This is a genomic window from Faecalibacillus sp. H12 (assembly GCF_013361255.1).
GTDB lineage: Bacteria > Bacillota_I > Bacilli_A > Erysipelotrichales > Coprobacillaceae > Faecalibacillus > Faecalibacillus intestinalis.
On record NZ_JABWDK010000001.1, the window covers coordinates 57,093 to 172,435 of the forward strand.

The window sequence follows — 115,343 nt, forward strand, 5'->3', positions numbered from 1 at the left end:
AATGTTTTATTAGTAATTTCTTTCAAATCCTAAATAGATTTCATCATTCCACCATGAATTTAGAAGTTGATTGATAAAGTTTTCAAATAAAGTGAGATTGTCTTTAATACTTGCTACAGATTGATTAGTTCCTAGATAAACTGAATTACCAGTAACAGGATCATGCCAGTTTGTTTGGTAGAGAGTTCTATCAATGTGATGTATGAGTTTGTGAAAGGATCTTTCCACGTCATACCAGTATTTTGATTTATACAAAGCTTCTTGCATGTTTATGACACTTGCATTTATTCTTGCAATCATTTGATTTTTAGCAGTTAATTTTTCTTTATTTTTAAAACTTGATTTTTTTATGGTGATTCTAGAAAAATATTTAATTTGATGCTTCCAATAATCACGATCTTTTAAAAGCTTTACGTATTCAATTATCTTAACTAGGCGATTTCTTAAATTTTTAATTGTACGATATTTGAATACCTTTTCCTCAACAGGGGAAACATAGAATGTTTCTTTCAACGCATTTCCATCATTGTCTTTTTTTACATCACCTTTTTTATGAAGTAGTACTGCATCAATATCATCCTTTTTAGAAATCTTTTTTGTGTTTGGATTCCAATAGAAATCTCTGTTGTATTTCAATTTCTTTTCCTGCTTACGTTTGAAATATTTTCTAGTAAAGCAAAGAACTTGAATATAGTTGCCTTTACCTTGTTTGGTAAACTTATAACAATAGAGAAAACTTTTAAGTTTATAACACGGATGTAAAGAAGACATATAATTCTTAATGAATGTATGTTTTTCATCATCTTTGAGATCAGGAATCATGATTTCCAAGAAATGCCCATAGATGTTTGAATAGCATTTTTTATCTTCCTTTTGACCATAGGAATAACTATGTTTCTCTTTGTAATCGCATAGATGATTGATTACAGTTACATAATCATCTTGATTGCTATAGATTGTTTCATTTGATTTCAGCCACTCAAAGATTGATTTTCTATCGGTGAATGTATCGTAGGCAACGTATTCAGATGATGTGATCACGGCTAACTCCTCCTTGTCCTCTAAATAGACATTAAAGCTTTGCTTTAATGTTTTTTTACTTACATCACCTGCGGAAGCCATGCGCTGGGATGTAATATTTAGTTTTTGATAAAGCAAAAAATCACCTCTATTAAAGAAGTGATTTTAGTATAATTTATTGTTTTTTTAGCTTTGATACTGGGATATTTAGAGAAACTAACAGTAAATTCTGTATTTGGAACTATCCCCATCACCCGCTCCATGAAGGAGCTAACACACTTACTATGTAAGTGTGTTTTTTATCTATTAAGAATTTGAATGCGTCAAGAAAGATAGCATATAAAAATTCATACTAAAATACCATGACATATTTGTGTGATTTGGTATAAATTTTTTTATCCTGCAATCATACAGTGGTTATTTGATTCTTCTCCTAGGACCATTGCATACAGGACATTCTATTTCAACTTCACCATGTTTACCGGACATTCTATATTCTTCCGCAAATTCACCAATGATCCAGTCAGGAACATTGTCAATATGACCACAAGCAGTACACTTCATTTCGATAAGTGTATCTTCTGCAATCATTGATGCATTTTTCACTGTAGAGTCTGTCATTAGGGGTACCTATGTATATTCACATTTCATAAGATTGCCACATGAACATAAAATTTTAGTTGATCAAGTTTGTTTTTTAAATCTTTTTTCTTTCTTTCAGATTTCTGATATGCTTTTTCTTTTTTATTTCATAAAGTTCATATACTTTTTCAAGCAACTTTTTATTCCTGTTTGAATAGAAGTCATAGTATCTGATCATTTTAAAGTTTTCATCAGGACAGTGAAGGATAAGATTGTTTATAAAGTTTTCAGCATTTTCATATACTTCGATATATTTTTCATCCTCATGACGGTTGTACCACCATCTGATCATCTTTTTGTCATCTTCATATTTGATGATGCGGTTTTCAGCCATGGGAGGTCTGGAAGTGTATCTGGTAATGTAGTTGACGCAATCATCAACATTATTGTCACCATTGTCTTTTTCTTTCTTTTTGGCGTAGACATAAAAGCCGTTTACAAGTTCTTTATAGAAACGTTGTTTGAGATAATTAAAATTCTCAAGTTCTTGTTTTGAAAGAAGATCAAGGACCTTATACATCCAAGTCTTTCTGAGTTTTTCATAGGAAATAAAAGAATAGTTCTTCATTTTATTTTTTTTGGTATCAAAAGCTTCTTCACAAACAAGGCGGTGGATATGAGGATTCCATTTCAAATCTCTGCCAAAAGTATGTAAAGTCAAAACAGAACCGAATACGATCTTGTTTCTGTCGTTTTTATAGGAGTAGGGGCATTTGGATTTTTTAAGATAGATCTTTTTCTTTTTGATTTTTCTGTACTTTGCCTCATTAAAAACACAGGCAAGGGCGTTTCTGGCAGCGATAAAAAGAAGATTCAAAAGGGATCTGTCTTTAATAAAATAACCTCTTAGATGTTTTGGAATGGTAAAGACGATATGACGATGCTTGGCATCGAGGGCGATAGAGGAAATATGTGCAGCACGCAATTTAGCCTCTTTGGTACCACAAGAAGTACAGAGCTTAAAGTGACATTTGTGAGGAACGATAGATTCGTTACCGCAATGAGGTCAGACAAAAAGATCATAACCAAGATAGATGAAACCACAAAGAATAGTTTTCTGGATGGTATCATAGGTAATGTTTCTGATCTTACCTCTATTATAAAGAGAGCAGATATAGTTGATATTGTCATTAAAGATATAGGAAAAAGATTTCTTGCCTTTGATCTTATCGACATGATTAAAATTGTATAAAGCAAGGCAGTCAGCATAGTTAGTATCATCAATCATAAAATCACCAACTAACATTTTAAAAAAAGGTAATAATCTTCAAAGATTATTACCATGTGGACAAAATTTATTTTGTCCCTTTTTTATCCATTTAAGAGGTGGGATTTGAATATATTTTTGAAGGAGAAGAATGAGATAATACAATTTTTTATTATATTTTATTAATCTTCTCCTTTTTTTGGTTAAAGAATCTTCTTGGAAATGTACAAGACACATTTGAGGAAAAAGCGCATAACATAAAAGAATTTGTAGATCTTTTGAAGTGAGATTATATTCATTGATTATCTGTTCTAATTGATTGATTGTGATTGTATTGTTTAGATATAAATAGAAAATATCATGAATGTATAAATTGAGGTTTATATTCTCTATAAGATAAACATCTTCATATGAATGAATATTTTTATGTTGATAGGAGAGGTTAATGGCTGTTGTGGACAAGAAATAATGATTTAAAAGTTCGATAGAAAGCTGACAAAGAGTAAATAGAGAATAATAGATGATCTGATATTCTAGGGAATTTAAAGGTGTATAGATAAGAATAGATTCATAATATTGAATCCATTCTTTTTTTATTTCTTTTATTGTTTTTGTTTCTTGAGAGATGAGTGATAGGGAAATGATTTTTTGGATATCTAGAGGAATGCTTTGTACTTGATAAAGGATGTATCCTTGAGAGTTTTTTTGTTGGTAAATATTATTAATGATTTTAAAGGGATTGATTTGAAGTAAAGAAATGTATTTTTGATAATATAAAGGAAAAGGTTTATTTGTTAAATAATAATGTTCATCTTCATAAGTAAATGAAAATTGATCTTCTAAAGGAAGACGATAATATGTTTTTAAAATACTTAATTTTGATACCATGAGGGAACCTCACCTTCAATGACTTCATAAACAAGAGGAATCGTATAATTTTCTTTAAAATGTTCATGATATAAGGGAACAAGAATTTGTAAAACAATTGTAACATTTAAATCAATAGAGATAGCAAGATGATTGATCCCATAATTTTTAATTTTTTTATCAATATTTGAAGAAGTTAAAGAGAGTGTTTTATATTTAATGGAAAAAGATGGACCTCGATCTTGTAAGAAAATATTATTGGTAAGAGAACCGATAGTTATACGTGCAACAATACCTTTTTGTTGATTGATTTTTAAGAGTTTTTTATTGTATGGAGAATGATTGTTTTCTTGGTAAGAGCCTTCTTCAAGTTTTAAAAGAGTTTCTTCAAGATTATGGATGTAATTAGAGGCAATATCATTGATATAATTCATTTGAAAACTGATGGAATTATTTTCTTTTTTATAGAGTTTATGTGTATCTATTTTTTGAGTAAATGAAGTATGATTGATAAGTATCTGAATAAATTGATTTATTTCTTTACTGGCAATATTTTCAATTCTAGGGGTCATACGATTTGAAAAAAGATAAGCACATATAAAAAGTGAAAGCATAATTAAAATATATTTTCCTTTTTTCATCATATCACCATTATAAAATATGTAAAAAAAAAGAAAGTAGAACAAATCTACTTTCTTTGATTTTAATAACCAGGTTTACCTAATAATTTGAACATATTTTTCTTATAAACTTCAACACCAGGTTGGTTGAATGGGTTTACTCCTAAGAAGTAAACTGACATTGCACATGACATTTCGAAGAAATAAACCATGTAACCAAATCCATAAGCATCCATTTTATCTAATGAAATAATGATGTTTGGTACATTACCAGTATTAACATGAGCATCGATTGTACCTTCACAAGCTCTTTTGTTAACATAATCAACTGATTTTCCAGCTAAGTAATTTAAACCATCTAAATCATCTGGATCACTTGGGATAATCATATCATTTTGTGGATTTTTAACTTCGAAGATTGTTTCATATAAAACTTTAGAACCTTCTTGGATGAATTGTCCTAATGAATGTAAATCTGTAGAGAATACAGCGCTATGAGGTAAGATACCTTTATTTTCTTTACCTTCTGATTCCCCATATAATTGTTTCCACCATTCAGCAACGTTATTTAATTGTAATTCATAAGTTACAAACATTTCTGCTGAATATCCAGCTTTATTTAATAATTGTCTTGCTACACCATAACGATAAGCATCATTTGTTTCGATGTTTGCATCGTTATATTTAACCATTGCATCTTTAGCACCTTTTAACATTTCATCAATGTCGATACCAGCCATAGCGATAGGGAATAAACCTACAGCAGTTAATACTGAATAACGTCCACCGATATCATCAGGTACAACGAATGTTACATAACCTTCATCAGTAGCTAATTTTTTAAGAGCACCTTTTTCTCTATCAGTAGTAGCTACGATTCTTTCACGAGCTCCTTCTTTACCATATTTCTTTTCACACATTTCTTTGAAGATTCTGAAAGAAATAGATGTTTCAGTTGTTGTTCCTGATTTAGAAATAACATTGATAGCGAAATCTTTGTCTTCAATATATTTAGCAACTTGATGAATATAATTTGAAGAGAAAGTATTTCCTACATAGATGATTTCAACTTTATCATCTGAATATAAACCATTGATTGCTTCAATAGCAGCACGTGCTCCTAAATAAGATCCCCCGATACCGCATACTAATAATACGTCTACTTTTTCTCTTAATTTAGCAGCAGTTTCTTTCATTAATTGAACTTCTTCTTTGTCATAGTTTTCTGGTAATTCAACCCAACCAAGGAAATCGTTACCAGCACCTGTTTTGTTTCGAATCATATCATGAATTTCTGCTACTTTTTCTTTGTATGATCCTAAATCTTCAGCTAATTTTGCTTTTGATAAATCTAATGTGATCATTTAGTTTTCCTCCATTACACCTTGTTTTAACCATTCTTCCATTGCTTGAGCTAAAGGTAAAAAACCTTTAGGTGTTTCTACAATTGGTTTTCGTGGATTTTTATAGACGAGTTTCTTGTCTTTTCTTCGAAAACGATTGTCAACAGCTTTCAAGCTTAATTTGGCGTGATTGCTAGAATGATCAAAATCAATGACTTTTACTTTCACAATATCATTAATATGCACATAACTGGCAATACTTTTAACGAATTTATCTGATATTTCTGAGATATGAATCAATCCTGTTGAATTATCAGGTAAAAGAGCAAAAGCACCATAAGGTTGAATACCGGTTATTTTAACATCAATGATATCCCCTCGTTTGATGAGTTTTGTCATTTGATTTCACTCCTTGCGGCACTATTATAGCACAATTTAAGCATATGTGTTGTATTTAATAAGGAAAAAATATAAAATATGGTAGGATTTATATGATATACTTAATAAGTAAAAAAGGAGTTTGCAAAAATGGAAAATATTGAAGAACAAATAAAAAATGTCATTCATAAATTAAGACCTTATTTACAAAGAGATGGTGGAGATATTGAATACGTAGATTTTAAAGATGGTATTGTTTATGTAAGAATGCTTGGAGCATGTGCTGGATGTACCATGATTGATGACACTTTAAAAGATGGTGTTGAACAAATCTTAATGGAAGAAGTTCCTGGTGTTTTAGAAGTACAAAATATTTCTAGTGCATTATAGTATAAATTTCTTGCATTTATAGAGAGTTTGTAATATTATGTTTTAGTCATTGGAGATATCATAAATTTTATTCGATTTCACAAACTTATTTTAGGTGATGAAAGTGAATGAAAGAAAACAACAACAAATCAAAATTGCTCATATTTTGAAAGATCTTGGTTTGGAAGATGATCTCATAGAGAAAATGACATCATTAAAAAAAGAAGAATATCAATAAAATAAAAAGGACTCTTATTAAGAACCATGAGATGAAGATCGATGAAGTGGTGGCAACCCTATATGTTAGAAGGTGCCTTTACTGAGCAAGTTTATTCTTGAACAATAAGAGAAAGCTTCCTAACGGCTTTCTCTTTAGGAAGCTTTTTTATTTGTTATTTAAGGAGGAAGAAAATGAAAGAAAGAATTTTATTTACGTCAGAATCTGTATCAGAAGGACATCCTGATAAAGTATGTGATCAAATCAGTGATGCCATCTTAGATGAATGTTTTAAACAAGATCCTAACTCACGTGTTGCTTGTGAATGTTTTGCGACAACAAACTTAGTTGTCATTGGTGGAGAAATTACTACAAATGCGAAAGTAGATTATGAAGCTGTGGCAAGAAATGTTTTAAAAGAAATCGGCTATGATGATGAAGCTAAAGGAATGGATTATAAAACATGTAAGATTGAAGTTGTCATGGATAGTCAATCAAGTGATATTGCTCTTGGAACAAATGAAGAAGTTGGTGGAGCAGGAGATCAAGGTATTATGTTTGGTTATGCGACAAAAGAAACAGAAGGGTATATGCCCCTTGCTATTTCAATTGCTCATCATTTAGTTCGTTACGCTTCAACTTTAAGACATGATGGAACCTTTAAATGGGCTAGACCTGATATGAAAGCACAAGTGACAATTGATTATACAGATGAAAAACCAGTAATTGATACTATTTTAATGTCCATTCAACATGATGATGATTTTGATGAAGCAGAATTTAAAAAATTCGTTAAAGAAAACATTATGGATGCCGTTGTTAAAAAATATGATATGAATACAGATTATCGTGTTTTAATCAATCCTACAGGACGTTTTGTTATTGGTGGTCCTCATGGAGATACAGGTCTTACTGGAAGAAAGATCATTGTTGATACATATGGTGGATATGCACGTCATGGAGGAGGAGCTTTCTCTGGAAAAGATCCAACAAAAGTAGACCGTTCTGCTGCTTATATGGCACGTTATATTGCTAAAAACGTCGTTGCGGCCAATATGTGTGATGAACTTGAAATCCAATTATCTTATGCAATTGGTGTAAAAGAACCAACATCTATTTATATTGATACAAAAGGAACTGAAAAAGTACCTCATGATGTGATTCTTGAAGCAATTAAACAAGAATTTGATTTAACACCAGCAGGAATTATTCATACCTTAAATTTAAGAACACCAATTTATAAAAAGACAGCTTCTTATGGACACTTTGGTAGACCTGAAGCAAATTTACCTTGGGAACAATTAGATAAGGTAGAAAATTTAAAAAAATATATGTAGAAAAAGGCTCATGAATTGAGCTTTTTTTATTATGTGTATTTTTTAAGCAGGATAAAAAAGCATATTAAAGTAGGAATTTAGAAAAGTTTATAGTATAATATAGTTATCAAAAAGGAGGAATTAATTATGAAAATTACATTAAGAGGAAAGAACATTGAAATTACTGAAGCAATTGAAGAAAAAGTCAGTGAAAAATTATCAAAATTAGACAAATACTTCATTGTAAGTGAAAATGTTGAAGCCAAAGTACTTGTAAGAACTTATCCTTACGGACAAAAAATTGAAGTGACAATTCCTACTGAATATGTACTTTTAAGAGCAGAAGTTGTGGATCAAGATTTATACAATGCAATTGACTTAGTTATCGACAAATTAGAAGGTCAAATTAGAAAGTATAAAACTAGATTAAACAGAAAATCTAAAGATAATAAACTTGCATTCAATTTAGCATCAATTGAACCTTTAGAAGAGGAAGAAGAAGACGTATTAGTAAAAACAAAAACAATTACTCCAAAACCAATGGATATGGAAGAAGCAATTATGCAAATGGAATTAATTGGACATTCATTCTTCGTATATCGTGATACTGAAACAGATGCTATTAGTATTGTATACCGTCGTAATGATGGAGATTACGGGCTTATCGAAACTGAATAGGTATGATGTAAAAACACTAACCAACTATAATAGGTTAGTGTTTTTTGAGACAAATTTGAAACAAATTTGAGACAAAATAGCTCAAGAAATGATGTATAATAATAGTGTAAAAAAATAGTCCAGAAAAACTGGGCTATTTTTTATATAGATCACCTTGATAAACATCAAGTTCTTTCATTTTTTTATCAATATCATTTAAAATAGTTACCTTTTTAATGGACCATAAAGGAGCAATTAAATCATCGATTTTACCATCACCAGTCAATCTTTCGATAACGATTTCAGGTTTAATGTAACGAAGTTGTTCTACTACGATATCAATATATTCTTGACGAGAGAGCATGTTAAATTCATGATTTTCATACATTTGTTGAAGTTTTGTGTTTTTGACAACGAATAACATATGTATTTTAAGTGCTTGAATATCTAATTGACCTAAGGTTTTAGCTGTTTCAATCATCATTTCTTTTGTTTCAAAAGGAAGACCATTGATGATATGGACACATACTTCAAGGTTATATTTTCTACATAATGCTAAACCATCCAAGAATTCTTGAAAAGTATGGCCACGATTAATAAGTTTACTTGTTTGTTCATGGATTGTTTGTAAACCTAGTTCAATATAGACATCTTTTTGTTTATTGATGGTACTTAAATATTGAACGATTTCTTCATTTAAACAATCAGGTCTTGTAGCAAGGGCAATTCCCTTAACATCTTCTTTGTTTAAAAAAGGGGCAATCATTTTTTTTATTTTATCTAATGGACCATAGGTATTTGTATTGGCTTGAAAATAAGCAATATAAGCACATTCAGGCCATTTTCTTTTCATAACTTGAGAGATTGTTTGAAATTGTTTTTCTAAATGATCATGAACATTTCCAGCATAATCTCCAGATCCTGATGAACTACAGAAAATACAACCACCATAGCCTTTTGTTCCATCACGATTAGGACAGGTAAAATCAGCATTTAGTGCAACTTTAGCGACTTTTTGATGGTATTTGTTTTTTAAATAATAGTTATAAGTATGATAACGTTTGTTATCTAAAGAGTATTTAAATTGATTCATTTTATCACCGAAGCAATTATAACATAAGGAGTAAGAAAATGGGATTAGAGTTAAAGAATGTCACAAAAAAATTTAAAACAATTGAAGGAGAAAGAGTTATTTTTGAAAATTTGAATATTCATTTTCCTGATTATGGTTTGATTGCTATTACAGGAGAAAGTGGATGTGGAAAATCAACACTTTTACAATTAATAGCAGGATTGGATCAAGACTATGAGGGAAAGATTCTTTTTAATCAAGTAAAAATAGAAGATATTAAAGATTATCGACAACTTGTTATTAGTTTTGTTTATCAAAATTATCAGTTAATTGATTATTTGAGTGTTAAAGATAACTGTTTATTTTATTGTCACTTAAAAGGAATAAAGGTTGTAGAAAAACAGTTACAAGAATTATTAGAAATCTTTGAATTAAATGAACTAGTAAATCAAAAGGTAAAGAATTTATCGGGTGGGCAAAAACAACGCGTGGCCCTTATTCGTGCTTTATTATGTTCAAGTCCTATTATTTTATGTGATGAACCGACAGGAGCTTTAGATGAAATAAATCGTCAAAAAGTTTATCGTTTTTTAAAAAAAGCGAGTCAAAGACGCCTTATTCTTATTGTTTCTCATGATCAAAAAATTTCAAAATATACACCTTATCATTTGAATTTTGAATGTTTAAAACATCATTATGATTGGAACCATCAATTATATTCACGTTATGAAATAAGAAAAACAAAATGTGGATTATTGTTTAAAGAAATGATCCAAATGATTTTAAAAGATAAAAAGAAATGGGTGATGATGTTTGTTTCACAAATTTATATGGTACTAGCAATGACGCTCATTATTACTGGTTTAGAAGGATTTAATGGTTATTATCAAAAACAATATAATCAAGCAATAAATAATAATTTAGTTATGATTCAAAAGAAAAATCAAGAACCTTTTAAAGAAAAAGAAATAACAAAACTGAAAGGAAAATATCAATATCATTTAGATATAGGAAAGATTGAAGGTCTTAAAAACTTTCAATCTTTTTCAATTAACAAAAAAACAAAGCAAAATGAAGTTTATGTCAATCATGCTTTAATTACCAAAATAAAACAAAATAAACTTATTTATAAACTTAATCATCATCAATATACATTAAAAATCAAAGGAGTAATTCAAGATGATTATCAAGAACCTGTTCTTTATTATCATTCATTATCCAATGAAATAGCCCTTCAATGCATTGATGTTTCAACGTGTATTGTCTATGTTAAAAATCATAAATATATGAAAGATTATTTAACGCATTTATCAGTTCAATATCAAGGTATAGCACCTATTTATGAAGAATATGAAAGTTATTTTAAAGTTATTGATCTTTTTAAAAAGGTTAGTCTTGTTTTTATTTTTTTAAGTTTTATGATTGCAATCGTTTTAATGGGATATATGGTTTTATCGATGTTTTATGAAAATCAAAAAATATTTGCCATCATGCTTGCTAATGGTTATCAAAATAATCATTTAGCATTTTTTATTTTAAAAAAAATAAGCTTAATGATGATTTCAATTGGAATAGTTTCTTGTTTGGTTTCTAGTGGAGTTTTAAAAATTATTTCATTTTTTGATATTTCTAAAAAGATCTGGGGCATAAGTCATTTGTTTGTTTTACCAAGAGAGTTTCAATGGCCATTTACGTTATATCTCTTTTATCTTTTGGGATATATCGTGCAAGGAATTTTGTTAAGTCTATTTATAGTTTTAAAGATGAAAAAAATAAAAATGTATGAGTGTTTAAGGGAGGAATAGGATGTTAGAAATTAAGAATGTAACGAAGTCTTTTGATCGACCTTTATTCAAGGAGATGTCTATGACATTTCAAGAAACAGGGATGTATGTCATTGTTGGTAAAAGCGGTAGTGGTAAATCGACACTTTTAAATATTTTAGGAGGTTTGGATAATGAGTATCAAGGTGTGATTGAAATTGATGGACAAGATATTCGACAAATACCACATTATATTAGAAAATACATTGGTTTTGTTTTTCAACAGTTTTATTTAATAGAAGAAATGAATGTTAAAGAAAATGTAAATCTCATTTCGTATTTTAAAAGAATAATGATTTCTAAAAAAGAATATTATTTAGAACGTTTAAAAATAAAAGACTTACAACGTTATAAAACAGCAATTTTATCTGGAGGTCAAAAACAACGAGTTGCTATTTATCGAGGATTTATTGCTAAGCATCCCATTATTTTATGTGATGAACCAACAGGTGCTTTAGATGCAAAAAATAGTGAAGAAATTTTTAAAATATTAAAACAACTGTCTAAAGAAAAATTAGTGATTGTTATTAGTCATGATGAAATACTTGCTAAAAAATACCATGATTATCTCTATAAAATAGAAGATTATCAATTAAAATTAATTCATCAAAATCCAATAACTCAAAGAAAAAAACAAGAAGAAAAAACAAGTAAAAGATCTTTTTTACAATTTATATTGAAAGAATTGAAAATGACGTGGAAGAGTTCTTTTATTGTTGTACAAGTTTTATTTTTAGCACTTTTAAGTATTTTATTGACCCTCTCATTGACTCAATCAACACAAAAACAAATTCATCGGCAATTAGAACAAATTATTCCTTCAACAACCATTATGTTAAAAAAGAAAAATAATCAAATGATCAAGATGGATGATTTGAAACAAATTCAACATCCAGCAATTCAATACCGTTTTTTACAAAATGATCAGGTGGATTTTTTAGGAATCTCTTTTTCTGAAAAATATCAAACGAAAAAAACACTTTATATTTCTGATTATATTCAGCAACCACAAAAGAAAATTCAAGGAAGAAAGATAAAAAATGCTCAAGAAATCATTTTATCTAAATCTACTTATGAACAACTTTTATATTTATCGCATCAGAAGAATTTAATAAATAAAGATGTATATTTGTTTTTTGAATATCAAAATAGAATTTGTTTTTATAAAGTTAAAATTGTAGGGATTGAAAATAAAAAGACTTTAATGGAGACCGTTTATTTTAATGAATATGCAATGAGTCAAATGTTAAAAGAACTTTATCAAATAGAAGTAGGGCAAACTGCTTTTTTGCAAGTAAAAGATAAAAATATTTTAAAAGATTTAAAAAATAAATATCCTTTATATCAATTTAAACTTGCAAATAGTTCATTATCTTCAAGCATCGATGAAAAATTTCAACAAATTGAATGGATCCTTTATTGTTTTAGTTCTTTATCAGTTGTAACAGCCTGCTTTTTATTAGGTGTTGTTTTATATTTGATGGTCATTAAAAGAAAAAAATATTTTGCTATTTTACAAACATTGGGGGCTTCATTATGGCAGATGATAACTCTTGTTTTGTGTCAAGGTCTAGGTATTTCCTGCACAGCATTTATAGAAGCAATGATTGTTTTAAAAGAGTTATTTATTTTTGCTAATCAGTTGATTCAAAAAAGTATTTCAGATTTGATGGATGAATTTTTTGTTATACAAAATAATGTGCTTTTAGGTGTTTTTATAGGAGTACTTATTTTAACATTATTATGTTGTTTGATCCCAATTAAAAAAGTAAAACAGATAGAAATTATAGAAGCTTTAAAGAGTTAGGAAGTTTTTTATTGCATAAAGTATGTGATGTGGTATAATAGAAAAGCAAAATCAATGAATAGGAGTACTAGCAAATCCCCTATATTTAGAGAGTCAGTGGTTGGTGAAAACTGATTATAGTATTTGTGAACTCGCCTAGGAGATGTATTTTTGAATAAAGTAAAAAATATCGTAGAACTGCGTTAAAGTTTTGAGGTGCTAGAATTTTATTCTAGAACTAAGGTGGTATCGCGTTAAAATTGGCGTCCTTAGATAAGGACGCTTTTTTATATTTAAGGAGGAAAAATTATGCCGTTCGATCACACAAAAATAGAGCCAAAATGGCAAAAATATTGGGACGAAAACAAAACATTTAAAACAGATTGTTATGATGATTCAAAACCTAAATATTATTGTATGGATATGTTCCCATATCCATCTGGAAATGGTTTACATGTAGGACATCCTGAAGGATATACTGCAACAGATATCGTATCAAGAATGAAAAGAATGCAAGGATATAATGTATTACATCCAATGGGATTTGATTCATTTGGATTACCTGCTGAACAATTTGCGATTCAAACAGGTCATCATCCTGCTGAATTTACTAAAAAGAATATTGATGTTTTTAGAAAACAAATTAAATCATTAGGATTTTCTTATGATTGGGATCGTGAAATTGCAACAAGTGATCCAGAGTATTATAAATGGACACAATGGATCTTTACAAAATTATATGATCAAGGATTAGCATATATTGATGAAATTCCAGTTAACTGGTGTCCAGAATTAAAAGCTGTTCTTGCTAATGAAGAAGTTATTGATGGTAAAAGTGAACGTGGTGGATATCCTGTTATCCGTAAACCAATGCGTCAATGGGTTTTAAAAATTACTGAATATGCTGAAAGATTACTAGCTGATTTAGATGACTTAGATTGGCCAGAAGCAACAAAACAAATGCAACGTAATTGGATTGGAAAATCTATTGGTGCAAATGTTGATTTTAAAATTGATGGAACAAATAAAGTGTTTACTGTTTTTACAACACGTTGTGATACATTATTTGGAGCAACATACTGTGTTATGGCACCAGAACATCCATATGTTGAAGAAATTACAACAGATGCGCAAAAAGCAGATGTTGAAGCTTATAAAGAAAGCTGTGCAAGTAAATCTGACTTAGAAAGAACAGAACTTAATAAAGATAAAACAGGTGTCTTTACTGGAGCTTATGCTATCAATCCTGTAAATGGTAAAAAAATTCCAATTTGGATTTCTGATTATGTGCTTGCAAGTTATGGTACAGGAGCTATCATGGCTGTTCCAGCACATGATGATCGTGACTATGAATTTGCTAAAAAATTTGGTATTGAAATCATTCCAGTATTAGAAGGTGGAAATATCGAAGAAGAAGCTTATACAGAAGATGGTGTTCATATCAATTCTGAATGGTTAAATGGCCTTGGAAAACAAGAAGCTATTGATAAAATGGTAGATTGGTTACAAGAACATCATTGTGGACAAAAGAAAGTATCTTATAAATTAAGAGATTGGTTATTTTCAAGACAACGTTATTGGGGTGAACCAATTCCTATCGTTCATATGGAAGATGGTACAATGCGTACAGTTCCTGTAGAAGAACTTCCACTAGAATTACCAGCAACTAAAAATTTCCAACCTCATGATAGTGGTGAATCACCACTTGCTAACTGTGAAGATTGGTTAGAAGTAGAAATCGATGGACAAAAAGGGCGTCGTGAAACAAATACAATGCCTCAATGGGCTGGATCATGTTGGTATTATATTCGTTATATTGATCCACATAATAGTGAACAAATTTGTGATCCAAAATTATTAGATAAATGGTTACCAGTTGATTTATATGTAGGTGGAGCAGAACATGCGGTATTACACTTATTATATTCTCGTTTCTGGCATAAAGTTCTTTATGATTGTGGTGTTGTTAAATGTAAAGAACCATGGCAACGTTTAGTACACCAAGGTATGATTTTAGGAGATAACAACGAAAAAATGTCTAAATCAAGAGGTAACGTTGTTAACCCTGATGATATCGTTGCTAGTCATGGTGCAGATTCACTTCGTTTATACGAAATGTTCATGGGACCACTTGAAGCATCACTTCCTTGGTCAACAAATGGATTAGATGGTTCTCGTAAATGGTTAGACCGTGTTTATCGTTTAATGATTGAAACTGGTAAATTATCTGATGAAAATGATCATAGTTTAGATCGTGTATATCATCAAACAGTTAAAAAAGTTACTGATGATTTTGAAAAATTAGGTTTCAATACAGCTATTTCACAAATGATGATTTTCATTAATGAATGTTATAAAGCTGAACATGTTTATAAAGAATATGCTGAAAACTTTATTAAAATGCTTTCATGTATTGCACCTCATATCTGTGAAGAAATGTGGCAACAATTAGGACACAATGATTCAATTGCTTATGAACCATGGCCAACATATGATGAAAAAATGTTAGTTAGTGATACTGTTCAAATGGGTATCCAAGTTAATGGTAAATTAAGAGCTAAAATTGAAGTTGCTAAAGATGCAGATGATGAAGCTGTTAAAGAATTAGCATTCCAACAAGAAAACGTTAAAGCACATACTGACGGTAAAAATATCGTTAAAGTAATTGTGGTTAAAAATAAAATTGTAAACATTGTCGTTAAATAAAATATTACAAATGTTTAAGTAGAGATACGTCTCAAAAGCCTTGTAAAATCAAGCTTTTTGAAAAAAGTGTCTCTACTTTTTTATTTGCACATATTTCTATTTTTAGGGACGATTGGTACAAAATTGGTACAGTAAAAGGGTCATTTTGTACCAATTGGTATTACGACATTTGTGCAACATTGTTGTGAATCCATTTTGTAGGTTTGCAACCTATATAAAAAACGCCTCTGACTGCTTGGCTTTTTAAGCAGTTTTCTTTATGTAAAAAAAGGAGGTAATTATGGATAACGATAAAAGTATTAAAACATTAACAAGGTCAAAATTAAGACCGTTTCGATATCATCCTTATAAGGTAAAGGAAGATGAAGACATGGCAAATTTGGTGAACAGTATTAAAGAAGAGGGTGTCATTAGTCCAATCATTGTAAGAAAGGTTGGAAAGGATCTAGAAAAAATTAATGAAAAATATATTTATCAGAATACATGTTTTGAAAATAAACTCATCAAATATACAATGCTTTGAAAAAAGAAAGAACTGTTTTTAAGAAACTGTAAGATTGAAGCAACAAGTCTGTCGAGTTTAGATATTAAAGAAAGAATAGTCTTTCATAACTGTATATTTGACAATGTTAAAATTTCCAAATGTAATTTTAAAAATGTAGTCTTTTATAACTGCAGGTTTAATAATTCAATAATTGTAAATTCAATACTGGCAAACAGTTATTTTATTAACTGTAAAGGAATTGAGACAGTTGATTTTATGGAAAATAATATGCAGGGTGTCTCAGTAATTGGTAGCAAAGTTAATTTAAATGAGCTGGTAGAAAAACAAAACAGATTTGAAGATATTTTAATTCAAGAAGAAATGCTTGAAGTTCAACATGGCAATGTTGCCGTGTTGGAAGAAAAAAAGGAAGATGATCAGGAAATGAAAGAAGAAAATGAAAGACAAATTATAAAAAATGAAATCTATAGCAGTCAGGAATTGTCACAAGATTTTTTAAATAATAAGCTTTTTTATAAATGCCATTTTGTAGATTGTTCTGTAAGTGATAATGTAAAATTGAATGCTACAACAGACTTTAAAGAGTGTACTTTTTTAAACAATGATCTTCATTTTGATGATGTTGACAAAACATCGTTTGATGACTATATCTTTGAAAAAGTTTCTCTTAAAGGAAATTTTATACATGTATCCTTTGCTGGATCAAAGTTTAGCAATGTATCTTTTATTAGAAATTCTACATTTATTGCCTGTTTGTTTGATCATACAAATGCAATTGAATATTTTGATAATAATTTGATAAAGCTAAGCAATATTGAACTTGTTAAAAAGTCAAATGATAACGCTGAAATAATGAAAAAAGTAAATGAACTTTATGAGATATTAAAATCAGAAGATAAGGTATTGCAGCAGGAACTGATTGCAAAAACAAAAGTTGATGAGGAAGATGTTCTTGACTATATTTTACATTTGGATGATATGGAATACCTAAAATTGATTGCAAAAACGAGTAATCGAGTAGTTGAAGAAAAGATGGTTTAGATGTCAAAAAAATTAGATGAATTATTTGAAACATATGCCTATGATGCAAGACAGAAGACACAGCTTCGTTTGGCTGATGAAAAAGGACTTGATATTTCTAAAATGAAAGATCCAAGATTCAACTGGGAACAGATGCGAGAAATTTCATTAGCAATGGAATATGGACTGAATCCTGATACTTTATGTGATCCTGAAATCAATGCTGAATCTATGGAGAAGATTCGATATAGTCTGATGGATCAGCAAAGTGTTTTTGAAGATGCAAAAGAAGAAGTTAAAAAGAAACGTACTAAAAGAATTTCTTTAATCATTTTCACAATAGTATGTTCTTCTATTACATGTATTGTTTATTTAATGAACAAAGACACAGTTGATAAGTACATTGAACCAGTACCGTTAGAATTAACAACAGATAGAGTAACTGTTGAATATGGCGAAGATATTCATTTCATGGATTATGTAAAGTATTATGATAAATCTCAGCAATTAACAATACCTTTGAATCAAAAGCTAAATAAGATAAAGGATTATAAATTTGTTTATTCTGTTACGAATGGTGTTAAAACAAAAGAAAAAACATTGATAGTTAGCGTTGTTGATACAGCAAAACCAATAATTGAATTGACACAAAGTGAAATTACTCTTGATAGTGGGGAACAGTTTACACCAAAAGATTATATTAAAAAAGTAGAGGATAATTATGATCAGTTATCAGCTGATAATGTTGTAATTAAAAATACTGTTGATACAAATAAAGATGGTGATTATGAAGTCGAATATCAATTAAAAGATCAACACGGCAATGTTGCCATATCTACTTTAATAGTTCACATTAGAACAGTACCTCAAACCGAAGATAATACTGCTGTTAGAAATAAAGAAGATTCAACGGTTAAAAAGAATCAGGAACAGAGGGATAAATCAAACAAAGTAGAAACACCTAAGACAATAAATGTTGAACCGAAGATATTTTATATAAAAGATTACAACTATGATTTATCAGCCTGTAATCAAGCGGCAAGCAATTATATGAATCAAGTATTGAATAGTAGCAATATTAATATAAATGGTTATATAGAACCGTATCAGGAAAATGGTGGAATTGTTGGATATACTGTCTTATTTAAGTAAAATTTTAATGATTTTTTGATTATTTAATCTTAATAGTATGCCTTATCTTTCATAATATGTAATTGGTATATTTAAATTAAAAATGTATGAAAAAATGCATGATAGTACTCATTTGATTAAACATATTTTATAAAAAATGTTATTATATTTATATAATTTATTTTTTAATTATCTTATCACAAATCATAAATTATATTGATTAAATCAACAGAAAAGTATTGTTATGACAAATTAATAGTAGTATTATATAGGTAAGGAAATAGCATTTAATTAATTGAAAAAAGTAATATAGTTTTTATGATATTACATTTAAATGATATCTTATCTGAATAACACTAAAGAAACTGCTAGGAAAATTGATTTAGAAGAACTAAAAGAATTATCTGTAGTTGGTGGGGATGATAATGGTGGAAATGTTTCCCCATATTCAATAAAGACTAGCTTAATTACTCTTACAGTTATTACGATTTCAATTACAAGTACATTCTCAGTTGGTGAAGCTTGCAGTTGGCCATGATAAGTTAGACATGTAATAAACAATAAAACATGTGATTTGATTTTTTATAAATAGAAGGGAGACTTCTATGTGGCATATATCTTTTATGGGTAATAAAAAAAATCAAGAATTCAAAAATGACGTTTTACCCAAAAATTCAAAAAAAATAACAAATAATTCTTTTTGGATCAATGGGAAATTTTTTTCTTTTATTCTAATAGCAACTATAATTTATAGAGACATTTTATAATTTTTTTACCCACCCAATTAAAAACCATTCTATAATAGAACTAATATTATGCATTATAATAGGTATTATATTTTTGATTCCTATATTTTTAGTACACGAAATATTGCATGCAATTTGGTTTCCAAAAAAAGCAAAAAAAGAGTTATGGTATGAAATTAATAGAAATTCACTATTTTTATTTTCTTTTCAAATATATTCGAATTGCCCATTAAAAAGAAATAGATTTTTATTAATGCTTCTATTTCCAAATATCATATTAGCATTAATACCATTATTTCTTTGGTATTGTGGTATCGTATTTATTTCACCATTTATATCAAGAATTATAGGTAGTCTTTTAACGATATTATTTACTTGTGGAGCATCTGATTATTCATTATTTTTTGATACTGTTTTATGCACAAAAAAAGAAGATAATATAATAATTTTTAAAAATGAATTTTATTCAAGTAATACTACTTGAATAAAATTCCATATCTAGTAACTTTCTTGCAATACGATTTTTATTATCTTCTTATTTATTGTATTGAGGCTGTAACGGGTAAATAACTCATTATAGTTTCATAAACAGTAAAAGGCGGACCGAAGTCCGCCTTTTATGGTACATTAATTCTACCATGAAAACATACCAACAAGATTATACGGCATATCAGACATATGCGCTACTAGATTTTAATATTTCTTTTGAAAAAGATGTAACTGCTGATGATATTTCAAGAACTGTGATTAAAGTTACGGAAAGGATAGATATAAACAAGTTTGTTGCCTTCACTCATAGAAATTCTCACGGGTATGATGGTCTCATGATGCTCAGACTGCTTCTGCTTGCTTTTGCGGATAATGGTTATGCATCTACAAGAAAGCTTGCAGAACTATGCAGAACTGACATCAGATATATGTTCATCGCACAGAATCAGAAGCCTTCTCATCAGGCATTTCAGAGATTCATCCATGATGCTCTCATTATGTCTGTTGAAGAAATTTTCTATGAAATGAACAGAATCATGGATGATGAGCTTCCTATCGATACAGATGTATTATGCATTGACGGTACTAAGTATGAAGCCAATGCCAACAAGAACACATTCATATGGAGAAAAAATACTGTCAGACATAGGGAAATTTGAAACAGTATGGAATTAAAGAACTAAAAGAATTAAGAAATGTATTTAATGAAGAAATGGAAAGTAAAATAAAAAGCAGACTGATCTATATGCGAAATCTTAAAGAATTAAATGAAAGACTTCAGGAAAGTGAAAAGCTTGGCGAAGTAGTCAAACGAAGAGGAAATCAATATATAAAAGAAGACTGGAATGGATTTATAATTCAAGGATTGGTTGAAGAGTTATAAATGGAGTTTCTTGTAATATCACTAAAAGAACTTGTATTTAAAAGTTTTGCTTCACCGTCCATTGCTCGCATCGATACTTGATGGTATGTCCAATTTTCAACGTGCAAGAAACAGAATCCTATATTCTCAAAACAAATATGAAACTTACACAATGAATGAACATACAGACAGAATAAAACGTATAGGAAATCCTAGAGGAGCCTACAAAAAATAAAATAAAAATAGAAAACAAATAAAAGGAGGAAAACCAGGACCAGACATCATCCTAATTTTCCTCTTAAAAAAGCACTGAATATTTTAGAGGGGATACTGATTCCACATCAATATCACCCCCTAATAATTTAGAGCGAATTTCGCTAAAGCACTCGATTATTTAGAGCGTCAAAAAAACTTCATTTTTTTAAAATATAAATCTTATTATCTTCTTGATAAAAAAGTTCGTTATTTCTCATTTTTAACAATATAACAATAAAAAAATATATATCACTTGCCGACATTGCTAAGCTTGAAAAGCCAAAAAAAATAAGAAAAGTCATTAGAATCAACTTTTTTATAATGAATGATAAAAAAATAGGAATAATTGCCAAGACAAGCGTCGGAGATATTAACATTATTAGAGTTCTACACTTACTCATCTTCGCATCACTTTCAACAGATATTATCGGTTGTAAGTTCTTCATTTTGAATATTATTTTTTTTCTACTTTTTTTCGGATATGATAGCAAATGTATATATTCATGTACAATACTAAAAGGGAAAACAGAAATAAGCACGGCTCCAAATGCAGAAAAAAACAAGCCTATATCATTAATATAAAATCTTTTAATCTTTAAAAAAAATACCAATAGTAGCAATGTACATAACACAATGATCAACATACTAATATTTTCTGTTTTTTTGTTTATTTTAAGTATTTTAAAATTTCTATTATCATAAAACTTTTCTACCATACACATAAATCCTTTCTATTCATCTATACGAACTTGGAGTAGCGATTCGAATAGACGCGGGAATACGTCCAATTAACTAGCACTGCTCTGGACTAGTAGTAAAATATGAAATAGACACTAATGATACTAAAACAGTCGTAATGATAACGTTAGAAATAGAACATCTGGGTTCTGGATTTCCATCATTACCACCAACAATTGATAATTCATTCAATTCTTCAACGCTAACTTTTATCTTTGTATTCTATTCCATGGTTTTTTCCTTGGTTTCATCATGAACCTATTCCCTAGTACTATTATACAATTCTATGAGTATTTAATCTATCTAAAGACATAAATTATGTCGTAATTTTGCAAATTTGTAAACGTTCATCTTTTTTGTTCCGATTATATGTGTAAAATGTATTTTTTTTGCAAAATTTCCCTAAAAAAGCAAAAGAAGGCAAATTGGAAGAAACCAATCATTGTGTATGCTGTTTACAAGGATGTTTTGGAGAAGCGATGAAGGGCAACTTCACTTGTTTAGTAAATCCTAGATGTACAAGAGAATTTGAACATGATTTATCAAAAGCTGATAATACAAAAAATATTATGATTATTGGTGCTGATCCAGGTGGATTGCTGGCAGCTCGTATTGCAGCTCAAAGAGGTCATAATGTAACGGTTTATGATAAAGATACACATTTTGGTGGAGTATTTAGAAGTGCTGCTTATCCAATGGGAAAAGGAGAACTTTCTACTGTAATTTCTGCTTATAGAAAACAATGTGAAGTATTAGGTGTCACATTTAAAATGGGTCAAGAAGTATCTGAAGATACAATTAAAGAAGCTAGACCAGATACGATTGTTGTAGCAACTGGTTCAGTACCATTAACGCCACCAATTGAAGGAATCAATTCAGAAAACGTTGTAACTGCTTAAGATGTTCTTTATGGTAAAATAGATGTCAACCAAGAACCAGTTGTTGTTTGTGGTGGTGGAGAAGTAGGTGGAGAAACTGCTGAATTCATTGCACAAACAAATCATGATGTCACTATTTTAGAAATGAAACCAGCTATTATAACTGATATTGAAACTGATTGCAAAAACAAGCAGTCGTGTAGTTGAAGAAAAGATGGTTTAGATGTCAAAAACATTAGATAAATTATTTGAAACATATGCATACGATTCAAGACAAAAGACACAGCTCCGTTTAGCTGATGAAAAAGGACTTGATATTTCTAAAATGAAAGATCCTAAGTTTAATTGGGAGCAGATGCGAGAAATCTCATAAGCAATGGAATATGGCTTAACCCCAGATACTTTATGTGATCCTGAAATTAGTGCAGAATCTATGGAGAAGATTCGATACAGCCTAATGGATCAGCAGAGTGTTTTTGAAGATGCAAAAGAGGAGATAAAAAAGAAACGTACTCAAAGAATCTCTTTAACTATTTTTATAATGGTATTTGCTTTTATTGTAAGTGTCGTTTATTTAATGAACAAAGATACAATTGATAAATACATTGAACCTGTTCTTCTAGAATTAACAACTGATAGAGTAACTGTTGAATACGGTGAAGGTATTCATTTTATGGACTACGTAAAGTATTATGATAAATCTCAGCAATTGACAATACCATTGAATGAAAAATTGAAAAAAGTAAATGATTATAAATTTGTTTATTCAGTTACGAATGGTATTAAAACAAAAGAAAAAGCACTTATAGTTAGTGTTGTTGATAATATAAAACCAACAATTGAATTGATACAAAGTGAAATTACTCTTAATAATGGAGAACAGTTTAATCCAAAAGATTATATTAAAAAAGTAGAGGATAATTATGATCAGTTATCAGCTGATAATGTTGTAATAAATAATTCTGTTGATTCTAATAAAGATGGTGATTATGAAGTTGAATATCAGTTAGAAGATCAACAAGGCAATGTTGCCATATCTACTTTAATAGTTCACATTAGAACAGTATCTCAAAACGAAGATAATACTGCTGTTGGAAATAAAGAAGATTCAGCAGTTATAAAGAATCAGGAACAGAATAATAAATCAAACAAAGTAGAAACACCTAAAGCAATAAATGTTGAACCTAAGATATTTTATATAAGAGATTACAACTATGATTTATCTTCTTGCAGTCAAGCAGCAAACAACTACATGAATCAAGTTTTGAGTAGTAGCAATATTAATTTAAGTTGCTATATAGAGCCGTATCAAGAAAATGGCGGAGTCGTTGGATATAAGGTTGTTTTTGATTGAAATATAAAAGATTAAAAAATAAGAACTAGCTAGAAATAGTGTATATATAGTATAATCTTTTTTGGTGATAAGTATGAACAAAAAAGATATTATTTTAAAAAATGCATTGGAAATATTTAATGAAAATGGATATGTAGGTACATCAATAAATGATGTTGCAAAAAAATCAGGTATAGCTAAATCCACAATTTTTCATTATTTTGAAAATAAAGAAGATCTTTTTAATCAGGTATTTGTAAAAAGTAAAATAGCTTTTTCAAAAACAAACAATCCTTTTTTGTTTGGGGCAAGTAATGATGAATTAATAGAATTATTAGAATTTCAACGTAATCATATTGAAGAATTAAAATTTTTTAATCAGTTTGAATATTCTAAGTATATATCAGATGATTCAAAAAAATTAGCACAAGAAATACACGAAGATACGATTAACTATATAAAAAATGAACAAAAAAATAATAGAATGGTTGATTTAGATCCTATATTCATTTGTATGTTTATAACAAATACTTTTGTTAGCAATTATAATCGGATTTTTATTAATGGGAAAATAGATCTTGACTATGCTCTAAAGATAAAAAGATTCATCGAAAAAGCACTTGTGATATAATTCACTTGAATAAACCGACCGTTCGGTCTATAATAAGTTTAGGAGGAATTTATTATGGAAATTAAAGAATTATTTGGTTTTGAAGGAAAGAATGTAGTTATTACTGGTGCGGCAAGTGGTATGGGAAAAGCTGCTTGTGAATTGCTGATTGAATTAGGCGCTAATGTTTATGCTGCTGATTTAAATCCTATTGATTTACCTGTCAAAAAAGCATTTCAAGCTAATTTAGGAGAAAAAGAAGAAATCGAAAAATTAGTTGATCAATTGCCAAATGACATTGTTGCTTTTTATTCATGTCAAGGTATTTCTCATTTTCCTGGTAGAGAATATTTAGTTTCAAAAGTTAATTTCTTAGGGCAAAAGTATATGACGGAATTACTTTTACCAAAAATTTCTGATTATGGAAGTATTACTTATATTTCATCTGTTGGTGGTTTTGGATGGGAAAGAAACTATCAAAACTGTTTAGATTTAATTAATCAAAAAACATGGGATGAATCAATGGAATGGTATAAAAACCATGAAGAGTTATTTATTGCGAAAGATAATAATGCTTTAGATTATACTTTTGCAAAACAATGTTTATTATCATATGTTAATGCAAAATGTATGGATAAACAATTTATTGGAAGATACATTAGAATTAATGCAATATGTCCTGGTGATACTACAACAGGATTGACAGATGATTTTAATAAATCAACTGGTAACGGTAATGCTGAAGCAGGTGCAAAAGCTATTGAACAAATTTTCTTATCAAGTTGGAATGGTTTTGCTGCTGAACCTAAGGATCAAGGCTATCCTTTAGTTGCATTGGGGAGTAAACTTTGTTCATACATATCTGGACAAAAACTTTATATCGATTATGGTTTAACATCATCCTGGACACATATGGGATTATGTGGTACATCAATGGGTTCAGCTCAAGAAGCGTCACAAAAAACAACAGAAAATAAATAATTTTGAGAGATTGTTTTAAAAATATAGTAGGATAATAAAGAAAAATCTAGCAAATAAATAGAAAAAGAATAATGAGACAGTATAACTGAAGCATTGTTCTTTTTTTTGTTAGACTTATATATGGAAAAATTCTATAGCAAAATAATTTAAAACATGAAAACTGTCTTTACAAGAAGATTTGGGTATGAAAATTACTATAAATTGAAGCATTAAAAAAGTATTAGAAAATTAGTAAAAATGATGCACGAAATTTAAGAGTTTTATCAGTATAGTGAAGGGATTGAAATAACCCTAGAGAGAACCTTGAAAATTGAATAAAGGCAATATCAATACATACCTGATTATTAAATCGAAAATAATGATACTCATGATTAGCCTTAATTCGAGCGTTAAAAGCGTCGCAAATATAGGAATCGTACAGGATAAAACAAATTGAAACCTGTTTGTTATTAAACAAGTGCTCTGTTAAAAAAGGTTATACAGAGATTGATATTTATAATTTGTACAGTTGAATATTTCAAATAATTCGTTCAACATTTTTTGAAATATCGCAATTTTGTACATTACTAATTTCTTGAATTTTTTCTTATGATTTAAACGAAGGAGGAAATTAATATGGATAACAATAAAGATGAAAAAATACTACTAACATTAAAGGAAGCAGCAAATTATTTTGGTATTGGAATTAATACATTAAGGAGACTTACTAATAAACATACCAATTTATGTATTTTTAATGGAAATAGAAGAATGATCAAGAGACCAACCATGGAAAAGTGGTTACTTAATCATAATGTTTTTGATTGTTAGGTGAAATGTTATGGGAAAAGATTTAAGGAATAAAGAATTAGGACTAGGCATAAGTCAAAGAAAAGATGGAGTATATGTAGCTCGTTTTACTAATAGAGCAGGAAAACGTATCTTTTTTTGTGATACAAACTTAAGTTTGTTGAGAAGAAAGTTTGAAAAGGCTAAAGTTGAAGATTATGAAAACAGAAGTGTTGCTAGTGGATCTTATACCTTAAAAGAATGGTACAACTTTTGGATAAAAAATTATAAAATACCGAATGAAGTTACACCTCAATATATAGAACATTTGAATGCGACATTTAATAAATATATTCTATTAAAAGATAGGGGAAATATTGATTTACGTGATCTGAGAAATATCGATATTCAATTAATGGTTAATGAAGCAAAAGAAAATTCAATTAGTGCATCTAGAAATTTATTATCTATATTAAAACAAATGTTGGAGTTGGCTTATGAAAATGATTTAATTGTAAAAAATCCAGCCAAAAGTGTACACATAAAAAAGCCTAAAAGGAAAAGTACTGAATCTATGTCTAGAAAAGATGAAAAAATGCTTTTAAAGCATATAAGTTCTCAACAAGTCAGGGATATGGTTTTGATGATGTTAAATACTGGACTAAGAATTAGTGAATTATTAGGTTTATCTTTTGATGAAGTAAATTTAGAAGAAAGGTATATTGAAATTGGTCATCAATTATCTTACAAAAGAAATGAAGAACGTGAATATATTTTTACGCAAACTAAAAATAAAAAGAAAAGGATAATTCCAATTAATGATGTAACATTTGAAATATTAAATAGAGTTATAAAAAAAAGAGAAAAACAATTAGGAAAAACATATAGAGGTAAGGGTGCCATAAGTGATCAATTAGTATTTGTTACAGTTTATGGTGATGCATATTGCCGATCTGGATTTAATAGTACTCTTAATTATTCAATAAATAAAACTTTAAAATCAGGGTATGAGTTTGAATGTCCAAGATTATCTCCACACATATTCAGACATACTTTTGCAACAAGATGTTTGGAGGCAGGTATGTCACCAAATACAGTAAGCTCATTGTTAGGACATGGAACAATTAGAATGACACTTTCTTATGTACACAATAGTCCTGAAAAATTCAAAGAAGATACGTCTTTATTGAATAGAATTTAACTGTTTTTGCTGGCATTGAGTTGGTATTGAGAAAATTTAATCTTAAAAAGCATTGATTTTATGGGTGTTTTTTTGATGATTCACCACATTCTTGTAAACATTGTCGTTAAATAAAATATTACAAATGTTTAAGTAGAGATACGTCTCAAAAACCTTGAAAATCAAGTTTTTTGAAAAAGTGTCTCTACTTTTTTGTGAATATATGTATTTTTTTTGGTGACAAATAAAATCTTTATAAGAATGTCATGAAATAATGATTAAAGCTTGGAAATTGTTAAATTTTTATTGTTTAAACTAACGATAGGTAGCAATATAACTAACATAAGGAAGTGAATGGATATGGAGAGGAAAGAAGAAATTATTCAGGCGACATTTATGTTAGCGTCTAAAAATGGAATAGACAATGTTTCAATGTCACAAATAGCGACGCAATTAGGGATAAAGGAACCATCATTGTATAATCATTTCCGTTCGAAGGATGAAATTGCAAAGGCAATGTATGATTATTTAAGAACACAAGCAAAAGAAAAACTAAAAATAACGGATCTTGATTATGGAAAACTTGTCAAAGATAAAAGTCTAGAAGAAGTTTTAAAATTAGCGGTTCATAATTATTGTAAGATGAGTACACAAAGTGAAATGTTTTCATTTTATAAAATCATTTATTCAACACGTGCTACAAATTGTATGGCTGCCCAAATTATGTGTGAGGAAACAGAAAAAATGCTTTTAGAAACAAAAAATCTTTTTTATGCATTACAAGTTCATCAAAAAATATTTGTAAAAGACATTGATCAGGCAGCTATCTCTTTTACAATGACAATACATTCTTTGATTGATTATCAATTAGATAGGAAAAGTTGCAGGAACTGGACTAGGAATGTCTATTGTCAAAAAGCTTGTAGATGTAATGAATGGAAGTATTGAGGTTGAAACAGAACTAGGTAAGGGAACGAAATTTACCCTGATTTTACAACACAAGGTTGCTGATAATAATTTATTTTTGACAAAGATAGATATGTCTTTAGTTGATGAACAACAAATTTTACAAGGGAAACACGTTTTATTGGCTGAAGATAATGATTTGAATGCAGAAATAGCGATAATGATTTTAGAAGCTATGGGATTAATAGTTGAATGTATTGAAGATGGGATTCAATGTGTGGCTAAAATGGAACAAATGCCTGCTAAAAACTATGATTTGATTTTAATGGATGTTCAAATGCCTCATATGGATGGCTATAAAGCAACGGAAACAATTAGAGAATTATCTGATGAAGGAAAGGCTCATATTCCAATTGTTGCTTTAACTGCTAATGCTTTTGAAGAAGATAGAAAAATGGCAATTTCAAAAGGAATGAATGATCATATCGCTAAACCAATTGATGTAAAAAAGGTTGAGGAAGTTATTATTTCTGTTTTAAAATAATATTTTCAATAAAAAGAAAAAGGGTGTTATTTATCTAAAATCACATATTCTTCTCTTTTTTAGATATATTCATTGAATTTTTCTGCTTCTTTTTTTAAAATAAAACCATATCGAGGGGAAAACATGCAAAATAGTAAAATAACAATGAAAGAACTTTTATATAAAATGGCTTGTTATCAAGAACTATATCCAAATGTACATCTTTTTGAAAAAACAGATTTAAATCAAATGAACTCTAATTTTTTAAGCAGTACAATAGAAGCATTTCGTTTAAAAAAAGATTGTACAAAATTAGAATATTGCAAAGATAAACTTTATCATGTCATTTCTAAATACTATGTTGTAGATCAAAAAGAATATGTAATGGAAATTATTTGTTGTTTAGACGAACAACTAGAGTTATCGCGACAAGAAAATAGCAATCTTATTTTAAAGTATTTGGGTAAACACGATGATTTTTATTTAGATGTATTAACAGGTGCTTATAATAGACGTTTTTATGAAGAAAAAATAAAACATCAAACAACTCCTGCAGGAATTGTTATGCTCGATGTGGATGATTTTAAGATTTATAATGATACATTTGGTCATGATTTCGGAGATAGGGTTCTTAAAATGATTGTTGAACATATTAAGAATTCACTTAGAAATCAAGACAAACTTATTCGCTATGGTGGAGATGAATTCATTATTTATTTGCCAAATATTGAAAAAGAAGATCTTTATTTAATTATGCAAAATATTTTAAAAAATATTCATCATGCAACAATCAAAGGGTATGAAAGTGTTCAATTTTCTATGAGTGCAGGGATTACAATGTATCAAACAGGGACAATTGAAGAAGCAGTTTCTTTGGCAGATCATTTATTATACCACGCTAAAAGAAAAAAGAATTGTATATTTACAGAATTAGATCATCAGTATTATTCTGATAGAAATGATACTAAACAAACAATTCTTATTGTTGATGATTCTGAGTTAAATCGTGCAATTCTTTATGAAGTATTAAAAGATGATTTTTATTTATTGGAAGCTACAAATGGGCAAGAATGTATTGACTATATTAAACAATATGGTTCGGGAATTTCTTTGATTTTATTAGATATTATTATGCCTGAAATTGATGGCTTTGATGTTTTACAATGGATGGAACAAGAAAAATGGTTAGATGATATACCTGTTATTTTAATTTCAAGTGAAGATTCAGCAAATATCATTAATAAGGGTTTTGTGATGGGAGCATCTGATTACATTAAAAGACCTTTTGATTATCGAATTGTTTATCGACGTGTTTATAATATAATTAAACTCTACGCTAAACAAAAAAGATTAATGGATTTATTAAAAAAACAAGTAGAAAAGAACTAAACGTTATTAATGATTTTATCGTATTGAATTTGGAAAATATATTTGATTTTTATCATAATGTTTTTATGGACAGGATAAACATCACAGTGGTCAAACTTTAAGGTTTATCCTTTTTTCTGTAAATTATTTTGATTTTAAGAAGATGATATAACATTTGTGAAAATAATAGAATAGTTAAAAAAGTTGATAACCAACAGAAAAAGCCAAAAGTTGATTTCCTGAGTTATTTGTAGCTCAAGAAATCCTCAAGTTTTTCAATTAATTGAATTATAGCGATGCTATAATTTTTTTTATTAAAATCTTTGTTTAAATATGGTAAAATATTTTAAAGGAAGTTGGTGACGATATGAAAAGAAAAGCAATTTATAAACTTTCTTTTAAAGAATATTTAAAAGCAATGATGATTTTTATTGTTTTTATAATGATTTGTTCTATTTCGTTTTTCTTTTATATAAAAAAAGATATAGAAAATGAATCTGTTAATAAAGTGGTTGTTAAGACAGAAAAACAAACTGAAAGTTTAAAACAGTATATAGATATTCAATATCGATATCTTGAAGGTATTGGTAATCATATAAGTCAGCAAGATTTATTTTGCGAAGATAATATAAATTTAATTCATTCCATTAAAGAATATACAAAATTAGAAAATGTTGGAATTATTGATAAAAATGGAGAAAGTCATTATGATAATGGTGCCGTAAAGAATGTAAGTCATCGTGAATATTTTCAAGAAGCACTAAAGGGAAATAGAGTCTTAAGTGCTCCACTTGAAAGTGTTATTGCAGGGAAGACACGTGTTATTATAGCGGTACCTATTTATGATCAACAAAAAGAAATTGTAGGAGTTATAGGTGGTAGCTATGATATCGGGGATCTAAATAAAATTGTTTTTAGAGGTATTTATGATGGAAAAGGATCGGCCTTTCTTGTTTCTAAAGAAGGGCAGTTGATTACTTATGATAATGCTGTTAAAAATAAAGATTTTTTAGCTTCTGAAAGTATTTATAGTTATTTTGCTGAATACAATGTTTTATCTCCGGATGATCTTCAAAGTTTAAAACAAAAATTTATTAAACAAGAAAAAGGTTATATGACTTTAAATCATAATAATAAAACATCTTATATGGCTTATTATCCATTAAAAATCAATGATTGGATCATGTGTTATAGCATTGATGTAGATGTAGCACAGGAATCTTATACATTTATCATTTATGCTGAATATTTACTTTTTGCTTTATTTGTTTTTGCGTTAGTGATTTTGTTATTTACAATTTATAAAGTAAACAATAAACATCAAAAAAGATTATTAGAATTTACACGTATCGATGCATTAACAGGTATAAAAAATAAGGAAACATTGCAAAATGAAATTAGTACATATTTAAAAAATGACTCTTCTCAACAATTAGGGGCACTTTTTATGATCGATGTTGATAATTTTAAAACAGTAAATGATTTAAATGTCCATGTTATTGGTGATGAAGTTTTAAAAAACTTTGGCTCAATTTTAAAAGAGTCTTTTACAATAGAGGATATTGTAGGGCGTGCAGGTGGTGATGAATTTATTGTTTTTGTTAAAGATATTCAAGAGCATGGAAATGCGATAAATAAAGCCCAAGAAATATGTCAAAAGATAAGAAATATTGAAATTGACAATTTTAAAGGAACAATTTCTTGTAGTATTGGGATTGCCTTTTATCCTGAACATGGAACAACATTTAAAGGCTTGTATAATTTAGCTGATCAGGCTTTGTATCAAACAAAGAATCAAGGTAGAAATGGTTATACATGTTATACAAAATAATAAATTATAGATAAAAACTATCAAATTGATAATTTTTATCTATTTTTATTTATATAAATAGAAATGTATACTGTAGAACTAAGGGAGAGAAGAAAATGAAAAAATCTTATGTATATTTATTGACAACATTTATGTTATGGGGAAGTTTATATGTTGTCAGCCAATTTGTTTTAGGAAAGATTCCTACGTTTACAGTAGCAATGTTTCGCTATTTAATTGCTTTTATAGCACTAAGTTTAATCTCGTTAAAAAGTGAAAAAGAAAAAATAGAAAAAAGTGATTATAAATATTTCTTTATTATGGGATTTATTGGTTATTTTATTTCTGTTGATTGTCAACTTTTAGGAACTAAGATTGCCGGTGGATCAATGGCTTCACTTATTAATTCATTAAATCCAGTGATTATTAGTGTGATGGCAATGATTATTTTAAATGAAAAATTAGAAATGAATAAAATTGTTGGTATTGTATTATCGTTGGCTGGGGTTTATATGATTATAGGTACAGGAGCTAATATTCAGTTTTTAGGAGTTCTTATTTCTTTTATTGCAGTTATTGGTTGGGCTTTTATGTCTGTTATTTCAAGAAAGATTTCTAATAAATATAGTGCATTAACACTTACAAAAGTATCAATGTTGATTGCAACAATTTGTAATATCCCCGTGTCATTTTTAGAAGTACAAATGACACATCCTCTTATTCAAGTAGATTTAGGTGCTGTTTTAGGACTTGTTTATATGGGAGTTATTTGTACGGCATTTACGAATATTTTATGGAATAAAAGTTTATCATTATTGCCTGCTAATACTTGTAGTGCTTTTTATCCAATTCAAACATTAACTTCTTCATTTTTAGGAGTTGTTGTTTTTCATGAGGTTTTGACAACTTCATTTGTATTGGGATCAGCTTTTATTATCGTTGGTGTTTTAATTAGCTTATTATTTAAAAAACGTACTCGAAAAGGAAAAGAAGTCCTAGTATAATCATATTAGGTGATACACATGAATTTATATCAATTACGTTATTTTACAACATTAGCACAAGAAGAACATTATACAAAGGCAGCTTTAAAATTACATATTACTCAACCGAGTTTAACGCATGCCATTCATTTATTGGAAGATGAACTAGATGTTGTGTTGTTTGAAAAAAAGGGAAGAAATGTTGTTCTAACAAAGTATGGAAAACTTTTTTTAAAAGAAATCGAGCCAATTCTTAATCGTTTAAATGATTCTATAGAAAATATTAAACAAATTTCAAAAGGAAAAGAAACTTTAAATATTGGTTTTGTAAGAAGACTAGGGATGAGCTATATTCCCCAACTGATTTCTTCTTTTCAAAATGAAAATGTGACCTTTCAATGCCATAGTGGTTTTTCTTATGATCTTATTCATGATTTAAAGAAAAATGATTTAGATATTGTTTTTTGTTCCTATGTAGATGATCAAGATATATTTTTTAAACCTGTTATAACACAAGAGTTTTATGTAATCGTCAGTCTTAATCATCCACTTGCTAAAAATGATGAAATTGATTTAAAACAAATAGAAGATCTACCTTTTATTACTTTTACTAAAAATAGTGGAATTCGTCCAATGATCGATCATCTTTTAGAAAAGGCAAAAATACATCCTCATATATCAATGGAATTAGAGGAAGATGAAGTCGTTGGTGGTTTTGTAGGTCATGATTTAGGGGTAGCGATTGTTCCTGATATGGCAGTTTATGATTTGTTGCCAATCAAAAAAATAAAAATTAAAGATATAGATGAAAAACAAACATTTTATATGGCTTATTTAAAGAATACGCAAAAATCAAAAGCATTTCTTGAATTTATTGAGCATGTAAATTGTGATGTATTGTAGAAAAACAAGTCTTTTTTCTAAAATGGAAAGAGATTTTTTTTAATTGATTAAAAATGATACACTATCATTTGTAGTAGAGAAAGTCGTATGGAATATAAACTAATAGCTTTTGATATGGATGGAACATTATTAAATTCTAATAAACAAATTTCAAAGAAAACCCAAGAAGCAATTGCTAGAGCAGTTGCGCATAATAAAATTATGATTTTAAATATAGGAAGAAACCCTGCAGAGCTTGAAGAATTTTATGATATTTTACCAGGTGTTCGTTATTTAAATTGTATCTCAGGCGCACTTGTTTATGATTTAAAAGAAAAGAAAGCCTTATATCAAAAAAGTTTTGATGAAGATATTTTGAAAAATATTTATTAAAAGAGTAACGGAAGTTACTTTTTTTATGCTAGGATAAAAACAAAGGAAGTGTTTAAGATGTTTAAAAAACAAAATAACATGACGGTCATGGATTTTACAGGAATTTATGAAAATGAAAAGTTTTATAAACATAAAAATATTAGATGGCTTGATTTACATGAATTACAAGGTGTTTATGGTTATTGTAGTCAAGAAGCAAGAAGAACAATAGAAGCTAAAATAAGTAATCTATCTCCTGAAGGTATACATTTTATAGATTCTGGTAATTTTCATTATGTTAGTGAGTTTTGGATAGAAAAAATGAAACATGATTTTATTTTAGTTGTTTTTGATCATCATAGTGATATGATGCAACCGATGTTTGATGATATTTTAAGCTGTGGATCTTGGATTTTAAATAGTTTAGAAAATAATAAATATTTAAAAAAAGTGATTTTAATAGGTATTGATGAAAAACAGGTTTCATTGATTAAACGTCAAGATAAGGTTCTCTATTTAACAGATGATGATTTAGAAAATAGAGAAGTGTGGAAAAAAGTTGATGATTTATTACGTCAATATCCTTTATATATTTCAATTGATAAAGATGTTTTGAGTCAAAATGTTATTCAAACAGATTGGGATCAAGGTTCTATGCAACTCATGGAATTTAAAATATTACTCGCTTATTTATTTAAAAACAGTCAAACAATTGGAATTGATATTTGTGGAGAATGTGCTAATGAAGTAGGACAATTAAATGAAATTAAAGAAGATGATGCTTTTAATGAAAAAATACTTTCCTTTTTAAAAAAAGAAGAGGATTAAGTAAAAAGTCTTAATCCTCTTTTAAAGTATTATGAAACATATTTAAAAGTAATTCTACAAAGATTATAACAATCGATTGTAAATCAACAATTGATTGTTTTGATAAAGTATATCCTGGAAGAATAAGTGTATTTTCAATCAATAATTTAGGCTTTGGATTTAAAGTAATCATATATGTATTTTTAGAGGCGTTTGTAAGGTCAAAAAAACGAGAAACATTATTTTGATTACCTTCAATAGAAAAATAAATCAAAAGGTCATCTTCATGAATTGTATTATAAAGATGACTTGCTTGCATATAATCATAAGCAAAATAAGTATTAATACCTAAATCTTGTAATCCTAAAACTAAATGCTTTGCTGGTAAAGATGAATAATGAACACCAATGATATAGATGTTTTTGGTGTTTTTTATTTGTTTAATAAGTTGGTTGAGCTTATTTTGATCAATGTTATTGAATTGACGAATGACTGATAAATATTTAGATGTTAATTCATCAAATAGATTTTCAGAATTTACTTCAACATGTTCTTGATGCAAATAATGAAGCATGTCAAAACGAAAATCTTTATAACCTTTATAACCTAAAACTTGACAAAATCTTAAAATTCCAGAAGTTGAAACTTGACATAGTTCAGCAATTTTAGTAATCGTCGCTGTTTCAATAGCTGTAGGTTTTTGAACAATATAATCGTAAACTTTACGTTCTGTTTTAGAAAAATCATTTTTATGTAAGTGGATGGTTTCCATTAAGTTCATAGTCTCACCTCATGTTTATTTTATATAAAAATGATAAAATTGTCAAAATAATATGTAACTATTGACAAAAGAAAATAATAAGATTATGATTTGCTTGTAAAAATTATCAAAATAAAACGTAAAAAGTTACAAGGAGACTATTATGAAACAATTACCAGAAGGATTTTTATGGGGTGGCGCAACTGCTGATTTCCAATATGAAGGAGGATTCAATGAAGGAGGAAGAGGACTTTTATCACATGACTTTGAAACAGATGGATCAATGGAAAATCCAAGACATCATACATTTCAAATGCCTGATGGAACAATTTTAAAACCAAGAAGTTCATTTTTCTATGCTGATCCTGTTCCTAATGAAGCAAAGCCAGTTTTTTTAGATGATGAATATTATCCAAGTCATCAAGCGGTTGATTTTTATCATCATTATAAAGAAGATATTGCTCTAATGGCAGAAATGGGATTTAATGTTTTCCGTTTTAGTATTTGTTGGAGTCGTATTTATCCTTTGGGAGACGAAGAAACACCTAATGAAGAAGGATTAAAATTTTATGATGAAGTTATTTCGGAACTTGAAAAACATCATATGGAACCACTTATTACTATTTGTCATGATGAAATGCCAATGCACTTAGCTTTAAAATATGGTGGATGGTCAAATCGTTTTGTTATTGATTGTTATGTAAAATATTGTAAAACACTCTTTGAAAGATATGGAAAACGATGTAAATATTGGTTGACATTTAATGAAATCAATGCTGTTAGAGGATTTGGACCATGTGGAACAAAAGAAAGTGATGGAAAAGTGAGATATCAAGCAGATCATCATATGTTTGTTGCTAGTGCTAAAGCTGTTATTTTAGGACATCAAATGATGCCAGGTAGCATGTTTGGAACAATGTATGCAATGAGTGAACTTTATCCAGCAACGTGTAAACCAGAAGATATGTTTAAACGTCTTCAAGCAAGAAGAGAAAACTGGTATTTTATTGATACGATGGCAAGAGGTTATTATCATCCTTATGCTAAAAGTGTGTGGAAACATCATGGCTTTGATTCATTAGAAATCACAGAAGAAGATAAAGAAATTTTAAAAGAAGGACAATTAGACTTTGTTTCATTTTCTTATTATCGTTCAAATACAGTAAAAAAAGATGATCCATGGTTTAATGTTGGAGGTTCTTCAAATCCTTATTTAGAAAATACACCTTGGGGATGGCCTGTTGATCCACTTGGGCTTAGACATTGTATGAATGAAATTTATGATCGTATTCAAAAACCAATTTTTATCGTAGAAAATGGTATGGGAGCTATTGATCAAGCAGATGAAAATGGATATGTTGAAGATGATTATCGTATTGATTACTTACAAAAACATTTATCAGCTATGGCTGATGCGATTAATGAAGATGGTGTTGAATGTTTAGGATATACGATGTGGGCACCAATTGATCTTGTTTCTTTATCAACTGGAGAAATGAAAAAACGTTATGGATTTATTTATGTTGATATGGATGATAAAGGAAATGGAACTTTAAAACGTACAAAGAAAAAATCATTTAATTGGATGAAACATATTATTGAAACAAATGGGGAAGCCCTTGATGAAAAACTCTAGCAATCAGCTAGAGTTCTTTTCATTATTGACACTTCTTTATAATTCCTATAATATTAGTAGGAAAAGAGAGGTACCTTATGATTTATTTAGACTATGCAGCCAATACACCAATAGAAAAAGAAGTACTTGATACGTATTATCAAGCAACCATGAAATATTTTGCTAATCCTAATGCAAGTCATACACTAGGATTACAAGCAAAAGAAGTTATTGATCAAACAACAAAGCACATTGCTGAACAATTACATGTCTTACCTGAAGAAATCATTTATACATCAGGAGCTAGTGAAGCCAATAACCTTGCAATCAAAGGTATTTTAGAAAGATATAAACATCGAGGTAAACATGTTTTAATTTCACCTTTAGAACATAATTCAATTTTATCAAGTCTTACAAAAATGCAAGAAAATGGTTTTATTGTTGAAATGATTCCTTTAAAAGAAGATGGACAAGTCAATGTTGAAAAAATGAAATCAATGATTCAAGAAGATACGATTTTAGTAAGCGTTTGTAGTGTGGATAGTGAACTTGGAATTAGACAACCGATTGAAGAAATTGGAGAAGTTTTAAAAGATTATAAATATTGTTTTTTTCATAGTGATGCTTCTCAAGCAATTGGTAAAGTAGCTATTGATTATCAAAATGTTGATTTGATTACTATTGCACCTCATAAGTTTTATGGTATGTTGGGAACTGGTATGTTAATTAAAAAGAAAAAAGTTGGTTTAAAAACACAAATTGATGGGGGAAAGTCAACAACTGTTTTTAGAAGTGGAACGCCTGAACTGGCACATATTGTATCGATTGAAAAAGCTTTAAAGATTGCTCTTTCCAAACAACAAGAACGAGAAATTTATGTAAAATCAATCAATCATCAAATGCTTGAACAATTAAAACAATATGATCAAGTATTAATAAATCGTACAAAATATTCTTTACCTCATGTTATTAATATTTCCTTAAAAGGAATGAAAGCTACAAAATTTGCACAAATGCTCGATCAACAAGGTATCTATATTTCTACTAAAACTTCATGTTGTCCTGTAGAAACACCTTCTAAAATGGTTTATGCGCTTTATCAAGATCGTCAAAGAGCGATGTCTTCTTTTAGAATTAGTTTATCGCATTTAACAACAGAAAAAGAAGTTCAAGATTTTCTAAAAATCTTTGATCAATGTTACAAGGAGTGCTTTGGAAATGGAAAAATATAAAGAAATAGAAAGAAGTATCATAAAAACATATCGTAAAGAAATTTGGTCTAAATTTATAAAAGCTGTTAAAAATTATCAACTTATCCAAGAAAATGATAAAATTATGGTTTGTATTAGCGGTGGAAAAGATTCTTTTTTAATGGCTAAGTGTATTCAAGAATTACAAAGACATGGGCGTGTTCCTTTTGAAGCTCATTATGTTGTGATGGATCCAGGATATAACAGTTATAATCGTGATTTTATTGAAGATAATGCAGATTTATTGAATGTACCTATTAAAATCTTTGAAAGTAATATTTTTGATGTGGTTTCAACAGTTGATAAAAGTCCATGTTATTTATGTGCAAAGATGAGAAGGGGCTATCTTTATAGTAAAGCACAAGAGTTAGGATGTAATAAAATTGCTTTAGGACATCACTTTGATGATGTGATTGAAACAATACTTCTTTCGATGTTTTATGGTTCTGAAATCAAAACGATGATGCCTAAATTACATAGTGAAAACTTTGAGGGATTAGAGCTTATTCGCCCTTTATATTTAGTAAAAGAAGAAAGTATTATTTCTTGGCGTAAACATAATGATTTGACTTTTATCAATTGTGCATGTCGTTTTACTGAAGGATGTTTTTTAATTAATGATGGAACAAGTAAAAGAAAAGAAGTCAAAGAACTCATTAAAACAATGAAACAAGTAAACCCAAATGTTGATCAAAATATTTTTAAAGCTTTAGATAATGTTAATTTAGATTGTATTTTAGGAACGAAAAAGGATAAAGTTAACCATAGCTTTTTAGAGGATTATGAAAAATAAAGAAATTATAAAAAAAGCTTTTGAAAAATCGATACCTATTATGTGTAGTTATCTTTTTGTATCGATTGCTTATGGAGTGATGATGAACGAAGCGGGCTTTTCTTGGTATGTAGCATTACTTGTGAGTTTTTTGATTTATACGGGTGCTTTTCAATTTCTTTTGATTACTTTATTAAGTGGGAGAACTTCTTTACTTACAATTGGTGTTACAGCTCTTTTAATGAATAGCCGACAACTTTTTTATAGTTTATCTTTTATAGATGTTTTTAATAAAATGAAGCAAAAATGGTATATGATTTTTACCATGACTGATGAAACTTATGCGGTTAATTGTAATCTAGAAGATCAAGATAAAGAACAAGTTATGTTTTATGTCGCACTTTTTTCAAGATGTTATTGGCTTATTGGAACTGTTTTAGGAGCGGTACTTGGTAATTTGATTCCGTTTGATTTAACAGGAATTGATTTTTGTATGACAGCCTTGTTTATTATTATTTTTATGGATCAATTAGAGAAAAATAAAGATCATTTTCCTGCTGTTGTAGGAATTGTTATCGCTATTATTTGTTTGATTGTTTTTGGCAGTCAAAACTTTATGTTACCTTCATTGATTATTTCTTCAATGATTTTACTTGTTAAACAAGGAGGAACATCTTATGAATAGTTATGTACTTTCAGCAATTATTCTTTCTGCTTTAATTACTTTTTTATTAAGAGCTTTTCCTTTTCTTTTATTTAAAGAAAAAGAACTTCCTAAATGGTTAGAAAAACTAGAAAAGCATTTACCAATGACTATTATGGCAGTTCTTATTGTTTATTGTCTAAAAGATTTAAAAACGCAATTAACAACACTTTTTATTCCTTATCTTTTAGCGTGTTTAACAGTTGTTTTTACTTATAAATGGAAAAAGAATACTTTTTTAAGTATTATTTTATCAACTCTTGTTTACATGATTTTTATCCGTCTATAGTTTGTTAAAAATATCACAAGCTATAGATTTTTTATTTTGGTAGTGCTATAATTATATTAACACTTAAAAATTGTATTTAAGGAGGAAATATAAATGGGATTTTTAACAGGTAAAACAGCAATTATTACAGGAGCAGGACGTGCTGTCTTAGAAGATGGAAGTTGTGGTTCTATTGGTTATGGAATTGCGACAGCTTATGCTAAAGAAGGAGCTAATCTTGTCATTACAGGACGTAATGTTAAAAAATTAGAAGCTGCTAAAGAAGAATTAGAAAGATTATATGGTATCAAAGTTTTAACAGTTCAAGCAGATGTCAATGCTGGTGCTGATAATGAAGCCGTTGTTAACAATGTTGTTAAACAAGCAATGGATACTTATGGAAGAATCGATGTTTTGATCAATAATGCGCAAGCATCAGCATCAGGAGTAACATTAGCTGATCATACAACAGAACAATTTGATCTAGCAATGTATTCAGGACTCTATGCAGCCTTCTATTATATGAAAGCATGTTATCCATATTTAAAAGAAACAAAAGGATCAGTTGTCAACTTTGCTTCAGGAGCAGGATTATTTGGAAACTATGGACAATGTTCATATGCTGCTGCCAAAGAAGGAATCCGTGGATTAACACGTGTAGCTGCTAATGAATGGGCAAAAGATGGAATCAATGTCAATGTGGTATGTCCTTTAGCTTGGACGGCACAATTAGAACAATTTGAAAAAGCATATCCAGAAGCCTTCAAAGCAAATGTTAAAACACCACCAATGGGACATTTTGGAAATAATGAATTAGAAATTGGGCGTGTCTGTGTACAACTTGCTAATCCTGATTTTAAATATATGACAGGAGAAACACTTACATTAGAAGGTGGACTTGGTTTAAGACCTTAATAATTAATCACTCTTAGGAGTGATTTTTTTATGTATTCTTTTATAATGAATATATAGGAAAGAAGGAATGGTTATGAAGTATGCATTAATTAATGGAAAAATTTTAAATGGTCATCAGGATATGGAAGTAGAAACAGGGAAAGCAATTTTTATTGAAAATGAAAAAATTGTGGCTATTGAACCTTATCGTAATTTAGATAAATCTTATCAAATTATTGATTTACAAGGAAAATATATTTTACCAGGACTCATCAACATGCATGTTCATCTTGCAGGAAATGGAAAACCACAAAAGAAACAAAAAGATAATGAAAAGACAGTTAAAATGTTGATGTCTAATCCATTGTCACGAAAAATTACGTATAAAGTGGTTTCTAATTTCGCTAAGATCGAATTAATGAGTGGGGTAACAACAATTCGTACAGTTGGAGGAATTGCTCATTATGATTCTAAATTAAGAGATGAAATTTTAAAGAGAAAAGTTATTGGTCCAAGAATTGTTGCCAGCAATGAGGGAATTTCTGTTCCTCATGGTCATATGGCAGGATCAGTCGCCATTGCTGCCCATAATAATGAAGAAGCTCTAGCTTTAGTGGATAAAGCAAAAAGTCAAAATGTTGATTTGATTAAACTTATGATTACTGGTGGGGTTTTAGATGCAAAAGAAAAAGGTGTGCCTGGCGAATTAAAAATGCCTCCTGAAATGGTAAAAGCTGTTTGTGATAGAGCGCATCAACTTGGTTATAAAGTAGCTGCTCATGTTGAATCATCTGAAGGGGTACGAGTAGCTTTAGAAAATGGTGTTGATTCGATTGAACATGGAGCAAAATTAGATGATGAAATGATTGCTTTATTTAAAGAAAAGAAGGCTTTTTTATGTACGACGATTTCACCAGCACTTCCGTTTGCGTTGTTTGATCCAAGTATTTCCAATGTTTCAGAAATAGAAAAATACAATGGTGAACTCGTTTTCAATGGTATTATTGATTGTGCAAAGCAAGCATTAGAAAATGATATACCTGTTGTTTTAGGAAATGATGTAGGATGTCCATGGGTGAGTCAATATGACTTTTGGCGAGAACTTTATTATTTCCATAAATATATTGGTGTTTCTAATCGTTTTGCTTTATATACAGCAACTTCACTTGCTTCTAAATACGCTGGTCTTGAAAATATTACAGGAAGTATTGATGTTGGTAAGGATGCAGATATGATCGTTGTAAGTGAAAATCCTTTAGATGATTTAAAAGCTTTAAGATATGTTGAAAAAGTATTTACACGTGGTAAATTAATTGATTATCCAAAGGTAAAAATCAATAAAACAGTAGAAACAGAATTAGATAAGTATTTATAAGGAGTTAGTTATGAACAGAAAATTTTTCTTTTTTGACATTGATGGAACATTAGCAGTAGGAACACCAGGAAGACAATACATTCCTGAATCAACAAAAAAAGCAATTCGCATGTTAAAAGAACAAGGTCATTTTGTGGCTATTGCGACAGGAAGAAGTTATGCAATGGCAGTTGATCATATGAGAAGTCTAGGTTTTGAAAATATGGTGAGTGATGGTGGTAATGGAATTACAATTGATAATGAACTTATTACCATTAAACCATTAGACTATCAAAAATGTTTAAATCTCATAGATGAATGTAAAGAAAAAGGATTTATTTGGGCTATTTCACCAGATAATAAAACAAGAAGATTAGCTCCAGATTCTCGCTTTTATGACTTTACACACGATGTTTATATGGATACAGAAGTTGTAGAGGGGTTAGATCCTAGAAATTATGATCAAATCTTTAAAGTCTATGTAGCTTGTTTTGCACCTGAGGAACAAAAATTAGAAACACTAAAAGAATTACCTTGGTGTCGTTTCCATAAAGAATATTTATTTGTAGAACCAGGTGATAAATCAGTTGGTATTAAAATGATGGTTGATCATTTTAAAGGTGATTATAAAGATGTCGTTGTTTTTGGTGATGAAAAAAATGATTTAAGTATGTTTAGAGATGAATGGACAAGTATTGCGATGGGAAATGCTATTGATGAATTAAAAGAAAAAGCAACTTATGTAACTACACCATGTGATCAAGATGGTATTTACAATGCATGTGTACATTTTGGGTGGATCCAAGAATAATTTCATTTTTTCTAAAAAAGTTGAAAAACTTCAAGAGTTTGTGACACATTTATTTATGGGACCTTTTGAAAAGTTAGAAAAGATATTTAATTTAAATAGAAGTTTTGATATGTGGCTCATTGATAAAGTTTTTCATATTGTTGGTCATAAAGATCGAAAACAATATCTTCAATATCCTGCAACTTTTTGTAATGTATCAAAGCCTTATGATAAAGAAAATCACGTGGCAAGGTATCATTTTTTACAATGTCCTAATGCCGAGTTTGCGAAGAAATATAATTTAATGCATGTACTTCCACTATTTTGTAATGCTGATTATTGGGGAATCAGCCAACTTCATGGAACACTTATTCGTCAAGGAACTTGTGGAAACTGTGATAAGTGTGATTATTGTATTGTTGGTAGTAAAAATCCAATGGCAAAGAAATACGAAATAGTAAAAGATGAAAACGGATTTTTAGTGAGTCAAAAGATTTAATGATATGTTGGAGGAAAATCATGGAAAAATTATTTTTTGATACAGAAAAAGATGGTTTCTATGGGACTTATTATATAAACCCCAAGGAATCTCATTGTGCAATGATTGGAATGTTTGGGGATGATCCTAATGATTATATGGCAAAATGTGGTGCTAAATGGCTTCATAAAAATGGTGTCAATGTTCTTTGTATGTCACCGGGTAAGAAAGATTATAGTCATGTCAATTATCCGTTAGAAAGAATAGAAACAGCGATTCAATGGTTAAAAAATAACGGAAATAAAAAAATTGGTATTGTAGGAATGAGTACAACGGGGATGGATGCACTTGTGGCTGCTTCATTTTTTTCGGATATTACTTTGACCTTTGCACTTACACCAAGTGATTTTATATGGCAAGGATTTGAACAAGGGAATAAAGATGGTTGTAAAGAATGGCCAATTCCCGGTGCATCAACACTTTCTTGGAAAGGGCAACCTTTAGCGTATATGCCATTTGTGTATGAACATCCAATTTATTGGCAAAAGGTTGAAGAAGAAACAAAAGGTTCTGGAGATATTGAACGAAGCACATGTTTATTCATTGATTCTGAAAAAGCAAGAGAACATACAGAGGAAGAAATGATTAAAGTTGAAAATATAAAAGGAAGTTTATTTCTTGTTGGGGCAGATGATGATTCTTTCTGGGAAACAGGAAAATATATTCGACGTATGGATCAACGTTTAAAAACACATCTTCACAGTTGTGAGTATACAACGCTTGTTTATGAACACGGAACATATTTTGTTTTACCAGAATCTTTACTTCGTAAAGCTTTACCGATAGGGCTTAAATTTGTTTTACGTTTTATTTTTAAAGCGGCTAAAGATTATCCTAATGAATGTGAAGCAACAAGAAAAGATATTGATGAAAAACTTTCAAATGCTTTAGAAAAATGGTGTAAAGAATAAAATTAAATGATGAGAATACGGAGTATATAGCTCCGTATTTTTTAAACTATGAAATTTAATAGTTACTAAAAAAAAGAATACCTTTAATTTATAATTTAAAAAAAGAGATTGAAGGTGATTTTTAGATGGCAAAATATAAGAAAAAATTAGATGATGATATACGTTGTCCTCTTGAATATGGACTTACCTTATTTGGTGGAAAATGGCGTTCACGTATTATCTGTGTATTATTCGCTCATAAAAAATTACGATATAGTGAAATTCGCAAAGAAATGTATAATATTCCAGATGCAGTACTGGCATCAACGTTAAAAGATTTAATAGAAGATGGTCTTATTGGTTGAAAATCTTATGATGAAATTCCACTAAGGGTCGAGTATTCTTTAACGGAAAAGGAGGTATCTGTTGTTCCAATTCTACAAAGTATTTGTAAGTGGTTAGGAATTTTTTATAAAGAAGATAATGAAAATGAAATGGTTCAATGTCAAAAATGTGATCACCATGGATAGGAGAAAGTATGTTAAAATATACAGAAGAAAAAATATTTACACAAGAACAAGTACAACAATTATTTTTATCAATTAACTGGGTTTCTGGAAATTATCCTAAACGCTTATGAATTCTTCAACGGTACTTACTGTATGGGATGGTGATTTTCTTGTTGGGCTTATAAGAGTGTTGGATGATACGGAAATGTTAGCGCAGATCCATTATGTTCTTGTTCATCCTGACTATCAACGAAAGGAAATTGCAAGTAAAATGATTGGCTATATTAAGGAAAAATATAAAGATTTTATGTATCTTGAAGTGATGCCAGAAGATAAAAATAATATGTTGTTTTATAAGAAAAATGGCTTTACGTTAATGGAAAATGAAATAGCAATGCAAATATGCAATGATATTCATGAATAGAATTAATAATGAAGAGAAAATACTTTTTAAAGTAGAGTACTCTTCATGTTTTTTGTTTATAATTAAAAGTATAGAAAAGGTTGACTCTCCCCTTAGGGGATAATCTATCATATAAAATAGAAAGGAATGTAACAATGTTAAAAATTGGTGAATTTTCAAAACTATCATATTTAACAATCAAAGCATTGCGCTTTTATGAAAAAGAGGGGCTTTTAATTCCTCAAAAAGTAGATCAGAAAACAGGTTATCGTTTTTATAAGACAAGTCAATTAACCGATGCAGCAATGATTAAGTCCTATAGACAATTAGGACTAACGATTGAAGAAATTAAAGAAATCTACAGAGGGGCAGATAAAAAGAAAATACTTATTTCTAAAGCAAAGATGTTAGAAAATCAAAAAAAAGACATTGAAGCATGTCTTTCTATCATTAATCATATTTTGGAAAGTGATGAAATGAGCTATCAAGTAACTGTAAAAGAAATACCTGAAACAATTGTTTATTATAGTGAAGTGAAAGTGAAAAAATACTCAGATATGATGAAAGTTATTCCAAGTCTAAAAAAAGAATGTCTAGAACTGAATCCACAAATAAAATGTACAAAACCATCTTATGAGTTTTGTGAATATTTAGATAAAGAACATAAGGAAACAGATATCATGATTTGCCGTTATGAGGCAGTAGAAAGCATCGGAAAAGAAAGTGCTCGAATTAAATTTAAAAAACTTCCAGCGACAAAGGCATTAAGTCTTTTTTATAAAGGTGCCTATGATGAAATTGGTGAAGCATATAGTTTTCTTATGAAATGTGTAGAAGATAATGATTATCATGTAAGTGGTCTTGCTAGAGAATGTTATATTGATGGTATTTGGAATAAAAAATCGGTTGATGAATGGCTCACAGAAATTCAACTTCCAATTATTTAGGAGATTAGAAAAATGACTTTTGATTTTAAAAAAGAATATAAAGAATATTATAGACCTAAAAATAAGCCTGAAATTATTAATATTCCGCAATTTAATTTTATTGCGATAAGAGGTAAAGGAAATCCTAATGAAGAAAATGGCATGTATCAACAAGCGATTCATATACTCTATGCTGTTGCTTATACATTAAAAATGAGTTATAAGACGGAATATAAAATAAAAGGCTTTTATGAATATGTTGTTCCACCACTTGAAGGCTTTTGGTGGCAAGAAGATAAGAAAAATGTGGATTATTTACATAAAGAAAAGTTTCATTGGATTTCAGTTATTAGATTGCCTGATTTTATTTCTAAAAAAGATTTTGATTGGGCAGTAGAGAGAGCTTCTATAAAAAAGAAAATAGATTGTTCAAAAGTAGAATTTTTTACTTTTGAAGAAGGTCTATGTGTTCAAATGATGCATCAGGGTTCTTTTGATGAAGAAGAAACTACGGTAGAAATAATGAATCAATATCTTCAAGAAAAAGGCTATCGAAATGATTTTAATAAATCAAGATTACATCATGAAATTTATTTATCGGATGCTCGTAAAGTGATACCAGAAAAATGGAAAACAGTGATTAGACATCCAATATGTAAAATTGATAAAAAATATGAATAAAGGGTTATTAAGATAAATGTATTGCATCTTATGTAAGAAGAAGGTTCTTTTGATTTTGTATTTTTAGATGAAGGTATTGATATGATACAAGAATCACAACATACTTTTATAGACAGTATAAAACTATAAAAGAAGTAATTGATACAGGAACACTTATCATGATGTTGACTAAAGCAGGTGCAGTTCTTTATTTTGAAAAGAAAAATATCACAAAAAGTCAATATGAAGGAATAAGAGAAATATTTGAAAAGAATAATATACTTTGCAAAATGAAAAAAATTAATTTCTAAAGAAAAATTAGATTCAAGACTGTTGAAAAAATCAACAGTTTTTCTTTTAGAAGGCAAAAATATTATATATATGTTATGGTGATTATTGTTTTAATTATGCTAAATTTGAAGCATATATCTTATGACGAAAATTAACCACTTATGTATATATTCTTTTAATAAATACGGTAATTAAATATAATTAATTATTATAGGAGGATTTATTGATGGAAATTAAGAAAAAATATATTATAGGAATTAGTGTTTGTGTTTTACTGATAGTTTCTGTGTTCTTTATATTTAATCAGGGAAAAAGCAATGAACAAGTTATTACAGAATATTTTGAATTTTTAAAAAAGAAAGATTATAAACAAATGTATCAAATGTTAGATCAAAAAACGGTTTATACACCTACACAGAAGTACTTTGTTGAAAAATATAAAGAAATCTATGATGATATAGGTGCAAATAATATACAAGTAAAAATATTAGACGAAAAAAATGATATAGTTAAATATCAAATATCCATAGACACTGTGGCTGGAATAATTGAATATAAAAATAAAATTGGAATTAGAAACGAACAAATTCAATTCAATAACAATCTTATTATGAAAGACTATAAAGATGGTTGCAAAATCAAAGTAACAACATATAATCCTGAAAAAAGAGGACGTATTTTAGATAGAAATGGCGAAGTACTTGCAGAAGATGAAAAGGGATATTCAGTTGGTCTTGTAAAAGGAAAGCTTAACGGTGAAAATGATTATGGACAAATTGCACAATATTTAGAAACAGATGTTGAGACTATTCAAAAGAAAATGAGTGCTTCTTGGATCAATGATGATTCTTTTGTACCCATTAAAACAGTTTCTGAAATCACAAAAAATGGTTTAATCTATAATGGTATTTTAAATATCAAAGGTGTTAAAATTTCAACAGTCAGTATTCGTACTTATCCTTATGATAAAGTAGCTTCACATATTATAGGATATGTTCAAAACGTTAATTCAGAAGATTTAAAAAAACATAAAAATGAAGGTTACAATTCAACTTCAGTAATTGGTAGAAGTGGTATTGAAGCGGTTTATGAAAAACAACTAAGGGGAAGTAGTTCAGGGAAAATAGATCTTGTTAATAAAAATGATAAAGTTATTGAAAATCTTTGTGCAATAGAGATTGATGAAGGCCCTCAAGATATTACTCTAACAATTGATATTGATTTACAACAAAGTCTTTATAATGAATATCAAAATGATAAAAGTGCATCTGTTGCTATCAATCCAAAAACAGGAGAAGTGTTAGCACTTGTATCAACACCATCCTATTCAAACAATGATTTTGTTTTAGGACTATCAACAGATAAATGGGATGCTTTAAATAATGATGTCCACCAACCTTTGATGAGTCGTTATAAACAAACCTATATACCTGGTTCATCTATGAAGCCTATTACGGCAGCTATTGGTTTAGAAACAAAGATCATTGATCCTGATAAGGATTTGGGTGCTAAAGATAAATGGCAAAAGGACTCAAGTTGGGGTAATTATTATGTAACAACATTACACGCTCCTTCACCTAATAATTTAAAGAATGCAATCACATATTCAGATAATGTTTATTTTGCAAGAAGTGCTTTAAGTATTGGAAAAGAGAATTTATTCAAATACTATAAAAATTTAAAGATTGGTGAAAAGATTCCTTTTGAACTTGCTTTAAATAGAAGTCAGTATATCAATAAAAATCAAAAAGTAAATGATCAATTCATTGCTGATAGTGGTTATGGACAAGGACAAATTTTGATGAATCCTGTACAACTTGCAAGTATTTATAGTGCCTTTGTTAATAATGGTTCAATTTATAGTCCACATCTTGTAAAAAAAGGAGAGCGAATGTGGATGCAAAGAGTTTTCAGTGATAAAACAATAAAAACAATCAAAGAAGATCTCATTAATGTTATTGCAGATGAAAATGGAACAGGGCATAGCATCTTTCATGATAATGTGATTCTTGCAGGAAAAACAGGAACAGCAGAAATCAAGCAAAGCCAAAGTGATACGACAGGAAAGGAGCTTGGCTGGTTTATAGTAATGACAACAGATAGCAAACAACCTATTTTAATAACAACATTGGTAGAAGACGTTAAGGATAGAGGTGGTAGTGGTTATGTTGTTGAACATACAAAAACACCTTTAGATTTATATCTTTCTAAATAGTATTATCATATTTTGTTTTGAAATTAAATGATATTTTTAAAATAGAAGATTGATTACTTTATTCCAAACAAAATCAACTAGGGAAATAAAAGATTACATGGATATGCACTTCAAAGATTGGGCAAAAATTTATAATTTAAAAAATCTATGTATCACATTAGAAGATAGCATGGTAAGGTTAGCTAAAAAGAAAGTAAAAAAACATGAAGTCTTAAAATCAAAGTTTCTCATAAAGGGAAACTTTTTTTAATTAATAATAATTATAAGTTTGCTTCTTTATTTATAGGAATTTATAAGTTGTATAAAAATAGAGAAAAAAATAAAAATCACTCAATTTTTACAACATGTAAGTTTGAATGATTTTTATATATTATTAATAATAAAGTTTAATATTAAATGAAAATTACATACTGTTATGGTAGAAGAGATAGAATGAATTCTATAGGTAATAGCACGCTAGTTTTTAGTACTTTTTATGCTTATGCTCAAATATATTATGACAATACAGGGAAATTAAAGAATCATGCCAATATATTATTATGGATCACGTGTTATTGTTTTTTGTATTATTTTTAAAAATAATCGTTGTGATAAATTCTTGAGAATTGGTATCAAATTTAAATTGTGCAAAACCATTATATTTTTTGGCGGCTTTTTGGATGTTAGTTAATCCAAAGCCATGATTATCATTATCTTTTTTTGTTGAAATAAATGATCCATTTATTTCGGTTGCATATACACAACTGTTAGTAATTTTAATAATTTGATATTGATTATTGGTTTTTGTTTGTATTTTTATATACCTATCTTTACATTCTTCACAAGAATTTATAGCATTGTCAATAATGTTAGCATAAATGGTATTTAAGTCCATGGCGTTGATAAAACTTAAATCTAAGGGCCTGATTTCAAAATACATTTTAATATTAAAAAAATAAATTTTATGCAATCTACTTGTTAAAACTAAATCAATGAATTCATCACCACTTCTAATATCAGAAAGCTCACAAGTTTTATTGTATAAAGAATCAACAAATTTATAAGCTTCACTATATTTTTTTAAATAAAGCATACTCTTTAATGTTGAAAAGTGATGCTTTAAATCGTGACGATAAGCTTTAAAATCATAAATACTCTTTTTTAAAGAAGTATAATATTGTTCATTTTCTTTTATTCGCATTTTTTCAAAATTAAGTTCTTTTTTTATTTTATTTTTTTTAATGGTTTCTCCAAAAATATAAAAAGAGATGAGATTTGATATGATCAATAAGACTAACGAGAAAATTATTAAAGTTGAATTTTTAGAATTTATAATGATTTCACCATTGCTTACATAAATAAAAATAATTATTGATAATGGTTGAAAAGATAAGAGTAAAGAATCTTTAAGATCAATGTAATCTTCATCAATAATATATTTATATTTTTTAATTAGAAAAATAAATAAAAATAAAACAAACTTGCTAAAAAACATTTGTAAAAGTTCATTTTCATTTGCTAAAGGAAACAATTGAAAAAGATGATATGTAATTGATTCAGAAAAGATAGAAAGCCCTTCATAGATACTTAAAGAAAGTAATTTATAGATTAATTTTGAATTTGAAAATTTTAATATCAGTATTAAGTATGTAAAAAAAGAAATAGCAATATTTATTTGAATATTATTAAAGAAATTAGATAGACATTTTGTTAGAAAACATAATGTGTAGATGATGGTATATTCATGTTTATTATTGTTATTTGGTGAAAGTAGTGATTTATAGAAAAATGTAAAGATAAGTAGTTCAAGTACATTTGAAAAAAGTATCGTCGTCATCATAATGTATCTCCTAACATATTCATGAACTTTTCTTCAAATTCTTTTCTATATTTACGAGATAAATAGACAGAATTTCCATTTTTTAAAATAACACTATCTTTTTCTATAGAAGAAACATATTTTAGATTTACCAAAACACCTTTGTATGTCAAATAAAAATAATATTCATTTAATAATAACATCCATTCTTTCATTGATTTTCTGATGGTGATTGTAAATTTGTTTTTTAAATGGATTGTTGATAAGTGACCGGTCATATCGATATAGCATATGTCTAAAATATTAATAGTATACTTTTTTTGTTGGCAATCGATGAGGGTTATTTGAGCTTCTTTTTCATTTTTTCTTATTTCATCTAAATATTCAAAAAGTTTTTGTTTGTTAATAGGTTTTACTAAATATCTAAAGGCATTGACTTCAAATGCTTCAATGCTATATTCAGGATTGATAGAACAAAAAATAATTTTTACGTCTTTGTTTATATTATGTATCTCTTTAGCGAGTTGAATACCTGTTAAATCATCTAAAAGAACATCTAAAATAATATAATTAAAATCATCAATGCAGTGGAGTAGCTCTTTGTAGTCTTGATAAGTAAAAATTTCAAAAAAATAATTATTTTTTTTACAATATTCTAATACTAATTTTTTAATTTGTAATAAATCATTTTTTTCATTATCACATATGGCTAATTTCATCTATGATCACCCTTTTTCTTTGCAAACTAAATATATCTTATTATTATCAATATTTTTTGGCAATACTCAATTTATTTATTTTAAATTCTTATGATTTTATGAGAAAAAATAATGTTTGACATTGGCATAAATATATAGTATGATGACAAAGCAGTAAATGAATAGCAGCACATAGAGGATTAAAAAATGCGTTAATATCAAATGATTGCAAAGTACCTGGCTGCAATGGGAAATGCTTAATATTAACACTTATTAATTGATCTATGCAATGTTATTGCTTTATGCAAATAAAACAATACGGAGGAAAATTTATGGCACGTTATACAGGACCACAATGGAAAATCTCTCGTCGTTTAGGATTCTCAATCTTAGAAAACGGGAAAGAATTAAACAGAAGAGCTTATGCTCCAGGTCAACATGGACAAAAAAGAAAAAAACAAACTGAATATGGATTACAATTAGCAGAAAAACAAAAAGTAAGACATATGTATGGAGTTAATGAAAAACAATTCCACAACACATTTAATCAAGCAGGTAAAATGGAAGGTATCCATGGTTACAACTTCTTATGCTTATTAGAAAGAAGATTAGACAATGTTGTTTATAGATTAGGTTTTGCTTCTACAAGAAGACAAGCTAGACAATTAGTAAACCATGGTCATTTCTTAGTAAATGGTGTTAAAACTGATATCCCATCATACAGAGTAAATATTGGAGATGTTATCGAAGTAAGAGAAAAATCATTAAATTTAGCAGTTATTAAAGAAGCTTTAGAAAACAAAGTTGCAACTCCAGCTTTCGTTGAAGTTGATACTAATAAATTAACTGGTAAATTAACTCGTTTACCTGAAAGATCTGAATTAAACTCAGAAATCAATGAATCATTAATCGTTGAATACTACAACAGACTTGGTTAATAAGAAAAACAGCTTTTATAGCTGTTTTTTTGTATATAAAGGAGAATTTATGAACGCAAAGCTCATTATTTATTGTAAGGAAAAGATTCAAAATTATGAATCATTAAAACAATTATGTTTGTTGATGAACATTGAAATAATTTTATTGAATGAACAGATGACACAAAATAAAGTTAAAGATATTTTAAATAAAAAGATTAAAAAAACAAAAAAGAATAATTTAGAACCAGCGGTTGTTGTTTTTTCAAACGTTGCATCTTTACAAATGGATCAAATATTATCAAAATTAAAAAATAATTCAACACTTTGTTTAAAAGCTGTTGTAACAGCAACAAATTATAATTGGACATTTGAAAAATTAGTTTTACATTTACTAGAAGAATATCAAAAAAATAAATAAATCGTGTAGAATAGAGATAGTAATTTTGGTATAATGTTAAAAGAATAATAAGGAGGTTTTTATGAACGAAAGTAGAATTTGTATTGCTCTTGATTTTAAGACAAAAAGTGACGTTGAAAACTTCTTAAAACAATTTGAGGGAGAAAGTCTTTATGTAAAAGTAGGGATGGAATTGTTTTATGGAGAAGGAATTGAAATCATTAAAATGATTAAAGAAATGGGACATAAAATCTTTTTAGATTTAAAATTACATGATATTCCAAATACTGTAAAAAGTGCCATGAGACAACTTGCTAAGTTAGATGTCGATATGGTCAATGTTCATGCTTCAGGTGGTATTGAAATGATGAAAGCTGCTATTGAAGGATTAGAAGAAGGCAAAACAAGTGGTAAAAGACCATTATGTATTGCTGTAACATGCTTAACATCTTTAGATCAAGATGTTTTAGATAATCAGTTACTTATTCATGAACCATTAGAAAATGTTGTATTAAAATGGGCTGAAAATGCAAAAGCTGCAGGATTAGATGGGGTTGTATGTTCACCATTAGAATCAAAAATCATTCATGATCATTTAGGAAAAGAATTTTTGACAGTTACACCAGGAATCCGTCTTGCAAGTGATAATGTCAATGATCAAAAACGTGTAACAACACCAGCTATGGCAAAAGAACTTACTTCAAGCTATATTGTTGTTGGTAGAACAATTACAGGAAGTCAAGATCCTTTAGCGACATATAAAAAAGTTTATCAAGATTTTCAAGGAGAATAGAAATGAAAAAAATTATTGCTAAAGATTTATTAGATATTAAAGCTGTCTTTTTAAGACCGAATGAACCATTTACTTGGGCAAGTGGTATTAAATCACCAATTTATTGTGATAACCGTTTAACTTTATCTTATCCAAAAGTAAGAAAAGATGTTGAACAAGGACTTGCTCAACTTGTAAAAGATAATTTCCCAGATGCAGAATGTTTAATGGGAACAGCTACTGCTGGGATTGCACATGCTGCTTTAGCTGCTGATATTTTAGATTTACCAATGGGGTATGTTCGTGGAGGAGCTAAATCTCATGGACGTAATAACCGTATTGAAGGTGTTGTTAAAGAAGGAATGAAAGTTGTTGTTGTTGAAGATTTAATTTCAACTGGTGGTTCTTCTTTAGAATGTGTTGAAGCTTTAAGAGAGGCTGGATGTGAAGTTTTAGGATTAATTGCTATCTTTACTTATGGTTTAGATAAAGCAACAGTTAATTTTGAAAATGCACATTGTCCATTTGTGACTTTATCAAATTATGATACTTTAATTGAAGTAGCAAAAGAACATGACTATATTAAACATGAAGATATGGAAAAATTAAAAGCTTGGAAAGTTGATCCAAGTGATGAATCATGGATGAATAAATAAGTATTTTTAGGGAATGATGGTTATTTAAAGCCATTGTTCCTTTTTTTTGTTTTTATTTGCAAAAAATAGTGGTATGATGTAAAAGTAATAGTAGGTTTACTTTTTGGAGGTAAGTATGTTTAAAAGTATTCGATATGTATTAAAAGAAAACTTTACAAATTTGTATCGTATATATTGTATTTCAAAATATGAATTGCTTTCTGATATGCGAGATTCAAGATTAGGTGTTTTTTGGAATTTTGCTAATCCAGCAATTCAAATTATGACGTATTATTTTGTGTTTGGTTTAATTATGAATAGAAAGGCTGTAGGAAAGATTCCTTTTATTCAATGGATGTTATGTGGGATGGTGGTATGGTTTTTTATTAGTCCATGTATTACTAATGGGGCCAATGCCATTTATGCTAAACGTAATGTCATTACAAAAATGAAATTTCCGGTATCCGTTTTACCAGCTACAGTTGTTGGAAAAGAATTGTTTAATCATTTTTGTTTGATGGCTATCTTAGTTGTCTTTTTGCTTACACAAGGGATCATGCCTTCACTTTATTGGCTTGAACTTATTTATTATCTTTTTGCAGCAATTTGTTTAACAATTTCACTTGCGATGATTACATCTGTTTTAAATATGTTAGCTCGTGATACAAGAAAGCTTATTTTAGCGTGCATGCGTTTATTACTTTATTTAACACCAATTTTATGGCCAATTTCACGTTTACACAAATATGGGTGGCAAATGACAGTAAGATATATTATGAAAGCTAATCCAATTTATTATATTGTATGTGGTTATAGAGATTGTTTCTTATATCATCATGGAATCTTATTTTATTGGAAACAAATGCTTTTCTTTTGGGTGTTTGTCATTGTGATTTTTACAATTGGTAGTATGATGATGTATAAATTTAAACATAAATTTATTGATATGATTTAGGTGGTAATAATGGAAGATTATGCAATTAAATTTGAACATGTTTCAAAAATATATAAATTAAAAAAGAAAAATGATGGTAAATCAAAAAGCTCAGTTACACAAAGATTCTATGCTTTAAATGATATTACTTTTACAATTCCTAAAGGAGAAGTTGTAGGAATTTTAGGAACAAATGGTTCGGGTAAATCAACATTATCATTGATTTTAGCAGGTATTTCACAAATTGATGAAGGTACAATGGATATCAATGGAGAACAGGCTTTAATTGCAATCAATACAGGATTGGATATGCAACTTACAGGGCTTGAAAATATTAATGTTAAAGGAGCATTGCTTGGACTTTCTAGAAAAAGAATTCAAGAAATTACGGAAGGTGTTATTGAATTTGCTGAAATTGGTGATTTCTTATATCAACCCGTTAAGAAATATTCAAGTGGGATGAAATCAAGATTAGGTTTTTCAATTTCACTTTATTTAAATCCTGATATTATCATTGTCGATGAAGCTTTATCGGTTGGGGATAAAGGATTTGCTCAAAAGTGCTTAGATAAAATGAATGAACTTAAAGATCAAGGAAAAACAATTGTCTTTATTTCTCACTCTTTGCCACAAGTAAGAGGATTCTGTCAAAAGGCTATGTGGATTGAAGGTGGACGTTTAAAAGAATATGGTGACGTTGAAGAAGTATGTGATGAGTATGCCGAATATGTTGATTTTTATAATAGTTTAAAGAAAAAAGAAAAGAAAAAATTAAATGATGAAAAATTTGCAAGTCGAATTGTTCAAAATCCTAAAATTGGTTTTTGGGAAAAATTATTAGATAAAATGAAGAGATAGGAGAGATAGGATGAAGAAAGTTATCACATATGGAACATTTGATTTGTTTCATGTAGGTCATTTAAATATTTTAAAAAGAGCAAAAGCTTTAGGCGATTATTTAATTGTTGCGGTAAGTAGTGACGCTTTTAATGCCCAAAAAGGTAAAAAAGCTTATCATAGTGATCAAGATCGTATGGCTATTTTAAAAGCTATTAAATATGTAGATGGAGTTATTTTAGAAGAATCATGGGATCAAAAAATAAAAGATGTTCAAGAACATGATGTTGATGTTTTTGTTATGGGTGATGATTGGAAAGGCCAATTTGATTTCTTAAAAGATTATTGTGAAGTAGTTTATTTACCTCGTACAGAAGGTATTTCTACAACTAAAATCAAAGATGATTTAAAAGATAAATTATAATAAAGGAGAGTTGTATGAAAATTAGTGTGATTGTCCCTTATGAAGGATATTATCAATATTTAAAAGATTGTTTAGAAAGTTTAAGTGAACAAGAAAATGTTGAAATTGAAACATTATTAGTGGGAAGTCAAGATGACCAAAAATTTCAACAATTAGTAGACACATATAAAGATAAAATATCTTTGAATGTTATTCCTTGTTCAATAGAAGAAGGCGTTGCTAAAAAAAGAAATCTTGGTTTAGAAAATGCAACAGGAGATTATATTTATTTCATTGATAGTGATGATTATATTATGCCTCAAACATTATCTTGTTTGCTTCAAGATGCTATGCAAAAAGATTTAGATTTAGTTGTTGGTAGAAGATGGGTCACATGGTTTAAAAAACAAGTTTTTGAAACTATGGGTGATGAAAAAAATGAAGAATTAAATTTGAAGGATAAAGATGATGATCGTAATCATAAATTCTTAGAAAAAGATTATTCTGACATAGATGATAGTGATGAACAAAGAAGAATTGATTTATTAATTAGAGCGAAAAAAGGGATTCGAAATATTTCAGTTTTAAATATTTTAATTAAGCGTACTTTAATTGAAGAAAATCATTTACGTTTTAATGAAGATTTCATTTATTATAGTGATTTACCTTTTGTAGAAGGACTTGTTATGTATGGGCATAAGATAGATTTCAATGACAAAACACTCTATGCAAAAAGAAAACATAATGATCCAATCAATACACCAGCTTTGTCGCAAATTAAAGATGAAACTAAATTTGATGAATTTATTAATGTCTATAAGTATGCTATTTCTTTAGTAGATAAAGAAAGTAGAATTCGTTATTATTTAGATTCTAAAATGATTAAATATTATAGTAATTTCTTTGCTAAGAAAATTAGACGATCTAAAGATGATTTTTGGAGAGATGAAAGATTTGATCAAATGTCTATTTTAATGCAGGATGTAAGAGATGATTTATTGAAAAATATGTCTCATTATCAAAAAAAGATGGTGAAACTTGCTAGAAATCATGATCTACAACAAACACAAAAAGTGATTGCTAAACATCTTGCTAAAAATAAGATGAAAAAGATATTAAAAAATAAAAATGAAATTAATAAGTATTTATATCGTCATAAATATATCAATGAACCAATTGAAGAAAATTGGGTCATGTTTGAAACTTTTATGGGTAAAAGTTATGCGGATTCACCAAAGTATATTTATGAATATTTAGCTAAAAATTATCCAGGAAAATATAAATTTATTTGGGTTTTAAATGATCCTAAAGAAAAACTGCCTTATGAAGGAATCATTGTTAAAAGATTTACGAAGAAATATGCTTATTATTTAGCTAAATCTAAATATTTTGTTTTTAATATCAGACAACCTTTATGGTTTAGAAAAAGAGAAGGTCAAGTTTTCTTAGAAACATGGCATGGAACACCACTTAAACGTTTAGCTTTTGATCAAGAAGAGGTGACTGCAGCTTCTCCAACTTATAAATCTCAATTTTATCGTCAAAAACAAGAATGGGATTATTTAATTGCAGCAAATAAATTTTCAAGTGATATTTTTAAAAGTTGTTTTATGTATACCAATGGAACAATGTTAGAAATTGGATATCCTCGTAATGATTTATTGTATGCACCAAATAAAGATCAAATTGCATTAGATTTGAAAAAGAAACTTCATATTCCATTAGATAAGAAAACAATTTTATATGCACCAACATGGAGAGATGATGAATACTATGGGAAAGGGCAATATAAATTTAAGTTAAAATTAGATTTAGAAATGATGAAAGAAGAGTTAGGAGATGAATATGTCATCCTACTTAGAACACATCATTATATTGCAGATGCGTTAGATGTTACAGGAGTTGAAGATTTTGCCTATAATCTATCTAAATATGATGATATTACTGAAATTTATTTAATTTCTGATATTTGTATTACAGATTATTCAAGTGTTTTCTTTGATTATGCTAACTTAAAAAGACCAATGTTATTCTATACTTATGATATAGATAAATATCGTGATGTTTTAAGAGGTTTCTATATTGATATGGAAAAAGAACTTCCTGGTCCACTAGTTTATTCGACTAAAGAAGTAATTGATCAAATTAAACATCTTGATGAAATGAATCAAAAATATGCTCAACGTTATGAAGTATTCTATGATAAATTCTGTTCTATCGATGATGGAAATGCTTCACAAAGAGCAGTTGAAGCAGTTTTTAAATAAGGGGGTTACCCCTTATTTTTATAAGGAGGTTTAAAATGCTTAGATTAATAAAAAATATCTTAGGTAAAACAATTAAGTTTATTTATCGAATAACTTATAAGTTAATACCAACTCATAAAAAAACAATCTTGTTTATTGCTTTTCATGGTAGGGGATATAGTGATAATCCTAGAGCTATTTATGAATATATGAGACAACAAGATCAATTTAAAGATTATCGTTTTATATGGGCTATTAAGCACCATAAAAAGAAAAACATTTCTATTGAAAATGCTAAAGTGATTGAATATTTTTCAATTCCTTATTTCTTTTATCTTGCAAGAAGTCAATATTGGATTGCTAATTGTAAATTACCAATGTATGTTTTAAAAAAGAAAAATCAAATATATTTACAAACATGGCATGGAACACCGCTTAAAAAATTGGCTTTTGATATAGAAGTTCCTGAAGGAACTACTTTTTATCGAAGTGGCATGAATGAAGAAATGATGCATGAAACATACGCACAAGATGTTAAAAAGTATAACTATATGATTTCTCCAAGTGCTTTTACAACTGAGATTTTCCAAAGTGCTTTTAGAATTAATAGAGAAAGATTAATTGAAACTGGCTATCCACGAAATGATTTTTTAACAAACTATACAGAAGAAGATGTTTTAAATATTAAGAAAAAATTAGGAATTCCTCTTGATAAAAAGGTACTTCTTTATGCACCAACGTGGAGAGATAATTCTTATATAACCAAAGGGTATACTTTTAAATTAGAAGTTCACTTTGATAAATGGCAAAAAATATTAGGGGATGAATATGTTATTGTATTTAAACCTCATTATTTAATTGTTAATGATTTTGATATTGATCAATATCAAGGATTTGTTTATTTTGTAGAAGCTAATGAAGATATTTCTAATTTATATATTATTGCAGATGCTTTAGTTACTGATTATTCAAGTGTTTTCTTTGATTATGCTATTTTAAAAAGACCTATTTATTTTTATATGTATGATTTGATTCATTATCGAGATGAATTAAGAGGTTTTTATTTAGATGTTTATCATGATTTACCTGGAGATATTATTGAAGATGAAAACCAACTATTAGAAGAAATTAAAAAAGGTTACGATTATCAACGTTTAGATAAGTTTAATCAACGTTTTAATAATCATGAAGATGGTAAAGCTTCTAAACGAGTAGTTGATATTGTTTTTAAGTAGGTGCTAAGATGGGATTACAAAAATTAATATTAAATATTATTTTGGGATTTTTAAATATTTTTGTTAAGAGATTTAAAATAAAAGAAAATCAAGTTGCCTTTGTTTCTTTGGAATCTAAATATTTAGATTCTGATATGAAATTGATTTATGATGTTTTAAAACAAGATAAACAATTAAATCTCAAAAAAGTTGTTATTGAGTATGATCAACAAGGAATAAAACAAAACTTTTTATATATGCTTAATTGTATTCAACAGCTTTTTGTAATTAATACATCAAAAGTGGTTATTATAAGAGATAATAATTATGTTGTTTCGACGTTTAAAAGAGAAGGAGTTAATGTGATACAAGTATGGCATGCTTGTGGTGCGATAAAAAAATTTGGGAATGCACTTGCTAGAAAATATCCAATTAAAAATTATGATTATGTGATAGCAAATAGCTCTTATTGGAAAAAACCGTATAGTGAAGCTTTTTCTGTTAAAGAAGAAAATGTGGTTGTTACTGGTATGCCAAGGGTAGATTGTTTATTTGATGATAGTTATTTAAAAGCATCTAAAAATAAATTGTTAGCTAAGTATCCAATTTTGAAGGATAAAAAAATTATTTTATATGCTCCTACTTTTAGGGGAAATATCTACCAAGGTTTTTCAATGCTTCCATTTGATGGTGAAAAGTTAATAAATTCTTTTGATGAAAATACGTATCTCATTTATAAATTACATCCATTGTTAAAAAATGTTTGTCTTCCGCAACACCCTCGTATTATTGATATGTTTAATGAAGATACACATGAATTGTTTGCTTTAAGTGATCTCTTGATTTCAGATTTTTCATCGATTGTTTTTGATTATTCTATTTTAAATAAAACAATGTATTTTTATGTTCCAGATTTAAATGATTATTTAAAAGATGTTGGATGTTATGTAAATATAGATTTATTTCCAGGAAAGATTTGTAAAAATATTGATGAGTTGATTCAAGGAATACAAAAGAATGAAGTGGGAAATTTAGAAGCTTTTAAAAATATATTTTTTGAATATCAAGATGGTAAAAATACAAAACGTGTTGTTGAATTGATTTATGATATATTAAAAAAGTCTCTTTAATTAGAGACTTTTTAAATACGCTGTAACTTCAGTTAAATCTTTTAAAATTTTAAATGTTTTTTCTTCATATTGTTTTTCTGGATATTTCATATCAGGAATGCAAATTACTTTGATGTTTGCATCATAGCTTGCTTGAATTCCTGCTTCACTGTCTTCTAAAACAATAGCTTCATCAACATTAACGCCAAGTTTTTGACAAGATTTTAAGAAAACTTCAGGATTTGGTTTTCCTTTAGTAACTTCGTCACCACAAATAGAATCATCGAAGAATTCTGTGATTTTAGCTTGTGCTAAAATTTTATCTACACGATCACGATTACTTGAAGTAGCAACAATTGTTTTATAATTATTATCTTTTAAATAATGTAATAATTCAACAAGTCCTTTTTTTACAGGAACTCCTTCTGTTTCAAAACGTTCAGCCATTAATTGATGTACATCTTGAATCACGTTTTCAATAGGAAAATCATTTCCATAAACATCATAAAATCTTTGATAGATTCCTTTAATAGGTTTCCCTAATAATGTTTTATAAAATTCTTCATCCATTGTTAAATTCATATCTTTTAATCTTTCTTGATAACATTCAAAAGTCACTCTTTCGCTATCAATCATTAAACCATCCATATCAAATATTATTGCTTTAATCATTTTAGTATCTCCTTTTTTTATTATTCGTGATATATCATAGCATAAATCAAGGTGTTAAAGAAGCAATTATCATAATTTGAAAAACGACTCATAAAATTCAATAGGAGGTTATTTTATGATTAGTAGGGGAGATATTTATTATGCTGATCTTTCACCGGTTATAGGAAGTGAACAGGGTGGAATAAGACCTGTTTTAGTATTACAAAATAATAAAGGAAATAAATTTTCAACAACTGTTATTGTTGCCCCAATTTCGTCAAAACTCACCAAAAATCCTATTCCCACGCATGTCATTATTCGTTGTGATTCTTTAGAAAAGAAATCTGTTATTTTACTTGAACAAATAAGGACGATTGACAAAGTTCGATTTCAAGAAAAATTAGGTACTTTAGATGATTATTTTATGAAGAAAGTAAATGAGGCTATTAAAACAAGTTTGGATTTAAAATAGTTTTCATCAAATATAATATTTGTTATAATGCCTTTATAGGATGGTGAAAGAAATGAATATATATGATATCAAAAATAAAGCAAATGAAGTATTAAGACAACCTAATCAGTTATTTAAGGTTATTTTATATGTTGGTATTATTCAAGCTTTATTTTCGGCTTTATCAGGATTATTTGATGGCATTTTAGGAAGTATTATAAGTTTAATTTTAAGTATTTTAACAGTTACTTTGGGACATGGAATTATTGTAGCGTCTTTAAAGGTTGTTAATAATAATGGAAATTTAGTTGATGAAAAAGAAGATTCACTTGTAGGAATTAAACGATTTGGTCAACTTTTTCCAACATATTTTTTGTATAGAGTTGTTGTTGCCTTAGCGGGTATTGTTGTAGGGGTTATTGGAATGCTTTTGATGTATACAATGATTACAGATGCACAATTTTCAAATTTATCTCAACTTGTTTTGATGTATGTTAATAAATCAACGATTTCTCAAGATGAAATTGTTAATATTGTTGCTTCATTATCAAATGTGTTTTCATTTGTTTTTATACTCGTAATTATTATTTCGATTTTATCTGTTTATTTATCATTAAAATTTGGATTATTTAACTACATTTTACAAAAATATAATTATACTGGATTAACAGCCTTAAAAGAATCCAGTCGCTTAATGAAAGGAAATAAATGGACTTTGTTTAAATTAGAATTTTCTTTCTTTGGATGGATGATTTTAGCTGGTTTGGTTTCAGGCGTTGTGGCAATGTTTGTAGAAACGATTATGCCTATTCCTTTTTTAGCAACATTTATAACAGGGGTTGTTTCTACTTTCTTTAGTGCTTATTTTTATGATGTAAAGCTTAATACATGTTTTGCTGTTTTCTATGAAGAATTAGATTATGCAGATAAAAATAGTGTTGAGCTATAGTTGAAGGGATGTTTATGATGAATGAAAACTTTGCAGGAAAGATTAATGGAAAACAAAAAGCAATTGGATTTATTCTTTTATTTCCGTTATATTTATATGTCATACCAAGGTTTGCTAATTTTGGTATTTATCTTTTATTAAAGTATACAAATATTACAAGAGATACGACAATTTTAGGAATCTACTTAAATTTGATTTGTTCATTATTGAGTTTTGTTTTGGTTGTATGGCTTTTAAAAGATTTTTTGATAGATAATATAAAAAGATTTAAGGAACATTTTACAGATAATTTTGTTTATTCTATTACAATTGGTATTGTAATGATTTATGGAATTTCAATTGTTGCTAATATGATTATTAATTTTGTATTGGGTGGAGGATCAAATGATTCTGCCAATCAATTATTATTTGAAGATTATCTAAATAATGGTGCCTTATTGATGGCTTTTCAATCGGTTGTTTTAGCACCTATATTAGAAGAACTTTTATTTAGAGGACTTGTTTTTAGAAGTCTTAGAGATAAAAGTAAATGGTTAGCTATTTTTGCAAGTTCATTCTTATTTGGCTTTTTACACATTTATTCTGCTTTATTTGCTGGTGATCTATCGCAACTAATTTATTTGCTTTCCTATGGTGGAATGGGGTTTGCTTTTTCCTATGCTTATGAAAAAAGAAAAACAGTTTGTGTACCTATTTTAATGCATATGATCAATAATTTGGTTGCCATTATATTATTAGTTTTTATGTAAAACTCCGTATAGGAGTTTTTTATACTTTTATACCTTTTATTAGATAAGACCATGTTTTTTTACCAACGATGCCATCTACTTTTAAATTTCTATTATTTTGAAATTTCTTAACAGCTTTTTCGGTATTGATACCAAAGATACCATCAATTTTTAAGTTGAATCCTACAAAGTTAAGGCGTTCTTGAATGAGTCTTGTAATTTTTCCTTGGGCATCTCTTTTAACAGTAGGATACGTGCGAAAACCTTGTTTTTTAATTTCTTGATTTAAACGTTGCAACCAAGTATCTTCTAAAACAATATGATTTGAAGAAATAATTGTAGAAAATGGAAAATGGGTTCCTGGGCAATCTGTAGAAGCAACATCTTTATGTCTTTTAATGCTAGAAATGTGATATTTATTTTTTATATAAGAAACTAAATCAATTAAGGCATTGAGTTGTAAAGGATTCATTTCTTCTTTCATGAAATCTCCTTCAGCACAAATACCGATTGAATCATGATTTGCACCTTTAGCATGCGCTCCGATTGTATCTTCAGGTCTACCTTGATAAATCGTACCATCTTTTCTTACTAAGAAATGATATCCAATTCCACTCCAACCTTTTTTTAAATGCCACTGATGGATATCTTCTACACTACATGTTTTTGCTTGTGCATGATGCAAAATAATTTTATTTGTTTTATTTCTTTTGAACAATGGAGAAGCCCAGTTGTATTTTTTACGAATGATTTGCATAGTTCACCTCCCTATAGTACTTATATGCTTAAGATATAAGATGATATAGGTAAAATAAAAAATAGTTTATTAAAACTATTTTTGTACAAAGGTAATTACATCATTAGGTTGACAATCAAGAATCAAACATAATTTTTCAAGAGTGAGAGCTGTAATATTACTATTCTTTTTTAATCTGTCTAAAGTTTTATGATCAATACCACTTTTTAGAAGAACATATTGAGAAATCTGCTTTTCTTCCATTGTATGCCATAACGGTGAATAATCAATCATTGTTATGTCCTCCTTATATGTATAATTATATAGAATTATTCTTGCAAAAATATTGTGAACATATACACAATAACGTATAATATGATTTAGGTGATCAAAAATGGCAATGTATACTTTAAAAGGGATTGGTGAAATATCAACAGATGCTTTTGATGAAAAAATAACTTTAAGAAATCTATTACAACATTTTAGTTTTTATGATTTTATTATTGTAGATACAAAACAAAATATTCTTTTTCAATATAATTCAAATGATGATTGGTTTCATAATCTAATTAGTTTAAAGAAGTTTTATAATCAAGAAGTTATTACAGTATATAAAAAAGAAAATCATTTTTATATTTCAATAGATTTTTAAGAAATTTAATGATTTTCCTTGATTTTAAAAATAGATTGTATTAGAATATCATTGTTATCTCTCCGTAGCTCAGTTGGTAGAGCATCTGACTCTTAATCAGAGGGTCCACGGTTCGAGACCGTGCGGGGAGACCAATTGATAAAATGGCTTAAACACTAGGTTTTACTAGAGGTTTGAGCTTTTTTTATATCTTGTTTTAGAAACTTTGCTTGGTTAAACTAGGGCATATTAGGTTGAACTAAAAGTGTGCAAAAAAATGAAATATAATCTTATAACAAAATATTTAATGAAAAAAATGTAATTCTAAGTGAAAGTTCTACATTTTTTTATCATATATTTAATAAAATGTATGCTATAATTACAAAAGAGAGGGTGATTTTATGTTTTATAGTCAAACATGTGAAAATATAAAATTGATTATTTTTACGTTAGATGGTGGCTTATTAGATCTCAATAGACTAAGATATAATTATTATCGAAGTACATGTGAAACCTATCATAAAGTTGCTACTCGTGAAGATTTTTCTAAAATGCTTGGAAATATGAATACGATGTATGATCATTCTTTACTGTCTGATTATATTTCTGCTAAAGATTTTAATAGAATGGTTGAAAAGGATTTATTTGAATATATTAAATTAAAACCTAATATTAAAAGAGAAGGCGTTGATGAGTTGATTCAATATTGTAAACAAAAAGATATCAAGATTGCAGTATATACGACTCATAAAACAAAAAGAGCTATTCAATATTTACAACTTGCAAAGATCTATGAAAAAATTGATTTTTTAATTGGTGGAGATTCACGACTTAAACCTTTACCTGAAGTGGATGTTTTAGAGGTGACATGTCAACAAATGAACATTGATCCTTCTCATACAATGGTGGTTGCTAATTTTGAATCAATGGTTGAAGCGGCTAATCATTTACTTGCAAATGTTATTTACATGCCAGATTTAGTACCAGCCAGTGATAAGATAAAGGCCAGTGTTTATAAAACGACTAAAAATCATTTAGAAATTATGAATATGTTTTTATTTTCTAAGTATGATTCTGTGGAATTGTTTTCACCGCTTCTTGGAATGAATGCACAAATGGATTTAGAAACTTTGACACATACTCGAAATCAATTATTGGATAAATATAAAGATGATGAGCAATTAATTGCATTGGTTAATAGAACATATGATTATTTTAATGAAATCTTATCAAAACAATTTTTAATTAATGAGTTAGAAAAACAAGAAACAAAGAGATTTTCATTTGATGATGAACAAAATGATAATGTTCAAGGGGTTCATGATAAATTTAATGATGTTGTTTTAGAACAAGAGCAAGAAGATGAAATTTTACCTGATGAACAGGATGATACGTTTCTATTTTCTAAGGCATCTTCTTTGGATCCCCAAAGAATGAGTGAATTAATGGATATTATAAATGGAGATGCCGTAGATGAAAAAAGTCATGAAGAGAATAAAACAAATGAAGAAAATAAAAATAATACGATAGAACAAGAACATTGGTTAAATAAAGTAATTGATGTTGTTTATAATTTATTGATTTCGGTTATTATTGTATTTTTTGCTTTAATTGTACAAATTTTATTTCAAGGAAATTCTTCTAAACTTTCACAAATTATCAATATGATAATCGATGGTTATGTAGGAATTATAAATTTTATTTTTGGTGTGTTGTTTGATATTTTACATAGTTTTATAAGTGTAATACCATCATATAAAATGTTTGTTTATCATAATTCATCGCTATCATCAATGGCAGTAATTGCGTTATTGGCTATTATTTCAAATTTTATTTTAATAACTTTAATTAAGAAAATTGTTCAAATGTTGAAAAAAGACTAAAAATTAGTCTTTTTTTTAAAAAACTATTTACAAATGTAAAATTAGATGATATTATAAATGGGCACTGATGTGATGGAGACATACTCAAGAGGCTGAAGAGGCGCCCCTGCTAAGGGTGTAGGTCGGGAAACTGGCGCGAGGGTTCAAATCCCTCTGTCTCCGCCATTTTATTTGGTCTGGTAGTTCAGTTGGTTAGAATGCCGCCCTGTCACGGCGGAGGTCGCGGGTTCGAGTCCCGTCCAGACCGCCAAATAAAAAATAAACTGCTTATACAGCAGTTTTTATTTTATATATTTATCATTGTATGCTTTCATAATAGCGATGATTGTTTTAGAATCATGGATTTCATTATTCATGATTTTTTTATAGGCTTCATCTATTGGCATAGAGATAACGTCTATAAATTCATCTTCATCTCCTTCAAGGGGATTTTCAACTTTAAATAGACCTTTTGCTTCATATAAATGAATAACTTCATCACAATATCCTGTTGTTGGATATATTTCATTAATAAGTTCCATGGATTTACAACTATAACCAGTTTCTTCTTCCAATTCTCTTTTACCGGCAGGTCCAGCTTCTTCACCTAATTCTAATTTACCAGCAGGAATTTCTAAAGTATCTTTATTGTAGGCATATCTAAATTGTTTGACGAGCAAGATACAATCATCGACGACTGCTAAAATACCTACACCGCCATGATGTCTTATGATTTCTCTTGTTGCGAGCCTTTTGTTAGGACATTCTACCTGATCTTTATAGACTTTGATGATTTTTCCATCGTAGATTATTTCACTTTTAACTTTTTTTTCCATCTTTTTTACCTCGTTTATATTTTATAATTCTATTATACGTTATTTTGAAATGAATAAAATAAAAAAAGTATGCGGGGGTGCATACTTTTTTTTCATCTATTATTTACGTAAGGATGATAATAGGGGGATGTTAGAGTGAATGCGTTTCACTTAACAAATATATTATAACACGTTTATTTTTAATGTAAAGGGTTTCATAAAAATAAAAGATAACTTTAGCTTAGTCTATGTTATAATGACGTTGGTGATAGAAATGAAAAAAATAGTAATTAAAGAAAATGATGCAAATCAAAGAATCGATAAATATTTAAAAAAATTATTATGTAATGCACCTAGTAATTTTATATATAAGATGTTTAGAAAAAAAGATATTAAAATTAATGGTAAAAAAGTAAATGAAAAATATATTCTACAAAAAGATGATATTTTAGAAATGTTCCTTTATGATGATAAATTTAATGAATTTACAAAAGAAAAAGATATTTATGATTTAAAAAGAGAATTTAAAGTATTATATGAAGATCAAAATATTTTAATTGTTGATAAACCAGTAGGTTTATTAGTTCATGGGGATGCTAAAGAAAATGTAAATACGCTTTCTCATCAAGTTTTAAGTTATTTAAAAGAAAAAGGTGAATTGGATGTAGGCAGAGAGAGTACCTTTACTCCAGGACCAGTCCATCGTTTAGATCGTAATACAAGTGGGATCGTTATTTTTGGAAAGACTTTAGCTGCTTTGCAGGATTTAAATGAAATGATGAAAAAACGACATCATATTGAAAAATCATATATGACGATTTGTAAAGGAAAGCTTACTAAACAACAAGAACTCGTAGGATATGTTAAAAAGATAGATAATGAAGATCGTGTACGTTTTGTTAAAAAAGATGATAAAGATGCTCTAATGATGAAAACAATTGTAAAGCCAATAAGAACTACAAATGATTTTTCTTTAGTTGAAGTTAAAATTATTACAGGAAGAATGCATCAAATAAGAATACATTTATCAAGTATTGATCATCCAGTTATAGGTGATCGTAAATATGGTGATTTTGCTTTAAATAAACAAATGAAACAACAATTTGGATTAAATAATCAACTTTTACATGCCTATAAAATTAATTTTGTTGATCCGTTTGGTTCACTTAGTTATCTAAAAGGGAAAAAAATTATTTGTCCTAAGCCAACACAATTTAAAAAAATTGAAAAAAGTTTATTTGAAAGCGTTCTCTAAATACATATTTTATTGTATAATTTAGCTATAGTTTTAGGAGGAAATAGAATGAAATATTATATCGGTATCGATTTAGGTGGAACAAATGTAAGAACACTATTAGTAGATGAAAATGGTGAATCTTATAGTGAAGTTAAAGGACCTACTGAATGTCAAAATGGTCCGGATTATGTATGTGATAAGATAATAAAACAAATCGAATCATTAGATACATCTGTATGTGGTGGTTTGCAAGGTGTTGAAGGTATTGGAATTGGTGCTCCAGGGCCAGTAGATACAGAACTTGGTATCATGATTATGGCAAGTAACTTACCAGGATTTGAAAACTACCCAATTTGTCATAAATTAAAAGAAAAATTTGGATTACCAACTTTTATTGATAATGATGCCAATGTTGCAGGTTTAGCGGAAGCTATATTAGGTGCAGGAAAAGATTATAAAACAAATTATTTTATTACTTGTTCAACTGGTGTTGGTGGAGCATTTGTTGTTGATAAAAAATTAGTATCTGGTGGTAGAGGTCACGCTGGTGAAATTGGAAACATGATTCTTGTACCAGGTGGTTATAAACAAGGTGCTTTAAATCCAGGAGCTGTTGAAGGAGAAATTTCTGGTACTGCTCTTACAAGAAAAGGAAAAGAAGCTAAAGGCGATTTAGTAAAACATGCAGGTGATGTTTTCAAATTAGCTGCTGAAGGAGATGAAGCTTGTCAAAAAATTGCTGAAGAATTTATTGATGGTTTCTCTACATTACTTGCTAATGTTGCTCATACTGTAGATCCACATTGTTTTGTATTAGGTGGAGGAGTTTTCAAATCTAAAGCTTATTTCTGGGATGAACTTGAAAAAAGATTTAATAGTAAAATTCATGTAGGTATGAGAAATCATATTCCTCTATTATTTAAAGAAATTGATGATTGTGGTGCAATCGGTGCTGCCATGTTACCAATGTCTCAATTAGATTAAAAAGAAATAGCCCCTTAAAGGGGCTATTATTGTGTCTTATTGTTTTACTTTAATTTTGTTTTTGATATAATACACGAGAAGGAGGACGATTATGAAAAAAAGAGTCGTTTTAGGATTAAGTGGAGGTGTTGACTCTGCTGTAGCAGCTTATTTACTTAAACAACAAGGATATGAAGTTATTGGCGTATTTATGCGAAACTGGGATAGCCAATTAAATAATGATATTTTAGGTAATCCCACAAATGATAACGATATTTGTCCTCAAGAACAAGATTATAATGATGCTAAAGCAGTAGCTAAACATCTTGGAATAGAAATTAGAAGAGTCGATTTTATTAAAGAATATTGGGATAAAGTTTTTACGTATTTTATTGATGAATATGCTAAAGGAAGAACACCAAATCCTGATATTTTATGTAACAAACATATTAAATTCAAAGCGTTTTTAGAATACGCTGAAGAACTTAATGCAGATTTTATCGCAACAGGACATTATGCGCGTGTTGAACATCATGAAGGTAAAGATTCAGTGATGTTAAAAGGAATTGATCAAAATAAAGATCAAACATACTTTTTATGTCAACTTAATCAAAAACAATTACAAGCTTCTTTATTTCCTTTAGGAAATATTACAAAACAAAAAGTTAGAAAAATTGCTGAAGAATTAGATTTACCGGTAGCTCATAAAAAAGATAGTACAGGAATTTGTTTTATTGGAGAAAGAGACTTTAAACAATTCTTACAAAATTATATTCCAGCAAAACCTGGAAAGATGGTTGATATTCAAACTGGTAAAGTGATTGGTGATCATATTGGAATTATGTACTATACGATTGGTCAAAGAAAAGGTTTAGGTATTGGTGGTTCAGGTGACGCTTGGTTTGTTGTTGGGAAAAACTATGATAAAAATATTTTATATATTTGTCAAGGGGACCAAAATGATTGGTTAATGTCTACAGGTGCTTTAATTACAGATGTTAACTGGATACCAAGTATTAAACCTCAAGAAGCTATTAAATGTAATACAAAGTTTAGATATCGTCAAAAAGATAATCCAGTAACTCTCACTTTTATTGATGAAAATACTGTAAAATTAGAATTTGATCAACCTGTTAAATCTGTAACTCCAGGACAAGCAGCTGTTTTCTACGATGGAGATGTTTGTTTAGGTGGAGGAACGATTGAAAAAGTCTATAAAGACGGAAAAGAGATTGAATATCTATAATGTTAAAATATACAGGATATATTAGAAAGATTCGCTATTATAGCGAATCTTCTCATTATATAGTTGCATTATTAGAAGTAGAGGAAGATCAGGAACTTTTAACAATGAATGGCTATATGTCAAATTTTAATGATTATGATAAATATGCTTTTTATGGTGATTTTGAAATTCATCCTAAATATGGTCAACAATTTAAATTAGATCATTATGAAATTGTATTGAGTACAGATGAAGAAGAAATCATTAAATATTTATCAAGTCCATTATTTAAAGGAATTGGTCCTACACAAGCAAAATACATTGTTGATGCATTAGGAGAAAATGCACTTTCTTTAATCAAAGAAGATAAACATCATTTAGATTTAGTTAAAGGAATGACAGTGGCTAAAAGAGAACTTATTTATGAAGTATTGACTTCTAATGATTATGATCAAGAAGTCACACAATTCTTTATGGGCCATGGTATTTCTTTAAGACATATTGGTATTATTCAAGAAACTTATAAAGAAAAAACATTAGAAATTTTACAAAATCATCCATATCAATTAGTAGAAGACATTGATGGTATTGGTTTTAAAACAGCAGATGAACTTGCTTTAAAAACAGGAGGAACTTTAGATAACCCAGATCGTTTAAAAGCAGGGGTTATTTATAGTATTAAACAAAGTTGTTTTTCATCAGGAAGTATGTATGTATTTTATGGTGAAATAAAAAAAGCTTTTCATAAAATTATTTATCATATTGATGATGAGGTTTTTGATGAATATCTCAATACTTTAGTAGAAGAAGGAAGAGTCATCAAAGAAGGAGAATATTATTATGATAAAGAGCTTTATGAAAGTGAAGAAATCATTGCAAATTTTTTACACAAAATAAATGATTATCCAGAAGAATTTTATGATGAAAATGAATTAGAAAGACTGCTTGATAACTATCAGGATAAATTTGGTATTGTCTATTCAACAAAACAAAAAGAAGCAATCGAGTACTTTTTAAAATATCCAATGATGATTTTAACCGGAGGACCAGGAACGGGGAAAACAACAGTTGTTAAAGCGCTGATTCAAATCTATCGAACACTTTATCCAGAAGATGCAATTTCTCTGGTAGCACCTACAGGAAGAGCAGCGAAAAGATTAAGTGAATTAACAGGTTTGGATGCTTGTACGATTCATCGAGAACTTAAATGGGATTTACATAAAAATTCATTTGCGATGAATCGAAATAATCCTTTAAGTAGTCAAGTTTTAATTATTGATGAGTTTTCGATGGTTGATAGCTTACTTTTATCTAAATTGTTTGATGCAAGCAGACGTGTTCATAAAGTGTTGTTTATTGGTGATTATCATCAACTTCCTTCAGTAGCACCAGGAAATGTTTTAAAAGATTTTATTGAAAGTCAATTAAAAGTTATTGAATTGGATGAGATTTATCGTCAATCAAAAGATTCAGGAATTGTGCAATTGGCACATCAATTAATTCATCAAGAAGTGAATGATTTATCATTGTTTGAACAATATAAAGATATTCATTTTTATAATAGTACCAATTTTGAAATTATTAAAAATGTGACAACAATTGTAAAAAAAGCAATAGAAAATGGCTATGATCAAAATGATATACAAGTTTTAGCACCAATTTATCAAGGTGTTGCAGGAATCAATGCTTTAAATTTGGCTTTACAGGAAATTTTTAATCCTAAGAATCATCAAGAAGAATATCGTATTGGACAGAAAGTTTATCGAGAAGGAGATAAGATCTTACAGTTAAAGAATAGACCAGATGATGATATTTATAATGGTGATATAGGTGTTTTAGTTGAAATTAACCGTAAAGATGGTTTTGAATATTTAGAAGATACGCTTATTGTTGATTATGATGGTAATTTAGTCGAATATACATCAAAAGATTTTATGACTTTTACATTGGCTTATTGTATGTCAATTCATAAAGCTCAAGGAAATGAGTTTAAAATTGTTATTATGCCTGTTTTAAATGATTATTATATTATGCTTAAAAGAAATTTGATTTATACAGGTCTAACAAGAGCTAAACAAGCTTTATTTATTTTAGGTAATCCACAAGCTTTTCTTTATGGTATAAAAAATATTTCTGATAGTAAAAGAAAAACAACATTAGTAAGTAAAATCAATCAAAATAAAAACGTTGAAACATATGAAGAATCTTCATATAATCAAGAACTTAAACAAAATATTACAGATTTTTTAAATGATGATGAAACTGTATAATTTTATAAAATAAAGACATACTCAAATAGAGGTGATAAAATGAAACGCAATAATATTATTATGGCATTAACTCTTACATCATTAGCACTTCTATTTAGTGAAACTGAATGTGGTTGCCATGTTATGGAAACAATTAAAGAAAAAATGTAAGATATTGAAATACTTTTGTATTTCGTGTATAATGCAAATAAATCGTTGAAAAAGATCAGTACTATATAGAATATTTTAGAGAGAACATGGTGGGTGAAAATGTTTATAGGATATATAGGAAAGCTACTTTGGAGAGTAATTAATGATTACCGTAGAACTGCGTTAAAGTTTAATTAAGGGCATGTATTTTTACATGAACTAGGATGGTACCGCGATAAAGTCGTTCCTAGATAAGGACGACTTTTTATATTGTCAAAAAAGGAGAAAAGAAATGAAACAATTAACAGGAAATCAAGTTAGACAAATGTTCTTGGATTATTTCAAATCTAAAGGACATATGATTGAACCAGGTGCATCACTTATTCCTCATAACGATCCAACTTTATTATGGATCAATGCAGGAGTTGCTGCACTAAAAAAATATTTTGATGGTAGTGAAAAACCAGCATGTAATCGTATTGCAAATGCACAAAAATCAATTCGTACAAACGATATTGAAAATGTTGGTAAAACAGCAAGACATCATACTTTCTTTGAAATGTTAGGAAACTTCTCAATTGGAGATTATTTCAAAGAAGAAGCGATTCCATTTGCTTGGGAATTTTTAACAAGTCCAGAATGGATTGGTTTTGATAAAGAAAAATTATATGTTACTGTTTATACAGATGATGAAGATGCTTATCGTATTTGGACAGAAGTATGTCATGTAGATCCAAGTCATATTTTAAAAACATATGAAAACTTCTGGGAAATTGGAGAAGGTCCAGGTGGTCCTGACTCAGAAATTTTCTATGACCGTGGAGAAAAATATGATCCTGAAGGTTTAGGAGAAAAATTATTCTTCGAAGAAATGGAAAATGATCGTTATATTGAAGTATGGAACGTTGTTTTCTCTCAATATGATTGTAATCCAGCGATTGATCGTAAAGAATATAAAGAACTTCCACAAAAAAATATTGATACTGGTATGGGACTTGAAAGATTAGTAAGTATTATTCAAGGTGGAGAAACAAACTTTGATACTGATTTATTCTTACCAATCATTCATGCTACTGAAAAATTAGCCAATGTTTCTTATGAAGAAAATAAAATGGCTTACCGTGTTATTGCTGACCATATTCGTACTGTAACTTTTGCTTTAGCTGATGGAGCAATGTTTGATAATGCTGGTAGAGGGTATGTTTTAAGACGTATTTTAAGACGTGCTGTTCGTTATGGTAAACAAATTGGTATTGAAAAAGCATTTATGTATGATCTAGTACCATTGGTTTGTGATATGATGAAAGATTTCTATGATTATTTACCAGAAAAACAAGATTTTATTTCAACAATGGTAAAAAAAGAAGAAGAAGCTTTCCATAAAACATTATTAAATGGTGAAAAATTATTAAAATCATTAATTGATAAAAATGAAAATGGAGAAATCAGTGGAAAAGATGCTTTCAAACTTTATGATACATATGGTTTCCCATTTGAATTAACATTAGAAATCGCTGAAGAATCAAATTTAACAGTTAATGAAGAAGAATTTAAAGAAGAATTAAAAATTCAACAAGAAAGATCTCGTGCATCACGTGATAACAATGAATCAATGGCAAGTCAAAAACCTGATTTAATGGCTTTTGTTGAACCTTCTACATTTGTTTATGATCCTACACCAATCCAAGGAAAAGTTATTGGATTATTCAAAGATGGTGTTAAAACAGATGAAATCACTGATAAAGGAGAAGTTATCTTTGATACAACTCCATTCTACGCAGAAATGGGTGGACAATGTGGTGATACTGGATCATTAGATAATGAGACAACACATGCAAATGTTGTTAATACTTTAAATGCACCAAATAAACAACATATGCATTTTGTTGAAGTAAAAGAAGGAGCTATTCATTTAGGTGATACTTTTACATTATCAATTGATCAACAAAAACGTCGTCAAATTACAGCAAACCATAGTGCAACACATATTTTACAAAAAGCTTTACAAGAAACTTTAGGTGATCATATCAGCCAAGCAGGTTCTTATGTTGATGATAAAGTTTTAAGATTTGACTTTACTCATTTTGAAAAAATTTCTGCTGAATTATTAAAAGAAATTGAAGAAAAAGTTAATCAAATTGTTTTTGAAGGACGTCCTGTTGTTATTAAAAATATGACAAAAGAAGAAGCTTTAGCATCAGGGGCAATGGCTTTATTTGATGAAAAATACGGAGATGTTGTTCGTGTTGTCAACATTGGAGATTACTCTATTGAATTATGTGGTGGTTGCCATGTTTTAAACAGTTCTGAAATTGGTTTATTTAAAATCGTTAGTGAAGAATCTGTAGGTAGTGGAATTAGACGTATTGTGGCACAAAGCGGTTTAGCTGCTTATAATGCAATGGTTCATGAAAAAGAAACAGTAGATACAATTGCTTCAACATTAAATCTTAAAAATAGAAAAGATGTTGTAAACAAAGTAGAAGCATTAAAAGAGGAATTAAAAGAAGCTAAAGTAGAAGTTGAACAATTATCAGCTAAATTAAATGCAATTCAAGCCGCTTCAAAAGCAAATGATATTGAAGAAATCAATGGAGTTAAAGTTCTTTATGTTGAAGAACAATTAGAAAATGCCAAAGCAAAACAATTAACATTTGATTTTAGAGATCAATTAGAAAGTGGAATCGTTGTTTTAGTTTCAAAATATGAAGAAAAATGTTCGTACTTTGTTTCTGTGTCAAAAGATTTAGTTGGTCAATATAAAGCAGGAAATATCATTAAAGCAATCAATGAAGTTGTTGACGGTCGTGGTGGTGGAAAACCTGACTTTGCTCAAGGTGGATGTGCTATCAATGATAATATTTCTAAAATCAAAGGTGCTTTAAAAAATATTTTGTAATTTAATACAGTATAAGGTATAATATATATTATAGAAAAGAGGGTGAGTTAGATGGAAGATTTAACAAAAACAAGAGTATTTAGTTCAGAAGATATGCGTAGAGAAATGATACGCAGTAATCTTAAAACAGTTATCAATGCTTTAAATGAAAGAGGATACAATGCTGTACATCAAATCGCGGGTTATCTCATATCTAATGATCCTGCATACATCTCTTCTCATAAAAATGCAAGAAATATTATTCAACAAGTTGAAAGAGATGAAATTATTGAAGAATTAGTAAAATCTTATTTGGAGAAAGAATAATGAAAAAAGTATTAGGTCTTGATTTAGGGTCTAGAACTTGTGGTATTGCCATGTCAGACATTCTAGGAATGATTGCTCATGGTGTTGAAACGTTTCGTTTTAAACCTGATGATTATTTGACATGTGCAAAACATGTTAAAGAAATTGTTGAAGAAAATGAGATTGAAACGATTGTTTTAGGTTTACCAAAACATATGAATGGTGATATTGGTGAAAGAGGACAAATTTCAATTGAATTTAAAAAACAATTAGAAGAAATGATTGAAGGAATCAATGTGATCTTAGTTGACGAGAGGTTAACAACGGTAGTTGCTGAAAATCAACTTCTTTTTGCGGATGTATCAAGAAAGAAAAGAAAACAGGTAATTGATAAAATGGCGGCAGTTGCTATTTTACAAGGTTACTTAGATAGAGGATAAGTTATGGATGAAAATACAATTGTTGTAACTGATGAATTAGGAAACGAAGTAGAGTATGAAATTTTATTTACATTTGAAAATGAAGAAAATGGACATCAATATGTTGTTTACTTCGATCCTGAAAAAGATGAACCAGAAGCACAAGCAGCAATCTTTGATGATGAAGGTGGACTATTTCCAATTGAAACTCCTGAAGAATGGGAATTAGTTGAAGAAGTTTTCCAATCATTTGTTTCAGAAGAAGATGAAGATGAAACTGAATATTGTGAAGGAGAAGATGAAGATTGTAATTCATAAAAGCTAATGAAAATTAGCTTTTTCCTTTTTTAGACATGAACAGTTCATAGAAGGAAATTAGAATAATCAATGAGGTGAAAGAAATGGCATTTAATTTATTTGGAGGAAAAAGAAGAATTACGAAAGGTTTTTTTGCTAATTCTTTAGGAAATAAACAAACAAGAGGAATCTATACATTTCAAATCGATGTGGAAAATGGAGAGTTGATATTTAAAAAATATTTTGTAACACCAACGGATCCAGTTTATGCATTCAATTATGGACGTTTTTCATGTATTACTTATAGAAATAGAACAGGTTCTGTAGATGATGGAGGAATTTGTTCTTATGCAGCAACTGCTGAAACATTAGCACTTGCTTCACGTGTGACAGATAAAGGAAAGACATATGTGCATGCTTGTGCAAATGGTGATGTAGAAACTGCTGATAAAGTATTCTGTGTTGATTATTTTAATAGTGAAATTTCGGTAATTTCTATTATTAAGAAAAAACTTGTAAAATGTATTTCTCATTTTAAGTTGAATGGAAGTGGAAAAGATCCTGTTAAACAAGCACAACCATATCCTACATATGTGAGTTTTTTACCAGATGAAGATAAACTTTATGTTGTTTGTTTAGGGTTAGATCAAGTATGTTTCTTTGATGTTGGTGAAGATGGAACATTAACATTAGATAATGTACATACATTACAATTAGAACCAGGTTGTGGTCCTAAAAAAATGATTTTTAATCAAAAAGGTGATCGTGCTTATGTAATGAATGAATTAAACAGCACAATTTGTGTTTATAAATATGATCATTTAAACTTTGAATTAATTCAAACAATTGATAGTTATCCAAAAGATGATGATCCTGAACTTGTAAGTTCTTTAAGTGATATTAAATTTAATAGTGATGATAGTCATTTATATGCAATTAATAAAGGACATGATTCTCTTGTGTTGTTCGAAGTCAATGAAGATGGAACTCTTACATATATTGACTTTGAAGATACTTCTTATGATCCAGTAGATATGCTTGTTTATAATGAAGAAGGAAATGAATGGATCGTTGTGGCTTGTCAAAAAGGTGGAATTGTTGAATCTTATCGTTTTGGTAAGGAAAAAGGTGGACAAGTTTATGAAACTGAATATAGCTGTATGGTAAATGAACCTGTTTGCTTAACACCATTTATTAATAATTTCTAAGGCAATTTATTTGCCTTTTTTCTTTGGTTGAATATCGACAAAAAATAACATATAATGATACAAGGTGAGGACTCAACATGGAAAAAAAGAAATTAGATATGAAGATTAAAATAGTATTAGGTATTATTATTTTTATTGTTGTTTTATTTATTGGAAGTTTTGTATATTATAAGCAAGGAATCAAGGCTACGTCTTCTAAAAATAAGGAAGTGATCGTCACTATTCCTAAAGGTAGTAGTGGAAATGATATTATTAAGATATTAGATAAAAATAAACTTATAAAAAGTTCTACATGTGCCAAAATATATTTAAAAATGAATCAACATGATTTTAAAAGTAATGTTTATATTTTAAATAAAAAAATGGATTTAAAAACAATTTTTAAAGCAATTGAAGGAAAAGATAAAAAATATATTTCTAATACTAAAATAACAGTTTTAGATGGACAAACAATTCCTGAATATGCTTCTATTATTTCTAAACAAACAGGAATAGATTATAATGAGATCATGCAAAAATGGACAGATCAAACATATCTTCAAAAGTTAATTAAAAAATATTGGTTTTTAACAGATGATATTTTAAGAGATGGTATTTATTATCCATTGGAAGGATATTTAGCACCAGAAACTTATTTTCTAACACAAGAAGATACGATTGAAAGTATTACAAAAATGATGTTAGATCAAACACAAAAACATCTAGAAAAATATAAAACACAAATATTAGATTTTAAAGTGAACTCACAACCATTAACAGTTCACCAATTTATGACATTATCATCTATTGTTCAAAGAGAATCACCAGTCAATGACGAAGATAGGCAACTTGTTTGTGGTGTTTTAATTAATCGTTTAAATAAACAAATGCCATTACAATGTGATGTCACTGTTAATTATGGGAATCAAGAAGTAAAAATTGATGTTAAACATACAGATTTAAATAAAGATACAAAATATAATACATATAAATATAATGGTTTACCTGTTGGTCCTATTAGTTCAATTTCAACAGGAATTATAAAAAATGTTTTAAATTATAAGGAAAGTGAGTATTATTATTTCTTTGCAACACAAGATGGAAAAGTTTTATATGCGAAAACATATCAAGAACATCAAGCAAATGTAAATAGTAATAAGTGGTATTAAAATGAAGTATTTTGATGAAATAGAAAAAAGTGCAAGAGAAAGAAATATTCCAGTCATGGAAAAAGAGGGTTTGGAATTTTTAATACAAACATTCAATGAACATCAATGTCATCGCTGTCTTGAAATTGGCAGTGCCATTGGTTATTCAGCAATGATGATGGTTTCAAATATAGATGATTTTGTAGTTGAAACAATTGAATTAGATGATGCACGTTATCTTGAAGCTATTCAAAACATTAAAGAACAACAATTAGAAGATCAAATAGAAATCCACCATGATGATGCATTAACATTTGATATCAATGATTTAAAATACCAAGAATTTGATTGTTTATTTATTGATGCAGCGAAAGCACAATATCAAAAATTCTTTGAAAAATACATGCCTTTAGTTCAAAAAAATGGAATTTGCATTGTTGATAATCTAGATTTTCATGGGATGATTTTTGATATTGACCATATTAAAAATAGAAACACAAAACAACTTGTTAAAAAAATTAAAAGATTTAAAGATTGGATTTTCAATCATGAAGAATATCAAGTCACTTATTATGGTGTAGGTGATGGAATTTGTGTAATAAAAAGGAAGTGAAATAAGTGTCATTAATAATTAATATAAATAGTTTATCATATCTTTATGATTATTTGGATTTAGGTGTCCATGATTTTATTGTAGGAACAAATCAATTTTCATGTCGACAAGCTTTAACAGTTGATTATATAGAATTAAAAGAAATAAAGGAAAAATATCCAATGATTCGTTTATTTGTTTTAGTTAATGCGTTAGTTGAACAAAAATATTTAGATGATTTAAAGAATCATTTAGATAAATTAAATGAATGTCAAATAGATGGGATTATTTTTCAAGATTTTGGAGTTTTACAAATTTGTAATGAAAAAGGATATTCATTTGAAAAAATCTATGATCCAGAAACATTAAATACAAATCATCTCACATTATCTGTTTTAAAAGAACAAGGAATAGATGGCGCTTTTCTAGCAAGAGAAATCCCGCTAAAAGAAAAACAAATGATTGGACAAAATTGTAAATTAAAAACAATGGTTCAAGTACATGGGGTTGAATATATGGCTTATTCAAAAAGAAAGTTATTGTCTAATTATAAAGAGTATACACATCTTGATTTTAATGTAGATAAAGAGGCACAAATTGAAATCAAAGCCAATGGTGTAGAGGACCATTGTCATATTTATGAAGATCAATATGGAACCCACATTACTTCAACTAATCAAATGTGTGCACTAGATGTTCTTAATCAATTCAATGATTTTGATTATTTATATATTGATGGTCAATATATAAATGAAACAGATTTATTAGAAATTACACATCTTTATATACAAGCTATAGAAGCAATTAAAAATCAAACATACAGTAAAGAATCAATAGAGTTGATGCAATTACTTTATCGTTTAACACCAAATGTTCATTACTACCATAGTTTTTTATTTGATTCAACTGTTTATAAAATTTCTGATGTAAGAAAGAGAGAAGAAAATGAGAGAAGTTAGTCAAGTTATTAATGGAAAAAGAGTCATTGTTAAAAAGCCAGAGTTACTTGCGCCAGCAGGTAATTTAGAAAAACTAAAAGTAGCTATTTTATATGGTGCAGATGCAGTTTTTATAGGTGGAAAAGAGTTTTCTTTACGCTCAAGTGCTTCTAACTTTTCTTTAGAAGACATTCAAGAAGCTGTAGAATTTGCCCATACACATCATGCAGCTATCCATGTAACATGTAATATTATTTTACATGAAGACAATTTAAAGGGATTAGAAGAATATCTTTTAAAGCTAGATGAAATTGGAGTAGATGCAATTATTGTAGCAGATCCTTATATTATGTCTTTAGCAAAAAAATTGCATTTAAAATTAGAAGTCCATGTTTCTACTCAACTATCTACTATGAATACCAGTGCGATTCGTTTTTATGAAAATTTAGGTGTTGACCGTGTCGTTTTTGCAAGAGAAGTAGATTATCAAGATCTAAAAGAAGTAAGAGAAAAGGTTGATATTGATTTAGAGTATTTCATTCATGGAGCTATGTGTATCCATTATTCTGGAAGATGTATGTTATCTAATTATTTTTCAAGAAGAGATGCCAATCGTGGAGGATGTTCGCAATCTTGTCGATGGTATTATGATATTTTTGAAAAAGATCAACAGTTAAATCATGATGAAATTGTTCCTTTTAGTATGTCAAGTAAAGATATGTCTTTAGTAGATGAATTACCTAAACTTATTGAATTAGGGATTGATTCTTTTAAGATAGAAGGAAGAATGAAGTCATTGCATTATATTGCAACTGTTGTATCTACTTATCGTAAATTGATTGATACGTATTGCGATGATCCTGAAAACTTTGATAAAAATGGTTATCGAAAAGAAATTGAAAAGGCAGCCAATCGCGCTTTATGTACAGGCTTCTTTAAAGATGTTCCAAACAGTGATTATCAACTTTATAATCAAAGAGATGAGCATCCTACACAAGATTTTTGTGCGCGTGTATTAAGTTATGATGTAGATAAACATGAAGTTATGATTGAACAAAGAAATTATTTTAAATTGGGAGATCAAATTGAATTTTTCTCACCACATCATGAAAATGTTTTAATTGAAGTTAAAGAAATATATAATGAAGATAGAGAATCAGTTGAAGTAGCAAATCATCCAATGGAAATTCTTTATTTAAAATGTGAGCAACCATTGTCTGAATTTGATATGGGAAGGAAGGTTTTAACAAATGAAAAATAGTATTATTATTGGTATTGCTGGAGGAAGTGCTTCAGGAAAGACATCTATTTCTAGACAAGTGTATGAATTTTTTAAAGGAAGTCATACAACATGTATTATTAAACAAGATGATTATTATAAAGATCAAAGTCATCTTTCTTTTGAAGAAAGAGTTAAAACAAACTACGATCATCCTTTTGCTTTTGATAATGATTTACTTGTAGAACAATTAAAACAATTAAAAGAAGGAAAATCAATTTCTAAACCTACATATGATTATACTCAACATACAAGAAGTGATGTTGTTGAAACAATTACACCAAGAGATGTTTATATTTTAGAAGGATTATTTGTTTTATATGATGAAAAAATTAGAGATTTATGTGATATTCTTGTCTTTGTAGATACAGATGCTGATATTCGTTTTATTCGTCGTTTAAAACGTGATATTGAAGAAAGAGGACGTTCTATTGATTCAGTATGTAATCAATATTTAGAAACAGTAAGACCAATGCATGAACAATTCGTTGAACCTTCAAAAAAATATGCACATATCATTATCCCTGAAGGGGGAAATAATACAGTAGCCATCGATCTTTTAATTACTAAGATTTCAAGTGTTATTGATGCTAAGGAGTAAAAGATGTATTGTACAAATTGTGGTCGAAAAATTAAAGATGGAGAACGTTATTGCCCTTATTGTGGAACGAAAACATTTAATGAATATGAATTTAATCAACATAGAGTAGATTATGCAATTTCTAGACGTAGTATTCCAATGTGTATTATTTTATCAATTGTTACGTTTGGAATTTATGGACTTTATTGGCTTTATTGTCTTGCCAGTGATGTCAATACACTTACTGGAGAAGAAGATTCTTCAGGTTTTAAAGTCTTGATTTTAAGTATTATTACTTTAGGTTTATATGAACTTTATTGGTTGTATAAAGTTGGAGAGAGATTAAGTGATTTTCAAACTTATCAAGGAGAAATGGTAGATAGTTATCGTGCTCTTGTTTATTTGATTTTAGGAATATTTGGATTAAATATTGTAGCAAGAGCACTTATTCAAAATGATTTGAATAAATATGCTTATGATTCATAAAAATAGACTAGATATTTAGATATAAATATGCTATATTATTGATTACGAGGTGACTTAAAATGGATAAAGATAAAGTATTACTTACGAAATCTGGTGTAGAAAAACTTGAAGAAGAAAGAGATAATTTAATTAATGTTGAAAGACCTAGAGTCATTGAAGAATTACAATTAGCTCGTTCTCAAGGTGACTTATCAGAAAACGCTGATTATGATGCAGCTAGAGATAAACAAGCTCAAATCGAACAAAGAATTAAAGAAATTGAATATATGCTTCAAAATGCAGAAATCATTTCTGAAGAACAAATGGATTTAAATGTTGTTAAACCTGGGACAACAGTTACAATTTTAGATTTATCTTTAGATGATCCTGAAGAAGAAAAATATACAATTGTAGGTTCTTTCGAAACTGATCCTGTTAATGGTAAGATTTCAAATGAATCACCACTTGCTAAAGCACTTATTGGTCATGGAGTTAATGAAATCGTGACTGTTGGGGTTGCTGAAGCATATGATGTAAAAATTGTAGATATTGAATTTACTGCATAAAACAACAAGTTATTGTTGTTTTTTCTTTATATAATAAAGTAAATAATAAATAATAAAAACAAATAAAGGTTTTATTAAAATTTGAATATTTATATCTTTTAAATGAAATATAAATTGAATAATTAAATAAGTCATTGAAAGGGTCATTCCGTGGATCAATGGCTTTTCTTTTACCATTTTATAAAAAATAAAAGTGAAAACAACTAAGATAAGATAACTAAAAAAAGTAATCAGTAATTGATAAATAAAAGATGAAACATGCATAAAAGAAAAAAGAATAGCCATAATAAAACTAATGATTAAATAACTTACAAATAAAAATGCATAAGATAATAAATAAGGCATTAACTTTCTTTTCATAGAAACCTCCTAATAGAGAATATGAAAAAAAAGAGTAAGTAGAACGGAGAACATATGTTTAAAATATTTATCATTAGTATTTTTATGTATATCTATCTAACAGTTTTACTTAGGCTTTTTGGAAAAAAAGAATTTAGTCAACTCAATGTTTTTGATTTTGTTGTTTTTTTAGTGATTTCTGAAATCACGACAATGTCTTTAGAAACACAAGATTTGTCTGTTTTAGATAGTGTGATAGCCACACTGACACTCATTATTTTAGATAGAATAGAATCTTTTATTACGATGCGTTCAAAAAAATTGAGAGATTTTTTTGAAGGAAGACCGTGTTATATCATTTATAGAGGAAAGATACAATATCAAAATATGAAAAAATTACGCTATAGTATAGATGATTTATGTCATCATTTAAGAGTAAGTGATATCGATAGTGTTTCTAAAGTGGATTTTGCTATTCTAGAAACAAATGGTTCTTTATCGGTTATTCCAAAACAAGAAAGTCAAACACTTTTACCTGATGCATTGATCAGTGATGGCTGTATTAATCAAGAAGCACTTCAAATTTTAAATAAAGATGAAGCGTGGTTGAAAAATGAATTAAAGAAAAAACACATTTCTCATATAGAAGATGTGCTTTATTGTGTTTTAGAAAAAAAGGATCTTTATGTGATAAAAAAATAACTATCCAAACATAATATCCAACATCATCATGATCATAAATCCTACCATAAAACTCATCGTACCAACATCTACTTCTTTTAAGGCATTTGCTTCAGGAATCAGTTCTTCGATACAAACAAACATCATCGCTCCAGCTGCAAAGCTTAAAGCAAAAGGGAGAATGCTACTAAAAAGTTGAGCAAATAAAAAACCTAAAAGTGCACTTGGAATTTCTACAAGGGCAGAATATTGACCATACATCATTGCTTTAAAACGTGAGATACCACTTTCATGTAAAGGTAAAGAAATGGCCGTACCTTCAGGAAAGTTTTGGATACCAATACCAATAGATAAAATAAGGGCAGGAACAAGATTAGTTTTAACGCTTGCAATGGCAATTCCAACCGCTAAACCTTCGGGAATATTGTGTAAGGTCATTGCTAGTAATAAAAGTTTATTTTTAGAAAGAGTATTTGTAGGACCTTCTTTTTGATGAGAAATAATATGTTCATGGGGAAGAAATTTATCACATAATCTTAAAAATAAGCCACCGCTAAAAAAGACAAGTGGAATCAAAAAAAGTAAAAGTAGATGATCTTCAACTTGTTGGATTGCTGGAAGAAGCAATGAAAAGAAAGTAGCAGCAATCATAATACCAGCAGCTAAACCTAAAGCAATACTGACAAGTTTTTGACTTTTACTTTTAACAAAATAAACAAGACTTGACCCTAAAAAAGTCATGAGCCAGTTAAAAATAGAAAGTACTAAAGCAAGTAAAAAAAGTTGTGAATTTGATAACATAAAAGACCTCCATAGTATCCTATGAAGGTCTTATCATTTTATCTAGGCTTATCTATTAATAAAGTCATAGTCACTATCATCAATAGTTACTAAAATTGCTTTTTCAGTTAATCTTTGTTTTTTACTATCATAAGTAGGCAAAACAGTATAATTAACACGAATATTTCTTTCTACTTCTTCGTCGTAAGCAAAATCTGCTTGTCTAAAGAAGATAGGATCATGATCATAAACAGAAATATTACCAAATTGATTTTGTTCGTTGTAATAAACAACTTTACCTGATTTACGAGTAACTAAACTATCAAGATGTGACATGATTAAATCATACATTTCATCATATAAACTACTTGAATCTTTACCTTGATATTTTACATCGATTGTAAAGTCACATTCTTTTTGATTTTCATTACATAATGCTTTAATAAATGAATGAACCACTTTAATTAATAATTCATTACCACTATTTTCAACAGCTTCATTTAATCTTTGATATAAAGGAAGTTGTTCAAGGGCATAACCGTTTTCAAAGAATTCATAAAGTAAATAAGCATTTGCTTCTTTTACTTTACCAACAGTAGCATTTGTTTTATATAAAACTTCGTAGAAGTTAACTCCTTTAATACGATTATGTAAAGAAATAAATTCTCTATTAGCTTCATCATATTCTTTTAATTCTAATAAAGCACATCCTCTATAATATTTGATCCATTGTAAAGCATTATAATGCCATTTAAGTGGTGTAGCTAATGCTTGATTTGCACATTCTACACATGCTTTATATTGTTTTGTTTCAAATAAAGCACGTACTTTTAATCTAAAGTATCTTTCTTTGAAAGATTCAAATTCTCTACCTTCGTTATTAACAAAAGGTTTATCAGATAATAATCTAACATCTAATTTATTAAGCATTTTGATCATTAAATCATAATTGATTGGAGTTTGATTTAATGCATATTTAATTGCTCTATTAATTGCTGGTTCAACAGGAGAATATTTTTCTTGTTTACAAATACCTAAAATATCTTCAAGGATATCAAAGAATAAACTTTCTTTTTCTTTTATTTTTTCATCATCAATATTAATAAACTTATTATATAAAGCATACCCATATTGATTAATATATCCTTTTAAAGAAGGAGCCATTTGTAAAAATGTATTTCCTACTTCAATTGCATCATCATTTCTACCATTGTTTTTTAATAATTTAATAAAATCATTTGCTTCAAATTCATTGAAAGAAGCAGCATCTTCATTGAATTTATTGAAATATCTTTCAATACTTTTTAATTCGTTTTCGTTCATAAAATTCACCTCATGCATTATTATATCATTTATTTATCATGAATAACATAAAATGTTTTTAAAAACATTTTTTATATGCTATAATAATGCAGAAAATTAAGAGGTGAAAAAATGAGTAAACAAGTGTTTAGTACAGATTTTTACGGGAAAAATCTGACAGTAGAAGTAGGAGAATTAGCTAAACAAGCTAATGGTAGTGTTTTAGTAAGATATGATGATACAGTCATCTTATCAACAGCTGTTGCAGGAAAAGAACCAAAAAGTGTAGATTTCTTTCCACTAACAGTTACATATGAAGAAAAATTATATTCTGTAGGTAAAATTCCTGGAGGATTTCTAAAAAGAGAAGGACGTCCAAGTGAACATGGAACTTTAACTGCAAGAATGATTGATAGACCAATTCGTCCATTATTTGCAGACGGATTTAGAAATGAAGTACAAGTTGTTAATACTGTTTTATCAGTAGATCAACAAGCTTCTCCAGAAATGGCCGCAATGTTAGGGGCTTCTCTTGCATTATGTGTTTCTGATATTCCTTTCAATGGACCAATCGCAGGTGTTAATGTTGGTTTAATTGATGGAGAATTTACCATCAATGCTGGTCCAGAAGAAATGGAAAGAAGTTTAATCAATTTAGAAGTAGCTGGTACAAAAGATGCCATCAATATGGTTGAAGCAGATGCTAAAGAAGTTGATGAAGATACAATGTTAAATGCTTTAATGTTTGGACATGAAGCTATTAAAGAATTAATTGCTTTTGAAGAAAAAGTTGTTGAAGCATGTGGCAAAGAAAAAATTGAAATTCCATTATTTGAATTAGATGAAGCTTTAGTTCAAGAAATTACAGATTTATGTAATGATGAAATGGTTGCTGCTGTATCTATTCCAGGAAAACTTGAAAGATATGCAGCCATTGATGAAATCATGGATCGTGTAACTGCACAATATGATGAAAAAGAATATGCAGATGAAGAAACAAAAGAATCTGTGATGAAACAAGTTGGAATTATCTTACATGACTTAGAAAAAAATGAAGTAAGACGTTTAATTACGGAAGAAAAAATTAGACCAGATGGTCGTAAAATTGATGAAGTGCGTCCATTAAATGCACAAGTTGATTTATTACCAAGAGTTCATGGTTCTGCTTTATTTACAAGAGGTGAAACACAAGTTTTATCTGTATGTACATTAGGAGCTATGGGAGAAGTTCAAAAAATCGATGGTTTAGGATTAGAAGATCAAAAACGTTTCATGCATCATTATAACTTCCCACCATATTCAGTTGGTGAAACAGGAAGAATGGGTGCTCCTGGACGTCGTGAAATTGGACATGGTGCTTTAGGAGAAAGAGCTTTAGCACAAGTTATTCCAAGTGAAAAAGACTTCCCATATACAATCCGTGTTGTTTCTGAAGTCTTAGAATCAAATGGTTCAAGTTCACAAGCTTCAATCTGTGCATCATCAATGGCATTAATGGCTGCTGGTGTACCAATTTCAAATCCAGTTTCTGGGGTTGCGATGGGACTTGTTAAAAAAGGTGACGATTATACAATCTTAACTGATATCCAAGGTATGGAAGATCACTTAGGAGATATGGATTTCAAAGTAGCTGGTACTAAAAATGGTATTTGTGCTTTACAAATGGATATCAAAATTGATGGTATTACAAAAGAAATCTTACAAGAAGCTTTAGCACAAGCAAAAGTAGGACGTGCTCAAATCATGGACTGTATGTTAGGAGCTATTCCTGCACCACGTGATCATTTATCTAAATACGCACCAAAAATGCATGTTATGCATATTGATCCAGAACAAATTAGAGATGTTATTGGACGTGGTGGAGAAACAATTAATGAAATCATTGAAAAATCAAATGATGTTAAAATTGATATTGATCAAGACGGTACAGTGGTTATCTACCATAGTGATCAAGAAGCAATCGACACAGCTGTTTCTTTAATTGAAAGAATTGTTAAAAAAGCTGAAGTTGGTGAAATCTATGATGGAACAATTGCACGTGTAAATGATAATTATGCATTCGTTACTTTATTTGACGGAACTGATGGATTCTTACATATTTCTGATTGGTCTTATGAAAGAACAAGCAAAATGCAAGATGTATGTAAGGTAGGAGATGTCATCAAAGTTAAAGTAACTAAAGTTGATGATAAAGGTAAAGTAAATGTTTCTAGAAAAGCTTTACTTCCAAAACCAGTTAAAAAAGAAGAAAAAAATGAAAAAAATGAAAAATAAAATCATACTTGCAAGTAGTTCTCCAAGAAGAAAAGAACTTTTCGATAAATATGGCATAGACTACACAGTAGATTTTGTAGAAACAGAAGAAGTGTTAGACGAAAGTTTAACACTTTTTAAAAGACTAGAAAACATTGCTTTACAAAAAGCCAAACCACTTCAAATAAAATATCCAAACAATATCATTGTCTCAGCAGATACCATGGTAACCTTCCAAGATGAAATGTTAGGAAAACCAAAAAATAGAGAAGACGCTAAAAGAATGCTTGAGTTGTTATCGAATAATAAACAAGTTGTTATTACAGCAGTATGTGTTATTAAAGATCAACAAATCACAACATTTACAGATGCGACAACTGTTACATTTAAAGAATTATCTAATCAAGAAATTGAAGATTATCTTGATACAAATGAATGGCAAGGCAAAGCGGGTGCTTATGCAATCCAAGGCATTGCTTCGAAGTTTGTAGAAAAGATTGATGGGGATTTAGAAAATGTCATTGGAATGCCAATGTATAAAGTTATCAAATATTTAGAATCTTAACGAGAAATCGTTAAGTTTTTTCTTTACTATGATATAATTAAGTAAATAGAAAAGGTTCAAAAAGGAGGAAAAATATTATGAATAATTTTGCAGAGATTGTAAGAGTAGGCATTATTATAGGACTTGGCATGGTTTTAATGATTATGGCTCTTTTAATAGCAAATGGGAACTCGTTTCTAACAAAAGGAATGAACAAGAAGTATACAAATGAATCTGTTAGAGATTATTGTAAGAATAATTGTTTGGGACAAATTATTTTTTCTTTAGGTCTTATTTTAGAAGGTATCTTTTCTAAAGGAATATTTTATTATTTAGGAATTGGATGTTTATTTTTTGGAACAATAATTATGGTGGCTGCTTCTAAAAAATTAGTAAAAAGAGTATGATGATTATATTATTCAAATGATTCTGACATGAAATTAAAATAGTATAAATAAAAACAGGTTTCACAAATATTAGAAATCTGTTTTTTTTACTATAGCTACTAAAGGATCTTGAAAAAGCATTAGATGAGTTATCTAACAAAGCTATTCAAGAAATCAAAGATAATAAATATGATTATGGATTAAAAGGAAAAGTCATCTATATAGGTCTAGCACATCATGGTAAAGATGTAAATATTAAATGGAAAAACAAAAGATAGTCTTATAAAGCTCATTTTGTACGAGCTTTTAATATCTTATTATATTTTTTTGATTCCATTAAGAACAATCAGTATGTATAGTTCGTTTTTCACAAGATTTACACAAGTATAATTTATAATATATCCTCAGAGAGGTTATGATAAGGAAAAGAAAATAGATCTTTATTTGATATATCTATATTATGTTTTAGAATCTTGTCTTTATATCGGTTATAGACTTTGGATAATTTATGGACGCACAGAAAAAGGGGCTGGAGTTTATACTTTTTTAGTGATTTTGTTTAATTTTTATTTAACTTTATGTTTACTTTATGTAATATTACAGGCCTACATGCGAAGAAAAAATCTCAATTAATATAAAAAGAAATACAATTTTATTATTAATGATTCTTTTTTTTGATTTGTTTGTTAGTTTATGGCTTTAATCGAATTATAACAATGTTTTCAAACTTTCCACAGTTTTATATGATTTGTTTTATGTGTTTAGCACATGCTAAAATTTATATAAGAGATAAAAGAAAACCTTTAAAAAATGAGGAATAGATGAAAAAATATAAAATTCATTTTTAATCAATTTTTTAAAAAAAGCATGTAATATCAAGGAATTCTACGCTTCGTAGACATATTCTCTAGATGGAATGTTGTATCTTTTAAAGAAAGTTTTTAGTATGATAGGTGTAAGGGAGTTGTTTATATGGATAGTAAAAAAATTGGAAAAGTAATTGCAAAGAGAAGAAAAGAAAAAGGAATGACTCAAGGGGAACTGGCAGAAAGATTATCTGTTTCTAATAAGACAATTTCTAAATGGGAAACCGGGGTAGGGTTACCCGATATTTCAATTCTTGTCGATCTAGCAAGTATTCTTGATATAAGTGTTGATGATTTATTGAAAGGAAAAGAAAATAAAGTTCAAAATGCTCTATATGAGAAAAACTTTTTAATAAAAAAGAAGTATTATAAAAAATATTTGAGAGATCATTATTTCGAAAGCAAGGCTTATTGGCTATTCAATTTTATAGGAATTATGTTTATCTTAGGAGGTTTTGCTTTTTTACCACTTCAACAGTATATTCATCATTATGTAGATATTCTTGGTAAAAGTTTTATTGTTTTAGGAATTATTCTCATATTATTTCCTTTTATGCAAATTTTTTGTAAAAGCAACTTTTTTAAAGAACATGAAGTCTTTTATACATTTAAAGATAATGGAATGACTTATCAAGAAAATGAAGAAGCTATTTTTTATAGTTTTCCACAATTTAAAAGAATTAATTATAAAGATTTTATACTTTTAAAGAAAAATCAAAAGATTTTATTCGTTGATCTTAATGATTTAGATCAATTAGAAAATGATATAGAAGAAACAAAAATTAAGAAGAGTTCATTTTTAATTTCTTTATTTACCAGTGTTATAGGTTGTTCATTATTGGTCTTACAACTTGGTTATTTAGTTATCTTAAAAAGATTTGGATTTGAATATATTCATTCAATGAATCAAATTATATTTAATCTCATTATTTTATGTTGTCTTTTCATTAATTATTGTCTAATTAAGAAAAAGAAGATTAAGATTCAATATGTTTTAATAGGCTGTTTAGGATTTGTTGTAATTTCTATTTTTGGATTTCAGTATTTTCAAAAAGATGAAGAAATTTCATCTTTTTCTTCAAATTTAAAAAACAGAGCTGTTTTAAAGTATGATGACGATCAACATCGCCTAGATATTTACCATTATACCTATTTATGCTTTGCTAGAAAAAGTGATACTGTTTCTACAGAAATGAAAGGTTATCATGGAAAATGGCTTACGAATGATTGTTACGTTTTTACTTATAATAACGAAGAAAATCAAAAGAAAGTGTATGTATCTACTTTTGGCGATCGTGGTGATGGAATTTCATATTTTAATATTTTTCCTACATTGCAAGGGGAATGGTTTAATAAAAATAACGGTGAAACAAAAACATATCTTAAAGAAAATGCAGGACAATTAACTTTAAAAATAAAAAATAAAACGCAATATTTTGATGCAGATGAAACAAAACAAAATGGGACGATTGCTTTAACTTTATCTAAAGATGAAGAAGCTCAATATATTATTGCCTTAGATGAAAACTGTATTTTAAATGAAGATAATCTTTTAGATAAAAATGGGACAATTCAAATTTATAATCTTCAAAATGATTCAAGCGTAACTCTTTATTGCGGGACCTATAAAGAAGATAAAAAAGAACAAGAAGAAATTGATAATGACTATCGAAAACAAGCCAAAGAGCTTGTTAATAAAATGGTTGCTTATTTGAAAAAAGACTCAACATTACCTGATTTTGATGATAGAGAATCTCTTTTTAAAGTTCCTTCATCATCCAATGACTTTTATGTTGTGACAAGAGATGCCTATTTTCATTCTTTAAAATTATTTAAACAAGATAGAGCACAAGAAACGGGGCAAATTAAACAAATCAAAGTTTTAGCGGGAGATATTAATGATTTCTATGTTGAAATGACCTATACATCGACAATTACCTATTTAGGTGAAACGGAAACCATGGATATTACATATCATTATCGTATAAAAAAGGGAAAGGATTGTTATTTGGTAGCCTTTGTTGGTTATCGTGTACCAGGAGATATTGGTTTAGTAAAGTGTGATCCTGTTATTGAAAAAGACGTTTCAACAAATGAAGATTATGCATATTCTGTAGGAGGACAGTAGAAATGAAAGATAAAAAGAAATGGATCATTGGAATAAGTGCCTGTGTTTTACTGATGGTTTCTGTGTTTTTTGTGTTTAATCAAGGGAAAAGTAATGAACAAGTTGTTACAGAGTATTTTGAACTTTTAAAAAAGAAAGATTATAAACAAATGTATCAAATGTTGAATCAAAAAACAGTCTATACACCTACACAAAAATACTTTGTTGAAAAATATAAAGAATTTTATGAAGAAATTGATGCAAAAAATATTCAAATAAAAATCTTAGATGAACAAGATAGTGTCATTGAATATTTAATCTATATTGATACCCTTGCAGGAAGAATCACTTATCGAAATAAAGTAGGGGTCAAAGATGAACAAATCCAATTTAATAAAAATCTAATTATGGATGGGTATACTGATGGGTGCAAAATAAAAATAACAACATATAATCCTAAAAAAAGAGGACGTATTTTAGATAGAAATGGAAAAGTTCTTGCTGAAGATGGAAAAGGTTATTCTGTTGGACTTGTAAAAGGAAAACTAAATGGTGAAAATGATTATGGACAAATTGCACAGTATTTAGAAACAGATGTTGAAACCCTTCAAAAGAAAATGAGTGCATCTTGGATTAATGATGATTCTTTTGTACCTATCAAAACTGTTTCTGAAGCAACTAAAAACGATTTAATCAATAAGAATATTTTAGGTATCAACGGCGTTAAAATTTCGACAGTGAGTATTCGTACGTATCCTTACGATAAGGTGGCTTCACATATCGTAGGCTATGTTCAAAATGTTAATGCTGAAGATTTAAAAAAACATAAAAATGAAGGCTATAATTCGACTTCAGTCATTGGAAGAAATGGGATTGAAGCGGCTTATGAAGAAAAGCTAAAAGGAATCACATCTGGTAAAATTGAATTGGTTGATAAAAATGATAAAGTTATTAAAGAACTTTGTCATAAAGAAGTTAAAATGAGTCCACAAGATATTACACTAACAATTGATATTGATTTACAACAAAGCCTTTATAATGAATATCAAAATGATAAAAGTGCATCTGTTGCTCTCAATCCAAAAACAGGAGAAGTTTTAGCACTTGTATCAACACCATCCTATGGGGGTTGTAGATAACGCAAGTAATGAAAACAACGAAAATACAAAGAGAAAGGCAACTGTTGTACCTATTAAAATAGAATATGTGTGAGAGGACAAGCCTTTCAGTAATGTAGACGTTCAGAAATGAGCGTCTATTTTTATACCCAAAATGAAAGGAGCATTAGATTTATGAAAAAGATGTTAAAACGATTGTGTACGGGCTTCTTAGCTCTTGCAACTGTCGTTACTGCTTTACCGACTACACCCGTTCATGCAGAAAGCAAGCAATACTGGACGGAAAGTGCAGAGCGTGTCGGTATCATTGAAAAAGTAATGAATGACGGTTCTATCGGTTCGACATTCAATGAGGGCTATATGAAAGTCGAGGGCGAAACTGCCTATTGTATTGACATCAATACAGATTTTAAGAACGGCTACAAGACCAGAGCTGACGCAAGCTCACGCATGAGTGCCGACCAGATTTCAGATGTGGCGTTATCCTTAGAGTATGTCAAACAGTATGGCGAAGCTCACAAGGAATTGAACTATAAACAAGTCTATCTGTTGGAACAATGTGTAGTCTGGCAGAGATTGAGCGTACATCTTGGCTGGCAATGTGATAACGTGCGAGCTTCTTATAATGAAATTCCAAAGGCTACGCAGGACGAAGTTTTCTCTGGTGCAAAAGCCTTTGTCAAAGAGAATAAAGGACGCTATGAATGTGGCGGTTATATCTACTCTGGCGAGGGGCAGGAATTAGGGCAATTCTGGGCGAAACTGAATGTTGGAAATGCGAAACTGCAAAAGACTTCCAGTAATACCAGCATTACAGACGGTAACGGGAATTACTCTGTTGCTGGTGCAACATACGGTGTCTTTTCTGATAAGGACTGCACGAAACAGCTTGCCACCCTTACGACTGATGAAAACGGAAATACAGATGTTGCAGAGGTAACGGCTGGCACAGTCTATATCAAGGAATTATCCGCACCAGCAGGATATAAAGTGGATAAAACAATCTATTCATTGACAATCAAAGCTGGCGAAACAGCAACCTTGAAAGTATCAGATACACCAAAAGTAACAGACACTTTGATTGAGCTTTTCAAAATAGATATGGAAACACAGAAAGACAATCCGCAGGGGAACGCTTCTTTAGCAGGTGCGGAATTTACATGGAAGTATTATGCTGGCTTCTATAATAAAGACAATCTCCCTGCCGAAGCTAATCGTACATGGGTTACAAAGACAATCGCTGAAACAGACAGCGACGGGACAACTCACTACATCACAAAATTAGCGGACGCATACAAGGTGTCTGGCGACAGCTTCTATATGCAGGAGGGCAAAGCCGTTCTTCCACTTGGGACACTAACCGTTGAGGAAACAAAAGCTCCAAACGGCTACTTGTTAGACGGTGCATATATGCAGGCTGGCGATAAGTCCGAACAGATAAAAGGCTTATATGTAACACAGATTACCGAGGACGGCGACCTTGCCGTATTATCTGGAAGTAACCAGTTTTCCGTATCAGACAAGGTTATCCGTGGCGGTGTCAAAATTCAGAAACGAGATTTAGAAACGGGCGATACAAAGCCACAAGGAAGTGCCACTCTGAAAGATACTGTCTTTGACATCATTTCCTTAAATGATAATTCTGTCTTGGTTGAGGGCAAGCTATACAAGAAAAATGAAGTCGTAAAAACTATTCGTACAGATATTGAGGGTGTCGCTTCTACTTCTGCTGACCTCTTACCTTATGGAAAATTCCGTATCGTTGAAAGTGAAGCTCCAAATGGATATTTGACAGACGGTGCAAAACCGATTGATTTTACAATCACAGAAAATGGAAAAATCGTGGACTTAACCGACAAAGCCCATTCTATCTACAATCAGATTAAGCGTGGAGATATTGAGGGCGTAAAAATCGGTGCAGGCACACACAAGCGTCTTGCTGATGTTCCCTTTAGGATCACAAGCAAGACAACGGGCGAAAATCATGTAGTGGTAACTGATGATAACGGGCAATTCTCCACTTCTGCTGAATGGGCTTCTCATAAGCACAATACAAACGCAGGAAAGACCAGTGAGGACGGTGTGTGGTTTGGAACTTCTGAACCAGGCGACAGCAAGGGTGCATTACCTTATGACACCTACATCATTGAAGAAATGCGTTGCAACAGTAACAAAGGCTTTGAACTTATCCCACCTTTTGAAATCGTGGTAGCAAGAAATAATCTTGTGATTGATTTAGGGACTTTGACTGACGAATACGAAAAAGAAATCTCTATCCATACCACAGCGACCAGCAAAGACGGCGAAAAGACTATCCTTGCAGGAAAAGAGGTTACAATCGTTGATACTGTCAAACTAGACGGACTTACAAAAGGCACAAAGTATCAGTTGAAAGGCTGGCAGATGTTAAAGGAAGAAAACGCCGAGCTTATCATTGACGGGAAATGTGTAGAAAACGATTATACCTTTGTCGCTGATGATGAAGAAATGAAAGTGGAAATTTCCTATACATTCAATGCGTCTGCTTTAGGTGGCAAAAACCTTGTTACCTTTGAAGAATTATATGATTTCAGCAATCCAGACGAACCCGTAAAAGTTGCAGAACACAAAGACATTGAGGACGACGGGCAAACGGTACTTATCACAAAGCGTATCATCAAGATACATACTACCGCTACCGATAAGGACGGCAACAAAGAGCTTAAAGCAGGAAAAGACGTTACAATCATTGATACCGTAACCTTAGAGGGCTTAGAAGTCGGTACACAGTACAAACTTGTGGGCTGGCAGATGTTGAAAGAAGAAAATGCAGAACTTCTTATCAATGGAAAACGTGTGGAAAGTGATTACACTTTTATTGCTGACAGCGAAACTATGAAAGTGGAAGCTGCTTTTACGTTTGACGCTACTTCTCTTGACGGCAAACAGCTTGTAACTTTTGAGGAATTATACGATTTAAGCAATCCAGACGAGCCGAAGAAAGTTACCGAGCATAAGGATATTGAGGATAAGGGACAGACGATTACTTTTAAGGAAAAGCCAGAAGAACCAGAGAAACCCGAAACACCACCGACACCGGAAAAGCCTAACAGACCTAGCGACAGTCCTAAAACGGGCGACAGTACAAATGTAATGGCATTTATCGTGATGTTGCTTGCGTCTGCTGGTGGACTGGCTGGAACATATCTTTACAAACGCCGTAAAATGAAGAAATCATAAGGCGGTAACGGTATGAGAAAAGGAAAATCACGCTCTCCGCCGAAGCTGTCAAACGGCAGATTTTTGCTTATTCTGGCTTGTCTGCCTACAACCTGCAAGAACACGGATAGTCAAGGGTGCGTAAGCATTGATTTTACCCTTTACTATCTGGGGGATTGCTGGTACTTCCCAAACCGCCAGAATAAGAAATCACAATTAAAAAACTTATCAAATATAGAAAGAAACGAGGTAAAACAATATGGAAATGAAATATGTCGTGCCAGATATGGCACAGTCTTTTGGAACTCTTGAATTTGCAGGCGAAAGCGAGCCAGTCTTTGAAAGAGATAAAAATAATCGCAGAGTCTTAGCCAAACGAAGCTATAACCTTTATTCCGACGTACAGAAAGGCGAAAATGTTGTGGTAGAAATTCCCGTGCAGGCTGGCGAAAAGAAGTTCAAGTATGAGCAGAAAGTAAAACTTGTCAATCCGAAGTTATATGGCAGAGGTTACGCAATCGGGGATATGGGACATACCGATTATGTGTTGCTTGCTGATGATATTGTAGCAGTTGAAGAAAAGTAAAGGAGTGAAGAATTTATGAGATTATCAAACGGGTTTGTTATTGACAAAGAGAAAACATTTGGAGAATTAAAATTTACAGCGGTGCGTGATGTGTTCTTGCAGAATGAGGACGGGACACCGAGTACCCAGCTTAAAAAGCGTATCTATGATTTGAAGTGCAGTCTGCATGGTGGAATTATCCCCGTGTCTGTACCGCCAGAAGTACCGTTAAGGGAATTTCCGTACAATGCAGTTGTGGAGCTTGTCAATCCAGTAGCCGATACGGTATCACGAAAGACTTATACGGGTGCAGATGTGGACTGGTATGTAAAGGCAGAGAATATTGTGTTGAAAAATAAAGGCAATCAGAACGCAGGCAGTCCACAGAACCATACACCGCAGGGACAGCCGAAAAAATAGGCTTACTGAATAGATTTTCATTGTAGCGGATATATGGAACTGTTATAATATGGGTATGAAGAAACGGACAAATAATAAGGTGTAAAGGAGACCAGCTATGAAAGATAAAAACATTTTAATTTGTGTGGGAATAATTATTTATATTGCTATGTCTGGAATTGATAGATTTGTTTATCATATACCTAATATTATTTATATACCAGTTGCAATTCTTGGTATTGCTTTAATTTTAATTGGCTTTTTCAAAGATAAATTTAAACAAGAAAATTTCGATTTATAGAACTGAAAATTAAAGATTTAGAAAAGGTGGTAAATATGATAGGGCTAATACTAGGTAATATAATGGTGGTTTTAGGGGTATTCAGTATTATCAAAGGTAAATTGCCCCTTATCAAAAGATATAATGGGGTAAAAAACATAAAGCTACATTCAAGAATTGAGGGAACAGCTATATTATTAGTAGGAATTATGCTGATTTTTCAATGTTTTATATCACTAGGAAATGTTGAAATAGTTATCATTATTTTATCAATTTGTATTTTTTCGTTGATACTAGAAATTGCATTAAAAGTAATATAAAATTCCCATTTGCAAAACTTCATATCCATACACACAAAGCAGTTAGTCTTAGGATTGACTGCTTTTTTCGTACCCAGAAAGGAGTGATTGATTTATGCGTAAGATTTGGAATAAAGGACACCGTATCAGAGCCAGCGACAAGCACCTTGTCTACCACTTTTCCATAGGGATGCTTCTGGTGGTATTCGTGGCGGTTCTTTTGCTACTCAATATCAAACAGCTTATGCGTACTGATTGGGAGCATTTCAGCTTGTTAGAAAACGGCTTGACGCTCTCCCCTTACAACTTCATAACCATATTGATAGCGACGGGTGTTTGTGCATTGGTCGCTTTTCTATATTACCGCTTCTGTTACGACAGTTTCAAGAAGCTCCTGCACCGTCAAAAGCTGGCAAGAATGGTACTGGAAAATAAGTGGTATGAAGCCGATACCGTACAAGACAGCGGTTTTTTTACTGACCGGCAAAGCAGATCAAGGGAAAAAATCGTCTGGTTTCCAAAGATTTATTATCAAATGGAAAAGGGACTGCTTCATATCCGCTGTGAAATTACGCTGGGGAAATATCAAGACCAGCTTTTACGGTTAGAGGATAAATTGGAAAGTGGCTTGTATTGTGAACTGACCGACAAGACCCTGCACGACGGCTATATCGAATATACCCTGCTTTATGATATGATAGCGAACCGTATTACCATTGATGAAGTACGGGCAGAAAACGGCAGTCTTAGGCTGATGAAAAATCTTGTCTGGGAATATGACGCACTCCCTCACGCTCTTATCGCTGGTGGGACGGGTGGCGGTAAAACTTATTTTCTGCTGACGCTCATTGAAGCCCTACTGCATACCAACGCTGTCCTTTACGTCTTAGACCCGAAAAATGCGGACTTAGCAGACTTGGGGACAGTTATGGGAAATGTGTATCACACCAAAGAAGAAATGATTGATTGCGTCAATGCCTTTTATGAGGGCATGGTACAGCGAAGCGAGGAAATGAAGCGACACCCGAACTATAAGACGGGCGAAAACTACGCCTATTTGGGACTGCCACCCTGCTTTCTTATCTTTGATGAATATGTGGCATTTTTTGAAATGTTGGGGACGAAAGAAAGCGTGAGCTTACTTAGCCAGTTAAAGAAAATCGTTATGTTAGGGCGACAAGCAGGTTATTTCCTTATCGTAGCCTGCCAGCGTCCAGACGCAAAGTATTTCTCGGACGGTATCAGAGATAACTTCAATTTCCGTGTGGGACTTGGGCGTATCAGCGAATTAGGTTACGGTATGCTGTTCGGTTCAGATGTGAAAAAGCAGTTTTTTCAGAAGCGTATCAAGGGGCGTGGCTATTGTGATGTGGGAACAAGTGTTATAAGTGAATTTTACACGCCTTTAGTCCCGAAAGGACATGATTTTCTACAAGAAATCGGCAGGCTGGAAGAAAAAAGGACTGCAAGCAACGAAAGCTGACAGTCCTACTTCAATTTCAATATGTCGTTTGGGGAACATTCCAGAAAATCACAGAGCTTTGCAAGGATTGTAAGGTCAATTCTGGAAACTTTGTTCTTGCAATAGTTATTAAGCTGTGTCCGCTGTAATTTACACGCTTCACAGACTTTGTTTTTGCTGATATTCTTCTCTTTCAAAAGATTTTCTAAATCAATATATACCTTCATACGCTGTACCTCGTCTTTTCTTTGAATTATAAGATACAACTGTATTGATAAATAAGATGTATTATCGTAGACTGTATTATAATACACCCTACAAGAAAGGACAGTAACAGTATGTGCAAAAAGAGAAAAATAATAACAATCACGGTACTTTTTGTGCTGGGAGTGGCGGTTTCCTATCTGCAATGGGGACGTGAGATTGATGTAGTAGGAAGTATGGGGACTTCATCAGAAAATTTCCATGAAGAACACGTTACCTTTACGCTCAACCGTCTTATCATTACAGATAAAGAAAAGTGTGCAGAGGAAATCATCAAAAAATGCAGGGAGAATGATTTTGCTTCTACTCTGTTCAGCTATGATGTGGCAAAGCCCAACGCTTTATATGGTACGGTGTACCGTTCCCGTTTTTCCATGAAAGGACAAAAGCCTTTGTTTCATTTCCGATATACACAGACAGCGGACACGCTCGGTTCATACAACATTGTTGATGATCCAGAAGCGTTCACGCTGGTAATCGAATAACGCAAGGCAGGACGGGACGGCGACGTGCGAAGCGAAAGGCGACGGCACGGACTAGCCGTTGCTGGTGTGGCGTAAGCCACGCCAGCAGGTAAAACCCCTCGGTATCTAACAGAGGGGTACGTTTGCAAATAGACAATAGACAAAAAACATAGGAAACATAAGGTTTCTGGCATGGTTTTCTAGCAAAAATCGGCTGTGAAGTCGCCTTAAAAAACTTCACACTTTACAGATTGGGGGTATGGTTCTGAATGAAGAACAATGGATAAAAGAATTACGGGAGAAACGGATTGCTTACGGTATCTCACAAGGCAGGCTGGCGGTGGCTTCTGGTATCACAAGAGAATATCTCAACAAGATAGAAAGCGGAAAAATGAAGCCGTCAAAGGAACTTCTGGAAACTCTGTATAAAGAACTGGCAAGGTTCAATCCAGAAGCACCGCTTACCATGCTGTTTGATTATGTGAAAATTCGTTTTCCCACGCTGGATATACAGCACATCATCAAAGATATATTAAAACTGAATATCAACTATATGCTCCATGAAGATTACGGACATTACAGTTATACGGAGCATTATTCTTTAGGGGACATCTTTATCTATACGTCGGCTGACGAAGAAAAAGGTGTCCTTTTAGAGTTAAAGGGGCGTGGTTGCAGGCAGTTTGAAAGTTACCTGCTGGCACAGCAAAGAAGCTGGTATGACTTCTTCATTGATGCACTCGCAGACGGTGGCGTGATGAAGCGTATCGACCTTGCTATCAACGACCATACGGGCATTTTGGATATTCCAGAGCTTGCGGAAAAATGCAGGAAACGGGAATATATTGGAAAGTCCAGAAGCTATAAGTTTTACCAGTCGGGCGAGCTTATCAAGCACAGAGAGGACGACAGAGAATATATGGGGCGTACCCTTTATCTTGGTTCGCTGAAATCAGATGTGTATTTCTGTATCTATGAAAAGGACTATGAGCAGTACGTCAAGTTAGGGACACCGCTGGAAGAAGCCGACATTATCAACCGTTTTGAGATACGGCTTCGCAATGAACGTGCCTATTATGCAGTACGAGATTTGCTGACCTATTATGACGCAGAGCAGACCGCCTTTTCTATCATCAACCAGTATGTGCGGTTTGTTGATGAAGAACCAGACAAGCGGAAAAATGACTGGAAACTCAATGACCGTTGGGCTTGGTTTATCGGCGATAACAGACAGAGCTTGAAGCTGACGACAAAGCCAGAGCCTTACACCTTAGACCGTACATTGCGTTGGGTACAAAGGCAGGTAGCACCGACCTTGAAAATGCTGAAAAAGATTGATAAGGGAAACGGTACAGACTACATGGAAACAATCGAACAGCAGGCAAAGCTCACAGAAAAGCATGAAATGATAATCAAACAGCAGACGACCCCTGCAAAAGATTTGGTGGAAAGTTAGGAGTGATGAAAAAATGTGGGAATTATTAAAAGATTTACTGCTGGTATCTTTGGGAATGGGTATCGGCGTAGTCTTGATGTGTATGTTAAGTGTCGGTAAAGAAGCCGACTATGAAATGAAACAATTAAGAGAAAGCGAGGACAAATAACATGAATTTCGGTCAAAATTTGTATCAATGGTTTTTATCAAACGCACAGAGCTTAGTGCTTATGGCGATTGTGGTTATCGGTATCTACTTAGGGTTCAAGCGTGAGTTTTCCAAACTTATCGGCTTCTTGGTAGTTGCCTTGATTGCTGTCGGCTTGGTATTCAATGCTGGTGGTGTGAAAGATGTACTGTTAGAGCTGTTCAACAAGATTATCGGTGCGTAGGATTTAGATTGTATTATCAATTATGAATGTTAGAACAGAAATTTAAAAAAATGAAAATTGAAAATTTGCTTTAAATCATAATTCTATATGTATTCTTGTGTTGACAAAATGTAATGAGTACATTACAATAAAAGTAATCAGTACATTACATTTTGGAGAGGAGCGATAACTTTGATATGGAACAGAATTAAAGTTTTACGTGCTGAAAGGGACTGGACACAAGCAGATTTAGCTGAAAAAGTTGGAATTTCACGACAAGCAGTTATATCAATAGAAAAATATAAATATACTCCGTCATTAGAATTGGCATTTAAAATTGCAGAAGTATTTGGTGTTTCTATTGATGAAGTTTTCGAGCATAGGGAGGACAAATAGTATGAATGAGCAAATTATTATCTTGATTTTTCTTGTTTTAGCATTAGGAGCAACGTTGTGGCTTTATATATTGAAAGCAAAAAAGCAAGTTGAATATAAGGGTGATGAACGCTGGTTGACGATACAGCTAAAAGCAAATCAGTCTGCTAATATAGCAAATTGGACATTGATTATATTATTAGCGATTGCAACATCAGTACCATTATTTATAGATATTCAAATTATGTTTACACTTGACCGAGTAATTCTTTTTGGAGAACTTTTTATTGGTTTGCGTAATTTGCTTGAATTGCTTGCAATTATGTATTTTGATAAACAGTTATAAATCATTAGGAAAATATGATAATTTTATACACCTATACACAAAGCAGTTAGTCTTAGGATTGACTGCTTTTTTCTTACCAAAATTTCAGATTGGAGTGATGAAATGAACGATATTTTTAAGGATATGCAGGTAAAAGTCGGCTGTGAATACATTTCTGACCTGCCCTCTCATAAGCGTAAAGTGTGGCAGAAAATGAAACGACTGAACCCTGCCGACTATGAAGAAAAACAGTTAGAAAATTTTTCAAAGTATGTGTTTGGTATGTCGTACCAGACCTTAAAAGATGTGATGAACCAGCAGAAAGGACGTGAGGAACAATGCAGGAAACAAGGGTACTGGTGGAAACGAGAGGAACAACTGACGAAGAAACAATATCATACTGGTTTGAACTGCCGATAGATATTGCAGAGTTTGAAGAAAAGTTAGGTGTCGGTGCAGAAAGTGGGGATTACCGCATTATCGAAAAGGTGTTGCCTTATGCTGATGAAGTCCACGAACATACAAGCGTGTATCAGCTCAATGAATTAGATTTTATGTACCGCCAGCTTTCAAGTGATATGCAGGAAGTATATACAGCACTTCTTACCATATATGAAAATTTAGAAGCACTTTATATTTGCAGGAACGTGATTACGGTTTATCCCGACTGCAAAAGCATGATTGATGTTGCTAGGCAAAAGCTGATGAACGACCCGACGTTCAAGCATTTATCCGAGGACTGTCAAGAATACTATTTCGATTTTGAAGCCTATGCTTCTCACTTGCAGGAACACGGGAAATTTTTAGTAACAGAACACGGTATCTTTGAACTGCCAGAGTAGGAAATGAGGTGGTGCTTATGATTGATGATATGGCGGTTTATATTGCTAATCTTGGCAAATACAATGAGGGCTATTTAGTCGGTGCTTGGTTCACATTTCCTATTGACGAGGAAGATGTAAAAGAAAAAATCGGCTTGAATGAACAGTATGAGGAATACGCTATCCATGATACCGATAACTTCCCGATTGCGATTGGCGAGTATGTTTCCATTGAAGAACTGAACTCTATGTATGAAATGATAGAGGAACTTCCCGACTATATCGTAGAATGTCTGGACGAATTTATCAGCCACTACGGGACGCTGGAAGAAGTCGTGGAACACAAGGACGATATTTATTATTATCCAGACTGTGAAACCATGACAGACGTTGCCTATTACTACATAGACGAATTGCAGGCACTTGGGGATATTCCACCCAGCTTACAGAATTACATTGACTATGAAGCCTACGGGCGAGATTTGGATATGGGCGGTTGCTTCATTGAAACAAGCCGAGGTATGTGCGAGATACCATATTAACGCTGGAAGATCAGCGACAAGCATTGTTGCTACTGACAGCGTATTTCTCTTTAAGGGACAGTCTGAAAATGGCTGTCCTTTTCTCTTTGAAGAACTTACGAAAGGAGCTGAAAGAACTTGAAAAAGATTAAAAGCTACACGGGTATCTGGAACGTGGAAAAAGTCTTATATGCAATCAATGATTTTAACTTGCCCTTTCCCGTTACTTTTACACAGATTACATGGTTTGTGATTACGGAATTTATCATCATTCTGTTTGGGGATATTCCCCCACTTTCCATGATTGAGGGAGCATTTCTCAAATATTTTGGTATTCCCGTTGCTCTCACTTGGTTCATGTCGCAGAAAACCTTTGACGGAAAGAAGCCGTACAGCCTTTTGAAATCACAGATAACCTATGCCCTGCGACCAAAAATCACTTATGCAGGAAAAGCCGTAAAACTGCATAAGCAGATACTCAATGAAACAATCACGGCAGTAAGGAGTGTGAACTATGTTCCCGATAAAATATATTGACAATAACCTTGTCTGGAACAAGGACAATGAGGTATTCGCCTACTATGAGCTGATACCGTACAACTATTCTTTCTTATCCGCAGAGCAGAAATTTATCGTGTATGACAGCTTTCGACAGCTTATCGCACAGTCCCGTGAGGGTAAAATTCATGCCTTGCAGATTGCCACAGAAAGCTCAATCCGCAGTATGCAGGAACAGTCAAAGAAGCTGGTAACTGGAAAATTAAAGGAAGTTGCCTATCAGAAGATAGACGAACAGACCGAAGCGTTAGTATCTATGATTGGGGACAATCAAGTGGACTACCGCTTTTTTCTTGGCTTTAAGCTCATGGTTACGGAAGAACAGTTCAATCTGAAGAACATCAAAAAATCGGCGTGGCTGACGTTCACGGAATTTCTCCATGAAGTGAACCACACGCTGATGAATGATTTTGTTTCCATGCCGAATGATGAAATCAACCGTTACATGAAAATGGAAAAGTTACTGGAAAATAAAATCTCCCGTCGCTTTAAGGTGCGTCGCTTGGAAATCAATGATTTTGGGTATCTCATGGAACATCTTTACGGCAGGGACGGTATCGCCTATGAAGATTATGAGTACCAGCTACCAAAGAAAAACTACAAGAAAGAAACGCTGATAAAATACTACGACCTTATCCGTCCGACAAGGTGTGTGATTGAAGAAAGCCAGCGATATTTACGCTTGGAACATGAGGACAAGGAAAGTTATGTGTCCTATTTTACCGTCAATGCGATTGTCGGCGAGCTTGATTTTCCGTCAAGTGAAATCTTCTATTTCCAGCAACAGCAATTCACATTCCCCGTTGATACTTCTATGAATGTAGAAATTGTGGAAAATCGAAAAGCATTAACGACAGTCCGCAACAAGAAAAAGGAATTGAAAGACCTTGACAATCACGCTTATCAAGCAGGAAGTGAAACCAGCTCAAATGTGGTGGACGCATTAGACAGCGTGGACGAACTGGAAACGGACTTAGACCAGAGCAAAGAAAGTATGTATAAGTTAAGCTACGTGATACGGGTGTCTGCACCCGATCTTGACGAGCTGAAACGCCGTTGTGATGAAGTCAAGGACTTTTACGACGACCTCAATGTAAAGCTGGTGCGTCCTGCTGGGGATATGCTGGGGCTTCATTCTGAATTTTTACCTGCCAGCAAGCGATATATCAATGACTATGTACAGTATGTAAAATCAGATTTTTTAGCTGGGCTTGGTTTTGGTGCGACACAGCAGTTAGGGGAAACTACGGGTATCTATATGGGCTATTCCGTTGATACGGGAAGAAATGTGTACCTGCAACCGTCTTTAGCTTCGCAGGGCGTAAAAGGCACAGTTACAAATGCCCTTGCGTGTGCTTTTGTCGGTTCGCTTGGCGGTGGGAAGTCGTTCTGCAACAATCTTCTGGTGTACTACTCTGTTCTCTTTGGGGGACAAGCGGTTATCCTAGACCCAAAATCAGAGCGTGGCAACTGGAAAGAAACGCTCCCAGAGATAGCCCATGAGATAAACATTGTCAATCTCACAAGCGAAAAAGAAAATGCAGGACTTCTTGACCCATTCGTGATTATGAAGAATGTAAAAGACGCTGAAAGTCTGGCAATCGACATCTTGACATTCCTTACAGGTATTTCCTCTAGGAACGGCGAAAAATTTCCCGTGTTACGAAAAGCGGTACGTTCTGTTACCCAGAGCGACAGTCGGGGCTTGCTCCATGTGATAGACGAGCTACGCCGTGAAGATACGCCCATATCAAGAAATATCGCAGACCATATCGACAGCTTCACGGACTACGACTTTGCACATCTGTTGTTTTCAGACGGTACGGTGGAAAATGCAATCAGCCTTGATAACCAGCTCAATATCATTCAAGTAGCCGACCTTGTACTGCCAGATAAGGACACGACCTTTGAGGAATACACGACTATTGAATTATTGTCGGTGTCTATGCTGATTGTGATTAGTACCTTTGCCCTTGATTTTATCCATTCGGACAGAAGTATTTTTAAGATTGTCGATTTGGACGAAGCGTGGGCGTTCTTAAATGTGGCACAAGGAGAAACGCTCTCTAACAAGCTGGTTCGTGCTGGACGAGCTATGCAGGCAGGCGTTTATTTCGTTACACAATCTTCTGGGGACGTGGCAAAGGAAAGTCTGAAAAACAATATCGGCTTAAAATTCGCTTTCCGTTCTACTGACATCAACGAGATAAAACAGACCTTAGAATTTTTCGGTATCGACAAGGACGATGAAAACAACCAGAAACGGCTTCGTGATTTGGAGAACGGACAATGCTTATTGCAGGACTTATACGGACGTGTCGGTGTGGTACAGATACACCCAGTTTTTGAAGAACTGCTACACGCCTTTGATACCAGACCGCCCGTACAGAGAAATGAGGTGGAGTGATGAAAGAAAGGATAAAAGGTGTGTTCACAAAAAAGAAGATTTTCCACTTCCTCAAAATGGCTCTGTTCGTGGTGGCACTCTCCCTTATCCTGCTTTCACTTCTGGGGACGGTGGCTCATGCGACAGGGCTTGTGGACGATACCATAAACGCAGAAAATCTTTACTCAAAATATCCCCTTTCCAACTACCAGCTTGATTTTTATGTGGATAATAGCTGGTCGTGGCTTCCGTGGAACTGGCTGGATGGTATCGGAAAATCGGTACAGTACGGGCTTTACTGCATTACCAACTTTGTCTGGACGATAAGCCTTTATTTAAGCAATGCCACGGGCTATGTGGTGCAGGAAGCCTACAAACTGGACTTCATCAATGATATGGCAGACAGTATCGGAAAGAGCATACAGACCCTCGCAGGTGTTACCGAAAATGGCTTCGGGAGTACGGGATTTTATGTAGGTTCTCTATTACTGATAATTTTAATCATTGGTATTTATGTTGCCTATACGGGACTGATAAAAAGAGAAACCAGCAAAGCAGTTCAAGCGGTTATCAATTTTCTTGTGGTGTTCGTACTGTCCGCTTCGTTTATCGCCTATGCTCCCGACTACATCAAGAAGATAAATGAGTTTTCATCGGACATCAGTACCGCTTCTTTGGACTTGGGAACAAAAATCATGCTCCCTAACTCTGACAGCGAGGGCAAGGACAGCGTGGACTTGATACGGGACAGCTTATTTTCTATTCAAGTGGAACAGCCGTGGCTACTTCTGCAATTTGGCAACAGCAACGCAGAGGAAATCGGAACAGACCGTGTCGAAGCTCTTGTATCGGCAAGCCCAGAGGACGAGGACGGAAAGACCAGAGAGGAAGTCGTGAAAACAGAAATCGAGGACAACGACAACAACAATCTGACAATACCGCAGGTCGTGAACCGTTTAGGTATGGTGTTCTTCCTACTGTTCTTCAATTTAGGGATAACGATATTTGTATTCTTGCTTACGGGCATGATGTTGTTTAGCCAGATACTTTTTATTATCTTTGCAATGTTTTTACCTATCAGTTTTCTACTTTCCATGATACCGAGTTATGAAAGCATGGCAAAGCAGGCAATCGTAAGGGTGTTTAATACCATAATGACACGGGCAGGAATAACGCTCATTGTAACGGTGGCGTTCAGCATTTCCAGTATGTTTTATAACATATCCACGGACTATCCGTTTTTTATGGTGGCGTTCTTGCAGATAGTATGTTTCGCTGGTATCTACATGAAGCTGGGCGACTTAATGAGTATGTTCTCTTTGAACGCTAATGACAGTCAAAGCATGGGACGACGCATATTCCGCAGACCATATCTGTTTATGCGACATAGGGCTAGAAGCATGGAGCGACGCATGGCTAGAGCTGTTAGTCATGGAAGTATGGTTGGAGCTGGTACGGGTGCAGTTACGGGGGCTATGCTATCGGGGAATGGTTCTTCAAGGAGTAATCCTCAAAAAGACAAACATACCTTTTCACGAAGCAACACTTCTTCCAGCTTTGGAAATCGTGCAGGCTCAAAGGTGGGTGCTGTCTTAGATACGAAAAATAAAGTGAAAGACAAGGCAAATGCTGTCAAAGAAAACATCAAGGATATGCCGACACAGACCGCTTATGCGGTATATTCCGCAAAGGAAAAGGCAAAGTCCAGCGTATCAGATTTCAAGCGTGGCATGGTGCAGGAACAGCAGTCCAGACAGACGGGACGATTGGAAAAGCAGGAGCAACGCAGGCAGAATATTGCTGACAAGCGTATGGAGCTTCAAAAAGCACAAGAAGCAAGGCAGGCACAGCGAAAGGCTGACGGATCAGCGACAACGGGAGCTACCCGTCCCCATGAGCGACCAGCCACAGCTTCAACCATTCCAAAGCCGAGTGTGGAAAAAATGCAGGAAGTCAAACGCCCTGCCACAGCGACCACTTCAAAGATAAGTGAGCCAGTCAAGACAACTGTTATCAAAGAGCGTCCGTTATCTTCTGGTGCTTCTGATAAGAAAGCGACCCAGTCGGCACAGCCAGTACATAGGCAGAATGTAGAAAAAGTGGTATCGCAGGAAACACGCCAGAATTACAAAGCAGAGCGTACCACAAAGGCACAGACCTTTGAACAATCAAAGCGTACAACGGAACATACCGAAAAGAACCGTAACCTTGTAATGAAGAAAGGACAGAAGAAAAAATGAAACTGAAACATATCGCTCTTATTGGCAGTCTGTTTCCTATCCTCTTTTCTCTGGTGCTGTTCTTTGGTGTCCTCATTAGTGCGGACAGCGACGACGAAAACAGCAACTTTTCTTCTGGCATTACGGGTATGAATTTATCCGCAGAAGTTTTGAAACATCAGCCTATGGTGGAAAAATACGCCAGAGAAAACGGTATCTCCGAGTATGTCAATGTGCTACTTGCTATCATTCAAGTAGAAAGTGGCGGTACGGCAGAAGATGTTATGCAGAGTTCGGAAAGTTTGGGACTACCACCCAACTCTTTAGATACAGAAAGTTCAATCAAGCAGGGGTGTAAATATTTTGCGTCCCTGCTTTCTTCCTGCCAAAATCAAGGTATCGACGACTTGAATGTAGCGATACAGTCCTATAATTATGGCGGTGGTTATGTGGGATATGTGGCAGGAAAAGGAAAGAAATATACCTTTAATCTTGCAGAGAGCTTCGCCCGTGAGAAATCGGGTGGAAAGAAAGTAACCTACACCAACCCGATAGCCGTTGCAAAGAACGGGGGCTGGCGGTATGGCTATGGAAATATGTTCTATGTGGAATTAGTCAATCAGTATTTAACTGTTCCGCAGGTATCGGGAGAGCTGGCACAAAAGGTAATGAATGAAGCGTTAAAATATCAAGGCTGGAAATATGTGTATGGCGGTAGCAATCCCAACACTTCCTTTGACTGCTCGGGACTGACGCAATGGTGTTATGGAAAAGCTGGTATCTCCTTACCGAGAACAGCACAAGCACAATATGACGCTACCCAACATCTTCCGCTTTCGCAGGCAAAGGCTGGGGACTTGGTGTTTTTCCATTCTACCTATAACGCTGGTACTTATGTAACGCACGTTGCAATTTATGTAGGGAATAACCAGATATATCATGCAGGCGACCCGATAGGATATGCAGACCTAAGTAGTAGTTACTGGCAACAGCACTTAATCGGTGCAGGACGAGTAAAACAATAGAAAGGACTTGAAAATATGTTTAAGAAGAATAAGAAACAAACAGAAACTATCAAAGAACCAAAAGAAAAAAAGGTGCGTACTGTTAAGGTAGGCACACATAAGAAAACCGTGATTGCGTTGTGGGTGGTGCTTATCGCAAGCGTAAGCTTTGGAGTGTATAAGAATTTTACGGCTATCGACCAGCACACCACCCATGAAAAAGAAATCATTGAGCTTCGCTTGCAGGACACCAACGGGATTGAAAATTTCGTGAAGAATTTTGCGAAGTCCTACTACACATGGAATAACAACAAAGAAGCGATTGAAGCAAGGACGCAGGCAATCAACGGTTATCTGACAAAGGAATTGCAGGACTTGAATGTTGATACAATCAGAACGGATATACCGACCAGCTCCACGGTTACAAATGTGATTGTATGGAGTATTGAACAGTCGGGAACGGACACTTTTTTTGCTACCTACGAAGTAGATCAGCAGATAAAAGAGGGAGAACAGACAAGCAATGTGAAAGCAACCTATACCGTAAAAGTCCATGTAGACGCTGACGGGGATATGGTAATCGTTCAGAACCCTACCCTTGCACCAGCAATCGAAAAATCGGACTATGAGCCAAAGACACCAGAAGCAGACGCAAGCGTAGACGCTGATACCGTAAACGACGCTACCGCATTTCTGGAAACATTCTTTAAGTTGTACCCGACAGCTACGGAAAAAGAGCTTGCTTACTATGTATCTGGAAATGTGATTGAGCCTATCGGCAGGGACTACCTTTATTCTGAATTGGTAAACCCTATCTTTACAAAGGACGGGGACAATGTAAAAGTCAAGGTAGCTGTGAAATTCCTTGATAATCAGACAAAAGCGACACAGGTATCACAGTATGAGCTTGTACTACATAAGGATAGCAACTGGAAGATTGTAGGATAAAAAGTCCATAAAGGTTGTTATACTCCCACATACTACTTATTGTTTTAATTTTGTTAGATACAATGAAATCTATAAATTCCATAATGTAATATATACTTGACATTATGGAATTTATAATATATAATTCATGTATAAACAGAAAGAAAGGAGCATTAAGTGAAATTGTGAAGAATAAAAGAATAAAAATTGCTAGACTTGAGTGTGATATGAGTCAAGAAGATTTAGCAAAAACAGTAGGTGTAACACGTCAAACAATCGGATTGATTGAAGCTGGAAATTATAACCCGACACTTAAACTTTGTTTAGCAATCTGTAAAGCACTTAATAAGACTTTAGACGATTTATTTTGGGAGGAATAAAAGCATGAAAACAAATAAAATTAAAGATGAACGTATCATTCAATTAAATAACAAAATTCAGAGTGAAGCATTTATTTTGGTTATTGCTATTTTAGCACTATCTATTTTTATAAAAGCATATATGCTAGATATGGGAGTACGAGAATATTTAACAGAAATGATTGTTATGATTGTTTCGATAGTGTATCTTTCAATCAGAGGTGCAATGGTTGGATACAGTTCTATGGATAACTTATATTTTGGGAAAAAATTTAAGGTAATTTCTACTTTACTATTAGCAGTTCTGATTACCATTTTTAACGGAATTAGAAATTATACTATGTATGGGGAAAAATATACTGGAATATTGGACGTACATTTTCTTGCTGTAATAGGTATTACTTTTATTTCTTCTCTCATTTTTGTTACTTTAATTTTGGGGGCTGTATATTCTATTGAAAAAATAGGACAAAAACGACTTGAAAAACAATTTGATAATGACGAGGAATAACTATGTTAGGGCTTAGAAAACGTGATATTAAAAAGACATTAAAAGCTGGTACAAAAGCTGGCGGAGTATCATTGTCTGATGTTCGGGCGGATATTGAAGCAACGATTGATGAAGCTATGAATAGCACCGACCCAGAAGTGCAGGCAAATTTCAAAAAGTATTTTAGAAATAAACGCCCTACACCAGAAGAATATATTTACAAGATTACGAAAAAAACAAAGGTGTAATAAAAATCAAGTGCTGTAAGGGGGCTTGGGTCATGGAAAGTTTTAAGCATAATCTTATACGGTCATACACTACCTAACAGCATTTTATCAACAACTGAATATCTCACAGCTTTAATAGCTCGTACAGACTATATGTTTTGTGCGGGCTTTTTTTGTACCCGAAAAAATTTTTTCACTTTTTTTCAAATTCATGCAACAAATCACACCTTGCTGTACAGATATGGTGCGGAAAGAGGGATTAACACTTTTCACGTCATAACGGAAAGGGGGTGTGATGATATGAAACCGTCGGACTTCCAAAAGACAATACAATGTCAATTTGACTGCAAGCTCAAACGTGTAGTGAAAGGCATTGTCCGTAATTATCGCAAAGAATTAAAGCGACGAAGAAATAAGGAAATTTCCTATTGTGAACTTCCAGAAATCGTCGTGGAAAAGCTGGCAGTCTGGGACGAATACGAAAGCGATTATACCGCCTTTGATGTATGTGGTATTGAGGTTCGTGTCCTTGATGATGATTTAGCAGAAGCGATTAAGTATCTGTCTGAAAAAGACAGAGAAATCTTGTTGATGTATTTCTTCTTAGGCATGAGCGATACAGAAAGCGGCGACAGATTAAAGATTAACCGTTCAACGTCGTTCCGAAGTAGGAAGAACTCACTTGAAGAAATCAAGAAAAAATTAAAGGAGAACATGAATGATGAATAACACACGCCCGTCATTT

Annotated in this window: 125 protein-coding genes, 3 tRNA genes, 3 pseudogenes, 1 riboswitch and 2 other annotated features (1 of these 134 only partly in view); of the genes and pseudogenes, 109 read left to right on the forward strand and 22 right to left on the reverse strand. The window is 30.6% G+C overall.

Translation table 11 applies throughout. The features are described 5' to 3' along the window. Nucleotides 1–9: 9 nt before the first annotated feature. The 9 genes and pseudogenes from HUU89_RS00375 to HUU89_RS00410 all read right to left on the reverse strand — a co-directional run bounded on the left by HUU89_RS00375 (nucleotide 10) and on the right by HUU89_RS00410 (nucleotide 6,098). Nucleotides 10–1,041: a hypothetical protein gene (locus tag HUU89_RS00375; protein ID WP_175300685.1), complete on the reverse strand. Its 1,032-nt coding sequence runs from the start codon at nucleotides 1,039–1,041 to the stop codon at nucleotides 10–12. Nucleotides 1,042–1,437: 396 nt separating this feature from the next. Then, nucleotides 1,438–1,641: a hypothetical protein gene (locus HUU89_RS00380; protein WP_175300686.1), complete on the reverse strand. Its 204-nt coding sequence runs from the start codon at nucleotides 1,639–1,641 to the stop codon at nucleotides 1,438–1,440. Between the two features lie 76 nt (nucleotides 1,642–1,717). Further along, nucleotides 1,718–2,479, reverse strand: a complete 762-nt coding sequence (locus tag HUU89_RS00385) for a transposase (protein WP_317992317.1) — start codon at nucleotides 2,477–2,479, stop codon at nucleotides 1,718–1,720. A gap of 54 nt (nucleotides 2,480–2,533) precedes the next feature. Further along, nucleotides 2,534–2,653 (reverse strand): annotated as a pseudogene (locus HUU89_RS15220) (hypothetical protein); the annotation flags it as partial. Between the two features lie 15 nt (nucleotides 2,654–2,668). Then, nucleotides 2,669–2,908 carry a hypothetical protein gene (locus HUU89_RS00390; RefSeq protein ID WP_175300688.1) on the reverse strand — a complete coding sequence of 80 codons (240 nt, stop codon included), beginning with the start codon at nucleotides 2,906–2,908 and terminating at the stop codon, nucleotides 2,669–2,671. 21 nt (nucleotides 2,909–2,929) lie between these two features. Then, nucleotides 2,930–3,757, reverse strand: coding sequence for a hypothetical protein (locus HUU89_RS00395; protein WP_175300689.1), 828 nt, complete (start codon nucleotides 3,755–3,757; stop codon nucleotides 2,930–2,932). Beyond that, nucleotides 3,742–4,377, reverse strand: a complete 636-nt coding sequence (locus tag HUU89_RS00400; protein ID WP_175300690.1) for a sporulation protein YunB — start codon at nucleotides 4,375–4,377, stop codon at nucleotides 3,742–3,744. Before HUU89_RS00400 ends, HUU89_RS00395 begins: the two co-directional genes overlap by 16 nt. 62 nt (nucleotides 4,378–4,439) lie before the next feature. Next, nucleotides 4,440–5,720, reverse strand: a complete 1,281-nt coding sequence (locus HUU89_RS00405; protein WP_022001227.1) for a glucose-6-phosphate isomerase — start codon at nucleotides 5,718–5,720, stop codon at nucleotides 4,440–4,442. Further along, nucleotides 5,721–6,098, reverse strand: a complete 378-nt coding sequence (locus HUU89_RS00410) for a S1 RNA-binding domain-containing protein (RefSeq protein WP_022001228.1) — start codon at nucleotides 6,096–6,098, stop codon at nucleotides 5,721–5,723. Nucleotides 6,099–6,227: 129 nt separating this feature from the next. Between HUU89_RS00410 and HUU89_RS00415 the strand changes: the two genes are divergently transcribed. The 3 genes from HUU89_RS00415 to hpf all read left to right on the forward strand — a co-directional run bounded on the left by HUU89_RS00415 (nucleotide 6,228) and on the right by hpf (nucleotide 8,657). Then, entirely contained in the window at nucleotides 6,228–6,467 is a 240-nt protein-coding gene (locus HUU89_RS00415) for a NifU family protein (RefSeq protein WP_032091417.1), read from the forward strand. 228 nt (nucleotides 6,468–6,695) lie between these two features. Next, nucleotides 6,696–6,795, forward strand: a riboswitch (SAM riboswitch). Between the two features lie 62 nt (nucleotides 6,796–6,857). After that, nucleotides 6,858–8,000: a methionine adenosyltransferase gene (gene metK, locus HUU89_RS00420; RefSeq protein WP_032091416.1), complete on the forward strand. Its 1,143-nt coding sequence runs from the start codon at nucleotides 6,858–6,860 to the stop codon at nucleotides 7,998–8,000. 126 nt (nucleotides 8,001–8,126) lie between these two features. After that, a complete protein-coding gene (hpf, locus tag HUU89_RS00425; RefSeq protein ID WP_147579962.1) occupies nucleotides 8,127–8,657 on the forward strand; it encodes a ribosome hibernation-promoting factor, HPF/YfiA family in 531 nt (176 codons plus the stop codon). A 133-nt stretch (nucleotides 8,658–8,790) separates the two neighbouring features. Here hpf and HUU89_RS00430 read toward each other — a convergent pair whose 3' ends face one another. Then, a complete protein-coding gene (locus tag HUU89_RS00430) occupies nucleotides 8,791–9,729 on the reverse strand; it encodes a TIGR01212 family radical SAM protein (protein ID WP_107030648.1) in 939 nt (312 codons plus the stop codon). Between the two features lie 38 nt (nucleotides 9,730–9,767). Between HUU89_RS00430 and HUU89_RS00435 the strand changes: the two genes are divergently transcribed. The 10 genes from HUU89_RS00435 to HUU89_RS14830 all read left to right on the forward strand — a co-directional run bounded on the left by HUU89_RS00435 (nucleotide 9,768) and on the right by HUU89_RS14830 (nucleotide 20,797). Then, entirely contained in the window at nucleotides 9,768–11,513 is a 1,746-nt protein-coding gene (locus tag HUU89_RS00435; RefSeq protein ID WP_175300691.1) for an ABC transporter ATP-binding protein, read from the forward strand. Between the two features lies 1 nt (nucleotide 11,514). Beyond that, nucleotides 11,515–13,338, forward strand: a complete 1,824-nt coding sequence (locus HUU89_RS00440) for an ATP-binding cassette domain-containing protein (protein ID WP_175300692.1) — start codon at nucleotides 11,515–11,517, stop codon at nucleotides 13,336–13,338. A 45-nt stretch (nucleotides 13,339–13,383) separates the two neighbouring features. Next, nucleotides 13,384–13,591 (forward strand) — a binding site (T-box leader). Between the two features lie 35 nt (nucleotides 13,592–13,626). Further along, a complete protein-coding gene (leuS, locus tag HUU89_RS00445) occupies nucleotides 13,627–16,023 on the forward strand; it encodes a leucine--tRNA ligase (protein ID WP_032091412.1) in 2,397 nt (798 codons plus the stop codon). A gap of 280 nt (nucleotides 16,024–16,303) precedes the next feature. Next, entirely contained in the window at nucleotides 16,304–16,546 is a 243-nt protein-coding gene (locus HUU89_RS00450; RefSeq protein WP_175300693.1) for a ParB N-terminal domain-containing protein, read from the forward strand. 237 nt (nucleotides 16,547–16,783) lie between these two features. After that, nucleotides 16,784–17,569: a hypothetical protein gene (locus HUU89_RS00455; protein WP_254697667.1), complete on the forward strand. Its 786-nt coding sequence runs from the start codon at nucleotides 16,784–16,786 to the stop codon at nucleotides 17,567–17,569. Then, a complete protein-coding gene (locus HUU89_RS00460; RefSeq protein WP_147579967.1) occupies nucleotides 17,570–18,700 on the forward strand; it encodes an immunoglobulin-like domain-containing protein in 1,131 nt (376 codons plus the stop codon). A 313-nt stretch (nucleotides 18,701–19,013) separates the two neighbouring features. Further along, on the forward strand, nucleotides 19,014–19,217 hold the full coding sequence (locus HUU89_RS00465) for a hypothetical protein (RefSeq protein WP_175300694.1): 204 nt from the start codon (nucleotides 19,014–19,016) through the stop codon (nucleotides 19,215–19,217). Nucleotides 19,218–19,519: 302 nt separating this feature from the next. Next, entirely contained in the window at nucleotides 19,520–19,909 is a 390-nt protein-coding gene (locus HUU89_RS15370) for a DUF3267 domain-containing protein (RefSeq protein ID WP_035118634.1), read from the forward strand. Nucleotides 19,910–20,063: 154 nt separating this feature from the next. Next, nucleotides 20,064–20,573, forward strand: coding sequence for a transposase (locus HUU89_RS14825; RefSeq protein ID WP_254697668.1), 510 nt, complete (start codon nucleotides 20,064–20,066; stop codon nucleotides 20,571–20,573). Beyond that, on the forward strand, nucleotides 20,570–20,797 hold the full coding sequence (locus tag HUU89_RS14830; protein ID WP_009300536.1) for a hypothetical protein: 228 nt from the start codon (nucleotides 20,570–20,572) through the stop codon (nucleotides 20,795–20,797). Before HUU89_RS14825 ends, HUU89_RS14830 begins: the two co-directional genes overlap by 4 nt. Before the next feature lie 392 nt (nucleotides 20,798–21,189). Here HUU89_RS14830 and HUU89_RS00480 read toward each other — a convergent pair whose 3' ends face one another. Further along, on the reverse strand, nucleotides 21,190–21,747 hold the full coding sequence (locus HUU89_RS00480; RefSeq protein ID WP_117813566.1) for a DUF3267 domain-containing protein: 558 nt from the start codon (nucleotides 21,745–21,747) through the stop codon (nucleotides 21,190–21,192). A gap of 591 nt (nucleotides 21,748–22,338) precedes the next feature. Between HUU89_RS00480 and HUU89_RS15375 the strand changes: the two are divergent. The 15 genes and pseudogenes from HUU89_RS15375 to HUU89_RS00560 all read left to right on the forward strand — a co-directional run bounded on the left by HUU89_RS15375 (nucleotide 22,339) and on the right by HUU89_RS00560 (nucleotide 35,191). Continuing rightward, a pseudogene (locus HUU89_RS15375) lies at nucleotides 22,339–22,854 on the forward strand (FAD-dependent oxidoreductase). Between the two features lie 16 nt (nucleotides 22,855–22,870). After that, nucleotides 22,871–23,020, forward strand: coding sequence for a hypothetical protein (locus HUU89_RS00495; protein WP_175300695.1), 150 nt, complete (start codon nucleotides 22,871–22,873; stop codon nucleotides 23,018–23,020). A 3-nt stretch (nucleotides 23,021–23,023) separates the two neighbouring features. Next, entirely contained in the window at nucleotides 23,024–24,001 is a 978-nt protein-coding gene (locus HUU89_RS00500; protein ID WP_175300696.1) for an immunoglobulin-like domain-containing protein, read from the forward strand. 73 nt (nucleotides 24,002–24,074) lie between these two features. After that, the gene (locus HUU89_RS00505) at nucleotides 24,075–24,611 is read left to right on the forward strand and encodes a TetR/AcrR family transcriptional regulator (RefSeq protein ID WP_147579972.1); all 537 of its coding nucleotides are present in this window, start codon (nucleotides 24,075–24,077) and stop codon (nucleotides 24,609–24,611) included. Between the two features lie 54 nt (nucleotides 24,612–24,665). Beyond that, a complete protein-coding gene (locus HUU89_RS00510) occupies nucleotides 24,666–25,571 on the forward strand; it encodes an SDR family oxidoreductase (RefSeq protein WP_147579973.1) in 906 nt (301 codons plus the stop codon). 615 nt (nucleotides 25,572–26,186) lie between these two features. After that, complete coding sequence (locus tag HUU89_RS00515; protein WP_009300576.1) at nucleotides 26,187–26,381, forward strand: excisionase; 195 nt, start codon at nucleotides 26,187–26,189, stop codon at nucleotides 26,379–26,381. 10 nt (nucleotides 26,382–26,391) lie between these two features. Further along, nucleotides 26,392–27,540, forward strand: coding sequence for a tyrosine-type recombinase/integrase (locus HUU89_RS00520; RefSeq protein ID WP_175300697.1), 1,149 nt, complete (start codon nucleotides 26,392–26,394; stop codon nucleotides 27,538–27,540). 339 nt (nucleotides 27,541–27,879) lie between these two features. Further along, nucleotides 27,880–28,467, forward strand: a complete 588-nt coding sequence (locus HUU89_RS00525; protein ID WP_175300698.1) for a TetR/AcrR family transcriptional regulator — start codon at nucleotides 27,880–27,882, stop codon at nucleotides 28,465–28,467. Beyond that, complete coding sequence (locus HUU89_RS00530) at nucleotides 28,421–28,969, forward strand: response regulator (RefSeq protein ID WP_175300699.1); 549 nt, start codon at nucleotides 28,421–28,423, stop codon at nucleotides 28,967–28,969. The genes HUU89_RS00525 and HUU89_RS00530 overlap by 47 nt, the downstream gene beginning before the upstream one ends. Nucleotides 28,970–29,092: 123 nt before the next feature. Further along, a complete protein-coding gene (locus HUU89_RS00535; protein WP_175300700.1) occupies nucleotides 29,093–30,337 on the forward strand; it encodes a diguanylate cyclase domain-containing protein in 1,245 nt (414 codons plus the stop codon). A 346-nt stretch (nucleotides 30,338–30,683) separates the two neighbouring features. Next, entirely contained in the window at nucleotides 30,684–32,147 is a 1,464-nt protein-coding gene (locus HUU89_RS00540) for a diguanylate cyclase domain-containing protein (protein ID WP_175300701.1), read from the forward strand. A 95-nt stretch (nucleotides 32,148–32,242) separates the two neighbouring features. Beyond that, nucleotides 32,243–33,130, forward strand: a complete 888-nt coding sequence (locus tag HUU89_RS00545) for a DMT family transporter (protein WP_175300702.1) — start codon at nucleotides 32,243–32,245, stop codon at nucleotides 33,128–33,130. Nucleotides 33,131–33,148: 18 nt separating this feature from the next. Then, the gene (locus HUU89_RS00550; protein ID WP_175300703.1) at nucleotides 33,149–34,012 is read left to right on the forward strand and encodes a LysR family transcriptional regulator; all 864 of its coding nucleotides are present in this window, start codon (nucleotides 33,149–33,151) and stop codon (nucleotides 34,010–34,012) included. A gap of 87 nt (nucleotides 34,013–34,099) precedes the next feature. Next, nucleotides 34,100–34,384, forward strand: coding sequence for an HAD family hydrolase (locus HUU89_RS00555; RefSeq protein WP_175300704.1), 285 nt, complete (start codon nucleotides 34,100–34,102; stop codon nucleotides 34,382–34,384). Between the two features lie 57 nt (nucleotides 34,385–34,441). Continuing rightward, nucleotides 34,442–35,191 (forward strand): arginase family protein, encoded by a 750-nt coding sequence (locus tag HUU89_RS00560; RefSeq protein WP_227392005.1) that lies wholly within the window; start codon nucleotides 34,442–34,444, stop codon nucleotides 35,189–35,191. Nucleotides 35,192–35,201: 10 nt separating this feature from the next. Here the strand turns inward: HUU89_RS00560 and HUU89_RS00565 are convergent, their stop codons facing one another. Next, entirely contained in the window at nucleotides 35,202–35,951 is a 750-nt protein-coding gene (locus HUU89_RS00565; protein ID WP_175300705.1) for a MurR/RpiR family transcriptional regulator, read from the reverse strand. A 142-nt stretch (nucleotides 35,952–36,093) separates the two neighbouring features. Here HUU89_RS00565 and HUU89_RS00570 point away from each other — a divergent pair, with 142 nt between their 5' ends. From HUU89_RS00570 to HUU89_RS00640, 16 genes and pseudogenes are all read left to right on the forward strand, one after another. Then, nucleotides 36,094–37,566, forward strand: a complete 1,473-nt coding sequence (locus HUU89_RS00570) for a glycoside hydrolase family 1 protein (RefSeq protein ID WP_175300706.1) — start codon at nucleotides 36,094–36,096, stop codon at nucleotides 37,564–37,566. Between the two features lie 77 nt (nucleotides 37,567–37,643). After that, entirely contained in the window at nucleotides 37,644–38,777 is a 1,134-nt protein-coding gene (locus HUU89_RS00575) for a cysteine desulfurase family protein (protein ID WP_175300707.1), read from the forward strand. Next, nucleotides 38,764–39,588, forward strand: a complete 825-nt coding sequence (locus HUU89_RS00580) for an ATP-binding protein (RefSeq protein ID WP_175300708.1) — start codon at nucleotides 38,764–38,766, stop codon at nucleotides 39,586–39,588. The genes HUU89_RS00575 and HUU89_RS00580 overlap by 14 nt, the downstream gene beginning before the upstream one ends. Further along, nucleotides 39,578–40,252 carry an AzlC family ABC transporter permease gene (locus HUU89_RS00585; protein WP_217498387.1) on the forward strand — a complete coding sequence of 225 codons (675 nt, stop codon included), beginning with the start codon at nucleotides 39,578–39,580 and terminating at the stop codon, nucleotides 40,250–40,252. Before HUU89_RS00580 ends, HUU89_RS00585 begins: the two co-directional genes overlap by 11 nt. Further along, on the forward strand, nucleotides 40,245–40,559 hold the full coding sequence (locus HUU89_RS00590) for a branched-chain amino acid transporter permease (protein WP_022001165.1): 315 nt from the start codon (nucleotides 40,245–40,247) through the stop codon (nucleotides 40,557–40,559). The genes HUU89_RS00585 and HUU89_RS00590 overlap by 8 nt, the downstream gene beginning before the upstream one ends. Before the next feature lie 93 nt (nucleotides 40,560–40,652). After that, nucleotides 40,653–41,453 carry an SDR family NAD(P)-dependent oxidoreductase gene (locus HUU89_RS00595; protein ID WP_032091392.1) on the forward strand — a complete coding sequence of 267 codons (801 nt, stop codon included), beginning with the start codon at nucleotides 40,653–40,655 and terminating at the stop codon, nucleotides 41,451–41,453. A gap of 73 nt (nucleotides 41,454–41,526) precedes the next feature. Continuing rightward, on the forward strand, nucleotides 41,527–42,807 hold the full coding sequence (locus tag HUU89_RS00600; protein ID WP_175300709.1) for an amidohydrolase family protein: 1,281 nt from the start codon (nucleotides 41,527–41,529) through the stop codon (nucleotides 42,805–42,807). Nucleotides 42,808–42,817: 10 nt separating this feature from the next. Continuing rightward, nucleotides 42,818–43,597 carry an HAD-IIB family hydrolase gene (locus HUU89_RS00605; protein ID WP_175300710.1) on the forward strand — a complete coding sequence of 260 codons (780 nt, stop codon included), beginning with the start codon at nucleotides 42,818–42,820 and terminating at the stop codon, nucleotides 43,595–43,597. 55 nt (nucleotides 43,598–43,652) lie between these two features. Next, the gene (locus HUU89_RS00610; protein WP_175300711.1) at nucleotides 43,653–44,075 is read left to right on the forward strand and encodes an L-2-amino-thiazoline-4-carboxylic acid hydrolase; all 423 of its coding nucleotides are present in this window, start codon (nucleotides 43,653–43,655) and stop codon (nucleotides 44,073–44,075) included. Between the two features lie 20 nt (nucleotides 44,076–44,095). Next, entirely contained in the window at nucleotides 44,096–45,025 is a 930-nt protein-coding gene (locus tag HUU89_RS00615; RefSeq protein WP_175300712.1) for an acyl-CoA thioester hydrolase/BAAT C-terminal domain-containing protein, read from the forward strand. A 125-nt stretch (nucleotides 45,026–45,150) separates the two neighbouring features. Further along, a pseudogene (locus HUU89_RS14835) lies at nucleotides 45,151–45,534 on the forward strand (winged helix-turn-helix transcriptional regulator). 106 nt (nucleotides 45,535–45,640) lie between these two features. Further along, on the forward strand, nucleotides 45,641–45,937 hold the full coding sequence (locus HUU89_RS00625; RefSeq protein ID WP_217498389.1) for a GNAT family N-acetyltransferase: 297 nt from the start codon (nucleotides 45,641–45,643) through the stop codon (nucleotides 45,935–45,937). Nucleotides 45,938–46,071: 134 nt separating this feature from the next. Continuing rightward, on the forward strand, nucleotides 46,072–46,863 hold the full coding sequence (locus HUU89_RS00630; RefSeq protein WP_175300713.1) for a MerR family transcriptional regulator: 792 nt from the start codon (nucleotides 46,072–46,074) through the stop codon (nucleotides 46,861–46,863). 12 nt (nucleotides 46,864–46,875) lie between these two features. Beyond that, complete coding sequence (locus HUU89_RS00635) at nucleotides 46,876–47,523, forward strand: GyrI-like domain-containing protein (protein WP_175300714.1); 648 nt, start codon at nucleotides 46,876–46,878, stop codon at nucleotides 47,521–47,523. A 158-nt stretch (nucleotides 47,524–47,681) separates the two neighbouring features. Next, a complete protein-coding gene (locus HUU89_RS15225) occupies nucleotides 47,682–47,813 on the forward strand; it encodes a hypothetical protein (RefSeq protein ID WP_317992310.1) in 132 nt (43 codons plus the stop codon). 206 nt (nucleotides 47,814–48,019) lie between these two features. After that, a complete protein-coding gene (locus tag HUU89_RS00640; protein WP_175300715.1) occupies nucleotides 48,020–50,008 on the forward strand; it encodes a penicillin-binding transpeptidase domain-containing protein in 1,989 nt (662 codons plus the stop codon). 544 nt (nucleotides 50,009–50,552) lie between these two features. Here the strand turns inward: HUU89_RS00640 and HUU89_RS00645 are convergent. Together HUU89_RS00645 and HUU89_RS00650 are read right to left on the reverse strand one after the other, a co-directional pair. Beyond that, entirely contained in the window at nucleotides 50,553–51,827 is a 1,275-nt protein-coding gene (locus tag HUU89_RS00645) for a sensor histidine kinase (protein ID WP_175300716.1), read from the reverse strand. After that, on the reverse strand, nucleotides 51,824–52,525 hold the full coding sequence (locus HUU89_RS00650; RefSeq protein WP_175300717.1) for a LytR/AlgR family response regulator transcription factor: 702 nt from the start codon (nucleotides 52,523–52,525) through the stop codon (nucleotides 51,824–51,826). Before HUU89_RS00650 ends, HUU89_RS00645 begins: the two co-directional genes overlap by 4 nt. A gap of 311 nt (nucleotides 52,526–52,836) precedes the next feature. On the opposite strand from HUU89_RS00650, the gene rpsD reads away from it, so the two are divergent. From rpsD to HUU89_RS00700, 10 genes are all read left to right on the forward strand, one after another. Continuing rightward, nucleotides 52,837–53,442 (forward strand): 30S ribosomal protein S4, encoded by a 606-nt coding sequence (gene rpsD / locus HUU89_RS00655; RefSeq protein ID WP_117812041.1) that lies wholly within the window; start codon nucleotides 52,837–52,839, stop codon nucleotides 53,440–53,442. A gap of 49 nt (nucleotides 53,443–53,491) precedes the next feature. Continuing rightward, entirely contained in the window at nucleotides 53,492–53,842 is a 351-nt protein-coding gene (locus HUU89_RS00660) for a DUF3783 domain-containing protein (RefSeq protein ID WP_175300718.1), read from the forward strand. 61 nt (nucleotides 53,843–53,903) lie between these two features. Further along, nucleotides 53,904–54,614: an orotidine-5'-phosphate decarboxylase gene (pyrF, locus tag HUU89_RS00665; RefSeq protein WP_022001157.1), complete on the forward strand. Its 711-nt coding sequence runs from the start codon at nucleotides 53,904–53,906 to the stop codon at nucleotides 54,612–54,614. 2 nt (nucleotides 54,615–54,616) lie between these two features. After that, nucleotides 54,617–55,249, forward strand: a complete 633-nt coding sequence (gene pyrE, locus HUU89_RS00670; RefSeq protein ID WP_022001156.1) for an orotate phosphoribosyltransferase — start codon at nucleotides 54,617–54,619, stop codon at nucleotides 55,247–55,249. 115 nt (nucleotides 55,250–55,364) lie between these two features. Beyond that, nucleotides 55,365–56,183: an ABC transporter permease gene (locus tag HUU89_RS00675; protein WP_032091381.1), complete on the forward strand. Its 819-nt coding sequence runs from the start codon at nucleotides 55,365–55,367 to the stop codon at nucleotides 56,181–56,183. A gap of 9 nt (nucleotides 56,184–56,192) precedes the next feature. Continuing rightward, nucleotides 56,193–57,020: an ABC transporter ATP-binding protein gene (locus HUU89_RS00680; RefSeq protein ID WP_032091380.1), complete on the forward strand. Its 828-nt coding sequence runs from the start codon at nucleotides 56,193–56,195 to the stop codon at nucleotides 57,018–57,020. Between the two features lie 10 nt (nucleotides 57,021–57,030). After that, nucleotides 57,031–57,423 carry a glycerol-3-phosphate cytidylyltransferase gene (tagD, locus tag HUU89_RS00685; protein WP_175300719.1) on the forward strand — a complete coding sequence of 131 codons (393 nt, stop codon included), beginning with the start codon at nucleotides 57,031–57,033 and terminating at the stop codon, nucleotides 57,421–57,423. Between the two features lie 14 nt (nucleotides 57,424–57,437). Beyond that, nucleotides 57,438–59,669, forward strand: a complete 2,232-nt coding sequence (locus tag HUU89_RS00690; protein WP_175300720.1) for a CDP-glycerol glycerophosphotransferase family protein — start codon at nucleotides 57,438–57,440, stop codon at nucleotides 59,667–59,669. A gap of 35 nt (nucleotides 59,670–59,704) precedes the next feature. Next, a complete protein-coding gene (locus HUU89_RS00695) occupies nucleotides 59,705–60,883 on the forward strand; it encodes a CDP-glycerol glycerophosphotransferase family protein (RefSeq protein WP_175300721.1) in 1,179 nt (392 codons plus the stop codon). An 8-nt stretch (nucleotides 60,884–60,891) separates the two neighbouring features. Continuing rightward, nucleotides 60,892–61,992, forward strand: coding sequence for a CDP-glycerol glycerophosphotransferase family protein (locus HUU89_RS00700; RefSeq protein WP_175300722.1), 1,101 nt, complete (start codon nucleotides 60,892–60,894; stop codon nucleotides 61,990–61,992). Here HUU89_RS00700 and HUU89_RS00705 read toward each other — a convergent pair whose 3' ends face one another. Beyond that, entirely contained in the window at nucleotides 61,993–62,643 is a 651-nt protein-coding gene (locus HUU89_RS00705) for an HAD family hydrolase (RefSeq protein ID WP_117347120.1), read from the reverse strand. 115 nt (nucleotides 62,644–62,758) lie between these two features. Between HUU89_RS00705 and HUU89_RS00710 the strand changes: the two genes are divergently transcribed. The 3 genes from HUU89_RS00710 to HUU89_RS00720 are packed head-to-tail and all read left to right on the forward strand — an operon-like array spanning nucleotide 62,759 to nucleotide 64,771. After that, nucleotides 62,759–63,094, forward strand: coding sequence for a type II toxin-antitoxin system PemK/MazF family toxin (locus HUU89_RS00710; RefSeq protein ID WP_022001148.1), 336 nt, complete (start codon nucleotides 62,759–62,761; stop codon nucleotides 63,092–63,094). A gap of 52 nt (nucleotides 63,095–63,146) precedes the next feature. Further along, the gene (locus HUU89_RS00715; RefSeq protein WP_175300723.1) at nucleotides 63,147–64,022 is read left to right on the forward strand and encodes a DUF975 family protein; all 876 of its coding nucleotides are present in this window, start codon (nucleotides 63,147–63,149) and stop codon (nucleotides 64,020–64,022) included. A 14-nt stretch (nucleotides 64,023–64,036) separates the two neighbouring features. After that, nucleotides 64,037–64,771, forward strand: a complete 735-nt coding sequence (locus HUU89_RS00720; RefSeq protein ID WP_175300724.1) for a CPBP family intramembrane glutamic endopeptidase — start codon at nucleotides 64,037–64,039, stop codon at nucleotides 64,769–64,771. Nucleotides 64,772–64,790: 19 nt separating this feature from the next. Here HUU89_RS00720 and HUU89_RS14840 read toward each other — a convergent pair whose 3' ends face one another. Then, nucleotides 64,791–65,507: an N-acetylmuramoyl-L-alanine amidase gene (locus HUU89_RS14840; protein ID WP_175300725.1), complete on the reverse strand. Its 717-nt coding sequence runs from the start codon at nucleotides 65,505–65,507 to the stop codon at nucleotides 64,791–64,793. 75 nt (nucleotides 65,508–65,582) lie between these two features. Then, a complete protein-coding gene (locus tag HUU89_RS00730; RefSeq protein WP_022001144.1) occupies nucleotides 65,583–65,780 on the reverse strand; it encodes a helix-turn-helix domain-containing protein in 198 nt (65 codons plus the stop codon). 100 nt (nucleotides 65,781–65,880) lie between these two features. On the opposite strand from HUU89_RS00730, the gene HUU89_RS00735 reads away from it, so the two are divergent. The 5 genes from HUU89_RS00735 (at nucleotide 65,881) to HUU89_RS00755 (ending at nucleotide 68,250) form a co-directional block, all read left to right on the forward strand. Beyond that, nucleotides 65,881–66,138, forward strand: a complete 258-nt coding sequence (locus HUU89_RS00735) for a hypothetical protein (RefSeq protein ID WP_032091374.1) — start codon at nucleotides 65,881–65,883, stop codon at nucleotides 66,136–66,138. A gap of 58 nt (nucleotides 66,139–66,196) precedes the next feature. Then, a tRNA-Lys gene (locus tag HUU89_RS00740) sits at nucleotides 66,197–66,272 on the forward strand. A 246-nt stretch (nucleotides 66,273–66,518) separates the two neighbouring features. Then, nucleotides 66,519–68,000, forward strand: a complete 1,482-nt coding sequence (locus HUU89_RS00745; protein WP_175300726.1) for an HAD hydrolase-like protein — start codon at nucleotides 66,519–66,521, stop codon at nucleotides 67,998–68,000. 74 nt (nucleotides 68,001–68,074) lie between these two features. After that, nucleotides 68,075–68,165: transfer RNA gene (locus HUU89_RS00750), tRNA-Ser, on the forward strand. Nucleotides 68,166–68,173: 8 nt separating this feature from the next. Beyond that, nucleotides 68,174–68,250, forward strand: a tRNA-Asp gene (locus HUU89_RS00755). 31 nt (nucleotides 68,251–68,281) lie between these two features. Here HUU89_RS00755 and HUU89_RS00760 read toward each other — a convergent pair. Further along, entirely contained in the window at nucleotides 68,282–68,815 is a 534-nt protein-coding gene (locus HUU89_RS00760; RefSeq protein ID WP_175300727.1) for an NUDIX hydrolase, read from the reverse strand. Nucleotides 68,816–69,068: 253 nt separating this feature from the next. Here HUU89_RS00760 and HUU89_RS00765 point away from each other — a divergent pair, with 253 nt between their 5' ends. The 16 genes from HUU89_RS00765 (at nucleotide 69,069) to greA (ending at nucleotide 85,273) form a co-directional block, all read left to right on the forward strand. Next, a complete protein-coding gene (locus HUU89_RS00765; protein WP_147580002.1) occupies nucleotides 69,069–70,049 on the forward strand; it encodes an RluA family pseudouridine synthase in 981 nt (326 codons plus the stop codon). Between the two features lie 48 nt (nucleotides 70,050–70,097). Further along, nucleotides 70,098–71,015, forward strand: a complete 918-nt coding sequence (locus HUU89_RS00770) for an ROK family protein (protein WP_032091369.1) — start codon at nucleotides 70,098–70,100, stop codon at nucleotides 71,013–71,015. A 91-nt stretch (nucleotides 71,016–71,106) separates the two neighbouring features. Beyond that, on the forward strand, nucleotides 71,107–72,240 hold the full coding sequence (mnmA, locus tag HUU89_RS00775; protein ID WP_175300728.1) for a tRNA 2-thiouridine(34) synthase MnmA: 1,134 nt from the start codon (nucleotides 71,107–71,109) through the stop codon (nucleotides 72,238–72,240). Further along, nucleotides 72,240–74,489: an ATP-dependent RecD-like DNA helicase gene (locus HUU89_RS00780; RefSeq protein WP_175300729.1), complete on the forward strand. Its 2,250-nt coding sequence runs from the start codon at nucleotides 72,240–72,242 to the stop codon at nucleotides 74,487–74,489. Before mnmA ends, HUU89_RS00780 begins: the two co-directional genes overlap by 1 nt. 186 nt (nucleotides 74,490–74,675) lie before the next feature. Continuing rightward, nucleotides 74,676–74,870: a binding site (T-box leader), on the forward strand. Nucleotides 74,871–74,910: 40 nt separating this feature from the next. Next, a complete protein-coding gene (alaS, locus tag HUU89_RS00785) occupies nucleotides 74,911–77,517 on the forward strand; it encodes an alanine--tRNA ligase (protein WP_175300730.1) in 2,607 nt (868 codons plus the stop codon). Between the two features lie 51 nt (nucleotides 77,518–77,568). Next, nucleotides 77,569–77,823, forward strand: a complete 255-nt coding sequence (locus HUU89_RS00790; protein ID WP_022001134.1) for an IreB family regulatory phosphoprotein — start codon at nucleotides 77,569–77,571, stop codon at nucleotides 77,821–77,823. Continuing rightward, entirely contained in the window at nucleotides 77,823–78,242 is a 420-nt protein-coding gene (gene ruvX / locus HUU89_RS00795; RefSeq protein ID WP_022001133.1) for a Holliday junction resolvase RuvX, read from the forward strand. The genes HUU89_RS00790 and ruvX overlap by 1 nt, the downstream gene beginning before the upstream one ends. A 3-nt stretch (nucleotides 78,243–78,245) precedes the next feature. Further along, entirely contained in the window at nucleotides 78,246–78,539 is a 294-nt protein-coding gene (locus HUU89_RS00800; protein WP_052011100.1) for a DUF1292 domain-containing protein, read from the forward strand. An 83-nt stretch (nucleotides 78,540–78,622) separates the two neighbouring features. After that, nucleotides 78,623–79,726, forward strand: a complete 1,104-nt coding sequence (locus tag HUU89_RS00805; protein ID WP_119363209.1) for a lactonase family protein — start codon at nucleotides 78,623–78,625, stop codon at nucleotides 79,724–79,726. A gap of 77 nt (nucleotides 79,727–79,803) precedes the next feature. Then, the gene (mltG, locus tag HUU89_RS00810; RefSeq protein WP_254697669.1) at nucleotides 79,804–80,874 is read left to right on the forward strand and encodes an endolytic transglycosylase MltG; all 1,071 of its coding nucleotides are present in this window, start codon (nucleotides 79,804–79,806) and stop codon (nucleotides 80,872–80,874) included. A 1-nt stretch (nucleotide 80,875) separates the two neighbouring features. Beyond that, nucleotides 80,876–81,466: an O-methyltransferase gene (locus HUU89_RS00815; protein WP_032091364.1), complete on the forward strand. Its 591-nt coding sequence runs from the start codon at nucleotides 80,876–80,878 to the stop codon at nucleotides 81,464–81,466. 5 nt (nucleotides 81,467–81,471) lie between these two features. Further along, nucleotides 81,472–82,404, forward strand: coding sequence for a peptidase U32 family protein (locus tag HUU89_RS00820; protein WP_032091363.1), 933 nt, complete (start codon nucleotides 81,472–81,474; stop codon nucleotides 82,402–82,404). After that, nucleotides 82,391–83,644: a peptidase U32 family protein gene (locus tag HUU89_RS00825; protein WP_175300731.1), complete on the forward strand. Its 1,254-nt coding sequence runs from the start codon at nucleotides 82,391–82,393 to the stop codon at nucleotides 83,642–83,644. The genes HUU89_RS00820 and HUU89_RS00825 overlap by 14 nt, the downstream gene beginning before the upstream one ends. Then, nucleotides 83,634–84,263 (forward strand): uridine kinase, encoded by a 630-nt coding sequence (gene udk / locus HUU89_RS00830; RefSeq protein ID WP_022001126.1) that lies wholly within the window; start codon nucleotides 83,634–83,636, stop codon nucleotides 84,261–84,263. Before HUU89_RS00825 ends, udk begins: the two co-directional genes overlap by 11 nt. A 3-nt stretch (nucleotides 84,264–84,266) precedes the next feature. Beyond that, nucleotides 84,267–84,728, forward strand: coding sequence for a DUF4234 domain-containing protein (locus HUU89_RS00835; RefSeq protein WP_175300732.1), 462 nt, complete (start codon nucleotides 84,267–84,269; stop codon nucleotides 84,726–84,728). Between the two features lie 59 nt (nucleotides 84,729–84,787). Next, complete coding sequence (greA, locus tag HUU89_RS00840; RefSeq protein WP_022001124.1) at nucleotides 84,788–85,273, forward strand: transcription elongation factor GreA; 486 nt, start codon at nucleotides 84,788–84,790, stop codon at nucleotides 85,271–85,273. 9 nt (nucleotides 85,274–85,282) lie between these two features. Here the strand turns inward: greA and HUU89_RS00845 are convergent, their stop codons facing one another. Beyond that, nucleotides 85,283–85,633, reverse strand: a complete 351-nt coding sequence (locus HUU89_RS00845) for a hypothetical protein (protein ID WP_032091361.1) — start codon at nucleotides 85,631–85,633, stop codon at nucleotides 85,283–85,285. Between the two features lie 54 nt (nucleotides 85,634–85,687). Between HUU89_RS00845 and HUU89_RS00850 the strand changes: the two genes are divergently transcribed. Then, complete coding sequence (locus HUU89_RS00850) at nucleotides 85,688–86,314, forward strand: DUF421 domain-containing protein (RefSeq protein WP_117481443.1); 627 nt, start codon at nucleotides 85,688–85,690, stop codon at nucleotides 86,312–86,314. On the opposite strand, the gene HUU89_RS00855 is transcribed toward HUU89_RS00850, so the two are convergent. Both HUU89_RS00855 and HUU89_RS00860 read right to left on the reverse strand, forming a co-directional pair. After that, nucleotides 86,315–87,094: a ZIP family metal transporter gene (locus HUU89_RS00855; protein WP_032091359.1), complete on the reverse strand. Its 780-nt coding sequence runs from the start codon at nucleotides 87,092–87,094 to the stop codon at nucleotides 86,315–86,317. A 48-nt stretch (nucleotides 87,095–87,142) separates the two neighbouring features. Beyond that, nucleotides 87,143–88,396 carry a hypothetical protein gene (locus HUU89_RS00860; protein ID WP_175300733.1) on the reverse strand — a complete coding sequence of 418 codons (1,254 nt, stop codon included), beginning with the start codon at nucleotides 88,394–88,396 and terminating at the stop codon, nucleotides 87,143–87,145. A 111-nt stretch (nucleotides 88,397–88,507) separates the two neighbouring features. On the opposite strand from HUU89_RS00860, the gene pnp reads away from it, so the two are divergent. From pnp to HUU89_RS00915, 11 genes are all read left to right on the forward strand, one after another. Next, entirely contained in the window at nucleotides 88,508–90,649 is a 2,142-nt protein-coding gene (gene pnp, locus HUU89_RS00865) for a polyribonucleotide nucleotidyltransferase (protein ID WP_175300734.1), read from the forward strand. Continuing rightward, entirely contained in the window at nucleotides 90,630–91,193 is a 564-nt protein-coding gene (locus HUU89_RS00870) for a Maf family protein (RefSeq protein WP_254697670.1), read from the forward strand. Before pnp ends, HUU89_RS00870 begins: the two co-directional genes overlap by 20 nt. Before the next feature lie 77 nt (nucleotides 91,194–91,270). Beyond that, on the forward strand, nucleotides 91,271–91,579 hold the full coding sequence (locus HUU89_RS00875) for a hypothetical protein (protein WP_175300735.1): 309 nt from the start codon (nucleotides 91,271–91,273) through the stop codon (nucleotides 91,577–91,579). Between the two features lie 951 nt (nucleotides 91,580–92,530). Next, nucleotides 92,531–94,552 (forward strand): helix-turn-helix domain-containing protein, encoded by a 2,022-nt coding sequence (locus HUU89_RS00880; RefSeq protein ID WP_175300736.1) that lies wholly within the window; start codon nucleotides 92,531–92,533, stop codon nucleotides 94,550–94,552. A 2-nt stretch (nucleotides 94,553–94,554) separates the two neighbouring features. Then, nucleotides 94,555–95,670, forward strand: a complete 1,116-nt coding sequence (locus tag HUU89_RS00885; RefSeq protein ID WP_175300737.1) for an NTF2-like N-terminal transpeptidase domain-containing protein — start codon at nucleotides 94,555–94,557, stop codon at nucleotides 95,668–95,670. Between the two features lie 153 nt (nucleotides 95,671–95,823). After that, complete coding sequence (locus HUU89_RS00890) at nucleotides 95,824–98,868, forward strand: SrtB-anchored collagen-binding adhesin (RefSeq protein WP_175300738.1); 3,045 nt, start codon at nucleotides 95,824–95,826, stop codon at nucleotides 98,866–98,868. Between the two features lie 238 nt (nucleotides 98,869–99,106). Then, nucleotides 99,107–99,433 carry a YdcP family protein gene (locus HUU89_RS00895; RefSeq protein WP_015552780.1) on the forward strand — a complete coding sequence of 109 codons (327 nt, stop codon included), beginning with the start codon at nucleotides 99,107–99,109 and terminating at the stop codon, nucleotides 99,431–99,433. Nucleotides 99,434–99,448: 15 nt separating this feature from the next. Beyond that, the gene (locus tag HUU89_RS00900; protein ID WP_005428605.1) at nucleotides 99,449–99,832 is read left to right on the forward strand and encodes a YdcP family protein; all 384 of its coding nucleotides are present in this window, start codon (nucleotides 99,449–99,451) and stop codon (nucleotides 99,830–99,832) included. A 97-nt stretch (nucleotides 99,833–99,929) separates the two neighbouring features. After that, the gene (locus tag HUU89_RS00905; protein WP_005428606.1) at nucleotides 99,930–100,112 is read left to right on the forward strand and encodes a hypothetical protein; all 183 of its coding nucleotides are present in this window, start codon (nucleotides 99,930–99,932) and stop codon (nucleotides 100,110–100,112) included. 35 nt (nucleotides 100,113–100,147) lie between these two features. Then, nucleotides 100,148–100,411 carry a hypothetical protein gene (locus HUU89_RS00910; RefSeq protein ID WP_005428607.1) on the forward strand — a complete coding sequence of 88 codons (264 nt, stop codon included), beginning with the start codon at nucleotides 100,148–100,150 and terminating at the stop codon, nucleotides 100,409–100,411. A 94-nt stretch (nucleotides 100,412–100,505) separates the two neighbouring features. Then, the gene (locus HUU89_RS00915) at nucleotides 100,506–101,873 is read left to right on the forward strand and encodes an FtsK/SpoIIIE domain-containing protein (RefSeq protein WP_005428608.1); all 1,368 of its coding nucleotides are present in this window, start codon (nucleotides 100,506–100,508) and stop codon (nucleotides 101,871–101,873) included. Nucleotides 101,874–101,878: 5 nt separating this feature from the next. Here the strand turns inward: HUU89_RS00915 and HUU89_RS00920 are convergent, their stop codons facing one another. Beyond that, nucleotides 101,879–102,079: a helix-turn-helix domain-containing protein gene (locus HUU89_RS00920; protein ID WP_028088192.1), complete on the reverse strand. Its 201-nt coding sequence runs from the start codon at nucleotides 102,077–102,079 to the stop codon at nucleotides 101,879–101,881. A 111-nt stretch (nucleotides 102,080–102,190) separates the two neighbouring features. Between HUU89_RS00920 and HUU89_RS00925 the strand changes: the two genes are divergently transcribed. The 19 genes from HUU89_RS00925 to HUU89_RS01015 all read left to right on the forward strand — a co-directional run. After that, on the forward strand, nucleotides 102,191–102,601 hold the full coding sequence (locus tag HUU89_RS00925; protein WP_005428610.1) for a hypothetical protein: 411 nt from the start codon (nucleotides 102,191–102,193) through the stop codon (nucleotides 102,599–102,601). Nucleotides 102,602–102,839: 238 nt separating this feature from the next. Beyond that, complete coding sequence (mobT, locus tag HUU89_RS00930) at nucleotides 102,840–104,036, forward strand: MobT family relaxase (protein WP_175300739.1); 1,197 nt, start codon at nucleotides 102,840–102,842, stop codon at nucleotides 104,034–104,036. A 13-nt stretch (nucleotides 104,037–104,049) separates the two neighbouring features. Continuing rightward, complete coding sequence (locus HUU89_RS00935; RefSeq protein ID WP_117950056.1) at nucleotides 104,050–104,184, forward strand: DUF3789 domain-containing protein; 135 nt, start codon at nucleotides 104,050–104,052, stop codon at nucleotides 104,182–104,184. Nucleotide 104,185: 1 nt separating this feature from the next. Beyond that, nucleotides 104,186–104,407, forward strand: a complete 222-nt coding sequence (locus HUU89_RS00940) for a hypothetical protein (RefSeq protein WP_002323342.1) — start codon at nucleotides 104,186–104,188, stop codon at nucleotides 104,405–104,407. A 171-nt stretch (nucleotides 104,408–104,578) separates the two neighbouring features. Beyond that, on the forward strand, nucleotides 104,579–104,782 hold the full coding sequence (locus HUU89_RS00945; RefSeq protein WP_055061724.1) for a helix-turn-helix transcriptional regulator: 204 nt from the start codon (nucleotides 104,579–104,581) through the stop codon (nucleotides 104,780–104,782). Nucleotide 104,783: 1 nt separating this feature from the next. Further along, nucleotides 104,784–105,107 (forward strand): hypothetical protein, encoded by a 324-nt coding sequence (locus tag HUU89_RS00950; RefSeq protein ID WP_119235645.1) that lies wholly within the window; start codon nucleotides 104,784–104,786, stop codon nucleotides 105,105–105,107. 102 nt (nucleotides 105,108–105,209) lie between these two features. Then, nucleotides 105,210–105,506: a conjugal transfer protein gene (locus HUU89_RS00955; RefSeq protein ID WP_175300740.1), complete on the forward strand. Its 297-nt coding sequence runs from the start codon at nucleotides 105,210–105,212 to the stop codon at nucleotides 105,504–105,506. Further along, nucleotides 105,425–105,928, forward strand: a complete 504-nt coding sequence (locus HUU89_RS00960; protein ID WP_175300741.1) for an antirestriction protein ArdA — start codon at nucleotides 105,425–105,427, stop codon at nucleotides 105,926–105,928. The genes HUU89_RS00955 and HUU89_RS00960 overlap by 82 nt, the downstream gene beginning before the upstream one ends. Before the next feature lie 17 nt (nucleotides 105,929–105,945). Continuing rightward, on the forward strand, nucleotides 105,946–106,449 hold the full coding sequence (locus tag HUU89_RS00965; RefSeq protein ID WP_003417623.1) for an antirestriction protein ArdA: 504 nt from the start codon (nucleotides 105,946–105,948) through the stop codon (nucleotides 106,447–106,449). Nucleotides 106,450–106,566: 117 nt separating this feature from the next. Beyond that, nucleotides 106,567–106,965 (forward strand): conjugal transfer protein, encoded by a 399-nt coding sequence (locus HUU89_RS00970; protein WP_175300742.1) that lies wholly within the window; start codon nucleotides 106,567–106,569, stop codon nucleotides 106,963–106,965. Further along, the gene (locus tag HUU89_RS00975; protein ID WP_175300743.1) at nucleotides 106,943–109,393 is read left to right on the forward strand and encodes an ATP-binding protein; all 2,451 of its coding nucleotides are present in this window, start codon (nucleotides 106,943–106,945) and stop codon (nucleotides 109,391–109,393) included. Before HUU89_RS00970 ends, HUU89_RS00975 begins: the two co-directional genes overlap by 23 nt. Beyond that, on the forward strand, nucleotides 109,393–111,612 hold the full coding sequence (locus HUU89_RS00980) for a CD3337/EF1877 family mobilome membrane protein (protein WP_175300744.1): 2,220 nt from the start codon (nucleotides 109,393–109,395) through the stop codon (nucleotides 111,610–111,612). Before HUU89_RS00975 ends, HUU89_RS00980 begins: the two co-directional genes overlap by 1 nt. Further along, a complete protein-coding gene (locus tag HUU89_RS00985) occupies nucleotides 111,609–112,616 on the forward strand; it encodes a lysozyme family protein (RefSeq protein ID WP_118044156.1) in 1,008 nt (335 codons plus the stop codon). Before HUU89_RS00980 ends, HUU89_RS00985 begins: the two co-directional genes overlap by 4 nt. A 15-nt stretch (nucleotides 112,617–112,631) precedes the next feature. Next, a complete protein-coding gene (locus tag HUU89_RS00990) occupies nucleotides 112,632–113,543 on the forward strand; it encodes a conjugal transfer protein (protein WP_175300745.1) in 912 nt (303 codons plus the stop codon). Between the two features lie 164 nt (nucleotides 113,544–113,707). Continuing rightward, nucleotides 113,708–113,902 (forward strand): helix-turn-helix transcriptional regulator, encoded by a 195-nt coding sequence (locus tag HUU89_RS14845; protein ID WP_044930013.1) that lies wholly within the window; start codon nucleotides 113,708–113,710, stop codon nucleotides 113,900–113,902. A gap of 4 nt (nucleotides 113,903–113,906) precedes the next feature. Then, complete coding sequence (locus HUU89_RS01000) at nucleotides 113,907–114,392, forward strand: DUF6773 family protein (RefSeq protein ID WP_175300746.1); 486 nt, start codon at nucleotides 113,907–113,909, stop codon at nucleotides 114,390–114,392. Nucleotides 114,393–114,394: 2 nt separating this feature from the next. Next, nucleotides 114,395–114,619 carry a hypothetical protein gene (locus HUU89_RS01005; protein ID WP_175300747.1) on the forward strand — a complete coding sequence of 75 codons (225 nt, stop codon included), beginning with the start codon at nucleotides 114,395–114,397 and terminating at the stop codon, nucleotides 114,617–114,619. 279 nt (nucleotides 114,620–114,898) lie between these two features. Continuing rightward, complete coding sequence (locus HUU89_RS01010) at nucleotides 114,899–115,327, forward strand: RNA polymerase sigma factor (protein WP_175300748.1); 429 nt, start codon at nucleotides 114,899–114,901, stop codon at nucleotides 115,325–115,327. Beyond that, on the forward strand, nucleotides 115,317–115,343 hold the beginning of the coding sequence (locus tag HUU89_RS01015; protein ID WP_008393959.1) for a helix-turn-helix domain-containing protein. It continues 216 nt past the right edge of the window; only the first 27 of its 243 coding nucleotides appear in the window; it begins with the start codon at nucleotides 115,317–115,319; its stop codon lies off the right edge, out of view. Before HUU89_RS01010 ends, HUU89_RS01015 begins: the two co-directional genes overlap by 11 nt.

Coding starts and splice junctions, on each gene's coding strand:
- HUU89_RS00380 (WP_175300686.1), bottom strand. CDS start 1,641: ATGACAGACTCTACAGTGAAAAATGCATCAATGATTGCAGAAGATACA.
- HUU89_RS00390 (WP_175300688.1), bottom strand. CDS start 2,908: ATGTTAGTTGGTGATTTTATGATTGATGATACTAACTATGCTGACTGC.
- HUU89_RS00395 (WP_175300689.1), bottom strand. CDS start 3,757: ATGGTATCAAAATTAAGTATTTTAAAAACATATTATCGTCTTCCTTTA.
- HUU89_RS00400 (WP_175300690.1), bottom strand. CDS start 4,377: ATGAAAAAAGGAAAATATATTTTAATTATGCTTTCACTTTTTATATGT.
- HUU89_RS00405 (WP_022001227.1), bottom strand. CDS start 5,720: ATGATCACATTAGATTTATCAAAAGCAAAATTAGCTGAAGATTTAGGA.
- HUU89_RS00410 (WP_022001228.1), bottom strand. CDS start 6,098: ATGACAAAACTCATCAAACGAGGGGATATCATTGATGTTAAAATAACC.
- HUU89_RS00415 (WP_032091417.1), top strand. CDS start 6,228: ATGGAAAATATTGAAGAACAAATAAAAAATGTCATTCATAAATTAAGA.
- metK (WP_032091416.1), top strand. CDS start 6,858: ATGAAAGAAAGAATTTTATTTACGTCAGAATCTGTATCAGAAGGACAT.
- hpf (WP_147579962.1), top strand. CDS start 8,127: ATGAAAATTACATTAAGAGGAAAGAACATTGAAATTACTGAAGCAATT.
- HUU89_RS00430 (WP_107030648.1), bottom strand. CDS start 9,729: ATGAATCAATTTAAATACTCTTTAGATAACAAACGTTATCATACTTAT.
- HUU89_RS00435 (WP_175300691.1), top strand. CDS start 9,768: ATGGGATTAGAGTTAAAGAATGTCACAAAAAAATTTAAAACAATTGAA.
- HUU89_RS00440 (WP_175300692.1), top strand. CDS start 11,515: ATGTTAGAAATTAAGAATGTAACGAAGTCTTTTGATCGACCTTTATTC.
- leuS (WP_032091412.1), top strand. CDS start 13,627: ATGCCGTTCGATCACACAAAAATAGAGCCAAAATGGCAAAAATATTGG.
- HUU89_RS00450 (WP_175300693.1), top strand. CDS start 16,304: ATGGATAACGATAAAAGTATTAAAACATTAACAAGGTCAAAATTAAGA.
- HUU89_RS00455 (WP_254697667.1), top strand. CDS start 16,784: ATGGAAAATAATATGCAGGGTGTCTCAGTAATTGGTAGCAAAGTTAAT.
- HUU89_RS00460 (WP_147579967.1), top strand. CDS start 17,570: ATGTCAAAAAAATTAGATGAATTATTTGAAACATATGCCTATGATGCA.
- HUU89_RS00465 (WP_175300694.1), top strand. CDS start 19,014: ATGATATCTTATCTGAATAACACTAAAGAAACTGCTAGGAAAATTGAT.
- HUU89_RS14825 (WP_254697668.1), top strand. CDS start 20,064: ATGAAAACATACCAACAAGATTATACGGCATATCAGACATATGCGCTA.
- HUU89_RS00480 (WP_117813566.1), bottom strand. CDS start 21,747: ATGGTAGAAAAGTTTTATGATAATAGAAATTTTAAAATACTTAAAATA.
- HUU89_RS00495 (WP_175300695.1), top strand. CDS start 22,871: ATGTCAAAAACATTAGATAAATTATTTGAAACATATGCATACGATTCA.
- HUU89_RS00500 (WP_175300696.1), top strand. CDS start 23,024: ATGGAATATGGCTTAACCCCAGATACTTTATGTGATCCTGAAATTAGT.
- HUU89_RS00505 (WP_147579972.1), top strand. CDS start 24,075: ATGAACAAAAAAGATATTATTTTAAAAAATGCATTGGAAATATTTAAT.
- HUU89_RS00510 (WP_147579973.1), top strand. CDS start 24,666: ATGGAAATTAAAGAATTATTTGGTTTTGAAGGAAAGAATGTAGTTATT.
- HUU89_RS00515 (WP_009300576.1), top strand. CDS start 26,187: ATGGATAACAATAAAGATGAAAAAATACTACTAACATTAAAGGAAGCA.
- HUU89_RS00520 (WP_175300697.1), top strand. CDS start 26,392: ATGGGAAAAGATTTAAGGAATAAAGAATTAGGACTAGGCATAAGTCAA.
- HUU89_RS00525 (WP_175300698.1), top strand. CDS start 27,880: ATGGAGAGGAAAGAAGAAATTATTCAGGCGACATTTATGTTAGCGTCT.
- HUU89_RS00530 (WP_175300699.1), top strand. CDS start 28,421: ATGTCTATTGTCAAAAAGCTTGTAGATGTAATGAATGGAAGTATTGAG.
- HUU89_RS00535 (WP_175300700.1), top strand. CDS start 29,093: ATGCAAAATAGTAAAATAACAATGAAAGAACTTTTATATAAAATGGCT.
- HUU89_RS00540 (WP_175300701.1), top strand. CDS start 30,684: ATGAAAAGAAAAGCAATTTATAAACTTTCTTTTAAAGAATATTTAAAA.
- HUU89_RS00545 (WP_175300702.1), top strand. CDS start 32,243: ATGAAAAAATCTTATGTATATTTATTGACAACATTTATGTTATGGGGA.
- HUU89_RS00550 (WP_175300703.1), top strand. CDS start 33,149: ATGAATTTATATCAATTACGTTATTTTACAACATTAGCACAAGAAGAA.
- HUU89_RS00555 (WP_175300704.1), top strand. CDS start 34,100: ATGGAATATAAACTAATAGCTTTTGATATGGATGGAACATTATTAAAT.
- HUU89_RS00560 (WP_227392005.1), top strand. CDS start 34,442: ATGTTTAAAAAACAAAATAACATGACGGTCATGGATTTTACAGGAATT.
- HUU89_RS00565 (WP_175300705.1), bottom strand. CDS start 35,951: ATGAACTTAATGGAAACCATCCACTTACATAAAAATGATTTTTCTAAA.
- HUU89_RS00570 (WP_175300706.1), top strand. CDS start 36,094: ATGAAACAATTACCAGAAGGATTTTTATGGGGTGGCGCAACTGCTGAT.
- HUU89_RS00575 (WP_175300707.1), top strand. CDS start 37,644: ATGATTTATTTAGACTATGCAGCCAATACACCAATAGAAAAAGAAGTA.
- HUU89_RS00580 (WP_175300708.1), top strand. CDS start 38,764: ATGGAAAAATATAAAGAAATAGAAAGAAGTATCATAAAAACATATCGT.
- HUU89_RS00585 (WP_217498387.1), top strand. CDS start 39,578: ATGAAAAATAAAGAAATTATAAAAAAAGCTTTTGAAAAATCGATACCT.
- HUU89_RS00590 (WP_022001165.1), top strand. CDS start 40,245: ATGAATAGTTATGTACTTTCAGCAATTATTCTTTCTGCTTTAATTACT.
- HUU89_RS00595 (WP_032091392.1), top strand. CDS start 40,653: ATGGGATTTTTAACAGGTAAAACAGCAATTATTACAGGAGCAGGACGT.
- HUU89_RS00600 (WP_175300709.1), top strand. CDS start 41,527: ATGAAGTATGCATTAATTAATGGAAAAATTTTAAATGGTCATCAGGAT.
- HUU89_RS00605 (WP_175300710.1), top strand. CDS start 42,818: ATGAACAGAAAATTTTTCTTTTTTGACATTGATGGAACATTAGCAGTA.
- HUU89_RS00610 (WP_175300711.1), top strand. CDS start 43,653: ATGGGACCTTTTGAAAAGTTAGAAAAGATATTTAATTTAAATAGAAGT.
- HUU89_RS00615 (WP_175300712.1), top strand. CDS start 44,096: ATGGAAAAATTATTTTTTGATACAGAAAAAGATGGTTTCTATGGGACT.
- HUU89_RS00625 (WP_217498389.1), top strand. CDS start 45,641: ATGAATTCTTCAACGGTACTTACTGTATGGGATGGTGATTTTCTTGTT.
- HUU89_RS00630 (WP_175300713.1), top strand. CDS start 46,072: ATGTTAAAAATTGGTGAATTTTCAAAACTATCATATTTAACAATCAAA.
- HUU89_RS00635 (WP_175300714.1), top strand. CDS start 46,876: ATGACTTTTGATTTTAAAAAAGAATATAAAGAATATTATAGACCTAAA.
- HUU89_RS15225 (WP_317992310.1), top strand. CDS start 47,682: ATGATGTTGACTAAAGCAGGTGCAGTTCTTTATTTTGAAAAGAAAAAT.
- HUU89_RS00640 (WP_175300715.1), top strand. CDS start 48,020: ATGGAAATTAAGAAAAAATATATTATAGGAATTAGTGTTTGTGTTTTA.
- HUU89_RS00645 (WP_175300716.1), bottom strand. CDS start 51,827: ATGATGACGACGATACTTTTTTCAAATGTACTTGAACTACTTATCTTT.
- HUU89_RS00650 (WP_175300717.1), bottom strand. CDS start 52,525: ATGAAATTAGCCATATGTGATAATGAAAAAAATGATTTATTACAAATT.
- rpsD (WP_117812041.1), top strand. CDS start 52,837: ATGGCACGTTATACAGGACCACAATGGAAAATCTCTCGTCGTTTAGGA.
- HUU89_RS00660 (WP_175300718.1), top strand. CDS start 53,492: ATGAACGCAAAGCTCATTATTTATTGTAAGGAAAAGATTCAAAATTAT.
- pyrF (WP_022001157.1), top strand. CDS start 53,904: ATGAACGAAAGTAGAATTTGTATTGCTCTTGATTTTAAGACAAAAAGT.
- pyrE (WP_022001156.1), top strand. CDS start 54,617: ATGAAAAAAATTATTGCTAAAGATTTATTAGATATTAAAGCTGTCTTT.
- HUU89_RS00675 (WP_032091381.1), top strand. CDS start 55,365: ATGTTTAAAAGTATTCGATATGTATTAAAAGAAAACTTTACAAATTTG.
- HUU89_RS00680 (WP_032091380.1), top strand. CDS start 56,193: ATGGAAGATTATGCAATTAAATTTGAACATGTTTCAAAAATATATAAA.
- tagD (WP_175300719.1), top strand. CDS start 57,031: ATGAAGAAAGTTATCACATATGGAACATTTGATTTGTTTCATGTAGGT.
- HUU89_RS00690 (WP_175300720.1), top strand. CDS start 57,438: ATGAAAATTAGTGTGATTGTCCCTTATGAAGGATATTATCAATATTTA.
- HUU89_RS00695 (WP_175300721.1), top strand. CDS start 59,705: ATGCTTAGATTAATAAAAAATATCTTAGGTAAAACAATTAAGTTTATT.
- HUU89_RS00700 (WP_175300722.1), top strand. CDS start 60,892: ATGGGATTACAAAAATTAATATTAAATATTATTTTGGGATTTTTAAAT.
- HUU89_RS00705 (WP_117347120.1), bottom strand. CDS start 62,643: ATGATTAAAGCAATAATATTTGATATGGATGGTTTAATGATTGATAGC.
- HUU89_RS00710 (WP_022001148.1), top strand. CDS start 62,759: ATGATTAGTAGGGGAGATATTTATTATGCTGATCTTTCACCGGTTATA.
- HUU89_RS00715 (WP_175300723.1), top strand. CDS start 63,147: ATGAATATATATGATATCAAAAATAAAGCAAATGAAGTATTAAGACAA.
- HUU89_RS00720 (WP_175300724.1), top strand. CDS start 64,037: ATGATGAATGAAAACTTTGCAGGAAAGATTAATGGAAAACAAAAAGCA.
- HUU89_RS14840 (WP_175300725.1), bottom strand. CDS start 65,507: ATGCAAATCATTCGTAAAAAATACAACTGGGCTTCTCCATTGTTCAAA.
- HUU89_RS00730 (WP_022001144.1), bottom strand. CDS start 65,780: ATGATTGATTATTCACCGTTATGGCATACAATGGAAGAAAAGCAGATT.
- HUU89_RS00735 (WP_032091374.1), top strand. CDS start 65,881: ATGGCAATGTATACTTTAAAAGGGATTGGTGAAATATCAACAGATGCT.
- HUU89_RS00745 (WP_175300726.1), top strand. CDS start 66,519: ATGTTTTATAGTCAAACATGTGAAAATATAAAATTGATTATTTTTACG.
- HUU89_RS00760 (WP_175300727.1), bottom strand. CDS start 68,815: ATGGAAAAAAAAGTTAAAAGTGAAATAATCTACGATGGAAAAATCATC.
- HUU89_RS00765 (WP_147580002.1), top strand. CDS start 69,069: ATGAAAAAAATAGTAATTAAAGAAAATGATGCAAATCAAAGAATCGAT.
- HUU89_RS00770 (WP_032091369.1), top strand. CDS start 70,098: ATGAAATATTATATCGGTATCGATTTAGGTGGAACAAATGTAAGAACA.
- mnmA (WP_175300728.1), top strand. CDS start 71,107: ATGAAAAAAAGAGTCGTTTTAGGATTAAGTGGAGGTGTTGACTCTGCT.
- HUU89_RS00780 (WP_175300729.1), top strand. CDS start 72,240: ATGTTAAAATATACAGGATATATTAGAAAGATTCGCTATTATAGCGAA.
- alaS (WP_175300730.1), top strand. CDS start 74,911: ATGAAACAATTAACAGGAAATCAAGTTAGACAAATGTTCTTGGATTAT.
- HUU89_RS00790 (WP_022001134.1), top strand. CDS start 77,569: ATGGAAGATTTAACAAAAACAAGAGTATTTAGTTCAGAAGATATGCGT.
- ruvX (WP_022001133.1), top strand. CDS start 77,823: ATGAAAAAAGTATTAGGTCTTGATTTAGGGTCTAGAACTTGTGGTATT.
- HUU89_RS00800 (WP_052011100.1), top strand. CDS start 78,246: ATGGATGAAAATACAATTGTTGTAACTGATGAATTAGGAAACGAAGTA.
- HUU89_RS00805 (WP_119363209.1), top strand. CDS start 78,623: ATGGCATTTAATTTATTTGGAGGAAAAAGAAGAATTACGAAAGGTTTT.
- mltG (WP_254697669.1), top strand. CDS start 79,804: ATGGAAAAAAAGAAATTAGATATGAAGATTAAAATAGTATTAGGTATT.
- HUU89_RS00815 (WP_032091364.1), top strand. CDS start 80,876: ATGAAGTATTTTGATGAAATAGAAAAAAGTGCAAGAGAAAGAAATATT.
- HUU89_RS00825 (WP_175300731.1), top strand. CDS start 82,391: ATGAGAGAAGTTAGTCAAGTTATTAATGGAAAAAGAGTCATTGTTAAA.
- udk (WP_022001126.1), top strand. CDS start 83,634: ATGAAAAATAGTATTATTATTGGTATTGCTGGAGGAAGTGCTTCAGGA.
- HUU89_RS00835 (WP_175300732.1), top strand. CDS start 84,267: ATGTATTGTACAAATTGTGGTCGAAAAATTAAAGATGGAGAACGTTAT.
- greA (WP_022001124.1), top strand. CDS start 84,788: ATGGATAAAGATAAAGTATTACTTACGAAATCTGGTGTAGAAAAACTT.
- HUU89_RS00845 (WP_032091361.1), bottom strand. CDS start 85,633: ATGAAAAGAAAGTTAATGCCTTATTTATTATCTTATGCATTTTTATTT.
- HUU89_RS00850 (WP_117481443.1), top strand. CDS start 85,688: ATGTTTAAAATATTTATCATTAGTATTTTTATGTATATCTATCTAACA.
- HUU89_RS00855 (WP_032091359.1), bottom strand. CDS start 87,094: ATGTTATCAAATTCACAACTTTTTTTACTTGCTTTAGTACTTTCTATT.
- HUU89_RS00860 (WP_175300733.1), bottom strand. CDS start 88,396: ATGAACGAAAACGAATTAAAAAGTATTGAAAGATATTTCAATAAATTC.
- pnp (WP_175300734.1), top strand. CDS start 88,508: ATGAGTAAACAAGTGTTTAGTACAGATTTTTACGGGAAAAATCTGACA.
- HUU89_RS00870 (WP_254697670.1), top strand. CDS start 90,630: ATGAAAAAAATGAAAAATAAAATCATACTTGCAAGTAGTTCTCCAAGA.
- HUU89_RS00875 (WP_175300735.1), top strand. CDS start 91,271: ATGAATAATTTTGCAGAGATTGTAAGAGTAGGCATTATTATAGGACTT.
- HUU89_RS00880 (WP_175300736.1), top strand. CDS start 92,531: ATGGATAGTAAAAAAATTGGAAAAGTAATTGCAAAGAGAAGAAAAGAA.
- HUU89_RS00885 (WP_175300737.1), top strand. CDS start 94,555: ATGAAAGATAAAAAGAAATGGATCATTGGAATAAGTGCCTGTGTTTTA.
- HUU89_RS00890 (WP_175300738.1), top strand. CDS start 95,824: ATGAAAAAGATGTTAAAACGATTGTGTACGGGCTTCTTAGCTCTTGCA.
- HUU89_RS00895 (WP_015552780.1), top strand. CDS start 99,107: ATGGAAATGAAATATGTCGTGCCAGATATGGCACAGTCTTTTGGAACT.
- HUU89_RS00900 (WP_005428605.1), top strand. CDS start 99,449: ATGAGATTATCAAACGGGTTTGTTATTGACAAAGAGAAAACATTTGGA.
- HUU89_RS00905 (WP_005428606.1), top strand. CDS start 99,930: ATGAAAGATAAAAACATTTTAATTTGTGTGGGAATAATTATTTATATT.
- HUU89_RS00910 (WP_005428607.1), top strand. CDS start 100,148: ATGATAGGGCTAATACTAGGTAATATAATGGTGGTTTTAGGGGTATTC.
- HUU89_RS00915 (WP_005428608.1), top strand. CDS start 100,506: ATGCGTAAGATTTGGAATAAAGGACACCGTATCAGAGCCAGCGACAAG.
- HUU89_RS00920 (WP_028088192.1), bottom strand. CDS start 102,079: ATGAAGGTATATATTGATTTAGAAAATCTTTTGAAAGAGAAGAATATC.
- HUU89_RS00925 (WP_005428610.1), top strand. CDS start 102,191: ATGTGCAAAAAGAGAAAAATAATAACAATCACGGTACTTTTTGTGCTG.
- mobT (WP_175300739.1), top strand. CDS start 102,840: ATGGTTCTGAATGAAGAACAATGGATAAAAGAATTACGGGAGAAACGG.
- HUU89_RS00935 (WP_117950056.1), top strand. CDS start 104,050: ATGTGGGAATTATTAAAAGATTTACTGCTGGTATCTTTGGGAATGGGT.
- HUU89_RS00940 (WP_002323342.1), top strand. CDS start 104,186: ATGAATTTCGGTCAAAATTTGTATCAATGGTTTTTATCAAACGCACAG.
- HUU89_RS00950 (WP_119235645.1), top strand. CDS start 104,784: ATGAATGAGCAAATTATTATCTTGATTTTTCTTGTTTTAGCATTAGGA.
- HUU89_RS00955 (WP_175300740.1), top strand. CDS start 105,210: ATGAACGATATTTTTAAGGATATGCAGGTAAAAGTCGGCTGTGAATAC.
- HUU89_RS00960 (WP_175300741.1), top strand. CDS start 105,425: ATGCAGGAAACAAGGGTACTGGTGGAAACGAGAGGAACAACTGACGAA.
- HUU89_RS00965 (WP_003417623.1), top strand. CDS start 105,946: ATGATTGATGATATGGCGGTTTATATTGCTAATCTTGGCAAATACAAT.
- HUU89_RS00975 (WP_175300743.1), top strand. CDS start 106,943: ATGTTCCCGATAAAATATATTGACAATAACCTTGTCTGGAACAAGGAC.
- HUU89_RS00980 (WP_175300744.1), top strand. CDS start 109,393: ATGAAAGAAAGGATAAAAGGTGTGTTCACAAAAAAGAAGATTTTCCAC.
- HUU89_RS00985 (WP_118044156.1), top strand. CDS start 111,609: ATGAAACTGAAACATATCGCTCTTATTGGCAGTCTGTTTCCTATCCTC.
- HUU89_RS00990 (WP_175300745.1), top strand. CDS start 112,632: ATGTTTAAGAAGAATAAGAAACAAACAGAAACTATCAAAGAACCAAAA.
- HUU89_RS01000 (WP_175300746.1), top strand. CDS start 113,907: ATGAAAACAAATAAAATTAAAGATGAACGTATCATTCAATTAAATAAC.
- HUU89_RS01005 (WP_175300747.1), top strand. CDS start 114,395: ATGTTAGGGCTTAGAAAACGTGATATTAAAAAGACATTAAAAGCTGGT.
- HUU89_RS01010 (WP_175300748.1), top strand. CDS start 114,899: ATGAAACCGTCGGACTTCCAAAAGACAATACAATGTCAATTTGACTGC.